General features: G+C 40.4%; 72 protein-coding genes and 5 tRNA genes. 44 read left to right on the top strand and 33 right to left on the bottom strand.

Annotated features, from left to right (window positions below; translation table 11 throughout):
• Positions 1-331 precede the first annotated feature (331 nt).
• Positions 332-1,219 carry a DUF4886 domain-containing protein gene (locus tag D7322_RS23000; RefSeq protein WP_245971428.1) on the top strand — a complete coding sequence of 296 codons (888 nt, stop codon included), beginning with the start codon at positions 332-334 and terminating at the stop codon, positions 1,217-1,219.
• 9 nt (positions 1,220-1,228) lie between these two features.
• On the top strand, positions 1,229-1,732 hold the full coding sequence (locus D7322_RS22995; protein WP_121126538.1) for a DinB family protein: 504 nt from the start codon (positions 1,229-1,231) through the stop codon (positions 1,730-1,732).
• Between the two features lie 88 nt (positions 1,733-1,820).
• On the opposite strand, the gene sucD is transcribed toward D7322_RS22995, so the two are convergent.
• On the bottom strand, positions 1,821-2,693 hold the full coding sequence (gene sucD, locus D7322_RS22990; RefSeq protein ID WP_077438675.1) for a succinate--CoA ligase subunit alpha: 873 nt from the start codon (positions 2,691-2,693) through the stop codon (positions 1,821-1,823).
• A 90-nt stretch (positions 2,694-2,783) separates the two neighbouring features.
• Positions 2,784-3,317, bottom strand: a complete 534-nt coding sequence (locus D7322_RS22985; protein ID WP_121126537.1) for an RNA methyltransferase — start codon at positions 3,315-3,317, stop codon at positions 2,784-2,786.
• 113 nt (positions 3,318-3,430) lie between these two features.
• Between D7322_RS22985 and rpsT the strand changes: the two genes are divergently transcribed.
• Positions 3,431-3,685, top strand: a complete 255-nt coding sequence (rpsT, locus tag D7322_RS22980; RefSeq protein WP_046671646.1) for a 30S ribosomal protein S20 — start codon at positions 3,431-3,433, stop codon at positions 3,683-3,685.
• Positions 3,686-3,823: 138 nt separating this feature from the next.
• On the opposite strand, the gene D7322_RS22975 is transcribed toward rpsT, so the two are convergent.
• Together D7322_RS22975 and D7322_RS22970 are read right to left on the bottom strand one after the other, a co-directional pair.
• On the bottom strand, positions 3,824-4,675 hold the full coding sequence (locus D7322_RS22975) for a 3-keto-disaccharide hydrolase (protein ID WP_121126536.1): 852 nt from the start codon (positions 4,673-4,675) through the stop codon (positions 3,824-3,826).
• 39 nt (positions 4,676-4,714) lie between these two features.
• Positions 4,715-5,548 carry a helix-turn-helix transcriptional regulator gene (locus D7322_RS22970; protein ID WP_121126535.1) on the bottom strand — a complete coding sequence of 278 codons (834 nt, stop codon included), beginning with the start codon at positions 5,546-5,548 and terminating at the stop codon, positions 4,715-4,717.
• 435 nt (positions 5,549-5,983) lie between these two features.
• On the opposite strand from D7322_RS22970, the gene D7322_RS22965 reads away from it, so the two are divergent.
• The gene (locus tag D7322_RS22965) at positions 5,984-7,477 is read left to right on the top strand and encodes an acetyl-CoA hydrolase/transferase family protein (RefSeq protein WP_121126534.1); all 1,494 of its coding nucleotides are present in this window, start codon (positions 5,984-5,986) and stop codon (positions 7,475-7,477) included.
• Positions 7,478-7,783: 306 nt separating this feature from the next.
• On the opposite strand, the gene D7322_RS22960 is transcribed toward D7322_RS22965, so the two are convergent.
• Entirely contained in the window at positions 7,784-8,503 is a 720-nt protein-coding gene (locus D7322_RS22960; RefSeq protein ID WP_121126533.1) for a DNA alkylation repair protein, read from the bottom strand.
• Positions 8,504-9,228: 725 nt separating this feature from the next.
• Here D7322_RS22960 and D7322_RS22950 point away from each other — a divergent pair.
• The 4 genes from D7322_RS22950 (at position 9,229) to D7322_RS22935 (ending at position 15,264) form a co-directional block, all read left to right on the top strand.
• Positions 9,229-11,622, top strand: coding sequence for a PDZ domain-containing protein (locus D7322_RS22950; RefSeq protein WP_147430520.1), 2,394 nt, complete (start codon positions 9,229-9,231; stop codon positions 11,620-11,622).
• Positions 11,623-11,835: 213 nt separating this feature from the next.
• The gene (locus tag D7322_RS22945) at positions 11,836-13,443 is read left to right on the top strand and encodes a TlpA family protein disulfide reductase (RefSeq protein ID WP_121126531.1); all 1,608 of its coding nucleotides are present in this window, start codon (positions 11,836-11,838) and stop codon (positions 13,441-13,443) included.
• A gap of 216 nt (positions 13,444-13,659) precedes the next feature.
• Positions 13,660-13,926: a PqqD family protein gene (locus D7322_RS22940; RefSeq protein WP_121126530.1), complete on the top strand. Its 267-nt coding sequence runs from the start codon at positions 13,660-13,662 to the stop codon at positions 13,924-13,926.
• 315 nt (positions 13,927-14,241) lie between these two features.
• Positions 14,242-15,264 carry a bestrophin family protein gene (locus D7322_RS22935; protein WP_121126544.1) on the top strand — a complete coding sequence of 341 codons (1,023 nt, stop codon included), beginning with the start codon at positions 14,242-14,244 and terminating at the stop codon, positions 15,262-15,264.
• A 24-nt stretch (positions 15,265-15,288) separates the two neighbouring features.
• Here D7322_RS22935 and D7322_RS22930 read toward each other — a convergent pair whose 3' ends face one another.
• A complete protein-coding gene (locus D7322_RS22930; protein ID WP_121126529.1) occupies positions 15,289-15,747 on the bottom strand; it encodes an Lrp/AsnC family transcriptional regulator in 459 nt (152 codons plus the stop codon).
• A 176-nt stretch (positions 15,748-15,923) separates the two neighbouring features.
• Between D7322_RS22930 and D7322_RS22925 the strand changes: the two genes are divergently transcribed.
• Positions 15,924-17,129: an aminotransferase class I/II-fold pyridoxal phosphate-dependent enzyme gene (locus tag D7322_RS22925; protein WP_121126528.1), complete on the top strand. Its 1,206-nt coding sequence runs from the start codon at positions 15,924-15,926 to the stop codon at positions 17,127-17,129.
• 246 nt (positions 17,130-17,375) lie between these two features.
• The gene (locus D7322_RS22920) at positions 17,376-17,813 is read left to right on the top strand and encodes a DoxX family membrane protein (RefSeq protein WP_121126527.1); all 438 of its coding nucleotides are present in this window, start codon (positions 17,376-17,378) and stop codon (positions 17,811-17,813) included.
• A gap of 17 nt (positions 17,814-17,830) precedes the next feature.
• Here the strand turns inward: D7322_RS22920 and D7322_RS22915 are convergent, their stop codons facing one another.
• The 4 genes from D7322_RS22915 to D7322_RS22900 all read right to left on the bottom strand — a co-directional run bounded on the left by D7322_RS22915 (position 17,831) and on the right by D7322_RS22900 (position 21,874).
• On the bottom strand, positions 17,831-19,123 hold the full coding sequence (locus D7322_RS22915) for a DUF3108 domain-containing protein (protein ID WP_121126526.1): 1,293 nt from the start codon (positions 19,121-19,123) through the stop codon (positions 17,831-17,833).
• Between the two features lie 310 nt (positions 19,124-19,433).
• Positions 19,434-20,939 (bottom strand): M56 family metallopeptidase, encoded by a 1,506-nt coding sequence (locus D7322_RS22910; protein ID WP_121126525.1) that lies wholly within the window; start codon positions 20,937-20,939, stop codon positions 19,434-19,436.
• The gene (locus D7322_RS22905; RefSeq protein WP_104385877.1) at positions 20,936-21,310 is read right to left on the bottom strand and encodes a BlaI/MecI/CopY family transcriptional regulator; all 375 of its coding nucleotides are present in this window, start codon (positions 21,308-21,310) and stop codon (positions 20,936-20,938) included. The genes D7322_RS22910 and D7322_RS22905 overlap by 4 nt, the downstream gene beginning before the upstream one ends.
• A 171-nt stretch (positions 21,311-21,481) precedes the next feature.
• Positions 21,482-21,874 (bottom strand): group III truncated hemoglobin, encoded by a 393-nt coding sequence (locus D7322_RS22900; protein ID WP_121126524.1) that lies wholly within the window; start codon positions 21,872-21,874, stop codon positions 21,482-21,484.
• A 185-nt stretch (positions 21,875-22,059) separates the two neighbouring features.
• On the opposite strand from D7322_RS22900, the gene D7322_RS22895 reads away from it, so the two are divergent.
• Entirely contained in the window at positions 22,060-22,626 is a 567-nt protein-coding gene (locus D7322_RS22895) for a hypothetical protein (protein ID WP_121126523.1), read from the top strand.
• A 156-nt stretch (positions 22,627-22,782) separates the two neighbouring features.
• On the opposite strand, the gene D7322_RS22890 is transcribed toward D7322_RS22895, so the two are convergent.
• Complete coding sequence (locus D7322_RS22890) at positions 22,783-23,319, bottom strand: ExbD/TolR family protein (RefSeq protein WP_121126522.1); 537 nt, start codon at positions 23,317-23,319, stop codon at positions 22,783-22,785.
• A gap of 219 nt (positions 23,320-23,538) precedes the next feature.
• On the opposite strand from D7322_RS22890, the gene D7322_RS22885 reads away from it, so the two are divergent.
• Positions 23,539-24,054 carry a methylated-DNA--[protein]-cysteine S-methyltransferase gene (locus D7322_RS22885; protein ID WP_121126521.1) on the top strand — a complete coding sequence of 172 codons (516 nt, stop codon included), beginning with the start codon at positions 23,539-23,541 and terminating at the stop codon, positions 24,052-24,054.
• A 132-nt stretch (positions 24,055-24,186) separates the two neighbouring features.
• On the opposite strand, the gene D7322_RS22880 is transcribed toward D7322_RS22885, so the two are convergent.
• From D7322_RS22880 to D7322_RS22870, 3 genes are all read right to left on the bottom strand, one after another.
• Positions 24,187-24,271: transfer RNA gene (locus D7322_RS22880), tRNA-Ser, on the bottom strand.
• 326 nt (positions 24,272-24,597) lie between these two features.
• Positions 24,598-24,682 (bottom strand) — tRNA-Ser (locus D7322_RS22875).
• Positions 24,683-24,775: 93 nt separating this feature from the next.
• Positions 24,776-25,660 carry a bestrophin family protein gene (locus D7322_RS22870; protein WP_121126520.1) on the bottom strand — a complete coding sequence of 295 codons (885 nt, stop codon included), beginning with the start codon at positions 25,658-25,660 and terminating at the stop codon, positions 24,776-24,778.
• Between the two features lie 67 nt (positions 25,661-25,727).
• Here D7322_RS22870 and D7322_RS22865 point away from each other — a divergent pair, with 67 nt between their 5' ends.
• The 3 genes from D7322_RS22865 to trxA (D7322_RS22855) are packed head-to-tail and all read left to right on the top strand — an operon-like array spanning position 25,728 to position 27,612.
• On the top strand, positions 25,728-26,576 hold the full coding sequence (locus D7322_RS22865) for a glycoside hydrolase family 25 protein (RefSeq protein WP_121126519.1): 849 nt from the start codon (positions 25,728-25,730) through the stop codon (positions 26,574-26,576).
• 8 nt (positions 26,577-26,584) lie between these two features.
• On the top strand, positions 26,585-27,313 hold the full coding sequence (locus D7322_RS22860; protein ID WP_121126518.1) for a rhodanese-like domain-containing protein: 729 nt from the start codon (positions 26,585-26,587) through the stop codon (positions 27,311-27,313).
• 2 nt (positions 27,314-27,315) lie between these two features.
• Positions 27,316-27,612, top strand: coding sequence for a thioredoxin (gene trxA, locus D7322_RS22855; protein ID WP_108636998.1), 297 nt, complete (start codon positions 27,316-27,318; stop codon positions 27,610-27,612).
• Between the two features lie 101 nt (positions 27,613-27,713).
• Here trxA (D7322_RS22855) and D7322_RS28585 read toward each other — a convergent pair whose 3' ends face one another.
• From D7322_RS28585 to mqnC, 3 genes are all read right to left on the bottom strand, one after another.
• Positions 27,714-27,869, bottom strand: coding sequence for a hypothetical protein (locus tag D7322_RS28585; RefSeq protein ID WP_172395758.1), 156 nt, complete (start codon positions 27,867-27,869; stop codon positions 27,714-27,716).
• 153 nt (positions 27,870-28,022) lie between these two features.
• Positions 28,023-28,583 (bottom strand): SMC-Scp complex subunit ScpB, encoded by a 561-nt coding sequence (gene scpB / locus D7322_RS22850; RefSeq protein WP_121126517.1) that lies wholly within the window; start codon positions 28,581-28,583, stop codon positions 28,023-28,025.
• A gap of 9 nt (positions 28,584-28,592) precedes the next feature.
• The gene (gene mqnC, locus D7322_RS22845) at positions 28,593-29,717 is read right to left on the bottom strand and encodes a cyclic dehypoxanthinyl futalosine synthase (protein WP_121126516.1); all 1,125 of its coding nucleotides are present in this window, start codon (positions 29,715-29,717) and stop codon (positions 28,593-28,595) included.
• Between the two features lie 419 nt (positions 29,718-30,136).
• On the opposite strand from mqnC, the gene D7322_RS22840 reads away from it, so the two are divergent.
• The 8 genes from D7322_RS22840 (at position 30,137) to D7322_RS22805 (ending at position 43,073) form a co-directional block, all read left to right on the top strand.
• Positions 30,137-33,406: a SusC/RagA family TonB-linked outer membrane protein gene (locus D7322_RS22840; RefSeq protein ID WP_245971426.1), complete on the top strand. Its 3,270-nt coding sequence runs from the start codon at positions 30,137-30,139 to the stop codon at positions 33,404-33,406.
• A 21-nt stretch (positions 33,407-33,427) separates the two neighbouring features.
• Positions 33,428-35,164, top strand: coding sequence for a RagB/SusD family nutrient uptake outer membrane protein (locus D7322_RS22835; protein WP_121126515.1), 1,737 nt, complete (start codon positions 33,428-33,430; stop codon positions 35,162-35,164).
• Positions 35,165-35,287: 123 nt separating this feature from the next.
• A complete protein-coding gene (locus D7322_RS22830; RefSeq protein WP_183078815.1) occupies positions 35,288-36,607 on the top strand; it encodes a D-alanyl-D-alanine carboxypeptidase in 1,320 nt (439 codons plus the stop codon).
• Between the two features lie 10 nt (positions 36,608-36,617).
• A complete protein-coding gene (locus D7322_RS22825) occupies positions 36,618-37,916 on the top strand; it encodes an MFS transporter (protein WP_121126513.1) in 1,299 nt (432 codons plus the stop codon).
• Positions 37,917-37,936: 20 nt separating this feature from the next.
• Entirely contained in the window at positions 37,937-38,665 is a 729-nt protein-coding gene (locus tag D7322_RS22820) for a (Fe-S)-binding protein (protein WP_121126512.1), read from the top strand.
• 24 nt (positions 38,666-38,689) lie between these two features.
• Positions 38,690-39,580, top strand: coding sequence for a TIM barrel protein (locus D7322_RS22815; protein WP_121126511.1), 891 nt, complete (start codon positions 38,690-38,692; stop codon positions 39,578-39,580).
• A gap of 245 nt (positions 39,581-39,825) precedes the next feature.
• Complete coding sequence (locus D7322_RS22810) at positions 39,826-41,400, top strand: peptide MFS transporter (protein WP_121126510.1); 1,575 nt, start codon at positions 39,826-39,828, stop codon at positions 41,398-41,400.
• 83 nt (positions 41,401-41,483) lie between these two features.
• Complete coding sequence (locus D7322_RS22805; protein WP_121126509.1) at positions 41,484-43,073, top strand: peptide MFS transporter; 1,590 nt, start codon at positions 41,484-41,486, stop codon at positions 43,071-43,073.
• 87 nt (positions 43,074-43,160) lie between these two features.
• Here the strand turns inward: D7322_RS22805 and D7322_RS22800 are convergent, their stop codons facing one another.
• On the bottom strand, positions 43,161-44,453 hold the full coding sequence (locus tag D7322_RS22800) for a hemolysin family protein (protein ID WP_121126508.1): 1,293 nt from the start codon (positions 44,451-44,453) through the stop codon (positions 43,161-43,163).
• Positions 44,454-44,602: 149 nt separating this feature from the next.
• Positions 44,603-45,949, bottom strand: coding sequence for a Gfo/Idh/MocA family protein (locus tag D7322_RS22795; RefSeq protein WP_121126507.1), 1,347 nt, complete (start codon positions 45,947-45,949; stop codon positions 44,603-44,605).
• Positions 45,950-46,180: 231 nt separating this feature from the next.
• Here D7322_RS22795 and D7322_RS22790 point away from each other — a divergent pair, with 231 nt between their 5' ends.
• Both D7322_RS22790 and D7322_RS22785 read left to right on the top strand, forming a co-directional pair.
• Entirely contained in the window at positions 46,181-47,287 is a 1,107-nt protein-coding gene (locus tag D7322_RS22790) for a phosphotransferase enzyme family protein (protein ID WP_121126506.1), read from the top strand.
• Between the two features lie 73 nt (positions 47,288-47,360).
• Positions 47,361-48,008, top strand: a complete 648-nt coding sequence (locus D7322_RS22785; RefSeq protein ID WP_121126505.1) for a carbohydrate-binding family 9-like protein — start codon at positions 47,361-47,363, stop codon at positions 48,006-48,008.
• A 25-nt stretch (positions 48,009-48,033) separates the two neighbouring features.
• Here D7322_RS22785 and D7322_RS22780 read toward each other — a convergent pair whose 3' ends face one another.
• Positions 48,034-48,372, bottom strand: a complete 339-nt coding sequence (locus tag D7322_RS22780; protein ID WP_077437479.1) for a DUF2853 family protein — start codon at positions 48,370-48,372, stop codon at positions 48,034-48,036.
• A 227-nt stretch (positions 48,373-48,599) separates the two neighbouring features.
• Between D7322_RS22780 and D7322_RS22775 the strand changes: the two genes are divergently transcribed.
• From D7322_RS22775 to D7322_RS22740, 8 genes are all read left to right on the top strand, one after another.
• Positions 48,600-48,848 carry a type B 50S ribosomal protein L31 gene (locus D7322_RS22775; RefSeq protein WP_077437478.1) on the top strand — a complete coding sequence of 83 codons (249 nt, stop codon included), beginning with the start codon at positions 48,600-48,602 and terminating at the stop codon, positions 48,846-48,848.
• Positions 48,849-48,926: 78 nt separating this feature from the next.
• Positions 48,927-50,093 (top strand): putative sugar nucleotidyl transferase, encoded by a 1,167-nt coding sequence (locus tag D7322_RS22770; RefSeq protein ID WP_183078814.1) that lies wholly within the window; start codon positions 48,927-48,929, stop codon positions 50,091-50,093.
• A gap of 12 nt (positions 50,094-50,105) precedes the next feature.
• Positions 50,106-50,873, top strand: a complete 768-nt coding sequence (gene tpiA, locus D7322_RS22765; RefSeq protein WP_121126503.1) for a triose-phosphate isomerase — start codon at positions 50,106-50,108, stop codon at positions 50,871-50,873.
• Between the two features lie 9 nt (positions 50,874-50,882).
• Positions 50,883-51,722 carry a 50S ribosomal protein L11 methyltransferase gene (gene prmA, locus D7322_RS22760; protein ID WP_121126502.1) on the top strand — a complete coding sequence of 280 codons (840 nt, stop codon included), beginning with the start codon at positions 50,883-50,885 and terminating at the stop codon, positions 51,720-51,722.
• A gap of 7 nt (positions 51,723-51,729) precedes the next feature.
• Positions 51,730-53,100 carry a Mur ligase domain-containing protein gene (locus tag D7322_RS22755; protein WP_121126501.1) on the top strand — a complete coding sequence of 457 codons (1,371 nt, stop codon included), beginning with the start codon at positions 51,730-51,732 and terminating at the stop codon, positions 53,098-53,100.
• A gap of 65 nt (positions 53,101-53,165) precedes the next feature.
• Positions 53,166-53,495, top strand: a complete 330-nt coding sequence (locus D7322_RS22750; protein WP_070566095.1) for a helix-turn-helix domain-containing protein — start codon at positions 53,166-53,168, stop codon at positions 53,493-53,495.
• Positions 53,496-53,630: 135 nt separating this feature from the next.
• Positions 53,631-55,406, top strand: a complete 1,776-nt coding sequence (locus D7322_RS22745) for a peptide MFS transporter (RefSeq protein WP_121126500.1) — start codon at positions 53,631-53,633, stop codon at positions 55,404-55,406.
• 55 nt (positions 55,407-55,461) lie between these two features.
• Entirely contained in the window at positions 55,462-56,991 is a 1,530-nt protein-coding gene (locus D7322_RS22740) for a peptide MFS transporter (RefSeq protein ID WP_121126499.1), read from the top strand.
• A 565-nt stretch (positions 56,992-57,556) separates the two neighbouring features.
• Here the strand turns inward: D7322_RS22740 and D7322_RS22735 are convergent.
• Positions 57,557-58,552: an acyl-ACP desaturase gene (locus D7322_RS22735; protein ID WP_121126498.1), complete on the bottom strand. Its 996-nt coding sequence runs from the start codon at positions 58,550-58,552 to the stop codon at positions 57,557-57,559.
• Between the two features lie 209 nt (positions 58,553-58,761).
• On the opposite strand from D7322_RS22735, the gene D7322_RS22730 reads away from it, so the two are divergent.
• Together D7322_RS22730 and D7322_RS22725 are read left to right on the top strand one after the other, a co-directional pair.
• Positions 58,762-59,997, top strand: a complete 1,236-nt coding sequence (locus D7322_RS22730; protein ID WP_183078813.1) for a SufS family cysteine desulfurase — start codon at positions 58,762-58,764, stop codon at positions 59,995-59,997.
• An 11-nt stretch (positions 59,998-60,008) separates the two neighbouring features.
• Positions 60,009-60,428 (top strand): SufE family protein, encoded by a 420-nt coding sequence (locus D7322_RS22725; RefSeq protein ID WP_121126541.1) that lies wholly within the window; start codon positions 60,009-60,011, stop codon positions 60,426-60,428.
• Here the strand turns inward: D7322_RS22725 and D7322_RS22720 are convergent.
• From D7322_RS22720 to D7322_RS22700, 5 genes are read right to left on the bottom strand one after another with little or no spacing between them, the layout of a single operon-like run.
• Positions 60,425-60,697: a VOC family protein gene (locus tag D7322_RS22720; RefSeq protein WP_121126497.1), complete on the bottom strand. Its 273-nt coding sequence runs from the start codon at positions 60,695-60,697 to the stop codon at positions 60,425-60,427. The two genes, D7322_RS22725 and D7322_RS22720, sit on opposite strands and share 4 nt — an antisense overlap.
• Before the next feature lie 27 nt (positions 60,698-60,724).
• Complete coding sequence (locus D7322_RS22715; protein WP_121126496.1) at positions 60,725-61,654, bottom strand: DUF1801 domain-containing protein; 930 nt, start codon at positions 61,652-61,654, stop codon at positions 60,725-60,727.
• Positions 61,655-61,658: 4 nt separating this feature from the next.
• On the bottom strand, positions 61,659-62,093 hold the full coding sequence (locus D7322_RS22710) for a DUF1801 domain-containing protein (RefSeq protein WP_121126495.1): 435 nt from the start codon (positions 62,091-62,093) through the stop codon (positions 61,659-61,661).
• 14 nt (positions 62,094-62,107) lie between these two features.
• Entirely contained in the window at positions 62,108-62,554 is a 447-nt protein-coding gene (locus D7322_RS22705; protein WP_121126494.1) for an SRPBCC domain-containing protein, read from the bottom strand.
• Positions 62,555-62,581: 27 nt separating this feature from the next.
• A complete protein-coding gene (locus D7322_RS22700) occupies positions 62,582-62,932 on the bottom strand; it encodes a hypothetical protein (protein ID WP_121126493.1) in 351 nt (116 codons plus the stop codon).
• 216 nt (positions 62,933-63,148) lie between these two features.
• On the opposite strand from D7322_RS22700, the gene D7322_RS22695 reads away from it, so the two are divergent.
• Positions 63,149-65,050, top strand: coding sequence for an alpha-L-fucosidase (locus D7322_RS22695; RefSeq protein WP_121126492.1), 1,902 nt, complete (start codon positions 63,149-63,151; stop codon positions 65,048-65,050).
• 82 nt (positions 65,051-65,132) lie between these two features.
• Here D7322_RS22695 and D7322_RS22690 read toward each other — a convergent pair.
• A tRNA-Lys gene (locus tag D7322_RS22690) sits at positions 65,133-65,205 on the bottom strand.
• A 277-nt stretch (positions 65,206-65,482) separates the two neighbouring features.
• The gene (locus tag D7322_RS22685) at positions 65,483-66,436 is read right to left on the bottom strand and encodes an acetyl-CoA carboxylase carboxyltransferase subunit alpha (protein WP_121126491.1); all 954 of its coding nucleotides are present in this window, start codon (positions 66,434-66,436) and stop codon (positions 65,483-65,485) included.
• Positions 66,437-66,596: 160 nt separating this feature from the next.
• Here D7322_RS22685 and D7322_RS22680 point away from each other — a divergent pair, with 160 nt between their 5' ends.
• The 3 genes from D7322_RS22680 to D7322_RS22670 all read left to right on the top strand — a co-directional run bounded on the left by D7322_RS22680 (position 66,597) and on the right by D7322_RS22670 (position 70,232).
• Entirely contained in the window at positions 66,597-68,786 is a 2,190-nt protein-coding gene (locus tag D7322_RS22680; protein ID WP_121126490.1) for a glucoamylase family protein, read from the top strand.
• 96 nt (positions 68,787-68,882) lie between these two features.
• Positions 68,883-69,404, top strand: coding sequence for an OmpA family protein (locus D7322_RS22675; RefSeq protein ID WP_121126540.1), 522 nt, complete (start codon positions 68,883-68,885; stop codon positions 69,402-69,404).
• A gap of 234 nt (positions 69,405-69,638) precedes the next feature.
• The gene (locus tag D7322_RS22670; RefSeq protein ID WP_121126489.1) at positions 69,639-70,232 is read left to right on the top strand and encodes a chromate transporter; all 594 of its coding nucleotides are present in this window, start codon (positions 69,639-69,641) and stop codon (positions 70,230-70,232) included.
• A gap of 34 nt (positions 70,233-70,266) precedes the next feature.
• Here the strand turns inward: D7322_RS22670 and D7322_RS22665 are convergent.
• From D7322_RS22665 to D7322_RS22655, 3 genes are all read right to left on the bottom strand, one after another.
• A tRNA-Leu gene (locus D7322_RS22665) sits at positions 70,267-70,351 on the bottom strand.
• Positions 70,352-70,356: 5 nt separating this feature from the next.
• Positions 70,357-70,429 (bottom strand) — tRNA-Gly (locus D7322_RS22660).
• A gap of 112 nt (positions 70,430-70,541) precedes the next feature.
• Positions 70,542-71,030 carry a regulatory protein RecX gene (locus D7322_RS22655; RefSeq protein WP_121126488.1) on the bottom strand — a complete coding sequence of 163 codons (489 nt, stop codon included), beginning with the start codon at positions 71,028-71,030 and terminating at the stop codon, positions 70,542-70,544.
• A gap of 75 nt (positions 71,031-71,105) precedes the next feature.
• Between D7322_RS22655 and D7322_RS22650 the strand changes: the two genes are divergently transcribed.
• Together D7322_RS22650 and D7322_RS22645 are read left to right on the top strand one after the other, a co-directional pair.
• Positions 71,106-73,547: a bifunctional UDP-N-acetylmuramoyl-tripeptide:D-alanyl-D-alanine ligase/alanine racemase gene (locus tag D7322_RS22650; protein ID WP_121126487.1), complete on the top strand. Its 2,442-nt coding sequence runs from the start codon at positions 71,106-71,108 to the stop codon at positions 73,545-73,547.
• A 47-nt stretch (positions 73,548-73,594) separates the two neighbouring features.
• Positions 73,595-74,197 (top strand): DUF502 domain-containing protein, encoded by a 603-nt coding sequence (locus D7322_RS22645; protein WP_121126486.1) that lies wholly within the window; start codon positions 73,595-73,597, stop codon positions 74,195-74,197.
• Positions 74,198-74,276: 79 nt separating this feature from the next.
• On the opposite strand, the gene D7322_RS22640 is transcribed toward D7322_RS22645, so the two are convergent.
• Positions 74,277-75,176, bottom strand: a complete 900-nt coding sequence (locus D7322_RS22640) for a pirin family protein (protein WP_121126485.1) — start codon at positions 75,174-75,176, stop codon at positions 74,277-74,279.
• A gap of 45 nt (positions 75,177-75,221) precedes the next feature.
• Here D7322_RS22640 and D7322_RS22635 point away from each other — a divergent pair, with 45 nt between their 5' ends.
• Positions 75,222-75,821 (top strand): hypothetical protein, encoded by a 600-nt coding sequence (locus D7322_RS22635; protein WP_121126484.1) that lies wholly within the window; start codon positions 75,222-75,224, stop codon positions 75,819-75,821.
• Here D7322_RS22635 and D7322_RS22630 read toward each other — a convergent pair.
• On the bottom strand, positions 75,818-76,600 hold the full coding sequence (locus tag D7322_RS22630; RefSeq protein WP_121126483.1) for a Cof-type HAD-IIB family hydrolase: 783 nt from the start codon (positions 76,598-76,600) through the stop codon (positions 75,818-75,820). The two genes, D7322_RS22635 and D7322_RS22630, sit on opposite strands and share 4 nt — an antisense overlap.
• 430 nt (positions 76,601-77,030) lie before the next feature.
• On the opposite strand from D7322_RS22630, the gene dnaE reads away from it, so the two are divergent.
• Complete coding sequence (gene dnaE / locus D7322_RS22625) at positions 77,031-81,449, top strand: DNA polymerase III subunit alpha (RefSeq protein ID WP_121126482.1); 4,419 nt, start codon at positions 77,031-77,033, stop codon at positions 81,447-81,449.
• A 125-nt stretch (positions 81,450-81,574) separates the two neighbouring features.
• A complete protein-coding gene (gene trxA, locus D7322_RS22620; protein ID WP_121126481.1) occupies positions 81,575-81,895 on the top strand; it encodes a thioredoxin in 321 nt (106 codons plus the stop codon).
• Positions 81,896-82,291: the final 396 nt, after the last annotated feature.

Below are 82,291 nucleotides of genomic sequence, written 5' to 3'. Positions count from 1 at the left end.
TGCTGGAAACAGTCAAGGGCTTCTTTCGTTTGGGTGCTCCCCAAGGACCTTTATTTATCCTCCGGTCCATTTCCTCCCTTTGCCGGTACTATGCCCCGCTCCATGTTCGCTATCAAGAAGCGGCGGGCCGAGCAAACTCCGGGAAAGGGGTACGCAACTAGGGACCCGCAAAGCAGTCCCGGCCACCTTATTGTATACTACTGTGGAGCAAAAGAGACTATGTATTGAATTATGTTTATAATCACCCGGCCGGAGAAAACTTGTCTTTCTTGCGTTATCATTGTATTTCTACGAGATATTCTCTAATTTAGTCATTACAGCAACGCAATTTATGATGAAAGCGAAACAGATATTCTTACTTAGTATTTTATTACTATTTTTCCTTAGTGGCAGGAGATTAAACGCACAAGAACAATCCTTGGATGATGGTGTTTTGCGTATATTGGCTATTGGAAACAGCTTTTCCGAGGACGCGATTGAGCAGAATCTTTATGAATTGGCAAAAGCGGGAAAGAAAAAAATCGTAATTGGTAACCTCTATATTGGCGGTGCGCCATTAAGCCTGCATGTAAACAATGCAAAAGAGGATAAGCCTGCTTATCGCTATAGGAAGATCAATCTGGAAGGCCATATGTCCGAGAAAACAAACGAACGGCTTTCGGAGGCTCTGGTTGACGAAGCCTGGGATTATATCAGTTTCCAGCAAGCAAGCCCTTTGTCGGGAGATTATGAATCCTATGCAAAGGACCTACCGCTCTTATATGATTACGTCACAAAACATGTCAAGTATCCCGAGACAAACTATATCTTGCATCAAACATGGGCTTATCAAAATGGTTCGCCCCATGAAGGTTTTGTCCGCTATAACCGTAATCAGAATACAATGTACACGGCCATCGTAAACACTTGTCAGGAAGTCTTTAATTGGGGTAATTTTGATCTATTGGTGCCTTCGGGAACAGCTATACAAAATGCACGGTCAAGCTATCTAGGCGATCAATTCACAAGGGACGGCTATCATCTTAACTTGGATTATGGACGTTTTGTCGCGGCTTGTACCTGGTACGAAGCACTGTTTAAAGAGAATGTTATAAATAATACGTTTTTGCCACTTAAAGTAACCTATATTGAAGGGCAGATAGCACGGGCGGCCGCACATCAAGCGGTGGAATCTCCTTATGGGGTTACTGTATTGAAGGATTTTCAATTAATGAAATAATATATTTATATGAGTATCAAAAAAAGCTATTTGGTCGAATTGGATCATGAAACAAAAAATACCAAACGTATTTTGGATCGGATACCAGACGAAAAATTGGATTGGCGTCCGCATGAAAAATCGTTGACTCTAGGAGAGCTTGCATCCCATGTTGTGGAGTTACATAGTTGGGTGTCTAAAGCGATACCAAAAGATACATTTGATTTTAAGGTAGATTATCATCCACTCAAAGTATCTTCAGTAGAAGAGCTTAAATTGATTCTTTCCGAGGGGTTGGAAAAGAACAAAGCTGCCATAGAAAACATAGCAGAAGAAGACTGGTTTAAGGATTGGGTGTTAAAATCTGGAGACTATGAAATAGCACGTTTACCACGCGCTGGCGCTATGCGTTTTATTGTTAACAACCATATCGTTCACCATCGCGGACAGTTGACTGTATATTTACGGTTACTCGGTATTCCAGTACCGGGTTTATATGGGCCTTCGGCGGATGAACCGATGCCCAGTATGTAGTATCATTTGGATATGGTATAGAAAAATAGATATAAAAATAAAGGGGATCAATTTGATCCCCTTTATTTTTATATGTGGAATTGTCTAATTATTTAGCCAATTCTTCAGCGATTGCTTTTCCAATTTCAGCTGGAGATTCAACTACACGGATACCACACTCACGCATAATTTTCATTTTTGCTGCAGCAGTATCATCAGCACCACCAACGATTGCACCGGCGTGGCCCATACGACGTCCCGGAGGCGCTGTTTGACCAGCGATAAATCCAACAACAGGTTTAGTACCGTGCTCTTTGATCCAACGCGCAGCTTCTGCTTCCATTCCACCACCGATCTCACCGATCATGATGATCGCTTCAGTTTCTGGGTCGTTCATTAATAATTCAACAGCTTCTTTAGTTGTTGTACCGATGATTGGGTCACCACCGATTCCGATAGCTGTCGTGATTCCTAATCCAGCTTTTACAGTTTGATCTACTGCTTCGTAAGTTAAAGTTCCTGATTTAGAAACTACACCTACGTTACCTTTTTTGAAGATAAATCCTGGCATAATACCGATTTTAGCTTCACCTGCAGTGATGATACCAGGGCAGTTTGGACCGATTAAACGAGATTTTTTGTCGCTCAGGTAAGATTTTACCTGGATCATGTCTTTCGTAGGGATACCCTCAGTGATACATACAATCACTTCGATACCCGCAGCGGCAGCTTCCATGATTGCATCCGCAGCAAATGCTGGAGGTACAAAGATAATAGAAACATTAGCTCCTGTAGCGTCTACTGCATCTTGAACAGTGTTGAATACAGGACGGTCTAAGTGTTGTTGACCACCTTTACCAGGAGTCACACCACCAACTACATTTGTTCCGTACTCAATCATTTGAGTCGCATGGTAAGTACCTTCGTTTCCAGTGAAACCTTGAACGATTACTTTTGAATCTTTATTAACTAATACACTCATTTCTTCTTTAAATTTTGCACACAAATCTACTATTTTGCTTTCTAAAATGGAAGCAATGTGGATAGGAATATGACCTTTATTGATAAATTTTTAGTTCAGATTGCGTTTTTGGATAAAATCCCAAAGGATAATGCCAATTGCGACAGATACGTTAAGTGAGTGCTTGGTGCCATATTGGGGGATTTCGATACAAGTATCGATTTTTTCCATGACTTCTTCATCGACACCATTGACCTCGTTTCCAAAAATTAAAGCATATTTTTTATCGGACTTTGGTTCAAATTGATGTAACATGACACTATCATCGGCCTGTTCAATGGCAATGATTGTATAACCTTCCATTTTTAGCTGGGCTACAACATCGATCGTTTCTTTGTGGTATTCCCAAGAGACAGATTGTGTTGCTCCCAAAGCCGTTTTTTCGATTTCCCGGTGTGGTGGCGTTCCGGTAATGCCACATAAGTATATTTTTTCAATAGCAAATCCGTCCGCTGTACGGAAGGCAGAGCCGACATTGTGCATGCTACGAACATTGTCCAAAACGATTGCGATAGGCGTTTTTTCTTGTTTTTTAAACGATTCAACATCTGTACGTTGAAGTTCATCCATCGATAATTTTTGCATGCCGCAAATATACTAAACCTAAAAAACAAAATAGATTTTGAATATTGAAAATAAGGTGTTATTTTTGCAGTCCGAATTACAAGAAAAAATTGAATAAAAATTAGCTAAAAAAAATGGCAAATCATAAATCAGCGATCAAAAGAATTAGAGCAAACGCTACTAAACGTTTAAGAAACCGTTACCAAGCAAAAACAACGCGTAACGCAATCAAAAAATTACGTCATACAACTTCTGCAGAAGAGGCAAAAACATTGTTACCACGCGTAATTTCTATGCTTGATCGTTTGGCAAAGAAAAATGTGATCCACAAGAAAAAAGCTTCTAACAACAAATCTAAGTTAACTAAATTCGTTAACGGTTTAGCGTAAGCTTCCTGTATAGATATTGAGGGGTACAGCTCGCTGTATCCCTTTTCTTTATGTTATATACTTTGGATTTCTCTTTCCAAGCGAATAGTAATAAAAAAAGCATCAGTACTGATGCTTTTTTTATGTTGTTACGATAAACTATTGCTTTAAATTGGGCAATAACTCCGCAATGACTTTTCTCAACTTATTGGGATCTTTCATATAGGGTTCCAAATCATATAGCTCTACCTTTTTGAAGTCGATGGGATGACTCTCACTCTGCAATGAAATGCTTCCTTTCTTTAATAGTTGTCCATCTTTTTTTACGGCAGGGTCAAAGTCAGTTACATTCCCACCCCCTATTTGAGGTTTGGTATATTGTAATACCACCTTGTCTTCAAGGATATGCTGTACAAGTGAATCACCCAATACCAGAAAATCTGCTGTTACCCATTGGTCTCCAGCATAGGTCTTTGATGTGGAGCTGATACAATGTGGGGTAAATAGTTTGTTATCGATGACAACATTTGTTCCCGGTGTACAGAGATTGCTCGTGGTACGTTCGTCCTTGCCATTTCCACCCAAGAGTTGTCCTTCGATGGATATGGGGAAATCTTGATCTACGCCCATCGTCTTGGGGTCTTGTCCATGTAGCATGGCACCGCTATTGCGCCAGGCCCAGCCTTCACCACCGGGAGCCTGCTCGCCTACAAAACGATAAGTGACACGTAATAAATAAGCAGAAAATTCTTTATCGTAGAATAGATGGCCATATTGAAAATTGAAATTATCGTAGCCATCATATCTGACTTTCAATAAACCATCTTCGACACGGAATGTGTTTTTATAGTTATCTCCAACCTTATGGTTTCGGATTTTTGGGGTCCAGTTTTTTAAATCTTTCCCATTGAACAATTGAATGGGCTTGGGTTTTTTGTCTTGAGAATTGCCAAATACGGAAGTGCTGAGTAATAGAATTCCAGCACTATAGATAATATGTTTGAATTTCATCCTAAATTAGGTTTATTGACCTAATTTAGGGAAACATTTTTAAATTAGCAATTCTTTTTGTTTGACATACTCGCTGGGGCGAATACCTACGACCTTATTGAACGTATTGCTGAATGTAGGTAAACTGTTATAACCGACTTTCAATGCGACCTCATTGACACTGAGTTTTTCATCCAGTAGCAATTTAAGGGCAGTTAGCATTCTGAGGATCGTATAATATTGAATAAAAGACATGTTTAATTCCTTCTGAAACAATCTGGCCAATGTACGTTCGCTGATATTAAATAAGCTCGCAAGTTTTTTAAAACTCACATTTTCTTCAATATTTTCTTCCAGATAAGTAACGATATCTTTTAATTTTTGGTGGCTTGGATAGGGCAATGCCAGCGGGAGTTCGTTCAAGGACAACTCAGGGAGGATAAGCTTAAATGCAGTCGCTAAGCTATATTTTGGTTCCTCGACGGGAAATATATTGCCATTCCAACGGTTGGTAAACATAATCAATTCAATCAGCAGATCGTTTACCGGATAGATCCCCATTTTACTGTAGAATGCAGTATCGCTGTTCGTCTTTGGAAAATATAGATTACGCATCACAACCTCCGGGGTACTCGGATGGATACTATGCTTTACACCCGCAGGAATCCACAGGTAGTGCCGAGCTGGCAAGAAATATGATTTTTCATCCGTTTTGATAAAAACGACACCACCCTCGGTGTATAAAAATTGATCCTTATCATGAGCGTGCTCAGTGATATGGTTCTCCGCTATGATGGCATGGTGACAATAAATGCTATCTTCAAATGAGTCGACCTCCGTCATGTAATAGCGGTTGACATATTTTGCATCGCTCGTTGTATCTTTTGTGTTCATTTTTTCCTATAAAACTACGCTGCAAAGGTAAGACTTTTTTACTAGACCTGACCTTGTTGCCCGTAAAGTGAGTGTATGCTTACAATAAAATTGCAAATAAAACACTGGAGAGTTAGTGTTTACTTACCGTGATTTAAATTTATTATTTTTAATTTGTTGAAAATCAGTTTTATATGAAGTTACTCTCTTTTTTTTATAAAATAATTGGAACTATATTTTTATTTATTTTATTGATATACAGTTGTTTAATTTTATTTCGTCTCCATTGAATAATTTTGTGTCGAATGGGAATAAATTCACTGTAGAAAAAAACACTAAAATTGTTTGTTTGAGAAATGTACACCGGGGTCTAATATCTTTTAAAATAGCGGATGTAAATAGGTTTCAATTTCTTAAGTTTACAAGAATAGCGTACATAAATAAAATTATAAGGATATGGCTTACGAAAGGATAAAAATTCAGAGCTTACACGATAAGGTTATTACAGCTGCCGAAGCTGCGAAATTATTTCAGGATGGTATGGTGGTTGGTTCAAGCGGTTTTACCAAAGCTGGCGATAGTAAAGCCGTATTACCGGCTTTGGCGGAAAGGGCTAAAGAGGATCCTTTGAAAATAACATTGATTACGGGTGCTTCCTTAGGACATGGTACAGACGGTAAATTGGCTGAGGCCGGAGCCCTGTCCAAACGGATGCCATTTCAGGTAGATCGTACCCTCCGCAATAAGATCAATGCCGGAGATGTACTTTTTATTGACCAGCATTTAAGCGAGACCGCTGAACTGTTGCACAATAAGAATCTTCCGCAAGTTGATATTGCCGTTTTGGAAGTCGCTGCGATCGAATCAGATGGCAGTATCGTTCCAACGACCTCCGTAGGTAATTCGGCAACCTTTGCTGCATTGGCTAAACAGGTTATACTGGAAGTAAATACGGCTATTCCGACTACTATTAAAGGAATACATGATATCTACCAGGCTGAAGACTATCCGCGTCGTAATGTTATCCCTATTGTAGCGCCTGAAAATAAAATCGGTCGAAAGACAATCCCATTGGATCCCGGCAAGATTGTGGGTATCGTTTTTACAAATGAACTAGATAGTCCGGCCGATATTGCCGAGCCAGATGACAAAACAACAGCAATAGCGAAGCATATATTGGCTTTTTTTGAAAATGAAGTTGAACTTGGGCATCTGTCTGAGAGTCTGATGCCGCTCCAGGCGGGAATTGGAAAAGTGGCGAATGCGGTACTAACAGGCTTTATCCATAGTAAATTTCATAATTTAACGATGTTTTCGGAGGTATTACAGGATAGTACATTTGACTTAATTGATGCGGGTAAACTGGATTTTGCGTCAGCCTCTTCCATTACCGTATCAGAAGAATGTTACTCCCGTGTATTCGATCATTTAGACAAATACCGGGACAAGATCGTGTTGCGTCCTCAAAATATATCGAATACACCGGGATTGATCAAACGGTTGGGTATCATTGCGATCAATACAGCGATAGAATTTGATATATATGGCAATGTAAACTCCACCCATACTTCAGGCACCAACATCATGAATGGTATAGGTGGTTCTGGAGATTTCGCCCGAAATGCTTACTTAAGTATCTTCGTCACACAGGCGGCTTCCAAGGGGAATGCGATTTCCCATATAGTCCCGATGGTATCCCATGTAGATCATACGGAACATGATGTTGATATCTTGGTGACAGATTATGGTTTGGCTGATCTGCGCGGATTGGCTCCTCGTGAGCGTGCGAAAGTTATTATTGAAAATTGCGTACATCCTGATTACAAATCACAACTGTTGGATTATTACAATCGTGCCTGCGAAAGGGGGGGGCATACGCCACATTTACTGGAGGAGGCTTTCAGTTGGCATATCAATTTGAGACAAACAGGAACCATGAAAAAAAACTAGCCAAATATATCGCTACTGGCTGAAAAAGAATAGGGCTAGCCGAATCTGCTCGGTAGCCCTATTCTTTTATAATTTCGTGCTTGTTTTTCCGCGTATCGTTTCAAATATTCTATTCTCTGGCGGCACCTTTGACTGTTGGACCGCTTTTGAGGATGCACATATTTCTCTCACTGTCTCATTTTACGACTATAATTACTAAACCAGCGGCTGTTTTTTCAGATTAGGATATTTTTCTCTGATCCAATTGCATCAGTCCTTTAAGAGGTTACATTCGTTTGCCTATTTACCAGCCTTTCTCAATGCTATCTATAATGACGTAGCGACCTTGTTCCGATTCAGACCGATGGTAATTTTTGTTCGAAACCATTGTCTGGTTTCTGAAGATTCAATCGTATCTATATGACGCGCGATGATGATAGGGTGGAATTTGGCGATGGTTTTAGCACCCCAACCGATTCCCTTTTTGATATGGAAATCCGTTGCACCGGATAGTGACAGCATCAGTTTGAACATGGTTTCAGCAAATTTTGTTGTCAGTCCTTTCTTTACGGCATAATGTGTGGCGACACCGACCGAGCGCACAACCCATTTATTCGGATCTTTAGTAAGCTGCTCGAGTAATGGGATTGTTTTTTCTGGAAAAGTAAGGAGAGCATGTCCAAGTACACGTTCACCTATAATGTCACATACATACCATTGGTCTCCTTTTATCATATACCAGCATGCTTTCTCGATCGACTGTTCCAGATGTATGGGGAGCTGTAGTTGTAAGATCATCCCCGCTATGACATAACTTCCCATTTCATCGGTAGCGATCAGTGCATCCGTAAAAACTGTCTGTTCATGTTCGGGTATCCACGTTACCATTTCCTTTGCAGCATATTCCAGAAGCGGAAAACTCACTTTCTTTTTTAGAAGTCCCACTTGTATAGCTATAAGAGAAGTGTCCGGCCCCCGCTGTTTCCAGCCCAGCTTAGCCTGCTCTAGGATTTCCCTGACATGGACTTTACTTGTGTTTTTTTCCATCGTAGTAACCTCTTTCTTTATTTTTGGTTCTTATAGAAGTTCCAAAAATTGTAATCTGTCATTGGTGCGTCTGTTATTCCGATATTTCGCCTATGTTGACGATCTGCCCGCGGTGATAAGTTCCGTGGATCATCAGATGCTGAATATATTCATACATTGAAAAAGTACATTGCAGCCAAGGCGATTCAACTTTTACATTTTTTTTAAATCTTCTTCCGAAAGACCTTTTACATAATCCTGAAGCTTTTGTGAACTCTCTTTAATGGCGCTGAAAATATCCGCTTTTTCACTAAAGTTTTTTCAAAATCAAAATCATTGTGTTCTGAAATATGGCTCCACCAATACTCCTGTGTCTGCCAGATATAGTCCAATGTTTTTAAGCTCATAATTTTGGGTTGATTGTTTTTACATCTTTAGGTAAATATAAATATCTTTCCATACAGATTAGACGATGATTGGTAAGCCTTTTAGTTGGGAATTGCATGAAGAGGGGACAGTAAAATAGAAGTAACACGCCGCGAATCGAATATTTGATAGTTAGATTATAGTGTAATAAGTGCTTAATAGATGTATATGAGAGGAAGTCGGCTTTTGGGGCAACAGCTAGAAAATAAACGGACAAAATAAACGGAATTTTAGGGTAGATTCTTGTATTAAAGATATCTTTAATACAAGGAAACTGAATCATAAATTGATCAGAAAAATAACCAACATGAAATACTAATATGATGAAAATACAATCGAGCCAAGCTGTGGGGCTATTTTTTATTGGAATGAGCTGCTTGGCGATCCCTGCTGCACAGGCACAGCAGTCCAGCACCGTCAGGCGTATATATATCAGTCCAAAAGGCAGCGACCAGAATGCGGGAACATCGGTAAAACCTTTTGCCACAGCTGATGCAGCCCTTCGTGCCGCAGAAAAATATAAAAAGGGAAAGGTCGGTTCCGGTATCGAAATTATTTTTAACGGCGGAACGTATTACCTCGACAAACCGATACAGCTCTTGGCAAATCACTCTGGTAATAAGAAACAGCCTTTAAGGATTAAAGCCGCCGATGGAAAGCAGGTCATCCTCAGTGGGGGCAAAACCCTTGATCTAAAATGGGAACAAGGCGATAAAGGGATCTGGAAAGCTAAAGTTCCTGCAGGATTGAGTTTCCAGTGTTTGTATGCCAATGATGCACACCTGATCCGTGCAAGGTATCCAAATTATGATGCCTCTATATTACCCTTTCAGGGGTATGCGGCAGATGCACTGAGCCCAGCACGTATCGCGACCTGGAAAAACCCGACCGGAGGTATTGTGCATGCGCTGCACGAAGGCCGTTGGGGTGGGTTCCACTACCGCATCACAGGAAAAGAGGGGGTGTCAAAAGTTACGCTTGAAGGCGGAGAGCAAAATAACCGCCCAAGCAAAATGCACGAGACCTATCGCTTTGTCGAGAATATTTTTGAAGAACTTGATACTGCCCAGGAATGGTATCTGGATGAGGCTAAAGCGACTCTATATTACATGCCAGCCAATGGTAAGGATCCTAATCAGCTTAAGTTTGTGGCTCCCCAACTTGAAAATTTAATCACTATTTCGGGTTCCGCTTCAGGTCCGGTACATGATATTGAAATCAGCGGCCTGCGTTTTACGCATACGGCACCTACCTTTATGAAAACTGCGGAACCACTGTTGCGCAGCGACTGGACTATCTATCGGCAGGGAGCGGTAAAGATTGAGGGTGCTGAAAATTGCACCCTTCGTGCCAATGATTTTGTCGAATTGGGCGGGAATGCTGTCTTTGTGAGCAATTACAATCGTGGCGTAAAGATCAGCAGCAACCGTATTGAACAGATCGGTGCCGGTGCCATCAACTTTGTAGGCGATCCCGAGGCTGTGCGCTCACCAGCGTTTCACTATGAGCAATTTGTTCCACTCGATCAGATGGACACTGTCAAAGGTCCCAAGTCTAAGAATTACCCTATGGATTGTGAGGCCAGTGACAATTTGATTCACAGCATTGGTCTGATCGAAAAGCAGGTCGCTGGTGTTCAGATCTCGATGGCTGAGTCTCTACTCATCTTGCACAACACGATTTACAATGTGCCCCGTGCGGGTATCAATGTCGGTGACGGTACCTGGGGCGGACATGAGATCGCCTACAACGACGTATTCAATACCGTGTTGGAAACCAGTGATCATGGCGCTTTTAATTCTTGGGGACGTGACCGTTTTTGGCATCCCGACCGTAAAGAAATGGATCAGATGACAGCAGCCCATCCCAACTTAATTTTACTGGATGCGGTCAGAACAACAAAAATTCACGACAACCGCTTTCGTTGCGACCATGGCTGGGATATTGACCTCGATGATGGATCTTCCAACTACGAAATCTACAATAACCTCTGTTTAGGCGGCGGATTAAAATTGCGGGAAGGCTTTTATCGCAAAGTATATAACAATGTTATGCTCAACAATGGTTTTCATCCACATGTGTGGTTTAAGGACAGCCATGATATCTTTCGGGATAATCTTTTGATGCATAGCCATCAGGATATTCAGGTTAAGTACTGGGGGGATGAGGTGGACCATAATATTTACACAAGAAAGGAAGACTTACTAAAAGATCAAACGAAGGGAGTGGAAAAATATGGACGTGTTGTTCCGCTGAATTTTGTCGATCCCGTCCAGGGCGATTTCCGGTTGAAGAACTGGAAAGATCAAGGTTTCAAAAATTTTGATATGCTGCATTTTGGTGTGACGAGCAAAAGACTGAAAAGCCTCGCTGCCAGCCCGGAGATACCGCGGCTGATCCAAAAAGACACAAAAGAGCAGGACTTGAAGTGGGCTTGGAAAGGCGGACAATTTAAGTCTGTCGAAACATTGGGCGAACAGTCAGCCGCTGGACTTCCATCGATTGCCGGTGTATTGATGCTCCAGCTGGAAGAAAAGAGCGCGCTTTATAAAAGCGGACTACGGGCCAATGATGTGATCTTGGACTATCAAGGCGAGAAAATAGATCAGTTAACGGACCTACAGCAAGCTATTAAAAAGCATATTCATGCCGATCAGCCAACAGTTGTTGTTTTTAGAAACCAGCAACAGGCGGAACTGATTTTGCAATTATAACATATGATATGCTGCAAGATCAATAGTTTAATAGAAATAGAAAGAGGCTTTAGACAGTCTCTTTTTCTGTTTAAGTCGGGTTCGGGCCGAGTAAACTTATTTTTGCCTAAAAATGTACGATCATTCTAAACTTAATATAGGGATTAGTTTTTTGAAATCTATTCTTTATTTGGTGTAAAATACTTAACTTAAAGGGATTAAAAGCTAAAAGTTATGAAATTGCCAATTATCGCCTTTTTTATTTTTTTGAATTTTTCGTTTGCCTCAGCTCAAACCGTATCAAAACAAACAGGCGCTGTTGATCCTAACAGTTGGATAAAACAGAAACTCGCCGCGGCGAAGGTCAAAACCGTGTTTAAAAACTATGATAAAAATTTTTTTGGACCAGATTCTGTCCGTATTATCGGTTTTATTGAAGGCTATAGCCCAAAGCTCGGTTTTAATAGCGGCATTATTTATTGTGGCAACCAACTGACCAGAGAGGACTATCCGGCCACAATCCGGATATATCCTGATGGCCGTTTTGAGGCCAGTTACCTGGCGGTCAATCCGGAAATGTCTTATCTATCCATCAATGAGCGTAATTACTATTATTATATCGAACCCGGCCATACCTTGGCTATGACATTGAAAGCTTCGCTGGACGGTCAATTGGAACTGTTGCAGTATGGTGGACCGCTTGCTCAGGAAAATCAACAGCTTGCGGATTTTAAATGGGAAAGCAACCGGAGGAAATTTTATGATCATGTTGAACAGCTGTTGAAGGAAAGACCGACACAGCAGACCAAAGAAGGAGTTATCGCTACATGGGATTCTGTCCGGCAGGATGTAAATGACCGTCTGAAGAGCGCTGCCTATACCCCTAAGGTAAAACATTTGATCCGAAGTGATGTGGATGTCAATTACGCCGCGCAACTGTTGGATCTCCAGATGTATCGCGAAGGGATTTCAAAAAATGACAGCCTAAATCCCTACCTTAAATCTCCCCTTCCGGAAGATTACTTTGATTTTATAAAACGCTTGGACCTGAATGATCCTGCCCTATTTGTCCCGCGGCAGTTCTCGACACTTATCAACCGCTTTGAGTACTCACCATTATTTCCTATTACCAGTCTTTATAGGTTAATGAACAGCCAGCGGAAATTAAACTTCTACCAGGTATTAGACTCCTTAAATCGAAAAGCGAACGGGCCGATAGCCGGTACGCTGGTTACTGAAGCAGCAATACTCCGAACATTGAAATTCAGGATTTCAAATGCAAAAGACACGGTACAGATGGCAGAGATTTCAAATGACCTGTTGCAGGTTCTGACCAATAAGGACTTGAAAAAAGAAGCCATGGCGTTGAACGAAAGAGTGAAAAAATCCATGGGAGGTTACATGTTGCCACAGACGACATCTGCCGCTGTATTTAAAAAACTGACCGATAAATATCGTGGTAAGGTCGTTCTTGTTGACTTTTGGTCAGAATCCTGCGGGCCCTGCCGTGCTGGGATTGAGGCCATGAAAGAAAAGCGCTTAAAACTAAAGGATAATCCCAACCTGGTATTTGTTTTTGTGACGGACAGCAGCGGTACCCCTGATATGAATTTCTACAACGATTATGTGGTCAAAAACCACATGTTCGAAAGCTATATCGTTTCGCCGGATGAGTATCTGGCGTTGCGGGAGTTATTTAAATTTAATGGCATACCGCGATATATTCTAATGGATCCCGACGGCAAGATCCGGAATGACAATTTCCCGATGCATAACTGGCGTTATGAACTGCCCAAAAACTATCCGCAACTATTTACTTTCGAGCAGTTGCAAGGAAGTTAAGGAGAGAAAAGTTTTTTTAAACTCCGTAGTTATTTTTCTTTATCTCTGTTGAGTTTTTTAGTTAATTTTTCGAGTGTCTTTTGTATTTTTGATAACAAGCCGCAGTAGAGAAGAGGCTGCCGTTCGGACCTATTGTATAATGTATATACTTTTTCGTAATAGGACAAACCAAATGAATTGTTTGAATGTCATAGAAATAAATAGAGGAATAGCCAGATGAAACTTAGAGGAGATTTACAATTACGCAAATTGGGCGATGACCATATCTTAGTCTATCCCGGGCAAGAGCAATTGGATGCATCCAAGGTTTATACTTTTAATGAGACTGCTGTGCAGATCTGGCTAGAACTGCAAGGAAAGGAATTTAATGTTGAAAGTGTCACTGCAGTTTTATTGGATAATTACCAGGTAGAAGAAAGTGTGGCTGAAAAAGATGCTGAAAAATTGGTGAAACAATTTGAAAAACAAGGTTTTTTGATCTAACTGATGAGCCGATAATTTTAAGAGGCATTCAATTTTAGATTACGCCAATATCACTTTTTCTAGTAGCACACCGGCGGCTTAATACTTCGGTCTATTCTTTTTTTTGAGATAGATACAATAGGCAGAAGATGATTTTTTACGCGTTTTGCCAGCAAAATAATGACTGCAATAAGGTTATGTAGGATAGATTGATTTTGAAATAAAATGACAGGTGATATTGGACTGTAGAAATTTAAATGGTACATTCAGCTGTGGATAAATTTGTTTCTCATACCAGATATTGCTGGAGCGGGAATGTTAAAAACGGATGCTTTTATGATTACAACAAAGTATTTTAATTACAAACAGATCTTCAATCTTGCTGGTGTCCATTTAATCTGGTTGACGGCATGGTGTTCTCTTGTTACCCTCGTCTATTATTTCTTTCAGTGGGAATGGATGATTATTCCTTGGGTTCCCTTGGCATTGATTGGTACAGCAGAAGCATTTTACGTGGGATTTAAAAATAACCAGGCTTATGATAGATTATGGGAGGCCCGAAAGATATGGGGCGGGATCGTCAACTCCAGCCGCTCATTTGTATCCATGCTTTATGCCTTTAATACCGGACAGGGCGATCAGCAATATCTGGAAGAAGTCAGGAAGAAATTAACCTACCGCCATATTGCCTGGTTATACCAATTTCGTGAGCAGCTGCTCGTTCCGACCGAGTGGGAACACATCAGTCTGAAGAGGCATATCGGTGCACTTAATGTCAAGCGACATCGGCTGATCAAAGCCGGTTTTCCGGATTATAGCCGGACGCCTATATTCTTGAATAAATATCTTTCGAGAGAAGAATATGCGCTACAGTCGGTCTATAAAAACTTTGCAACTTATCTGAATTCCCAACAGGCAAAAGATGTCAATGATTTAAAAAACGATGGGCTTATCTCGGATTTCAATCAGATGCAATTGCAGACCTGCCTCAATCAGTTTTATGATTTTCAGGGACAGGCAGAACGAATCAAAAAGTTCCCCTCGCCAAGGCAGTTTGCCAGCACGGCATTTGTTTTTAATGTTATTCTGATCATGTTACTGCCTTTGGGGCTGGTCAATGAATTTGCTAAACTGGGCCACTGGGGAATTTGGACTAGTATTCCTTTTTGTGTGGTCATTGGCTGGATCTATATTGTGATGGAACTGGTGGGTGACTATACTGAAAATCCTTTTGGGGGACTGATGTTTGATATTCCGATGTTGTCCATCTGCCGAACGATAGAAATCGATTTATTGCAGATGACAGGTGAGGAAAATCTGCCTGATCCGATTGCTTCGAAAAATGGTGTTCTGGTCTAATGAGCTATTCTTGTTTGGCAGGGGCTAAATAAGAACAGTTATGGTATTCTTTACCTCAGCGATCATAAAAGAACTGTGGGTGCTCGCAATGTGCTGTAGGGAGGTCAACTTGGACAACATAAAATGTCGATAATCTTCCATGTCCCGAACACAGATCTTTAAAATATAATCGTAATCGCCACTGACATGGAAGCATTCGGTGACTTCCTGTAAATCCATTACCTCCCTTTCAAACTGCTGTATATATTCTTTTTTATGCTGTGTGAGCTTGACATGACAGAGCACCATAAAATCTTTTGCGATCTTTTGTTTATCAAGTAGAGCGACATATTTAGAGATCACCCCGGTGTTTTCAAGTTTACGTACACGTTCATAAGCAGCCGTTACGGATAATCCGAGCTTATGAGCAAGCTCCTTGGTGGTCTGTTTGGCGTCTTCCTGCAGAAGTTTGAGTAATTTTTTATCAGTTTCGTCGAAGTGCATAGATTATTTTTTGGTTTAAAGTAGTTATATGTAGTTGTTGTGGATATATTTTCTAAAATTTACAGATATATCAGATTTATAATCTAATATACTGATAAAATGTTGTAATAAAATGTAAAATAACCCAATTTTATGTATAAAAAATTAGCAAAATTTAAAAATAAAATTATACACAGATGGAAGATTTTAATGCAGCAAATGAAATACAGGATTTGCAATATTTTGGAGAGTTCGGCGGTGTAAATCCTTCTATTTCGGATAGCTCGACCTATACCTTTCTATCCGCTAAAACTATGTTTGATACCTTTGAGGGCAATGCGGATGGCTGTTACCTATATTCGCGGCATTCATCTCCGATGAATCTATATCTTGCGCAGGCGCTGGCCAGGCTGGAAAATACGGCTGCCGCCAATGTAACGGCTTCGGGAATGGGAGCGATAACAACAGTTCTTTTGCAACTCTGTAAAAGTGGCGACCATATTATTTCCAGTCGAACGATCTACGGCGGTACCTACGCTTTCCTGAAAAATTTTTTACCGCCGTTCCATATTGAAACGAGTTTTGTTGATATCGGTAATTTTGAAGCGATCGAAGCCGCGATACGTCCGGGGACAAAAATAATTTATTGTGAAAGCGTCAGCAATCCCTTACTGGAGGTAGCTGATTTAAGAAGACTGTCTGCCATCTGCAAGAAATATAAGCTCACACTTGTGGTAGACAATACCTTTTCGCCGTTATCTATCTCACCGGGGCTGTTAGGTGCGGATATCGTGATCCATAGCCTGACAAAATTTATCAATGGTAGCAGCGATACTGTCGGTGGTGTTTATTGTGGTACAAAAGAGTTTATCAACGATACAAAAAATGTCAATTCCGGTGCCTGCATGCTGCTTGGTCCGACGATGGACAGTCTCCGCTCGGCCAGTATCCTGAAAAATCTCCGTACACTCCATATCCGCATAAAGCAACATAGTTATAATGCGCATTACCTGGCCGAACGCTTTGAAAAGGATGGGCTGAAAGTTTCCTATCCCGGATTGCCTTCACATAAGCATCATGAGCTGATGAAAAAGATAATGCATGCAGAGTATGGTTTCGGCGGGATATTGACTTTGGATGCCGGAACGACAGATCGTGCCAACGCGCTCATGGAGCTAATGCAAAAGGAGAACCTTGGCTATTTGGCCGTAAGTCTTGGCTTCTATAAAACGCTATTTTCCTGTTCGGGCAGTTCGACGTCATCTGAAATTCCCGAAGAGGAACGGGTGAGCATGGGAATCTCCGACGGACTGATCCGTTTTTCTATTGGCTTGGATCATGATATTGAACGTACTTATCAACTGATGAAAGCATGTATGGTTAAAACAGCTGTTCTGGCTTAAGGAAAAAAATATATATTCTCACTTTTTATTGGGACTATTCGACAATTCGATTGTCGTTTATTATGGTGTATCACAGTTTAATGGAGGTGTACACCATATAAATTCTTATTCATATTAATTGATGTTATAAGGCCGTTCAGTATTTAAAATGCTGGCGGCCTTATTGTTGTCTGTCACTTGATTTCTTAAACTGGTTTAAGTTAATCCGGATACTGTTGCCTTATATTTGATCTTAAAAATTTAGAAATGATATATAGTCAATTTTTTGTACGCGTAGCTGTGGCAACAGCCTTTTTATCTGCTGTGGCGGATCGTTTGGGTTTTTGGGGAGCCCCAGGTACGGCGAATGCTTCTTGGGGAAGTTGGGCCAATTTTGTCGCTTATTCCAATCAGCTCAATTTTTTTGTGCCGGCGTCAATAGGAAGTATGCTCGCTATCGGAGCGACCATACTCGAGGTCGTTTTGGCCCTGTTGTTATTGATCGGTTATCGGACACGTTTCGCAGCGCTGTCTTCAGGGATTCTATTAACCGTTTTCGCGTTGACGATGACACTGTCTTTTGGTATCAAAGTCACGTTTAACTATTCGGTTTGGGTAGCGGCAAGTGCCTGTTTTCTCTTAGGGAGCTATCGGGATTTTCCATTTAGCTTTGATCGATTGATGAAAAAAAATCAAAAGAAATAAATATGTCTTTATTTTTCCTACATTTCCTTTAAATTCACCTCTTTCTTTTCGCCGTCTTTATCAATGCTGATCCGTTTTTCGATAGTCGCTTTATCAGTATAAGATGACCTTCCGGTCCCATAATTTGTTGTAGAACCGGTATATCCCCAATAATTGTAATAATTGGTATAACCGGATACATACGAATAGTTGTACGAATTGGTAAAGTCAAAGCTGGTCATAATAATATAGTTGCCCGGCATTAGCTCTGCAAATTCAAAGTGTCCCTCATCATCATACACTTTGGTGCGCTTGATAGCGTGTCCAAAATCTAAATCCAGTGGAACCTCGGCAACTTTTTTCTGTTTACGGATTTTCTTATTGACCTCAAGCCATTCTTCGTAGTATGCTGAATTTGGAAAAAGCATAATCTCGGTTCCTTTTGGAGCATATTGTTTTTTCGCCGTATTGACAAGACCGCCTAATCTTTTACCTGAACTTGAGCGTGCATAAGCGGTCCCGATGATGACGCTATTGCCGTTGGAGATCTGTCGGATGGCCAGTTCCTTGTCGAACCGATTTTTGATCGGCTGATAGTCCAGTTCCTCATTGACCGTAATTTCCCACTTGCCGTTGCCCATGGACATCTCCCGCTGCCAAAGCCGCCGGTCTTTCTTGTCCACCACATAATTGTAGATAGCTCCTGTGTTTTCTTCCAATAAGGTGATCAGCCAGGTATCATGCTTCCCGGTTTTCGGTGAACCATAGCTATAACTTTTAACTTCCTTGATAGTATAGTATTCAACCTGTGTATTGGATTCGTCATTATAATAGAATTGCGGGATCCGAGCTTTATAGCCTACATCAAGCGGAAGTGTCCCAATCATTAAATCCGTCCAATTAAAATCAATAAATGGCTCGGTAGGACGAAAACTCAGTTTTTTATCTTTTTTAGTTTCTTTGGAATAATAATTACCGGTGATGGTTTCACCAAAGCTGAGATTTAATTTTGTTTTTTTGCCGTCACTGGTATAGCTGATGGATTTTAATGTTTGGGGATCCACAACACTTGTCCTGATATTGATCCAGGAACTGTCCTTGGGTGTGTAGGAGTTTTTTAAGGTCAATTGATTGCCTGTAGATGTGATATCATAGACCAATGATCCCTGCTTATCCCAGTTATTATCTTTGACATAATATACGGTATAAAGCGATTTCTCTGGCTTTATATATTTAGTATTGATATCAGGGCTTCCGGGGGCAACCATCTTTTGGCTTAATGCGCCAAAGGGGAGCAGGCCTGCCGCTAAAACAAGTGCATACGATTTCATATCTGTATTCCTATAGTTAATGAAACAAGCTGGTTTTTCTTGTTTATTTTATCAATCTAAGGTAGTAAAAAAGTTTTTTATTTTTTTGGACAACCGGCTTAGTTGAACGTCTTACTATTGATATGGAAATTTAATAATTTATTCTCAGTTTACGTATGCAATGAACTGTTGGAATATAATACAACATGTTTGATTTAGCGATTTTCAAATATACATGCTGGTTGATTGGAAAACCGGAGGAACGATCGTTCCTCCGGTTATTTTTTGTCTTTTGAAAAGAAAGTTTTATGCTGTCTGACCTAAGTTTTGATTACTTGGACAAAGGGGGATTTTTAGGTATTTCACCTCGATACTGGGTTCTGACCCCCTGAAGAACCGGCGCATTTTTTTTATCGGAATCCATGGCTATCTCTTTTGCAGGTTGACCTTTAAGTACAATCCTTGCAGCCTGTGTTCCGCTGTTTTCTCTGGCTTCTGAGACGTTGGTGCCAGCGGAACGCACGTTTACTTTTGTTATCGTATTTGGTTCTGCCGACCTTATTTCTGTTACCTTTGCTGATCCAGAGGGTGCAGTACCTGTTTTCACCGTTGCTGCGGTATTGGGATCATTCACTTGAACATTTGAATTCAATGATGTAGTGGCGCTCACATCCGCAGTTCCGCTTAGCTTGATCCGCTTAGGTTCCTGAAACTTTGAATTTCCGCTTTTACTGCTGCTTTCTACATATACTTCTTCTATTTTAGCTGGAGCATATGCTGATTCTTCTTTTTTGGAAGCAGCGTTTTTCTTTGGCTTCATTGGCGGTGCCATTTCTCTTTTAGGAGGTTTGGGCGGCATTTCTTCGGCTTTAGGGGCACCGGGGCGTTTAGCCGCCGGAGGTACTGCGGCTGGTTTGGCGGGCTCAGTCTTTTCTGTTTTGGCCGGAGTTGTTTTCTGTGCTTCGACATGTGTCGAGAACAGTAGACTAATTGCTGTTGTCAGCAATAGGGTAAGCGCAGGCATCAGCAGGAGCTTACCGCTGGGTGTTCTTTTCTGTAACATAATTAATCGTTTTTTTGTTGTTAAAAAATTAAAATTACTGGCCGGTAATGCGTTTATATCGGGTGAAGACATGCTCCACTGGATTATCAGATGTTGGTAATTCGTGCGTTCATAAACCTGAACAACAGCATCGTCTGCCAAGTACTCGTGGTTTTGTCGAATGGCTTTATCGATCAGGTAGACGAAGGGGTTGAACCATAATATCACGCGGATAAACTGCATGGCCATCACGTCGATGGAATGCCGTTGATTTACATGTGCCTGTTCATGTGCGATAATGGAAGAATCAATTTCTCCCCGTGTAAAGGCTTCACGGGGCACATATATACGTCCGAAGAATGAAAAAGGCGTTTTGAGGCCTTGAATAGTATAAACAGCGGGAATAGCCGTAACAGATCCGAGATCAATGTAAGAAGAGAACTTTCTATAATTCAAGACATGTTTGACCAGTAGTAGCGTCGTAACCAACAGATAGATCAGAACAATGGATGTATCCGTGTCCATTATAGGTTTCTGTCGATCTACTAGCGCCGGTTCGACGGCGGGCTCCGTAGTTTCAGGCAGCCTGGAAGCCAGATCGGCACCAAAATGAAAAAAATCAGGAATAAAAGACGGCAAGGCAGTTTGTATCAGCGGAGCAAAAAGGGCAATCGGTATAATGGCAAGCAGATAAAACCGATTAAACACCAGGAGCTTTTGTCCTTGCAAAAGAAAGATGTATACAAGATACAGTAAGCCTGAACAGGCGATCAACTTTCCCAAATAGATAATCATGTCGCTTTGTTTTTAATTTCCGAATCAATTATTTTTTTTAGCTCTTCCAGTTGCTCCCTGTTCAACTGCGATTGTTTGGTGAAAAAAGAAGCAAATTTTAAAGCCGAATTATCAAAATACGTTTCAACGATATCATTGACGTGCGCGAGATAATAACTGTCCTTGTCAAACAAAGGGTAGTACTCTCTTGAATTGCCGTATAGCACATAAGATATGGCGCCTTTTTCAGTCATTCGCTTTAATAATGTCGCAATTGTTGTCGGAGCAGGTTTGGGTTCAGGATAGGCTTCCATAAGATCCTTCATAAAGGCCTTTTTCATGTCCCAGATATACCCCATCAATTGTTCCTCGGTCGCTGATAATTTATTCATACTACAAATATAGAATATATTCTACATTATGTAGAATTAAAAAGTGTTAAAAATCTATTTTGCTATTTATTTTATTGATTTTGAATGTTTTATTCGTGCTTGTTAGTCGCGGATAACCTTTTTAGTGGCAAAAATTGGGCGGGAGAGAACCTCAATATCGCGAAGACTTTTTTATAATAAAGGTTTCTTTTTAGGATTGGTATTGAAATATTCTTTTTTAAACTGGAACATTTGCGCCATTTTTTGTGCACGCCACTTAGCTTCTTCGGCTTTTTCACCCTTGTACAGACGGTCCACAGTCGCTTCAAATAACAGAAGCCAGTGGTCGAAATGCTTTGCTTCGATCGGCAGGGGAATATGAGGCGGAAATGGGCTGCCGAAGTAGGTGTGTTCATCCAGAAGTATGGTCTGCCAAAAGCGATACATCTTTTCCAGATGTTGGGCCCATCTGTCCTGGATACGTTCCTGAAAAATTGGTCCAAGAAGACTGTCCTGACGGACAGTGCCATAAAACTGATCGACTAATATTTTAATGTCCGCAATGGTCTGAATATCCTGCTTCATGGGAATACGTGTAAAGTTTTGTGAAGCGGATACGAATTAACTATAGCTGCCCCACAGTATATAATAAAGTTAAATTTAAGTAGAATAATGGAGAAATGAATCAGGCTGATGTAAAGAAGCCTGTTAAAAATATTGGATTTTTCTTTTATTGTCAGTAATTTGAATGCACATTTAGGGAAAAACAGATGGGAAAATACACTTTTTTTGCCCTGCTGCTGCTGGGATGCTCCGTCGCGCAGGCACAGATTACCGATATTACGGTCAATAAAGAAAACTTTCAATCTTCGGGCTTTCCGTTTAAAGGCAAACGGGTGTTGCAAGTTGAGCGTATTCAGACCCCAAAGGAAGATAATTATATCATTTTTTCAAAAGAGGAACGTGGAGCAGATCCGGATAAACTGTATGCGCAGCAATTTCAACGAATCGATGGTATGTGGGTGCCGATAGTGGAAGAAACTATTCAGGAAGATGGTATCATTACTTCCGTCTGGGAATCCCGAAAAGCTTTTTTTGATGCAGACAAAGACGGAAAATTGGATGCGGTGTTTATTTATTCCAGACATCCGAAGGATAATGTCGAAAAGCAGTTGAGCTGTATTGCCCTGATTTTATACAAAGGACAATTTTATCGTATGCGAGCAGAGGCGGAGGACGGGTACGAAAAAACGACGTACTCGGATAATTATGCTTCTTTGCCCGCGGAAGTAAAAGAAAATGCGGAACGTTACTGGCAAAACCTGGACAAAAGATAATTTATTATTGTTGGAATAATATTGAACAGGGCTGCCCATTTTTTGGATAACCCTGTTTTATTTCATTGTCCATATGCCTGCAATTCTGCTTTAAAAGATAAAGATTGCTCGGACTGGTTATTGTTGCGGATATAAACTTTTGATCGCTGGGAGCCTTTATTGAATGGATGCCAATAATTGCTTTTCCTCTTCGTTTTGAGTTTTACCTATGACATAACGGGTAATGTTCTGATGTTTGAGCTCGTCAATCGTTCGAATGACATCTTTCGTCCGTGCTTCTTTGCTCGGTTTGATCAGGACAATCATATCTTTCGTATTGGGCATGGTACTGATCTTGCCTTTGAGCTGTGCGACCACCTGTGCCAATGTCTTTTCTATATCGGCCGGTTTTTCAGATGAAGCAATGGGTTTCTTAAAGTCACCATGATACCACATAAATTTTCCATCGCCAAGGATCAGGGTTGCTGTCCGGTTTTCATCAATAAAGACTGGGCTATCCACATCGTCTTTTGTTTTGTCTGGCATGGCAATATCCATCGCCGCAGGTTTGTTTAGGGTCGTGGTCAGCATGAAGAAGGTAATCAGAAGGAAGGCAAGATCTACCATTGCTGTCAGATCCACCTTTGGTGCCATTTTCCGGCTTCTAATTTTTTTCTTTCCGCTTTCCTGTGTTTTTTGGTTTAATTCTGCCATGATCTTTATTATTTAGGTAACAACTATTGTTCATTCTTATGGATATGATGTTCAACGTGCGTGAATTCCATATTTTTTATAATAAAATCTATTTTTTTCTTAGTACTTTTTAGAAGTAATTTAGGATTAAGGTAAGATAGGAATGGCATTATAAAAAGAGAAGCAATGTTTCCTTTTTCGGAAATGGAATAAAAAAGATTAGTAACTTGGTAAAAAAATATGGCACAGGATAATGGACTTGTCTATACGGATATTGCATCACCTTTAGGGAAAATAAGGCTTGTAGCTACCATTCGTGGTCTTACTGCCGTATTGTGGGAAGGAGAAGATTATACCCGTGCAAAGATATCAATACCTCATAGAGATGATGGTGCGCAAATATTATTGCTTGCAGCGCAACAACTTTTTGAGTATTTTGAACGCAAACGCACTATTTTTGATCTGCCGCTGGATATGCAGGGCACAGCTTTTCAGCTTAAAGTTTGGAAAGCTTTATTGGCTATTCCATACGGTCACACAACAACTTATGGAGATTTGGCGCGCCAGCTAGGTGATATAAAAGCTGTGCGGGCAGTCGGAGGTGCATTGAATAAAAATCCAATATCTATTATTGTACCTTGTCATCGGATCATTGGTGGATCTGGTAAACTTGTTGGTTTTGCTGGTGGTCTGAAAAACAAATCTATTCTTATTGATCTGGAGAGCAAAGATCGGACACCTACGCTTTTTGATTGAAAACAAATCGACCAGTCCTTATTTAATCACCCCTTAAAATTTTCATCGAAGAGAGCATTCAAATCCCGTTTCCGTTTGTTTCGAAGCCCGATAACATGCAAAAAGCCTTTCATTTCTGAAAGGCTTTTTCTGCGGAGAGTGAGGGATTCGAACCCCCGAACCTGTGACAGTTAACGGTTTTCAAGACCGCCGCATTCGACCACTCTGCCAACTCTCCGCGACAAAAGTAGAAATTCTGAACAGATTTACAAAACTTATTTTGCATTTTTCTCTGTTTAATGTGCTATATGAATGGCTTGTTCTAGGGATATGATTGTGTATCAGGTTTTTATTTCAATGTCTTATTTAGATCATTAAAACTTTGTCATACGAATCAGTCCTTTTCAGCCGGATATCAACGATAAAAAAAGGTAGTGAAAGAAATTCCAGTTGGGATTTATAGTTCTGATAAGGAATGCGGTTCATTTTTCGGCCTCCGGCCGGCCCTTTTTTCCGAAGCCGATAGCATGCAAAAAGCCTTTCATTTCTGAAAGGCTTTTTCTGCGGAGAGTGAGGGATTCGAACCCCCGAACCTGTGACAGTTAACGGTTTTCAAGACCGCCGCATTCGACCACTCTGCCAACTCTCCGCGACAAAAGTAGAAATTCTGTATAGATTTGCAAAACTTATTTTTGTAATGATGTCTTATGGTTTGAAAATGAGCTAGATTATTTTCAAAACTCTACGCTATAATAATCTCGTGGCAGTGTTTTTTTATATTAGCCGCGATTTTGTCAATCGGTAGGTCGTCCTGGTCTATACCAAAAGGCTCCTCGATGGACTCCCCGATTAATTCCAGTGATGCAAGTACATATAGGATGAACGGAACGGCAACAACGACAAAGTATCCGATCGAGAAAACATAGCCTACAGGCAGTGTCATCGTATAGAAGATAATGAACTTCTTGATAAAAGCACTGTACGCCAAGGGAATCGGTGTATTTTTAATCCGTTCACATGCGCCACAGACATTGGTCATTGACACGATTTCCTCGTTGAGTATAATCAATTGGTCTCCGCTGACTATACGTTCCTTATAGAGCTGGTTTATCTTCTGAAAAATCATATTGGAAACCTGATTTGGACCATGCTTTTTGCTATCCAATGATTTAAGCTCAGGATGTTCATTTTCATCCAGCATAAACTTGGTATAGTCAGACCGTAAAAAGTCATACAGGGTCTCCGCAAAAAGCGGGATACTTTTTCGGAAGAAGCTGCGATTGACCTTGTCTCCCTCATCAAGAATCGCATTAAGCTTATAGGCAAAAGCACGGCTGACATTGGTCAATGTACCCCATTGTTTGCGCGCCTCCCACCAACGGTCATAAGCCGAGTTGGTTCTAAAGACCAACAGTAAGGAGATAACGAAACCTAAAAGATTATGGACGATAGTGATATTTTTGACCCAGCTCCTTTCACTCAATTTGAGGTATTCCAATTCGAGGTAAGCAATACCCCAAGAATAGATAGCGATAAAAATAAGAAAGGGAAACAGCTTTTTGAAGGTGTCTGATTTATGCAATTTGAAAGTTGCTGACAGCCAGTCTTTAGGATTGTATACGATCATATACAAAAATATAAATTGTTGCGAAAATTTTGCGAGTTAATTGTGATTCCCGTAACTTCATCATCGTATGGGGCAACGGCAAACAAAACGAACAAAAACTGTCAGGAAGCAGCAGCAGTCTCGAGAGACCAGATGGATCTGGGTGATGGCAGGGATGCTTACGTTTCTCTTATGTCTTGTTGCATGGCACTATAAGGCTGGAATCATGTATTACTTCCGCGTGGCGACATCAAAAAATAAAGCGTTAACAAAGGATGCTAAATATGATATCCGTAATATCGAAATCATGAGTAAGCATGATGATAAGGTGTTTGGTATTGATGTTTCGACTTATCAGGAAGATATCGACTGGCAGAAAGTGAATACGATCAACGATCAATTTCCAATAGATTTCGTGTTTATCCGTGCGACAATGGGGGAGAAGGGGATAGACGATAAATTTAGCCGGAATTGGTCCAAAATACAAAATCGTGCCATCCTAAGGGGAGCATATCATTACTTTCGACCAAATGAAAATTCGGTTAAACAAGCCAAAAATTTCATCCGTAAGGTACAGCTTCATCCGGGGGATCTTCCGCCGGTACTGGATATCGAGGAACATCCGAAGCAACAGTCCATGGATAGCCTTAAAGTAGGATTGAAACGTTGGCTAGAAGAGGTGGAAATGCATTATAAAGTCAAGCCCATCCTGTATTCCGGAGATAAATTCTATAGTGATTTTTTAGAGAATGAATTTGCGAACTATACCCTATGGATCGCGAACTATAATTTCTGGATCGAAAACCCAAAAGAGCATTGGGCATTTTGGCAATTTTCGGAGAAAGGAACAGTAACCGGTATCCGTGGAAATGTCGATCTGAATATTTACAACGGAAAAATAACGGAATTGGAAAAATTGCTTATTCCCTTTAAATAGTAAATAAGATGAACAAAGTTTTTATAACCACGCTTATATGGGGTATCTTGACATGTCATAGTGTGCTGCCCGCCCAAACAAAATCACATCCAGGACAGGGAGTGCCGCAATATACGGTAACAGGATTGCCTGTACTTTCCCTGAAGCAATTTAAAAAATTACGTGCTCAGGGCGATGTATTTGTTTTGGACACACGATCTGCTGATGACTTCTTAAAAGGATTTATTCCGGGAGCGATCAATATTGGTTTTAAAGGTCCTTTTGATACCTTTTTGGCAGAAGTCATTCCGAATAGAAATCAAAAACTTTTGCTTGTGACAGAGCAGGGGAATCATACGGCAGTGGGGGAACGTTTGATACAATTGGGGTATACTGCGGCGATTGGTGTATTGGACGGAGGCATGGGGCGCTGGAAAGAGCGAGAATCAGTAGATTCGGTTGTTAACCTGACAGTACAGAAATTTGGAGAAAGATCAGATGCAGGTCATATTGTTGACGTACGGACGGAGAAAGAATTTGATAAAGGACATATTGACAATGCAATGAACATTCCGTTGTCGGATTTCGCTAATTTTGGTAACACGCTGGAAAAAGATGGTACACAGTTGTATGTGCATTGTCAATCGGGCTATCGCAGCGCGGTCGCCGTGTCTATCTTGCGTGCAAAGGGATTTAAAAATGTGTGCAATATTCAGGGTGGATATAAGGCATTGAAAGATGAAATAAAGGAGAATTAATAATGGCAACTTTTGACCAGATTATTCAATCAAATTCGCTGGTTTTAGTGGATTTTTTTGCGACGTGGTGCGGTCCATGCCAGACGATGGCACCGGTATTACAGGATGTGAAGGAATTTTATCAGGAAGATCTTTCCATCATAAAGATTGATGTGGATAAAAATCCGAAAATCGCTTCCATTTATAAAGTAAGTGGTGTGCCTACATTTATCTTATTTAAAAATGGTCAACAAGTGTGGCGCCAAAGCGGGATGATCCCAAAAATGGAATTGCATAAGTTGATAGACCAGGCGAAGTAGATCGGAAGGCTTAAAAAAATAAGGCGTTCAATCAAATTGAACGCCTTATTTTTTTAAATGATTCGCTGGTTTTAATAGGTAGTGTTATATCGCACTAAATATTAAAATTCATCATCATCATCGAAGTCATCCAATCCTTCAATTTCAGGGATTTCGAAATCATCGTTATCGAAATCATCGTCATCGTCATCAGGTCCATTGAAAGATGCGAATTTTACTTCTTCAAGATCTTCGGTAGCTAATATTGCCGTGTTCATAAAATAATACTTTATTGTTTCTTATTCAATGTTGTAAAATTAGAGAAGAAAACTATTTTTTAAAACTTTTTTTAAAAAAAATATTAGTCTTTATTTTTCTGTTAATCAGTATGTTGGATTGTTTTTTGAAAATAAAAATTTATTTTATTTTATTTACTCATTTGTTTCGCCAATTGCGTTGTCCTCTGTGACGATATCTTTTAGCTGTGGAAGATCGCGAACGCCATTGATTCCGAAATGATCCATAAACTGTTGGCTGGTCGCATACAACAATGGTTTACCAATTGTATCGGCTTTTCCGGCTATTTTGATCAGTTTCTTTTCTAAAAGTCTCTGGACAGAATAATCGCAGCTGACCCCTCTGATCTGTTCGATCTCAAGCTTTGTAATCGGCTGTCTGTAGGCGATGATGGCAAGTGTTTCGAGTGCCGACTGACTGAGCTTACGTTTGTTGTTGTGATTTTGTAATTGCTGTATTGCCTCATGATAAACTGCTTTGGTCAAAAACTGATAAGCATTATTGATATACCGTAATTCCAGAACATGCTCTTCATCCCGATATTTATCTTCGATCTTTTTAATCAATTCACGCAGTTCCTCTCTGGATACTTCAATAGCAAGCGCCTCCTGCAAGATGTGTTTGATATCCGCAAGATCTATTCCTTCTGCAGAAGCAAAAATAATTGCTTCAATATTTCTGATAACGTCTTTCAATGTCGGGTATTAATAGTTAATGACTTGCTCGACCATGTGAGCAGGCAGTTCTCTAAAATCATATTTTTGTGTTCTCAGCTGGGGGTCAAAGCCCGCTTCCAAAATCGCTTCCTGTATAGATTTAGAAGTGAATCGATGGGGAGCACCGGCTGCTGAAACAACATTTTCTTCAATCATGATGGATCCAAAATCGTTGGCTCCGGCATGTAGGCACAACTGCGCTGTACGTTTTCCAACTGTAAGCCAAGATGCTTGAATATTTTTAATATTGGGCAGCATAATTCTGCTCAAGGCAATCATACGGATATACTCTTCTCCCGTCACATCATTGGTAATGCCGCGCAGTCTTTTCAATAATGTACCGTCATCTTGGAAAGGCCATGGAATAAATGCAATAAAGCCGTAGGAATCCTGCGGTTTTTCATCCTGTACTTCTCTGATCCAGACCAAATGCTCGAATCGCTCTTCGATGGTTTCGATATGGCCAAACATCATTGTGGCAGAAGTAGGCAAATTGATTTTATGTGCGGCACGCATCACATCAAGCCATTCTTTGCCGCCACATTTTCCTTTGGATATCAAACGCCGGACCCGGTCATTTAGAATTTCTGCTCCGGCTCCGGGCAACGAATCTAACCCCGCCTCTTTCAGCTGCGTCAATACCTCGATATGACTCATATGTTCTAACTTGGAAATATGTGCGATTTCAGGGGGACCGAGTGAATGTAGTTTTAAGTTAGGGTAAAGCTCCTTTAATTGCCTATATAAATTTTTGTAAAATTCAATGCCCAAATCAGGGTGATGACCGCCCTGTAAAAGGAGTTGATCTCCGCCATACTTAAAGGTCTCTTCAATCTTCTGTTTGTAGCTCTCGATATCGGTGATGTAACTGTCTTCGTGGCCCGGACGACGAAAGAAATTGCAAAATTTGCAATTTGCAACACAGACGTTGGTCGTATTGACATTCCTGTCGATCTGCCAGGTTACCTTGCCGTGTGGTACTTGTATCTTACGCAATTCATTGGCTACGAAAGTCAAATCAGCTGTCGGTGCATTTTGATATAAAAAAACACCTTCTTCCTTGGAAAGGAACTCAAATCGGAGTGCCCGTTCTAATAAACTACTTACATTCATCAGAACAAATATAAGTACCTTTTAGCGTATTTAAATGTATTTGGCGAATATTTGACATTCAGGCTTGCTATAAGAATAAACCGGATCAAAGAAAATCCGTGAATTGTCTTTTGTAACAAAAGTATAGCGATAAGACTTAGTGTATTAATTACAATAACTTGATTTATAGTGGTTTGTAATTTAATTATGATTTTTCTTTTTTTTTATATTTATTATTCTTTACATTTATTTAACAGATTTTAACATTTCTACGAATAACCAAACTAAAGGAAAAAATGATAACCAAAGGGCTCGCTGCCTGAAACAATGCATATTGTTCCTGCTAGAGCAGAATGACCAATAACTGAACAACCAATATCAAATTAAAAACAAACAGAGAAATAAACATAAATTTTTTTAAACCACCTATTTATAAAATTATGATGAAAAAAACGGACCAAAAACGCTGTTTTGATCTCATATTGGGCCAAAAGTTCAATAAGAGTTTTCTGCTTATGAGTTCTCTTCTCATTGCAGGAGGAATGAACGCTCAAGTGTCAGCCAATGGGGTAGTTGCCCATGGCAGAATTGAAGTCGTTTCGTTAACGAAATCCAAAGGGTTACAAGAAATACCCATTAAAGGTGTGGTGAAGGATGCTACTACGGGGCAGACCATCACGGGTGTCTCCGTTAAGATCAAGGGAACCAACAAAGGTACCTCAACAGATGGGGACGGCGCATTTACGATCCAGGGGAAGGTAGGTGATGTATTGGTTGTGAGCTACATCGGTTACACAAGCTCCGAAGTTACGGTCACGGGAAAGGCTGATTTGACAATTTCCTTAAACTCTTCAGAAGATGCATTGGAAGAGGTTGTCGTGACAGGCTATTCAACGCAACGCAAGAAAGATCTGACGGGATCTGTTGCTGTAGTCAATACGGACCAATTGAAAACAACACCGGCAGCAAGTGCGGTGGAGTCCCTGCAAGGTCGCGCCACGGGTGTTCAAGTTGTCACAGATGGAGCTCCGGGCTCTACACCACAGATTAAAATCCGGGGCTATAGTACCATTAATAATAACGAACCACTATATGTGATTGATGGCGTGCCATTTGAAGGTAAATTGAGCTGGCTAAATCAGAATGACATTGAAACAATGCAGGTGCTGAAAGATGCATCGGCAGCTTCTATCTATGGTTCACGTGCCAACAATGGTGTCGTTATCATTACAACAAAATCTGGCAAATCTGGCAAACCACAGATTAATTTTGATGCGTATTACGGTGTTCAGGTGCCTAATAGTGGCCGTTTCCCCAAGATGCTGAGTCCGCAACAGATCTATGATTTGAATGGGAATAAAGATCCTCTTCCTGATTATCTCCTTTATGGTTCACTTTCTGGAAATAAAATTGATCCTAAGAGTGTTGATATGTCCAAATACAACTATGCGGACAACAAAGAAGAATTTTTTCAAATTACAAAGGCAAATCAAGCGGGAACGGATTGGTTCAAAGAATTGAGCCAGAATGCGCCGACACAATCTTATCAATTAAATACTGTTGGAGGTGGCGAAAATGCTTCTTATGCGGTTTCTGGAGGATATTTGGGCCAAAAAGGAACGGTGGTCCATACGGGATTTGAACGCTTTAATGTACGTTCGAATACGAATTTTTCCGCTTTTAATAAAAAACTGCGTTTTGGTGAAAATATGCAGTATAGCATGACCAAAGGGCATGGTATCGGTGTAAATACAAATACGGCCGGCGATTATATCGGTGAGGGCAGTGCGATCGGATTTGCATACCGTATCAAGAATATTATTCCTGTATACGATGAAGGCGGTAATTTCGCTGGTTCCAGAGGCGGCTGGGGAAATGGTGAGAATCCTGTGGCGATTGCTTATCGCGCGAAAGATAATGTGAACAAAAGCAATTTCTTCTTCGGGAATGCTTTTGGAGAGTATGACATATTAAAAGGATTAACATTTAGAACAAGCTTTGGTATCAAATATGAAAATTATTACAATTTAAGTTATACCTATCCAAATCTGGAGTTTACAGAGGGTAGCGCAAATAGTGCATCGTCAGAGACCTCAGGTTATAATACGGAATGGACTTGGACAAATACATTGAACTATAAGGCTAACTTTAATGATGCCCATAGCTTAAATGTGTTATTGGGAACAGAGGCGATCGATAATACCTATCGTCAGGTTCAAGGAAATGGAAATGGTTACTTCATTACCAATAGCACGGATTTCTTTTACGTGAGTCAGGCTTCCAAAAATTCGGCATCAAGTGAGGGTGCTTTGGGATCGTTGTTCTCCATTTTTGGAAAAGTAGATTATTCCTATAAAGATCGCTATATCTTAAGTGGAACAGTCAGAAGAGACGGATCGTCAAACTTTGGCTCCAAAAACAAATATGGTACTTTTCCTGGGGTGAGTGGGGCATGGCGGATATCCCAAGAGGAGTTTATGAAAAATGTAAGCTGGTTAAGTGACCTGAAATTGAGAGCAGGTTACGGTATTACGGGGAACCAACGTATCCCGTCTTATCAATATTTAAAGCGTTATGCGACTTCTATTAATTCGGCTTCTTATCCAATAAATAATGAATTAGTAAGCGGGTTATGGGTAAACAACTACCAAAATGAAAATGTAAAATGGGAACAGGTTGCTTCCTTAAACTTAGGAGTGGACTTCTCGATTTTGGGAGGTAAAATTGATGGTGCTTTTGACTGGTATAATAAGAAAACTTCAGACATGTTATTTGCATTGCCGCTGCCTGCTACTGCTGTGGGGCGTGCTGCGTCACCTTATGTGAATATTGGCGATATGCAAAACAAAGGGGTGGAGTTTTCGTTGAATTATCACCATAAACAAACTGATCCGAACAAATTCAACTTCGATATTGGAGCAAACATCTCAAGAAACAAAAATACAATTGTTGGTTTGGCACCGGGTATCAATGACGTGGTATACGGTGCTTTCCGAAGCATGGAAACCTCGATTTTGAGAACAGGGCAACCTTTTGGTGCATTTTATGGATTCAAAGTAGCAGGAATTTATCAAAACGAAGCTGAGCTGACACAATACCCTTCTTACGAAAAAGCCCGTGTGGGAGGTTTTAGATTTGAAGATGTGAATGGTGATGGGATCATTGATGCAAAAGATAATACCGTTATCGGAAGCCCACATCCGGATTTTACGTATTCACTTAATTTCAATGCCAATTACAAAAACTTCGATATCATGATGTATTTCTATGGCTCGAAGGGAAATGAGAACTATGAGGCAACACGTTACTTTACGGATTTTGGCGTGTTTGATGGTCAAAAGAGCGTACGCGTATTGGATGCATGGAGTCCAAGCAATACATCAAGTTTAATTCCATCGCAAACGAAAGAAGAGGTATCGGCCAATGAGTATGCATCTTCTAGCTATTTCGTACAGGATGCAAGCTTCTTTAAGATGAAAAACTTACAGATCGGTTATAATTTCTCTACAGATAAACTCTTTGGCGCAAATACAGGCGTGAAAAGATTAAGGGCTTATGTCGGAGTAACAAATCTATTCACCATTACAAAATACGAAGGTCTTGATCCGGAAGTATCGGCAACGCCATCGGATTATCCAGCATTGGGGGTTGATTTTGGGGTATATCCGCAATCTAGGCAGTATATGTTGGGTGTAAGTTTAGGTTTTTAACGAAATTATAAAGCAATTAAAATGAAAAAGAGAACTATTCTATTATACAGTCTGTTGGGACTGACAACTTTTGGCATGTTTGGATGCAGTAAAGGGTTTTTGGAAAAAAATCCCCAAGGGGAATTGATCGAAGAGCAAATAGAGGGAAAAAAAGGGGTAGAAGCCACTCTGATCGGCGCTTATGGAATTATGAACGGTAATATAAATGGGACCTGGGGGAACTATGGGTCGGCGCCAAGTCAATGGATTTTCGGAGAAATTACATCCGATAATGCGCACAAAGGATCGGTGATCACCGACCAGCCGAACATGAATATGATCGAATCTTTTACTACCATTTCCTCCAACGACAACCTGAGCACCATGTGGCAGGTGTATTATGAAGGGGTACTTCGTGCGAATACCACTCTTCGCTTGTTGAAGCAAGATCAAGATGGTGGCAAAACAGTTAAAGCCGAGCGTGCAAAAGAAATCGAAGGTGAAGCGAAATTGTTGCGTGCGCACTACTACTTTTTTCTGTGGCGTGTATTTAAAAATATTCCCTATATAGATGAAAATACAAGCATTGATGATGCAAAGGTTGTTAAAAATGACAAGGATGTACAACCGATGATTGAAAGCGATCTGAAAATTGCTATAGCAAATCTACCAGATAAGAAGATCAATGATGAAGGGGGACGCATGGATCAGCGTATTGCAAAAGCCTATTTGGGAAAATTATATCTCTATCAGAAAAAATATGCTGAAGCTTTGGTTTTATTTAAGGAGGTCATTGGCAGTCGGGACATCACAACAATGCCTTTTCAGGATAATTATGACGTGAATAAGGAAAATGGCCTTGAAGCGCTTTTGGTGGCCAAGCATGCCATCAATCCTGATGGTGGGGGTGACAATGCCAATGTGGGCGATATGTTGAGCGGTTTGAATGGAACGAATCCTGTCGGTTGTTGTGGTTTTTACCAACCGTCCATAGATCTTGTTAACGCTTATAAGGTAGGTGCAGATGGACTTCCAATGTTAGATGATTCATACCGTGATAACCCTTATACATCCGATATCCTGCTGACTGATACAGCAGCGATCAAAAAATACGAATTAAATCTGAATTTGCGATTTGATCCACGTCTTGATTATACGGTCGGCCGTCGGGGTGTCAACTTCCTGGATTATGGGGAGTTTCCCGGTGATGCTTGGTTGCGGCCTGAAGAAGGTCGTCGCCCGCATGGAGGTCCATTTACAGGTATAAAGACGATGATTCCAAAAAGTCAACATGCTGCCCATACTCAGGCCGGTGCAGCTTATGTAACCGATTTAGATGTGAATATCATGCGTTTGGCGGACGTCATTCTCATGGCTGCGGAATGCGAGATTGAACTGGGGAATCTCCCAAATGCTTTACAATATGTTAACTCTATTCGGTTGCGTGCCGCAAAACTGCCTGCAAAAAGAACTGGAAGCGGGGCCGTCGCAGCGCAGTATCTGGTTAAACCCTATCCAGCGTTTTCGAGTCCAGATCAGGCGCGCAAAGCTGTCCGATTTGAAAGAAGATTGGAACTTGCCATGGAAGGTCACCGTTTCTTTGACTTGGTGCGCTGGGGTATAGCAAAAGAGGTTATCGCAAATTATGCAAAGTTTGAAGGCGGTATTCTCCCCGTCTTTAAAAGCAAAGCATATGCGGATAAAAATGCTTATTTCCCAATTCCACAGGAGGAAATCAATAAAAGTAACGGTAGCCTCACACAGAACCCAGGCTACTAATAACTGATGTAATAAATGCAAAAGGAGGAAATTAATCCTCCTTTTGCTGTTTTAACTGATTTGTATCTGAATTTTGGCAATGGGAGAAATGGAGTTAGTGCTCTTTTTTGTATGTTTGAACCAATGAAAAATTCCCTGCGTACAATATTACTGCTTTGGCTTGCCCTATTTTCTACCCGTATTGTAAAGTCCCAGGATTTTGAAGACGTCTATCGGATGCTTCAGGAATCCAAAATATTGAATGACCATTTTTATGGATTTTCATTATATGATTTAACGGCAAATAAGTTTGTCATGGACGTCAATGGCAATAAACATTTTACACCGGCTTCGAATACTAAAATGTATACGACTTATGCCGCACTGGAGCTTCTGGGAGACTCCATACCCGGGTTGGAGTACGTCGAACGCGGCGATTCTTTACTGATCTGGGGAACAGGTGATCCGACTTTTTTGCACAATCGGCTGGATACGCGGGTGGTCTATAATTTTCTGAAAAGAACGAACAAAACGATCTATATGGTGCCCGGAACAATGAAGAATAAGTTCTACGCACATGGTTGGGCAATGGAGGATTTTGAGGCATATTATCAGCCTGAAATAAGTACCTTCCCGATCTATGGAAATGTGGTTACTTTTCGTCAAAAGGGATACAACCATTTAAACACTTCTCCGGGGTATTTTCAAAAGGATCTGGATTTTTTACCGCAACCTAAATTGGGTGACTTTGAACTTTCACGCTCGTTTCGGAGCAATACTTTCTGGATGTCAAAACGACCCGTACCAAATGATTATGTCAATGAGGTACCTTTTATCTATTCCGATAGTTTATTTGTGAAATTGTTGTCGGATACGCTGGGCAAGAAGGTAAATCTGTTGGCCTATAAAAAACCAAATGATACAAAAATATTGTATTCAGGAGAAACCAAAAATCTCCTACGTGAAATGATGTTGCCCAGTGATAATTTTATTGCTGAGCAATTTTTGATGATGTGTACCCGGAAACAATTTGGACAGTTCGATACTTATCTTGTGCGGGATTGGATGAAAAATAAGGTCTATAGCTTTTTTTCAGATGAAGTGGCAATTTTTGATGGGTCGGGGCTGTCTTCCTATAACAAGGTTACACCACAGAATAACGTTGACCTTCTGGTGCTTCTGAAAAATAAGATACCCGATGAAAAGGTGCTGTTTCGGCTGTTTCCTGCCGGCGGAGTAGATGGTACCTTGAAACGGACCTATAGTAAAGACCAAGGGGAGCCTTTTGTATTTGCAAAAACCGGAACAATTACCTCAGTGTATAATCAGAGCGGTTATCTGATCACACGATCCGGAAGACGGCTTGCTTTCTCTTTTATGAATAATAATTATATTGATGATCGCGCAGCTGTAATTCGTAAAGAAATGGCTAAAATAATTACTTATATTCGTCAAACTTATTAAGCCAATTTAAATGGAAGCAATTGCAAAAAACAATAAAAAACTCATTCGTTCCTGGGCGATGTTTGATTGGGCCAATTCTGCTTATAACCTCGTAATTACCTCAACCATCTTTCCTGTATATTATACAGCAATAACAACGACAAAAGAGCATGGTGATGTCGTTAAATTTTTTGGTATTGAGATTGTCAATACAGCGCTTTCCAATTTTTCACTGGCTGCAGCTTACTTGCTGATGTCATTTTCTTTGCCTTTTATATCATCCTACGCTGATGCGAAGGGTTTAAAGAAACAGATCATGAAACTCTTTACCTATGTTGGTGCGATCGCATGTATGTGCCTGTTTTTCTTTAAACTGGAAACCTTGGAGATCGGTATTGTATGTTTTGCTTTGGCTGCAATGGGCTATATTGGTGGTGTTTTGTTCAATAATTCATACCTGCCCCTGTTAGCGACGGTAGATCAGCAGGACCGTGTGAGCGCACAGGGCTTTGCTTTTGGCTATATCGGTTGTGTAACTTTACAGATTCTTTGTTTTATCGTGGTTCTGAAGCCGGAATGGTTTGGAATTACAGATCCATCGTTGCCGGCCCGAATATCTTTTCTGATGGTAGGGCTGTGGTGGCTGGGATTCTCCATGATCCCATTTAAATATTTACCTAAAATTGAACCCACGGGCAATAATTTAGGGAAAAGCTTTATACAGAATGTACGGGACGAATTTAACCACGTGATCCATGAAATCAAAGGCATCCCTGAGATTAAACAGTTTTTGCCCGCTTTTTTCTTTTATGCGATCGGGGTACAGACACTGATGATTGTCGCCTCATCATTTGGTGAAAAAATTCTTCATCTTGGTGCCGAGCGGCTCATTGCAACCATTCTTTTAATCCTGCTTGTCGCAATTTTAGGAGCTTTTTTGATGTCTTATTTATCGAAGCTTTTTGGAAATATTAAGGTGTTGATCGTCGTTGTGATGATTTGGATCTCAATTTGTATTGCTGCATTTTATCTGTCCACTCCGATGCAATTTTATATTATTGCTGCATTGGTCGGTCTGGTCATGGGGGGAATACAGTCCTTATCGAGATCGACATACTCTAAACTGATCCCAACAGATATTAAGGACACGACGGCCTTTTTCTCTTTTTATGATGTTACAGAAAAAGTGGCAATCGTCATCGGTCTGTTCTCCTTTGGCCTGATTGAACAGATCACGCACAATATTCGTTATTCTGCACTGGTACTTTCTTTATTTTTTGTAATTGGATTGTTACTTTTGGTGCGGATATTAATATCCAATAAATCTTAATTTTATTGATTGAATTAAATATGAAGGTAGAACTTTTTGTTCCTTGTTTTATAGATCAGCTTTATCCGGAGACTGCTTTTAATACGATTCGTTTATTGGAAAAAGTAGGTTGTGAAGTGCTTTATAACCCCGGTCAGACCTGTTGTGGACAGCCTGCTTATAATGCTGGTTTTTGGGACGATGCAAAGCAGGTAGGAAGGAAGTTTCTAGAAGATTTTTCGGGCGATCATGTCATTATTTCTCCTTCGGCTTCCTGTACCGGTATGGTCAGAAATAGTTATAGCGACCTGTTCGCGAATTCGGCCGATTCTCACCAATGTCATAAAATACAACAACAGGTCATGGAGATTTCCGATTTTTTGGTCAATGTACTGAAAAAGGATTATTTCGGAGCTGAGTTGGAGGGTGTTGGGGTATATCATGACTCTTGCTCGGCCCTGCGTGAATGCAAGATCAAGGATGAACCCCGGAAGTTGCTGAGTAAGGTGCTGGGATTGGAAATGCTGGAGGTAAAGGATAGTGAAACCTGTTGTGGTTTTGGTGGAAGTTTTGCTGTTAAGTTTGAAGGGATATCGGCCGCCATGGCAGAACAAAAAGTCAGAAATGCCATGGCATTGAATGCTGACTATATTATTTCGACGGATTCGTCCTGCTTGTTGCAGCTGCAAGCTTATATTGATAAACATAAATTACCTATCCAGACCATGCACCTTGTGGATGTACTGACCACTGGCTGGGGGAATATATAAATAACACACTTTAAATCTAAACACATGAATTCTAGAAGAGATTTTCTTAAAAACCTTGCATTAGCCTCTGCCGGTATAGCATTGGCGCCATCGCTGGAGAGTTTTGCCGCAGCAAAGAAAGATTGGTTTGACATTTCCTTAGCAGAATGGTCATTGCATAAAACATTGTTTAAAGGTGATTTGAACAATTTGGACTTTCCGGTCGTAGCGGCAAAAAAATATGGTATCTATGGTGTAGAGTATGTCAATCAGTTCTTTAAAGACAAGGCTAATGACAACAATTATCTGACTGAACTCAACATGCGCGCAAAAGATAATGGTGTAAGAAACGTCTTGATTATGATTGATGGTGAGGGAAATCTAGGTGATGAAGATGAAACGAAAAGAAAGCAGGCGGTACAAAATCACTATAAATGGATTTCTGCAGCGAACTTTTTGGGTTGTCATGCCATCCGTGTAAATGCTGCCGGCAAGGGAACTCCCGATGAGGTCAGCAAGCGTGTGGTGGAGAGCCTGACAACCTTATCTGATATCGGAAAAAAAGCAGGTATTAGTATTATCGTGGAAAATCACGGCGGTATTTCTTCACATGGTGACTGGTTGGCCAAAACTTTAAAAGCTGTAGGAAGCAAATATTGCGGAAGCTTACCTGATTTGGGTAATTTCTATGAATATGACCGTTACCAGGGTGTGACTGACTTGATGCCTTATGCGCATGGGGTCAGTGCCAAAACACATGATTTTGATGCTAATGGTAATGAAACCCAAATCGACTATGAACGCATGCTAAAGATCGTGAAAAAGGCAAAATTCAAAGGATATGTGGGCATTGAATATGAAGGAAGTAAATTAAGTGAAGAAGAAGGAATCTTCGCAACTAAAAAATTATTGGAACGATTGCGTCCATTGATCTAATATAAAAACACAAAGTTCTTTTCATGCGATTGAAAAGAACTTTGCTTTTAAAAAAGTCTTTCCTTTGAACGGATGGACCCTTTTAAATTAAATCTAGATTTTTGTCCATATTTAACTTGTAAACTGATTCGGTTGTCGGATGTGTTGTAACAGCCTTGATAACTTAACATAGCGTAATTTGGCTGGCTAAAAATGGATAAGCTGAAATCGCACTACCTGATATTGAAAAATAACGATTAGAAAACATGAATTTTGAAAAAGATGCTGTTCTGGAATCTCATTTAAATAAAGTGGGCGCTGAACAAGTGTTGGTGAAAGGACATCCAGCAGGATTATTTGTCTTGTTTTTTACGGAGATGTGGGAACGTTTTAGTTACTATGGCATGCGAGCGCTATTGGTAAACTTTTTGGTTTCCACCATTGCTCAACATGGCTGGGGCTGGACAAATTCGGAAGCAATGAAACTGTATGGTCTATATACAGGGATGGTGTTTTTAACACCGTTGTTTGGTGGAATTATTGCGGATCGGCTGACTGGCTATAAAAAGTCCATTATGGTAGGCGCGATCATCATGACCCTCGGCCATATTTCGATGGCCATGGAGGGATTCAACAAAAATTTCTTTCTCGCAGGATTGGTACTTATCGTTCTGGGAAATGGTCTGTTCAAACCCAATATTTCTTCGATGGTGGGTAAACTTTATCCCGATAGAGGCGGGAAAAAAGATGCCGGATATACGATCTTCTACATGGGGATCAATGGTGGTGCTTTTCTGGGAATGATGCTGTGCGGTTATATTGGGGAGAAGATAGGCTGGCATTATGGTTTTGGACTTGCCGGGATATTTATGTTTCTGGGGATGTTGCAGTTTTATTTTGCACAACGCATTTTTGGAAAAATAGGCGATACACCAGAAAAAGAAAACACTGTTTCGGAGGAGCTGAATTCCGATGATGAACATCCAAAACATATTGTACGTGACCGCCTGTTAGTCATTGCGATTTTCATGTTTTCAAGTATTGTATTCCATTTGGCTTTTGAACAGGCAGGTGGCTCAATGACCATATTCGCTAAAAATTACACCCAGCGGGTATTGAGCGGAGAGGCTGCTACTATTTTTAAATGGGCGGATTTTGCATTAACGATTGTGCCCATTATCGTGATTACTGTTGTATTGCTTGTCTTGGCGAAAAAGATAATTCGTAAATATCCCTTAATTATACTCTTCTCCAGCATTTCATTTGTGATTATTTGGTCTTTGTGCCTATGGAAGGTTTATCGCGAATACCATGGTATGAATTCAGAAGTGACAGTTTCCTGGTTTCCCATGCTCAATTCTTTCTTTATTATTACACTGGCCACTTCTTTTAGCAAGATCTGGGAGCGCGTCTGGAACCCATCGGGACCGATTAAGTTCGCCATGGGCTTGACCTTGGTGGGAGTTGGATTTGCTGCCCTTTCCATAGGAAGCGCCGAGATTCCAACGGGAGCGAAGACGGCTTCGGTCAGTATGATCTGGTTGGTATCGGCCTATTTTTTTCATACCGTTGGTGAGCTGTGCATTGGCCCGGTGGGCTTGTCTTATGTAAGTAAATTGTCGCCAAAGAAATTCTTAGGGCTGCTATTTGGCTTCTGGTTTTGTGCCAATGCCATCGCTAATTTTATCGGTGGATTTATTGGTTCTTACATTGATAAGATAACCGAGTCCCATTCCATGTCATTTTTCTTTGCAGTGTTTACCCTGATACCCATGATAGCAGCTGTATTTCTGCTGCTTGGTAATAAAAAAATAAAAAAGATGATGCATGGAATTGACTAATTCATAGAAAAATAGTGTATCTTCATGCGATTTTTATCAAATTAAAAACAAAACCTGAGTTATAAAACAATTATTGAAATTATATGAATCAAGAAAAAGATCAAGTTCTTGTAGCACATCTGGCCAAGCAGGGGATAGATGACAAGATGGTAAATGGGCATCCTGCAGGATTATTTGTGCTGTTCTTTACGGAAATGTGGGAGCGTTTTAGTTATTATGGAATGCGGGCGCTGTTGACTTTATTTTTAATCAGTACGATCGCTGATGGGGGATGGGAATGGAGCAATGAACGCGCAATGAAGTTATATGGTTTATATACAGGGTTTGTTTATTTGACCCCGCTGATTGGTGGTATGATTGCGGATAAATTGACCGGTTTTAAAAAGGCTATCTTGATCGGTGCGTTGATTATGACGCTGGGTCACCTATCCATGGCATTTGAGGCTGTCAATTCAGGCTTCTTTTTCTTAGGTCTACTCTTGATGATCTTGGGAAATGGGATGTTTAAACCAAATATCTCCTCAATGGTTGGAAACCTATACCCAGATAAAAGTGCGAAGAAAGATGCAGGTTATACGATTTTCTATATGGGTATCAATGCTGGTTCATTTTTAGGAATGCTTTTGTGTGGCTATATCGGTGAGAAGATAGGTTGGCACTATGGATTTGGTTTAGCAGGGGTTTTTATGTTCTTTGGAATGTTACAATTCTATTTTGGACAGAAAATATTCGGAATTATTGGCGATACTCCCAAAGCTCTACAGGCTCATCATGACGAGAAAGTCAAAAATAAAGAAGAGGTTGATGAGGTTATTCCCGGTAATGTCGTTAGAGACCGCCTTATTGTCGTTACAATATTCATGCTTGCCAGTGTGGTATTCTTTTTATCTTTTGAGCAAGCCGGAGGTTCCATGTCTATTTTTGCCAAAGATTATACACAGCGTATACTTTCAGGCGACTCAGCAGTAGCCTTTAAATGGATTGATACTATCCTAACGATTGTTCCGATTGTTATTGTAACTATTGTATTGACTGCTCTTGCCAGAAAGATCTATAAACAATATCCATTGACGATTTTGTTTACAGCGATTTCCTTTGGTATTATCTGGTGCCTGGGCTTATGGAAAGTATTTCGTGAGATTGGTATAACCGGTTCCGAGGTTGGCGCTTCCTGGTTCCAGATATTGAATGCATTTTTTATTATTTCGTTGGCCTCATCCTTCAGTAAATTCTGGGAAAAAATCTGGAACCCTTCTGGACCGGTCAAATTTGCTTTGGGCCTGATCTTGGTCGGTATTGGCTTCGCTGCGCTGGCTTATGGCGCAAGTGATATCCCACAGGGAGCGAAAACTGCCTCAGTTAGCATGATCTGGCTTGTTATCGCCTATTTTTTCCATTCAGCTGGAGAACTTTGTCTATCTCCGGTAGGACTCTCCTATGTCAGTAAACTCTCTCCAAAGAAGTTTTTAGGTTTACTTTTTGGCTGCTGGTTTTGTGCCTCAGCTATCGCTAATTTCATTGGTGGATTTTTAGGATCCTATATCGATAAAATTACAGCGGAACATTCGATGTCTTATTTCTTTATGATTTTTGCCATTGTTCCAGGGGTGACCGCGCTATTACTGATTGTTTTCAATCCTATTCTGAAAAAGATGATGCATGGCATTAACTAAGATGGCTGTCATAATATTATAATAACAACAGAGGGCCGATCATTTATGATCGGCCCTCTGTTGTTACTGAAAGGGATAATCCTCTTTTTATTCCTCGATTTTTAACAATAATTTATCTATACGGTTGCCATCCATATCCAATACTTCAAATATCATATTTTTGAAACGTACGCGTTCGCCTTCTTCTGGGACGTGGTCCAGTAGCAGGAAAACCAATCCGCCGACTGTAGTGACGTTATTGATGTCATCTTCATCTTCTTCGGAAAGTCCTATTTCAAATTCATCCAGGAGGTCCTCAATCTGATACTGCCCGTCCACGACATAATCCCCGTTGTCCAGTTGACGGATGGTCGGGCGTACACTGATATCGCTTTCGGTGATGTTACCAACGAGATCGCCTACGATATCGCGTAGTGTTATGATACCCTGTAGCGAGCCGTATTCGTCGATTACAACAGCCTGATGTACCCGAGATGTCCGTAAGGTATTCATGATGCTGTAGGAAGAGCTGAATTCATTGACAAATTTGATCGGAAGCAGGAGCTCCCGGAGATTAAAAGGCTTATTCTGAAAACATTGCCTAAGCAGGGATTTGACATGGACTACCCCTTTGATATTGTCAAGCCCACCTTCGCAGACGGGATAGATAGAATGGTCATTATCAAGGATAATCTGTCTATTTTCCTCGAAGCTGTCCTCCAGATCCAAAAATACAATGTGTTTACGGTGAGTCATCAGGTTGATGGCCTTTTTGTCGCCTAAACTTAGGAGACGATCTACAATATCATGCTCAATACCTTCAATTACGCCACTATCGACCCCCTCATCCACCAATGCTTTGATCTCCTCTTCGGTGACACTGTTTCCCGTACTCTTGATATTGAGGATCTTGACAATAAATTCAGTAGAGGCACTTAATAGCCAGACAAAAGGCTTTACGATCTTGCTGAGCAAATTCATGGGGTAGGCAATGAGCATGGCATATTTTTCAGGAATAGCCATCCCGATACGCTTTGGCACCAGTTCACCAAGAACTAATGAAAAATAGGTAATGATCAGCACCACCAGAATAACTGCCAGCTGCTGACTGTAGGGGGCGAGTATGCTCGATTTATTAAAAACTTCGATCAGGTACGCAGAGATGCTGCCTCCAGAAAAGAAACCTGTTAAGATACCGATCAAGGTGATCCCAATCTGCACTGTTGAAAGGAAACTATTGGGAGACTCCTTGAGATGCAATGCAATTTTGGCGGCAGGATTATCCTTGTCGCTCTCGGCCTGTAAACGCGCTTTTCTGCTGGATACGATTGAAATCTCAGAGGCAGACAGGATTCCATTTAAGATGATTAATACTAAGATTATAATTGCTTCAGTGAGCATAATGTTATCGAAAAATTGTTTGTGAAGGCTAATTTAAGAAAAAGGAAGGCTAAATGGTAGAACTATCGGGATTATATTAAAGGGTACAACGAAAGAAGCTGTATCTTTTCGAGATACAGCTTCTTTCGTTTATATTATTTTTTGGGGTCTTACATACCGCTATCATCAAGCATAAAGGTATTTTTCTTTGTTCTCCATTTTCCTTTTGTAAAATCTGGGAACGCTAAGGTTTTATTACCTTTTTCGATGGACTCCGTAGAGAGTGGGAATACTGCGCTCATGGTCACCGAATCATAAACGTCGATCGGCGTTTGGACTTTTTGTTTTACAGCTTGGATAAACGCGTTGAACACAAACCAGTCCATCCCCCCATGGCCTGAACCAGTCGCTAATTCTTCATATTTTTTCCAGATCGGGTGGTCATATTTTTTAACCCATTCGTCTGCTGAATCCCAGGTATGCGGTTTGGATTTCCCTTCAATGTGAATGCCTTTAGCGACGTCCATCCAGATGCCTTCAGTACCCTGCACACGGAAGCCGATAGAATAAGGTCTTGGTAAGTGCGTATCGTGTGTCAATAACATCGTTTCCCCATTTGCACATTGCAACATGGTTTGTGTAATATCGCCGTTTTTATAGTTTAATTTACTATTTGGATGTCCCGGTGATACTTTATTGACATATGCTGCCAAGCCACGCGCTTTGCTTGAGTAAGATGTAATGTGAGTAAATCTATTGCCTTTGTTGATGTCAACAAATTGCATGATCGGGCCTAAACCGTGTGTCGGGTATAGGTCACCATCTTGGTCAATGTTGAATTGCGTACGCCATTGCGCTTCCGAAATTGCTTTCGTTCCGTATTCAACACCGTGTCCGTAATAATTTTTTCCGTCATTGAAAAGAACTTCACGTAAATCATGTTGATACCCCCCTTCAAGGTGTAACAATTCACCGAATAAGCCCTGTCTGTGCATATTTAAAACTGCAAGTACATCGCGACGGAAAGCAACATTTTCCAATGTCATGTAAGGCTTGCCAGTTTCTTCAGATGCTTTTACGACATCCCAGTGGTCTTGAACGGTTAGGCCCGCGATAACCTCACAGCCTACATATAAACCAGCTTTCATGGCATCAATAGCCTGGTCTTTGTGAAACTGCCAAGGTGTTGCGATGATTATGGCATCTAATTTTTCACTGCTCAGCATTTTTTTATAAGCATCTACTCCTCCTGTATACTCTTTTGGAAGTTTGGTGCCTTTGGCATTGAACTGTTTGCGGCATTGTGCAAGAGATTCTTCTTGTGTGTCGCATACAGCAACAATTTCTAAATCGTCTCTGTTTAAGGCAATCTGAACATGGTTACGGCCGCGTAGGCCAACTCCGATAAAGCCGATTTTTATTTTCCCATTTGTTTGGGCGAATAAGTCTGTGCTTGAAAGAACGCCTATTCCAGCGGTAGTGATGGCAGTTGATTTAATGAAATTTCTTCTATCCATTGTTTTGAGATATGAGGAGTTTGTATATTAGTTATTTCTTCTTGATAAGAACCATCTATGAGACTGGCTCTTATCAACAAATATATTATTTCATTTGCTATAAATGAAAGTGCAAACGATTGTTTAAATTTATTAAATTTCATGCAATCGTTTGATTGAAATAAAAATTCTCATTTATTAATTCAATTTGTGATATTGCAAGCACATTGATGATTTAAAAAACATAGTTTAATGTCTGATTTTAACCAATTAGTAGTAGAGAACGCAGCAAAACAATTCACATTAGAAGGAGATATCATTTCAGTGCAGCCTTTTGGTTCTGGTCATATCAATGATACTTACCGCGTAATTACTTCCATAAATAGTGGAATATCGCATTTATTGCAACGCATTAACCATCACGTTTTCCCAAATGTGGACGGTTTAATGCATAATATAGAAATTGTAACAAAACATCTTAGTAAGAAAGTAAAAGTTGCTGAAGGAAAACGGGTCAGTGATCATGTCCTGACGATCATTCCTACACTGGAGGGTAAGTTATATACAAAGGACAGTCAGGGGAATTACTGGCGTATGTTTATCCTGATTGAGGGTACTAAGAGTTATGATATCGTGGAGACTGAGGTGCAGGCGGCCGAAGGTGGACGTGCCTTTGGACTGTTTCAGAAGCAGCTTTCTGACCTCGATGCTTCCCGGATTGTTGAAGTACTTCCTAATTTTCATAATATCGAATTTCGGCTTGATAATCTTCGGAAAGCTATCGCACTGGACGTTTGCCAACGTGTGGAACAGATAAAGGATAAACTGGATTTTATCTTTAGCCGTGAAGACCGTATGAAGACAATCCTGGATTTGGGAAATAAAGGTGCATTGCCCTTGCGTATTACACATAACGATACAAAATTTAATAATGTATTACTTGATGTCCATGATAAAATGCAATGTGTGATCGATCTGGATACAGTAATGCCTGGATATGTTGCCTATGATTTTGGGGATGCTATCCGTACCATTATTAACCCTGTTGCCGAAGATGAGAAAGATGTGTCGAAGATCGTACTGAACCTTTCGTTGTATAAAGCCTATGCAGAGGGCTATTTGGAAGAGGCAAACGAATTTTTGACGACACTGGAAAAAGAAACCTTGGTCGACGGTGCTTTTTTATTGCCTTATATGCAAGGGGTACGTTTCCTGACTGATTACATCGAAGGTGACCATTATTATAAGACCAAATATGACGATCATAATTTGGTGCGCACAAATACACAGTTGAAATTGGTGGAGGAGATGGAAAAGAATGAGGTATTTATGAGAAAGGTAATTTTTGATTGTATTTAGTGATTTTATACCTTTAATATGTTGAGAAGCTTCCATCGGATGATGAAGCTTCTTTTTCTTAACTTTATTGCATATGAAGAAACTAACCATGCTGCCCATCGCATCAAATTTGACAGGCAGTCTCAATTTTAATCAGCTTTCGGACCTTGTCGGCGATTTCGAATGGCATACGTTAGACCATTGTAATTGGAGTGAGCTGTATCCTTATAGACCACAGGTACAGTTTAAGATCGGTTATACAAAAAATGAACTGTTATTGCAGTTTGATGTCGCAGAGGAGCAATTGCGTGGGAATTACTCGGATGTCAATCAAAATGTTTGGGAGGATAGTTGTGTGGAATTTTTTATTTCGTTTGACGATCGTAAACATTATTATAACATCGAATTTAATTTAATAGGAACTGGTTTGATCGGTTATGGATCACCTGATAAATCAACGAGAAACAGACTCAGTACAGCTGAAATAGAGACGGTACAGGCATTTTCCATGATTGAGCGCCATAGCGGCACTGACAAGCGGTGGAGCATGATCCAGGTTATTCCGCTAGCTGTGTTTAAATTTGATGATACAAGTGAGCTGAAGGGGAAAAAAATACACGGAAACTTCTACAAATGTGGGGATAACCTGAAAAATCCGCATTTTTTGTCATGGAATAAAATAGATAATCCAACTCCTAATTTCCATTTGCCTCAATTCTTTGGAGAATTGGTCTTTGGATAGAAGTTGGATTACAAATTGTTGATGCTTATTGGTAAACGGATTCTTTTTTGAATTTTTTTGCCAATAAAGCATACACCAAAACACGGTATTTATTTTTATTGGATTTACCAATAGTGGTAATGACTTCTTCTAATGCTTTGTCTAAATCAGGGCCATCTTTAAGACCTAATTTTTTGATCAGGAAATTTTGCTTGACACGTTTAAGCTCCTCGGGATCTGATGCTGCAATAGTTTCTGAATCTGCATTGTAAATGGAAGGTCCCATCCCTTTGGTCACTTTGGCGATAAATGCATCATCCAGTGAAAGACCTAGTTTTTTTGATTCTGCAGTATATGCAGCAATTTTTTCATCTAATTTGCTCATAATTATGTAAATGATTTAATTGTAGTAAGTTAAGTTAGGAGAAAAAAGTTGGAAAACAAAATAATTCTTGAGGGATAAATAAAGATTGTTACATTTGTAATCGTTTAAGTGCCGGTAACTGAAAGTGTGGAAAAATTCAGTGAATTATTCTTTGCAATTGTTGCAAATTACATTTTTATAAATTATCTTTGCACCTCAATAATTGAATATACGTAATCATAATAATAATGAAAAAAGATTTGCATCCTTCAAATTACAGATTAGTTGTATTTAAAGATATGTCAAACGACTATGCTTTTATTACTAAATCTTGTGTTGACACGAAAGAGACTATTCAGTGGGAAGATGGTAATGAGTATCCAGTTGTAAAATTAGAGATTTCTCATACATCACACCCTTTCTATACAGGTAAAATGAAATTGGTTGATACTGCTGGACGTATTGACAAATTCCGTAGCCGTTACAACAAAAAATAATTGTAGCAGATCTGTATATTACAATATTAAGAACTCGATAAATGTTATTTGTCGGGTTTTTTTTGTTATTTTTATTTTGTGAAAATCTTTTTTGTAGATTGTTTTGATGCTGTCCGACCGTTGGATAAGCTTACTTTCCCGTTGACTTCTTTTAATAAAAAGAGCTTATATCCTTTTACTTTTATTAAATCCTGTCTTGACTTACGTGTCGGTATTCTGACGCTAAGGGAGAAATGGCATAGGTTGACCTCAGTATTCGATTTGGAACTTGCTGAAGGCGAAGTGCTGGAGGACGGAGCCGTTTGGGTGACCAAACATGTTGTTCCTTCTGAGACGTTTTTACGGGCTGTGTTGGCCATGGAGGAAGGAGATGTCTTGCGGTGCGGCGGAATGATTATTGCCTTGCGGTATAACAGAAGCTGTGCGCTTAAGTTGAAAGATATAACCGAAGGAATTGCGCTGTTGAAAGGGGTGGAGGATTTATTTTTATTGACAGGCGCTGAAATTGAGCATGATTTCAAGCTTTTGGCAGCTAAGACATCTATTAACAATGTTTCCCCGACAAATCAGCTGATAGGGACGGCGTTTTATATTGCGGAACAGGTCACGATGGAATGCGCGACGCTCAATTCGACTTCCGGACCTATTTACATTGATGAAGGCGTCACCATCATGGAGGGAGCACATTTACGCGGGCCTTTATACTTAGGAAAAGGGGCCGTCGTAAAAATGGGGGCAACCATCTATGGAAATGTATCAGTTGGCAGGAAGAGTGTCGTTGGCGGCGAGGTGGGCAATGCGGTTATCGGTGATTTTTCGGCAAAAGGTCATCACGGCTATCTGGGCTGCTCAGTTATTGGCGATTGGTGTAACCTCGGTGCAGGAACATCCAATTCGAACCTTAAAAATAATCTGAAAACAGTCTCAATTTATGATTATAAGCTGGAAGGGTTTAGAGATACCGGTTTATTAAAGTGCGGCGTTTTCATGGGAGATTATACGCGAACGGGTATTAATTCTTCTTTAAACACCGGAACGGTAATTGGAATTGCAAGTATGCTGGCAGATACAAGTTTTTATGCTAAATTTGTACCGTCGTTTGCCTGGGTGTTTAATGGGGATACGCAACACTATAACTTTGATAAGTTTATGGAGTATCTGGAAACGCTATATATGTCAAAAAATGAAGAACTGCCCGAACGGCACAAGAGGGAATTGAATCAACTTAACAAAAAATATAATTAAATCGTAAAAATCATGCGCAAGAAAATCGTAGCTGGTAACTGGAAAATGAATTTAGACTATCAATCGGGACTAAGTTTATTCTCTGAAATTATCAATATGGCCAAAGATGAGGTAATCGGAAATCAAGAATTGGTTGTTTGTAGCCCTTTTATCCATTTGTCAAGTCTTGGACAACTATCCAAGAATGTGACAAATGTAAATATTGGTGCACAAAATATTCATCAGGCAGAATCTGGAGCATACACAGGTGAGATTTCAGCAGTTCAGGTAAAATCGGTCGGTGCTTCACATGTTATTTTGGGACACTCTGAAAGACGTGCTTATTTTGGTGAAACAGATGCTTTGTTGGCTGCAAAGGTAGATATTGCTTTGAAACATGGCTTGACACCGATATTTTGTATTGGAGAAACGAAAGAAGAACGCGAGTCCGGTGATTTCTTTGAAATAATTAAAACACAATTGACTGATGGATTGTTCCATCTATCCAATGAAGCTTTTGCAGCTGTGGTATTGGCCTATGAGCCAGTTTGGGCAATTGGTACAGGACTTACTGCAAGTCCGGAACAAGCACAGGAGGTACATCAGTTTATTCGTCAGGTTGTGGCCGAGAAATATGGGCAGGAAATAGCCGATAATACAAGTATCCTTTACGGTGGATCCTGTAATCCGGGCAATGCAAAGGATTTGTTTGCGCAAGCGGATATCGACGGTGGTTTGATCGGAGGAGCTTCTTTGAAATCGAGAGATTTTATTGATATTGCCAAGGTGTTTAACGGCTAATTTTTAGAAATGAAATACACAGAGGTTATCTTTCAAATGCTATCAGGGGAGGAGTGGCAAAAGGATCTATTGGTATCTGATTTGGCAGACATTGGTTTTGATACTTTTGAAGATACCGAATCCGGATTTGCAGCCTATATACCGGCTGCAAACCTTGATTTGCAAGCATTAGAAACGTTAATGCTAAATCTTAATGCTGGACTTGAAGTGGACTATAAGGTTCAGGAAATAGAAAACCAGAACTGGAATAAACTTTGGGAAAGTAACTTTAATCCCATAGAAGTCGGTGGACAGTGTTATGTACGGGCTACATTTCATGAGTCAAAACCTGATTTCCCTTATGAAATCATCATAGATCCTAAAATGTCTTTTGGGACAGGGCACCATCAGACTACATCAATGATGCTTCAATATATCCTGGAAAATGATTTTGAAGGCAAGCACGTATTGGATATGGGCTGTGGTACAGGTATCCTGGCGATTCTGGCGTCAAAAAAAGGTGCTAAGGCCGTATTGGCAGTGGACTATGACGAAATCTGCATAGAAAGTGTCGCTGAAAATAACGGGCTTAATCAAGTTGGCAACATAGAGGCTATATGTGGTTCCTTTGAGGTGTTAAAAGATCGTCTTTTCGATACGATATTAGCAAATATTAATCGAAATATCCTGCTGGAGCAGTTGCCGCAGTATGCATTAAGTATCAATAAAAATGGAGAGTTGTACTTAAGTGGATTTTATGAACAGGAAGATTTGGCGATGTTGCTTGATGCCGCTGAGTCTTTGGGGTTTGAATTTATCTCCAAAAAAGTTTTAAATAATTGGTGTGCAGCCAAGTTTGTGAAACGGTAATAGAGCGATGCGTATTCATTTTATAGCGATAGGTGGTAGTGTGATGCATAACCTTGCCATTTCATTGGCAAAACAAGGGCATCAGATTACTGGATCTGATGATCAGATTGTGGAACCTTCCCGTTCCCATCTTATCGAAGCTGGATTATTGCCAGATCAATTGGGATGGTTTTCCGACAAGGTGACAGATGATATTGATGCTGTTATTTTGGGAGCACATGCGGAAGCAAATAATCCCGAATTAAAAAAAGCACAGGAACTAGGTTTAAAGATCTATTCTTTTCCTGAGTTTATACAAGAACTCTCGCAGGATAAGATCCGTGTAGTTATCGCAGGTAGCTATGGGAAGACAACGATCACGAGCATGGTCATGCATGTGATGCGATTCTTAGGTAAAGATTTTGACTATTTAGTAGGGGCTCAGTTGAGAGGCTTTGATAAATTAGTAGATATTACAAAAAATAATAAGATTATTATTATCGAGGGAGATGAATATGTTTCGTCCAAAATTGATCCTAAGTCCAAATTTTTGTATTATAAGCCCAATATTGCCTTAATTTCGGGTATTGTATGGAATGAATTTAATTCCAAAATATCCAAAGAGGAATATATTAAACAGTTTGAAGATTTTATTGACTCCATACCCCCTAAAGGTACGCTGATCTATAATAAAGAAGATGCTGTCCTTCAGGGTGTTTTACAGGACACCAAAGACTGTAAGATCAATAGACATGGTTATAAAATACCTGATTATACCATTAACAAGGGGGTTACTTATCTGAATACAGCAGATGGAGATGTCCCTTTACAAATATTCGGAAAGCATAATCTGTCTAACATTGCCGGCGCCTATACAGTATGTGAATGGCTTGGTATTAAGAAGAAAGAGTTCTTTGACGCGATTAAGAGTTTCAATACCTCCATCCGTTATCTGGAATTTGTAGCCAGTTCTGAGGGATCTGTGGTTTACCAGGATTATGCTTGTAATGCAGATAAGGTTAAATCAAGTATTCACGCCGTAAAAGAACAATTTCCTAATCAGAAATTGGTCACAATTATCGAATTAAACTCGTATGATAGTTTGGATTCAAGCTTTTTGTTACAATATGCTGACTCCATGCGTGAGTCGGATCTCTCTGTTGTCTACGTGAATATCAACTCCTGTAAGGAAATGAACAAAAATATTGAAAGTGTTCCTGAGAATATCAAGAAGAGTTTTAATAATACTGATTTAGAGGTTGTTGTGAGTTTAGATGGCTTGTATTCTTTTTTAGATGGAGTAAAATCCAGAGGTTATAATTTACTACTTATGAGTTTAAATAATTATAACGGGGTTAATCTGTCCGTTCTTGCCGATCGTTTTTTTAGGGATTTTTAAAGAAAAAATTATAATTTAATGTAAATTAATTTTTATTTGCTATTTTTGTTTAAAATATCTACCAGATGAATGCATTAGGAAAAAAAATTAGATTACTTAGACACCAAAAAGGGTGGAGTCAAGAGGATGTTGCAAAGCGATTGGATATCTCAATCCCGGCATTTTCAAAAATTGAAACAGGAATTACAGATGTGAATCTGTCTCGCCTGAATCAGATCTCAAAATTATTCAATTTGACAGTTGTCCAACTATTATCCACTTCTGATTCAGAAGAGGATAAAGAGTATGTTAATGAGGTCAATGCGTTAACGCAAAAGTTGCAACAACGCGATGGCGAAGTTATCGAACTTCAAAAAAAGGTCATTGATCTTTACGAACAATTGCACAAAAGATAGGGCATATTAAAAATGTTACTGAAAAGGTAATCCAAAAGGGTTACCTTTTTTTGTTTATGCAACTTTATTTTGGTCAAAAGTGATTTTGTTTTTGTTTCTTTGTAAGTATTTTATAAAAATAAAGGTTGATTACTTATGGGGAGACAAAACGGGGAAATCACTACAAGCCCGTCGAATGATTTTTTTAAATCAAATGTACTAGGGCAGCGCTCAGGGCTGTTTGTACTTTTCTTTACAGAAATGTGGGAACGATTCTCGTTCTATGGAATGCGGGTCCTATTGATGCAATTTTTAACTGCTGCGGTTATCCAAGGGAGTCCATTCTCTGGCTGGGCATGGACTGCTCAACAGGCAGGCGCATTGTATGGGACTTATGCCATGATGCTTTATTTGACACCGATCCTCGGAGGAATCATTGCTGATAAATATATCGGATCCCGGAAGGCCGTTATTATAGGTTCGGCGATCATGACTTTAGGGCATGCCGCAATGGCTTTTGATACCGCCATTATGTTTTTCTTGGGGTTGATCTGTCTTGTTATCGGAACGGGCTTTTTCAAGCCGAATATGCCTTCAATCCTTGGTGAGATGTATAAAGACCTTCCTGAAAAGAAGGATGGCGCATATACCATATTCTATATGGGGGTTAATGCTGGCGCTTTCTTTGGGATGATGCTCTGCGGTTATATCGCTGAAACGTATGGATGGCATTGGGGTTTTGGATTAGCCGGTATTTTTATGCTCTTAGGTACACTTCAGTTTGTTTTCGCAAAACCGCTCATGGGCAACCTCGGTATTTTGGACAAGTCTGCGACCGGTGAAAAGAAAGAAGCCAAGGTTAGCGATACGGATACCAAAAATCCGTTTACATTAAGAGATTATGTGCTGATCGCTATCGTATCCATTATAGGTTTTTTATATGCTTTTAATGACCCCTTGTCAAAAAATGACATTATTGATGTTTTCGAGAGGCTGGATACTTCCTTTTTGAGAGGCCAATATATCATGGTCATTATTGCATTGATCTTGTTTATTTATTTGATCGTTTCCCGGATTTTGCGTTATGACAAGACTGTTCGGGACAGGATGTTTGCGGTGGTGCTTTTGGCATTTTTTCTTATTTTCTTTTTCATGAGCTTTGAACAGGGCGCAACTTCACTGGTTATTGTCGCAAGAGATAATATCGACAGAGCGCTTACAGGCACTGCATTGATGACATTTAATGTGGTCAATGGTTTATTAACCATTGTACCGCTGTCAATTATCAGTTGGGTCTTAATTAAATTGGCCAAGGTTACCTGGAACAAGATCGCAATATCCAATATCGTTTTATTTGTCTGTTTTGGACTGATCTGGGGTGCAGCAATCTGGATGCTTTATCAGGAGTTTAACAAAGAGGCTTCAGAAATCAAAGTCTCTTGGTTCTCAATTCTTAACTCCTTTTTTATTATTGCATTAGCGTCCACAGTTTCCAAGATCTGGGAATCGAAATATAATCCTTCGGCAGCATTTAAATATGGATTTGGTCTGATTCTGGTTGCCATCGGATTCCTGATTATCGGATTGGGATCATGGGGGATAGCTCCTGGAGTAAAAATCTCCATGGTATTTCTTGTCCTGACTTACCTATTCCATACTTTGGGTGAATTGTTTATTTCACCAGTGGGTTTGTCTTATGTTTCTAAATTGGTTCCAGCACGGATGTTGGCTTTTATGTTCGGTATCTGGTATCTAGCGATCGCTATTGCACAAAAGGTTGCAGCGGTATTGGGCGGACAGGTGGAAACAATTCAACAGGAATATTCGTTGAGTCACTTTTTCTTTTTATTTACAGCGATTCCAGCTTTGGCCGGATTGCTTGTCATGCTGTTCAATCCTTTGATCAAAAGATTGATGCACGGAATTAAATAATAACTATATAAGCTTCTTTTGCGAAAGAAGCTTTTTTGATTAATATAAATACAGTATGGAGGCGAGTAAACACGAGTCATTAGAGGAGATTCAAAATTTTAAGGGCAAGTACCCACGGCAAATCTGGAGCCTATTTTTCTCAGAAATGTGGGAGCGGTTTTGTTTTTATGGCATGCGGGGCATGTTGGTGTTTTTTATGATCACACAACTGAATTTTGCAGAGAAAGAGGCTAATTTACAGTATGGAGCTACTCAGGCATTTGTCTATGCTTTTACATTTATTGGTGGTCTTTTCGCTGACAAGATTTTGGGTTTTAGAAAATCATTGTTCTGGGGCGGTATACTAATGATTGTAGGGAGTCTTTTCCTGGCGGCAGATCCACATCAATATTTCTTTTTTGGTCTCTCATTTATTATTATTGGTACCGGATTTTTTAAACCGAATATCTCTACGATGGTGGGAGAACTCTATCGTGATGGAGATAGCCGTCGTGATGGTGGTTTCTCGCTGTTTTATGCCGGGATCAACCTAGGTGCATTTTTAGGAGGCTATGTTTGTGTCGCTATCGGTAAAGGGTATATGTTGAGTTCGGTTATCTCCGAACCTCACCGTTGGAATGTTGCCTTTGGTTTAGCTGCAATCGGGATGCTGGCAAGTTTGATTAATTTTCACTTTACCAAAAGACACCTTGGACCCATCGGGCTTCAACCCGGGCACCCAGATGCTATCGTAAAGACGAAAGCCTTGCCAAAATGGGTTGAATATGCGGTATATGCGCTGACGTTGATCTTTATACCTGTAATTCAGATCATGGTGTCGAAAACCCAATATACGGACTATTTTATGTATACTATTGGCCCATTAACACTTTTATACCTGTTTTATGAAATGTCACAAGTGACCAAGGAGGAACGTAAGAAATTAATTGCTGCACTGGTATTTATTTTGTTTTCCATTATCTTTTGGGGGATATATGAACAGAGTGGTGGTTCATTGAGCATCTTTGCTGCCAAGCACCTGAATGACTCTTTATTCGGGGCCGTGACACTTGATCCAAACGGTGTCAATAATTCTGGGGGTGCATTATTTATTATCGCCTTAGCACCATTATTTGGACTATTCTGGATCTGGTTGGGAAAACGTAAACTTGAACCGAATACCATTATCAAGTTTGGATTGGGCTTTGTTTTCCTAGGGCTAGGATACTATGTGCTTTTTGCTACACGTCTTTTTGCCCATGATGGGATGACCTCATTGGATATCTTTACACTTGCCCTATTAGTGATTACCGTCGGGGAGCTCTGTCTTTCGCCAATTGGACTGTCCATTATGACGAAACTGTCTCCGGCAAGGTTACAGGGTATTATGATGGGAATGTGGTTTTTGGCGAGTGCTTATGGGCAATATGTGGCGGGCTTGATCGGTGCGGGTATGGCTGATGCAAAAGAAGGAAGTTCGCTGACGGATAACTTAGTGACGTACACCGAAAGTTATAAGCAATTGGGCTTGTATTCGTTAATCGCAGGTGTGGTGCTCATCGCATTGTCGCCTGTTGTGCGGAAGCTCATGGGAAATGTGAAATAATTTCTGACTATTTAAAGTCCGCCATTCCTACGATAGTGATTCGTGTCTGTTTCGTATCTGCTTCGGGATATAGTCGTATCAGCTTCGGGGTGTTACAGTAATGAGAGCGTGGTGAGTCCGTGGTGAGTCCGTGGTGAGTCCGAGTATAACACGGATTCACCACGCGAGTAAAGCATTGACAGGTCTCTCTTACCTGCTCTCAGGGGCGGAGGAGGGCCAAATATGTCCCGAAGTATAGTCGAAAGATAGTCGAATCATGGGGGATACTCGGACTCTGTTCAGGGGAATTAATGTATGTGTGTGTTTATCGGCTTATTTGTAACATATTTACATGTAATAAATTTTATTATTTATATTTTGTTGTATAATGGCGTAGGTGTTATGTGTAAATAAAAATTTCAAAGCACTGCGGACATTTGGAGAAGTCTAGTAATTCTTGTGCTAAGATTTCCCATTTTCCTAACGTATATATAAGGCCCGAGGTATAAGAATAAGACTGCCGCAGAAATTAAGGAGGCAAGGAGTAAACAAAAAAGCCTGATTAGAAATAACCAGGCTTTTTTGTTTATCCATATATCCATTTGAATTTATATTCTTTTTCGGGAACCTTCATGCGATCTGCTAATCTTGCAAGACGATCCGGTAATTTGAGGAGATAGTCTCTTGCTTTTTCTCCCTGATCATTCAGTCCTGAAACTTGATCAATCTTCCACTCATTATTAAGTTCTTTCAAGATATCAACATAATCTAAAGCGGTATATACGCCTAATCGCTGTGCAGCATCTGAAAAATGGGCAAAGGCGTCACCCTGAGGTTCGCCTGCTTCTCTTAAAAACTGTGCCGGCATAACGATTTTCTTACGCATCATATCTTCAAAAGCTATCATCACTTCGCTAGGGTCTACAGTCAGGGCTTTTGATATGAAAGACATATAGGCCTTGGCGTGACGTGCTTCATCCGATGCAATGACACCACACATCTTCGCTAGAAGCTTATCGCCACTTTTTTTGGAAAGTCCCGATACCCGACGGTGGGATACGTTGGTGGCAAGTTCCTGGAATGAGGTATAGATAAAGTTACGGTAAGGATCAGCACCAGTCCCAATATCAAAACCATCTTGTATCAGATATTGTGTGGACATCTCAAACTGACGCATATCTATTCTTCCGGATAAGTAAAGATATTTATTCAATAGATCCCCGTGGCGGTTTTCTTCGGCAGTCCAGGCACGAACCCATTTCATCCATCCACCTTGTTCATTTTTATCGACATCCTCGACCATAGTCAACCACGATTCGTAGGTCGGAAGCGCTTCTTCGGTAATTGTATCGCCAATTAATACCGCGACCAAGTCATACGAAAGTTCTTTGGCACTTTCCTGTAAATCTCTTATTTCCTCAAAAAACGTATCCCTTGAAGCGTCTGGAAGGAAATCAGCGGGTTGCCACATTTCTTCTACAGGCTTCAGGTATTCGCTCATTTCATTTAACATGAAAGGCTCCAAGTAGGCCATCACTTCTTTACGTGAGCCTTCTGGTAAATTTAGAGGTAATTCTTGCATATCATTACAAAGGTAAATAAATAGCGTCAATAAATTATAAAAGCATGAGAGAATTGTTTAAAATGGTAAAAGGGGATAAAAGGAGCTTCTTTAACCGGATTGAGCCACGTTATATTGCGGGGGACAGCCGGCTTGGGCAATTGATAATGACATAAAAAACAGATTGCTCAGCCCGTATTCGATAAAATACTATTAACTTTGTATAAATTATGGAGACGACTTTGGAAACATATAACATAGATAAAATACGGGCAGATTTTCCTATTCTAAAAAGAGAGGTGAATGGCAAACCCCTGGTTTATCTGGATAATGGTGCGACGACACAAAAGCCCAAGGCGGTAATAGATGCCATTGCACATTATTATACGGATATGAACAGTAATGTACACCGAGGTGTTCACTACCTGAGCCAGATATCAACGGATGCTTTTGAGGTTACCCGTAAAAAGCTTCAATCTTTTATCAATGCCCCCGAAGATAAACAAGTGATCATTACCAAGGGTACGACTGACAGCATCAATCTGGTAGCAACTTGTTATGGAAGGGCATTTATACATGCAGGAGATGAGATCATCATTTCTGCGATGGAACACCATTCCAATATTGTTCCCTGGCAGATGCTCTGCGATGAGAAAGGATGTAAAATCCGTGTTATCCCTATGAATGACAAGGGGGAGCTTGATATGGAAGCTTACCAAAATTTATTCAATGAAAGGACCAAGCTGGTTGCAGTAACCTACGTTTCCAATGCATTGGGAACGATCAACCCGGTGAAGGAGATGATCTCGATCGCACATGGCAAGGGAGTGGTTGTCCTGGTTGACGCGGCACAAGCTGTTCAGCATATTCAGGTGGATGTGCAGGATCTTGATGTTGATTTTTTGGCGTTTTCTGGACATAAAATGTACGGGCCGACAGGTGTCGGTGTGTTGTATGGTAAGGAAGAGTTATTGAATGCGATGCCTCCTTATCAGGGTGGCGGTGATATGATCAAAGAGGTGACTTTTGAAAAGACAACTTATAATGAATTGCCTTTTAAATTTGAAGCTGGAACACCGAATATCGAAGCTGGAATCTGTTTAAACGAAGCTATTGACTATATCAATTCAATCGGCTTAAAGAATATCGAAGCTTATGAGCACGAGCTGTTGGACTATACCTTGGAAAAATTGTCCCAGATTCCTGGAATGAAATTTATCGGCACCGCAGACCAAAAATGCTCCGTCATTTCATTCATTATCGAAGGTACGCACCCCTATGATGTAGGTGTAATTTTGGATAAATTGGGAATAGCGGTGCGAACCGGTCACCACTGTGCACAGCCTGTAATGGACCGTTTTGGTATTTCGGGCACAATTCGGGCTTCATTGGCACTTTACAATACAAAAGAAGAAATAGATATCTTGGTGGCAGGCATTCAGCGTGCTGTCAATATGTTGGTGTAATAAAAATGGTTATGACAATTAATGAAATACAAAATGAATTAATTGAGGATTTTGCTTTCTTTACCGATTGGATGGAAAAATATGAGTACATCATTCAGCTTGGGAAAGAGGTTCCTTTAATTGATGAGCAATATAAGACAGAAGAATATATTATTAAAGGCTGCCAGTCCAAGGTATGGCTGTATCCTGAGGTCAAAGACGGAAAAGTGTATTTCACGGCTGATAGTGATGCAATTATCACCAAAGGTCTGGTTAGTCTGATGGTCAAAGTACTGTCTGGATATACGGCAAAAGAAATTGTTGATGCAGACCTGTATTTCGTTGATGAAATAGGGTTAAAAGAGCATTTGTCGCCGACCCGTGCTAACGGTTTATTGTCGATGATCAAACAAATGAAATTATATGCACTGGCATTGCAGGTCAATGCTTAGCTGATACAGAAAAGGGGATGATCGTTATCCCCTTTTTTTATACACATTATAAGCATAAGCGCTTGGCCATTGGCTGATAAGTTTATCCTGTTAAATCTTTTATAATGATTTTTTTTCATCTTCATCAGCGCTTCTCCGGCTCCGGAAGTCTCGACAACGATCGGGGAGTTGCCGGTTACACGGCTGTTTGAAACGGTCTGACAGTATAGATCAAAAGCCTCTTTCGCATTTTGATCAAACCAGATCGACGGTATAATAGAATTTCCCATATGCGTATATTTTTTGGTTGAAATTCATTATTTATATTTATCATTTAATCCTTTATTGGCAATAATCATCGGCCTGATTTTTTCCAGGCGGGATAATTTAGTTTTTTCCTGTTTAGCCTCGCTAATATATTGGATATATTCTTTTTGTTTTCCGGGAGTTAAGGCATTGAAATGCTCATGAAATACCTTATCTGAACGAAGCGCTTCCTGTAACAGACCGGATGGAGGGATAACTTCTTTTTTTACCGGTTTAATTTCTTTTCCTTCGTCAACAGTTTGAATAGATTCTTGGATGTACGCTTCAATTTTGGCACTATCCATCTCATTCACATCCTTAAAACGCCATTGGCGGAGTGCTTTGGTTTTTCCTTCTGAAGCACTGATCAGAACATTTTCCTTATCTTCTAAAAATACGCCGTTATAGAACCAGAGGGAGAAAAAGTTTTTGAAACCGCCCCATCCGATAACATTCTTTCCTTTGTGTGTATAAACGTAACTTCCCCATTTGAATTCTTTTTTCAGTGTGGTTTTTAACATGATCTGTTGCATCATTTCTTCTGCTTGCAGCCAATTCCCACGGTTTTTATGCCAGTTGGGACCTTGCTTATCTCTGAGTTTTTCGATATTGAAGGCAACAATTTCCAGAATGATTTTTTCGGGTATGGGTTGGTCTATGGGAATCTGAATGGCGCCTTTTGTTGTTTTGAAAGCTTTGAGCCGGGGAGCGAAATGTTCAATGGCGTCCGGCCCCGGGTATATTCCGAGATGCTGCTTATTCATGGCAAAATGAATCAGATTGCCATTCAATCGAAAGGTAGGCATCTGGTAGGAAATGGTTTCTGTGGCCGCGGTGGGGACCATCCCGGCAATAAGTTTGTAGATCTGGATGAGATATGCTTTCTTATCCCCCTCAAATTGGTTTATATACGCGTCGATTGTTGAAATGCTGCTTGTCATACTATTATTCCTGATCCTTGATCCTTGTGTATTTTGTTGATAAAAATTGGATAGTCTCCTGCATTAATGTGGTCAGATGATCCGTATTGATATCAGTTAGTTTTTTAATATAAATACAGGCTTTTCCTTGTTTGAATTTACCCAATTTTTCCACCAGTAGTCTATGTTCGTCAAGTCCGGTATACACATAAAGCGAGATCGCCGCTTTTCGCGGGCTGAAGCCTATCAAAGGCACATAACCTTCGTGTCCGCTCGCGTATATATAATGATACTGTCCAAAGCCAATGATGGATCCGCCAAACATCTTTGGGGCTTCATTTGAGACGGAATGCATCAGATGGATAAGCCGGATACTGTCTTCTCTTTTTTGCACATCCGATATTTCTTGAATAAAGTCATTTACATTCTTTTCTGTATAGGAAGTTTTGTTTACCGCCATCGCCCTAATTGTTGTTAAAACATAAAATCAAATGCACCTTTTCGAAGATTGATATTATATTCGAGATAAGCCTTCATGCAAGCCAGAAAGTTTGCCCATCCTTCCGTTTGTCGCATCATGATCAAAATGCCATCTTGATCGTTGTTCATTTCATGTTCCGTAATTTTGACGACGGTAGCGTCTTCCCCAAAGGCAGACAGGTTGATTTCAACCAGCTGGTTGGCGATCCCACCGCTCCAGTCAAACGAAATATAGCTGTCCGGGTGAATTGTTTTTCCGGTTACTGGAAAACTGTCGGGGAATTCGGGGAAAGTCCATTCTACGGTTTTCCCGGTCTCTAATCGTCCAGTTGAGGACTTAATAAAATAATGATTCATTTTATTCGGATCAACGATGGCTTCAAAAACTTCATGGACGGGTTTTTGAATCTGAATGCTTGCTTTTGCAGTTAGCTTTTCCATGATTTTAAAATAAATTTTAAACAAATATTATATAAATACCGATAGCTTGTATCTCCTTGGAATAAAAATAGGCCAAAGAGACAACATTTTAGAAACAGTAAATGTCAAGATGCAATTTTTGAGCGTACCTATTGAGCCCATGCTGAAATTCCATGGAAGCATGTTTACCATCTCGAAAATGGTTTGTTGGCCGATTGCCCACAACAGCAAAGGGTCTGACGGTTTGGGGCCCAGAGGATCCGGAATGATGTATTGCAAATGAAAGGGTACTTGTCCGTGTAAAATATACTGACCGTCTTTGGTGACTTTGATAAAGATTTCACTGGTGTTGCCTTTCGACCCGGTTTGAACATGCCAATAATCTGAAGAATTGCTCATGCGTCCTTAAGTTTATAATATAAGATAAACAGTGCAGGGCTGGATAGGTTTTATCTTTTTTGACTTATGTGCTTATTACCCTAAAATGAACAAAGATTACACCTTATTCATTTCGTTTTAAGTTATTTTTGGCAATAGTATACATGATTACAGTTGAACCATACGCCTCTCTGTGCTTGCGTTCGGCTTAAAGAGACAATTATAATATCGAAACTTATGATCAATACTAGGTATTGCCTTGTTTTAGTGCTTTCAGCAGCTGTGATGGTGGGCGTTGGGCAGGTTAAAAATGCCAATAGGGGAAATGAAGCAGCAGCGATGTTTAATGATCCTACTGCAAGGGACAGTCTTGCGATATCAGCTGCGGAGACAGGCTGGTGGAAGCAATCTGTAACAGGACAAAGACGGCGTGTTCAAAAATGGAAAAAGGCCACCTTTGGCATGTTTGTTCACTGGGGTGTTTATTCGCAATATGGTAATGTCTGGAAGGGGAAAAAAGGAGGAGGGTATGCCGAACATCTTATGCGTGTCATGCAAATCCCTCGTCAGGAATACCTGGATTCTGCCGCCAGATTTAATCCCGAAAAATTTAACGCTGAAGAATGGGTAATCTTGGCGAAAAATGCCGGTATGAAGTATTTTATGATCACCGCGAAACATCATGATGGCTTTGCCATGTATCCATCACAATATGCTAGTGTTTATTCGATAAAGAGTACTGCATTAAAAAAGGATCCATTGATGCAACTGGCACAAGCTTGCCATAAACATGGTTTGTTATTCGGATTTTATTATTCTCATGCATTCGACTGGGAGCATCCCGATGCACCGGGAAATGACTGGGATTATGATAACCCGGGTGGGGACAAATTGCTGGGAGGAGCAAATTGGTTTGACAGTCATCCGGAATGGTTGCCTAAAGCAAAACGCTACGTCGATGAAAAGGCGATTCCGCAAATAAAAGAGCTGATCCATAGATATCATCCCGATTTGCTCTGGTTCGATACACCGCATAAGCTGCCGTTATCCGAGAATTTAAGAATTCTGCAAGCAATCCGGGATACTGACCCCGCTATCGTTGTTAACGGACGATTAGCGCGCACAGGTGACCGGAATTACGGTGATTATTTGAATACTGCTGATCGACCGGAAGAGTTTTATCCCGTCCCTGCAGGAGCTTATTGGGAGGCTATTCCCACGACGAATGATTCATACGGCTATTCCTCGACGGATAAAAATCACAAACCAGCGGCACATTTTATCCAATTGTTGGCCAAAGCCACTGCTATGGGTGGAAATATCCTAATGAATATTGGCCCGAAAGGCGATGGTAGCATTGATGCAGCTGATGTGACTATTTTGGAAGGAATAGCCACATGGATGGCAAAGAATAAGGAAAGTGTCGTCGATGTGACGCCTTCGCCCTTATCGCGTCAACAATGGGGAGTGATCACAAAAAGAAACAGCACTTTGTATTTGCATGTCTTTAAAAAGCCGAAAGGAGAGAGATTAACTGTAGGTGGACTTACGATGGCGGTTAAATCCATTTCTCTACTGTCTTCAAAGAGAAGGATCAAAGGTCATACTTCAGATACTGCCGGACTCCATATTCCATTGGATCAAATAGGAGATGATTGGGCAGACGAAGTTATTGCTGTTCAGTTAAAGCGGGATAGCGTTGCGCCTGAATCTAATGGTCTGATATACGTTGATGTGCAAATTGCGGAAAATCGTTTATTGTCATTTTATGCAAAACAATATGGAGAACCGATGAAATTCGGGGATGGAAAAAGAGACCGTTACTATGTATCCGGATGGAAAAATAGCAATCAGTATCTCGGATGGGATATTAATGTGTTGAAATCTGCGCGGTTTAAAGTCGCGGTACGCTATGTCAAGGATGTGGAAAATACAGGCGGGGATATGGTTTTAAAAATAGCCGGAAAAGAAATCAACTTCACCATTGATCCGGCATCGCCTAAAAGCAGCTATGGAAACTCCCTTATGCTCGGACAAATAGATATTCCGGCCGGAAAGCAGTCAATGGAACTCCATGTAAAAAATATTGTTGGGATGGAGGCCGTTAAGTTTTTGGAGGTGGTTCTGACACATGATTAAAAATGGAACTCGGCCGGCCCCATGTTCGAATCCTAATTCCCTTAAACAAGAAAAGCTAATCTCGTGATTAGCTTTTCTTTTGTGATCCCGCTGGGATTCGAACCCAGGACCCATACATTAAAAGTGTATTGCTCTACCAGCTGAGCTACGGAATCCTTTCTGTTTTTGAAAGTGATGCAAAGGTATAAAAAGATGTGATTGTGTCCAAATGTTTTTGTTCTTTTTGTTTAAATATTTTGTAACAGTTTATAAATTACGCTTTTATTTTTTTAGAAGAACGGCTTCTTGTTTTGAAATGGCAGGAATCTGATTGTGAATCGAGCGATTTTGTTTAGGCTTTTCGCTTTTATAGAAGAAACGGGGTGTTTTAAAATAAAAAAAGTCGGCAACAGCTGCCGACTTTTTTTATTGTGAGAAATAGAGCAAGTCACATTATTCCGTGACAACGCCCATATTACTGAATTTGTCAATACGTTCTTTGATCAATGTATCGCTGTCTTTTGCTGTCAATTCAGCTAGATCTTTCAATAATTGTTCTTTCAGATGAGCTGCTGCCTGTGCTGGATCTTGATGAGCACCGCCCAATGGCTCAGGAATGATTCCATCTATTAATCCGTTGCCCAACATATCAGTGGAAGTTAGTTTTAATGCTTCCGCTGCTTTTTCCTTGTGATCCCAGCTTCTCCATAAAATCGAAGAGCAAGATTCTGGCGAAATAACGGAATACCAAGTATGTTCCATCATATATACACGGTTGCCTACTCCGATACCTAAGGCCCCGCCCGAAGCACCTTCACCTATGACTACACAGATGATAGGAACTTTAAGTACAGCCATTTCCATTAGGTTGCGTGCAATAGCTTCACCTTGTCCGCGCTCCTCAGCTTCTAAACCCGGGTAAGCACCCATGGTGTCGATTAATGTAATGACTGGCTTATTGAATTTTTCAGCCATTTTCATCAGGCGCAATGCTTTACGGTAACCTTCCGGATTGGCCATGCCAAAATTATGGTATTGACGCTCTTTGGTGTTTTTACCTTTTTGATGACCAATGATCATAACGGGATTGCCATCGATGGAGGCCATGCCGCCTACAATCGCCTTGTCGTCTTTTACCGTACGATCACCATGCAATTCGATAAACTCATCGCAGATTGCTTCGATATAATCATAGGTCTGTGGACGATCCGGATGACGTGACATTTGAACATTCTGCCATCCTGTTAAATTGCTGTATATTTCTTTTTCCGTAGAAGCAAGTTTTTCCTCAAGTTCACGAACGGTTGCGCTCATATCAACTTGAGTTTTTTCGGCAACTTGTGTTACCTTTTCAATCTGCAATTGCAAATCTGCAATTGGCTTTTCAAAATCAAAAGTGGTTTTCATATATCTATTTTATGAAAATATTCAGGGGGCTAATTTAGCGCATTTTTTCCGAAATTAAAATTTGAGCATACAATATCATTGGAAATCCTTTGTTACATTTGCGTTATAATCATTGTGGTGGCTTAGTTTTTGATTGTAAGCCTGTGAAAAATGTTGACTTATGCTGAAAAAATACTTTTACTTTCTTTTTCTATTGATTTCGCCCATACTTGCCAGATCAGAAAGCTATCCGGAGGTACTGTTTGATAATAGTATAATTAATGGAAGTTATGCGAAAAGCATGGCACATTATACAGGCGAGTCCTGGATACAAAATGTGAATCACAGCCTTCCGGTTTCAGATAGCTTGTTTTTTACTCCGGGGAATTCACTTTCCCTACGTTACGTCTCTTCTCCAAATGGAAAATGGGAGACCAGTATATTAAATGATAAGCAGAAATTTCAGTATATGATTGCCAAGGATGATCATTTAACATTTAAATTATTCATCCAAAGTAATACTGAAAAGGGGCAGTTGCCTAAAGTTGCCCTACAACAAAATGATGTGCGCTCCAATGCATTGGATATTAGTTATTACATTGATGACTTTGCGTATGATACCTGGCTCAATGTTTCTATTCCTGTGTCAAAATTTGAAGGAATTGTCACGGGAAAGGCGGTGTCTTCGTTGCTACTTGAACAAAATGGTACCGGTACCATTACGCATCAGCTTTTTATAGATCAAATCGAGTTCCTCCCGAAAAACTACCCAAAGGTTAAGCTATCATCGGCTGCTATCTTGTCTAAAATAGGTGCGGTGGACAAACAGGTTGAACTTGTATGGCAATTGCCATTAACTCCGAGTATTCGCTACGTGAAAATTTATAGATCCGAAGATAAGCTGAATTATCAGCCAATCGCAGTCTTACCGATTTATGTGCAGAAATGTCTCGACAGGGTGAACGAGTATAATAAAAGCTATTATTATAAAATAGCCTGGGTGGATTACAATTACGTAGAATCTCCATTTTCAGATGTAAAGGAAATACAGACCAAAAAGGGAACCGATGCGGAAATGTTAAGTTTTATTCGCAATGCCCACGTGAATTATTTTATTGATAATTATGATGTGAACAGTGGGATGTACCTTCCTGACCGTGGAAATCGTCAGGCTATAGTTTCAACCAATGAAACTGGCTATGCTATCCTGGGTTTACTTGTTGCTGCTGAAAACCAACTGATATCGAGACAGGCTTTGTTGGCACGGATGACACGGATGGTGAAATTTTTGAGCGCGGCGCAAAATCATCAGGGCGTGTTTACTGCCTTCTATGATGGGAGATTGGGGGTGCCTTACTATCGTGATTCTGTACCGACCTATGATGTAAGAGGTACTTCACATCTGATGGAGTCATTATTGATCGCCCGCGAATACTTCAGTAAAGATGATCCGCAGGAGCAATCCCTACGGAAATCAATTACGGCATTATGGGAACGAATTAATTGGAGGTATTTTACTGATCCAAATAACTCGGATGTTCTTTGGAACAAGTGGTCTCCTATAGATACTACGGCGAGATCCCGTCAATTGGGCGGGTTTAACGAGAGTCTTAGTACTTATGTGCTTGCCATGTCGTCTCCAACACATCCTTTGGCTGCTTCAGCTTACACAAATGGATTTGCAACTAAACATGCAGACGGAATAGATTTTAGTGATGAATTGAGCGCTTTGGTACCGGAGATAAGGACAAAGTTGATTGATTCTCTTGCGCAAACCATAAGTAGCAATCCCCTGATCGGTAACATAGGGAATGTACCCGTTTCCATTTATTCGGACGATAAGGTGATTTTTGCTAAAAGTATTGCTGGAGGTAATCTGACGGAATCGTTGATGTCTGTTTATCGGCCATTTTTGATCATGAATCCGAATGGGAAGGTGGATAATTTTGTGGACTATAAAAAGTACCTCTCAGACTATATACTTGCCTATAAACGGAGAGACAATGAATTGAATATCGGGACGAGATTTACGGATATCTGGGGTGTTGAACAAGTGGATAATGCTTACCAGGACCAGGGATATTTTGTAAATCCGGCTATTTCAATAGCCTCCTATCCCTTTGAAAAGGAAATCGGTCTGAAAGCTTTGCGTAAATTTTATGAGGAGTATGCAGATGTTCTGTTTACACAATATGGATTCAGAGCTTGGATCGATCTCAAAAATAATGATGTTTCTGAAAGTTACCGGGCGAGAAATCAGGCCACGATAGCTGTAATGATTGAAAATGCCAATTCAGGCCTGATCTGGAAGCTGTATGAGCAAATTCCTGAAATTAAAAAGACATTGGATATGGTATATTTGAAGAAATAGATTTGTTACGATCCGATGAACGGAAAGGAGCTCCTTTTCTGGTCTTTTTTCCTTATATTTACCCTGTTTAAATCGACAATAAATACGTTAAAAACGATGCTTAGAAAAATTAATTTGGGACTATTGGCCGTATGTGCAGGTTTATCATTATTTTCTTGTAAACAACAGGCTATTGTAGTAAATCCTGGAGCTGTTGTCACAAAAGATGGAACTGATGATGGTTTGAAAAATGTGAAAAAGGACTTTAATGATGCGAAAAGGACTGACGAAGGAATTAAATTCAGTATTTCGTCGGATCTATTGTTCCCAACAAATTCTTCCTATTTATCTGAAAAAGCAAAGGCTGAAGTAAGTAAGCTGGCCTTAATCCTGAAAGAGAACGACAATAAAATTAAAGTTGACGGCTATACAGATGCTACCGGCACTGTCGAGTATAACCAATGGCTTTCTGATAAACGTGCTGCTTCCGTAAAAAAGTTCCTTGTAGATTCGGGTGTACAAGAGTCTCGTATTACAGCAAAAGGTTTTGGCCAGTCAAATCCTGTTGGTGATAACAAGTCACCAGAGGGACGTCAAAAAAATCGAAGAGTGGAAGTAACTATCTTGGATAAAAAATAAATTATCAGGATCTTTTTCCTGAATGAAAAGCGAGATATTTTATAAATATATCGCTTTTTTTATGCCTTAAATGGAAGATGATCGGCTTCTTTAACGGATTTAATTGGGTAGCTCATACCCTTACATGTCAATTCCCTGGAGACGGTGCCGTTAATTTCCGTACGTAAGATTTGCGTTCAGTTTTTTGTGTTTTTTTTGTTGTGGTTGGGGCCATTTATTGCGCTATATCTGTTTATGCCCGACACCGCATTTTGGAAAGATCTCTCTTTCTTGTTTACAAAATCGGCGTACTTTACAATCGGGGGGGCTTATACCGTTATTCCCTATGTTGCAAATTTGGTGACGGAAAAATTTCTCTGGCTGACAAAGACACAAATGATAGACGGTTTCGCATTGGCCGAAACAACGCCGGGGCCATTGGTTATCGTGTTGGCTTATGTAGGATTTATGGCCGGATTTAATCATTTTGACCACTCTTATGCAATGGCTGCGGTAGGTCTGGCGGCTACAGCTTACTTTACTTTTTTGCCCAATTTTGCATTGATCTTTATCGGTGCGCCGCTTATCGAACGCTCTCAAAAAAATAAAGCCATCCAGTATGTACTCTCCTTGGTCACCGCTTCTGTAGTAGGTGTGATTGTTAATTTAGCTTTTTATCTAGGGCAGGGAATTTTGTTTCCAACAACGTCCGGTTCGGTAAATTTAGACTGGAAGGCGTTACTTTGGGTAGCTATTTCAATTTTTCTCTTATTTAGATATCGGATAGGAATGCTGCAGCTTATACTTTTGAGCCTCGTTTACGGATTTTTACTGTACCTGTTGCCATAAACAAGAAAAGCCCATCGACTGATGGGCTTTCTTGTACCTAGGGCGGGAATCGAACCCGCACTCCCTTAACGGGAACAGGATTTTAAGTCCTGCGTGTCTACCAGTTCCACCACCTAGGCAGGTGAGCGAAAAACGAGATTCGAACTCGCGACCCCAACCTTGGCAAGGTTGTGCTCTACCAACTGAGCTATTTTCGCATGGAATTTTTATTTCAACTTTAAAAAGAACCTCGTGTTCCTTTTTGGTGATGCAAATATAGAGCGAAAAATTAATATTGCAAAATATTTATTTACTTTATTTTGTTGTTTTTTATAACTCCTTTGAATTCAGTATAGAAAAAATTAGATCGCTTTCAAATCCTCTGGAGAGGGCAAATTGATAGACTTTGTTCTTGACGATGAACGAATCTTTGTCTTTGATCTCCCGAATTTTCTTGTCAATAATATTTTCCAAGATGTTCTCATATTCATCGGGGTCGATCTGTTTGAAAGCAATTTTTATCAGCTGTTCTGAAACACGCTTTCCTTTTAACGCTTGTTTGATTTTAATTTTCCCCCAGCCTTTCATGCGTAGTTTACCGTTGCAATAGGCGATGGCAAAGCGTTCTTCGTTCAGAAAGTTTTCTGCAATTAAATTCGCTATACTATTTTCAACGTCTGCCTCGTGTAACCCCCAGCTATAGAGTTTGTCCCTTACTTCCTGCTGGGATCTTTCCTGATAAGCACAATAGCTTTCAGCTTTTAACTTAGCCTGACCGGGGGTCAGTATCTTTTTGTTTTTTCTATCTTCGTCAAACATATTGTCAAAATTTCAAAAATAATATGAAATAACTAAAAAAATGTTCAGTTTTGATCCAATCAAAATACCAGGAGAATGTACAAAATATCGGAAATCGTCCAGATTTTACATCCTAATCGCACGTTTATCACGGATCCCAATTCTTTAGTCCAACATTTATTTTATGATAGCCGCAAGATTGTTCAGGCAGATAACGGTGTGTTTTTCGCGCTGCAGAAGAGTAGGGATGGCCATCATTATATCAAAGAGGCCTATGATAAGGGGGTAAGAAACTTTGTCCTGCAAATTGATGAAGAACAGGAACAGTTATTTCCGGATGCAAATTTGATATGGGTCAACGACAGCCTCGAATCCTTGCAGGTATTGGCGGCTTATCATCGGCAGAAGTTTAGCTTTCCTGTCATTGGGATCACTGGCAGCAATGGGAAGACAATAGTCAAGGAATGGTTATATCAACTGATGTCCCCGGAATATAAGATCTACCGAAGTCCCAAAAGCTATAACTCTCAATTGGGGGTAGCGCTTTCTTTATGGGGCTTATCTGATCAGTATAATCTTGCCATTATCGAAGCAGGCATTTCGGAAAAAGGCGAAATGGTTAAGCTTGAAAATATGATAAAACCAACGATCGGTCTGCTAACAAATGTGGGCGTGGCTCATAAAGCTGGTTTTGAATCAAAGAAGGAAAAGATCTATGAAAAGATAAATCTGTTCAAGGACGTCGAGACGATGATCTTTCCCAGCCGTTATGTAGAGGATATTCAACTGCCTTATCGTCCTCGAAAATTTTCATGGGGATACGATGAAGGGCTCTCATTGGAGGTTTATTCGCTCAAACAGGTGGACGATAAATTTACAGTGGCCACACTTTTCTATGGTGGACGGACATTTGCCGTTGAGGTACCTTTTGTTGATAAAGGGAATGTAGAAAATGCCATCAACTGTGTTGCAGTAATGTTGCGTTTTGGCTATGAAAAAGAGGTTATCGCATCGAGAATTAAAGAGCTGCAGCCTGTCGCCATGCGGCTTGAACTGAAGAAGGGTAAAAAAAACAGCTCTATTATTGATGATTCCTATAGTAACGATTTGGATGCTCTCCAAATTGCACTTGAATTTTTAAATCAACAGGGACAGCATCCGCGCAAAATCCTCATTCTTTCGGATTTGCCCGGGGTTAGTTTAACGGATGAGAAAAGTTTGTCAAAACTGAAACGGTTACTTTCGGAGTACCATTTGGATCAGTTGATCTTGATCGGTGAGATCTTAACCCAAGTCGCTGATCAATTTGCTGTTCCATCGGTTTCTTATACCAGTACCACAGCATTTTTGGACGATATAAGGTCACTTCAATTTGAGGATTCTACCGTTTTATTAAAGGGGGGACGGGAATTTCATTTTGAACGGATCAGCCGCTTATTGGTGGCAAAATCCCATGATACAGTGCTTGAGATCAACCTCAATGCGATGGAGAATAATCTGAATGTCTATCGTCAGCTGTTGCCAAAACATGTGAAACTGATGTCGATGGTCAAGGCTTTTTCCTATGGGAGCGGAAGTTTTGAGATTGCGAACCTGTTACAGTTCAATAGGGTGGATTACCTTACAGTGGCTTTTGCAGATGAAGGTGTCGATCTAAGGGGGGCTGGAATCACACTGCCTATTGTTGTGATGAGCCCTGATGAAAATACCTTTGAATCTATCGTCCAGTATAATCTTGAACCTGAAATTTACAGCTTTAGAGTACTTTCTTCATTTTTGAATTACCTGAAGGGAAGAGGGATTTCATCCTTTCCGGTGCATATCAAAGTGGATACGGGAATGCATCGCCTCGGTTTTATGCCGGATGAGGTGGATAAACTGATTACTGAATTAAACACCGACGCCATACTGCAGGTAAGGTCGGTCTTTTCCCATTTGGCTTCTGCCGGAAATAAAGAAGACAACGCTTTTACCCAACAGCAGATTGATCTTCTCGATCAGTTTACAAGGCGCCTTGAAGAGGGGCTGGGATATTCTTTTCTGCGCCACATTGCCGCTACTTCGGGTATCGAACTATGGCCGCAGGCCTATTTTGATCTGGTTCGGCTCGGGATCGGACTGTATGGGATTGACGTCGAACGGCATGATCTCCCCCTTCGGGAGGTCAGTAGTCTGAAGACCAATGTAACTCAAATAAAGCACTTGGCGGCGGGAGAGACCGTTGGTTATAATCGGCATGGGGTATTGCATCGGGATAGCAAAACGGCAACGATAAAAATTGGATATGCGGATGGATATGACAGGCGTTTTGGGAACGGTGTAGGCAAGATGATGGTTAATGGCCAGCTTGTACCAACAATAGGAGATATCTGCATGGATATGTGTATGCTTGACGTGACAGATATCGAAGTGGCAGAGGAAGATGAAGTGATTGTTTATCCGGATATTAAACTCGCGGCAAAAGCTATCGGTACTATCCCTTACGAACTCCTGACGAGCATTTCGCAGCGGGTAAAAAGAGTATATTTTTATGAATAATAAAGGATATTCTGCATTTTTGTATAAATATATTTGATTTCTAACTCATGCTCGGTAAATTATTCAGGGGATTTATTAATTATTTAATTCGCGGTATTCTCGTTGTTGTGCCATTGGCGGGTGCTGTTTTTCTGATCTTATGGGTTTTTGCATCGATTGATTCAGCGCTGAACCTGACAGAACATTTTCTACAGGACGAAAAGGGACATCCCTTATATATTCCCGGAATCGGAATCTTAACTGTGATCCTTATCCTTGTTCTGGCTGGCGTGATATTTACGAATTTTGTGACGGACCCGATCAAAGTCTGGATCAACCATCAGATCAAGAGAATACCGCTCTTAAATACCTTGTACACGTCAATTAAGGATTTTACCGAAGCCTTTGTTGGGGATGCCAAGAAATTCAATGAACCTGTGCTGGTCACCGTCAATGAGTTTGGGCTCAAGAAGATCGGTTTTCTGACACAGCATGATTTAAAAAGTTTAGGTCTTGACGATGAGGTTATGGTTTATTTTCCATATTCTTATTCTTTTGCCGGGCAGGTAGTTATTATTAGTGCGGATAAGGTTAAAAAATTAAACATGTCGCCTACCGATGCAATGAAACTTGTTGTCTCCGGGGGAGTCAGTGGTATTGAGCATTCGTAGGCTAATACAACGCATAAAAAGGGCTGGAAATTTAAATTTCCAGCCCTTTTTATGCGTTGTAAACTGTTGCATTGATTTATTAGGACTTCCTTTGGCCTAAAGTTGGATTCACAGGTGGAATGGGAATATAACCATCATCCCCCGGAACTTTTGGAAATTCGTGTTGTTCCCATTTAGCCCTAGCGGTTTTTAAGGTTTCGATGTCAGAAGCGACAAAATTCCAGTCGATGTAGCGTTGTTCAGGGAAGGGTTCACCGCCAAAGATATATACGGAGGTGCCTGCTTTCATTTCGAACTCACATAACTTGGCATCCTTTGCGACCAAAATTTGCTTTGGACCAAATTCCTGGCCTTCAGCCTGTACTGAGCCCTGAAGAATATACAAACCGCTTTCACCATAGAGATGTTCGCCCAGTTTAATGCGGGAATCCTTTTCTGCTTTAATTTCAATAAGATATAAAGGGCTGTAAACCGGTACTTCCGAACGGTGGCTGTTGATCTCGCCAGCAATCAGACGATAACTTACACCATCTTCGGTCCAATGCGGAAGCTGTGGTTCTTCAATATGAACGAAGTTGGGCTCCATCTGTTCAAGATCCTTTGGCAAAGCGACCCAGATCTGTAAACCATGGAGGTCATGTTGTGTAGACCGTAGGTAATCCGGCGTGCGCTCGGAATGAGTTACTCCTTTTCCGGCTGTCATCCAGTTTACTGCTCCGGGTTTTATTTCAACGGCATTGCCTAAACTATCGCGGTGCATGATACTTCCCTCAAAGAGATAAGTTAACGTGGATAATCCGATATGAGGGTGTGGAGCAATATCCATGAAGTGAGGCTCGGAGATGGTGTCAGGCCCCATATGGTCAATAAATATAAACGGACCGACCATACGTTTTTGTCTGAAAGGAAGTAGTCTTCCTACCAAGAAATTGCCTATATCTGCGGCTCTTTCTTCAATCACTATTGCAATATTTGACATAATGTTTCCTTATTTTTGTGTGTTTATTCTAAAGCAATTTAAGAAATGTCAGGTATAATTGATCGTATTCTAGGTAAAAAGTCTGTAAGAATTGAGGTGGCAATGGCGCTATCCAATAGATTGTCATTTGAGAACAGTCAATGCGACCGTTTTCTGCTGACGAAGGTGTTGACGGAGGGTACGGTATCAGAAACAGAATATATGCTGTTTCAAAAAAAGCTTTTGCTTTTGGAATTGGATAAACAGCAGGCTATCGAAGCTGAGCTGGATCTGCTGTCGCAATATATCGCAATGGTCAAGATGTTGATGCCTGCTGGTTTTTTACTCAAATGGGAAAATCGTTTTCAGCCGGAAAAAGAGCTGCTGCTGCCTCCGCTGATCTTATTTCCCATGGTGCAACATGCCGTAACAAACGGATATAATGGTATGTCTTCCCATCCCATCCGGGTTCGTCTATCAGGGTCTTCAAAAGTGCTGCTATTTGAGGTCAGCCATCGTGCAAACCATTATCTGGAGGGCCAATTTAAGCACACCTTGATTGAAGATTTTCGAAATAGGCTAGAGTTTCTTTTTCCAGAACGACATAGTTTGCTCTTGAATAGCAACAGCAATACCTGTCGCGCTACACTCACAATTCATTTCTAGATAACCCCAAAATGCTTTAAGGCATTCCAGATGCCGTTGCTGTCCACATCGTCGGTAATATAGTCCGCGATTTCCTTTACTTCGGGATTCGCATTTCCCATAGCTATACCAAGCTGTGTGTGCGCAAGCATGGTAATGTCATTTCCTCCATCACCAAAAGACATGGTTTCGGAAAGCTCAATACCGAAATGTTTTAGAAAAACATCTATACCTACTTTTTTACTTTGCCCCATCGGGTTAACATCTGCAAAAATGGGCGTCCACCGGGAAGCAACAGAGTTGGGCATAACATTTTCCATAAACTCAGCCTCTTGTTCCGGGTTGATAAATACATTGACCTGCATGACGGATTCCAGATCAAAGTTGTCTTCATAGTTGCGTATCGGCGGGGTTTTTACGTTAACTTGCTGATACATCCTAAGCACTTCGGGCGTAACCTGATTTAAGGAGATCTCTTTGTCTGACATAAATGAAAACGTGAGTTCGGGATGATGCTTCGCGTAATCAAGTAATGAAAGGATGTCTTCTTGAATAATATTATTTTTATAAATAACCTGTTCATCTTTGGTGACACAGTATCCGCCATTGAACGTGATAAAACCGTCGAAGTCAAGGTAACGGATATGTCCTAATTGATTAAAGGACCGGCCGGTAGAAACGAAAACTTTTATATTTTTTTCTTTTAATAATTGAAATGCCTGCTGTGTGGAGTCGGGGACTTGATGTGTTTTGAAACTTAACAGTGTCCCGTCTATATCAAAAAAAATCGCTTTAATCATAGAAATTCGAGTCGAATTCAAATATAGTAAATAACCGGGATAGTGTAGTAGATACAATATTAATAGCTGTTATGTTTGTGTGGGATTCAATGCATTTTTACCTCTTGAGCTTTCGTTGAAATACTTTGCTTTCTTCCTAAACCTATGAAGATGCTAAAAGTGGTCATTCCGAATGGCTGTCAAATGGTCTGCCCAAGTAGCAATGGGAGCCACCGATAAGAGCTGTGGATCATTTATGTAAATTAATTTTTTGGAACGGCGAATTTGGCGATGCCGGACAGCTGCCATAGTTGATAAAAGCCAGATTTTATGCTGTTATTTTTCGCAAAAATCTGACAGAATGTTCCCTAAGAATTTTGTAAATTTCAAGTTCAAATAAATGTAAATTTAATTACATTTAACGTATTGTATTAAAGAGGTTTAGAAATTTATGTATATTATTTTCGATACAGAGACAACGGGTTTGCCGAAGCGTTGGGACGCGCCAATTACGGACACAGATAATTGGCCGCGTTGTATCCAGCTGGCATGGCAGATTCACGATGAGATGGGAAATTTGGTCGAACATCAGGACTTTTTGATTAAACCCGATGGATTTGATATACCCTACGACTCTGAAAAAATACACGGTATATCTACCGCATTGGCTGAAGAACAGGGGGTGCCACTACAGGTTGCTCTTGAAAAATTCAATACAGCGTTAAATAAAGCGAAATTTGTTGTGGGGCAGAACATCGGTTTTGACCTCAATATCATGGGCTGTGAGTTCTATCGTTATGGTATGGATTCCAAAATGGCGGACATGCCTGTTTTGGATACCTGTACCGAGGTGACTGCTGATCTGTTGAAAATTCCGGGTGGGCGTGGTGGTCGGTATAAACTGCCTAATCTGACCGAATTACACTCCTATTTGTTTGGGGTTCCGTTTGCTGAGGCCCACAATGCAACGGCCGACGTTGAGGCGACAACACGTTGTTTTCTGGAACTGGTCAGAAGGGAGGTCTTTACGGCCGAGGAACTTCAGGTGGATACGGGGTATTTTGTGGATTTCAAAACGAGTAACCCCGGTCCTGTTCCTACTGCTGGACTTAAACATATCAATCTTAAAGCGGCCTCTGATGAGATCAGAAAACGCGCTACGCCAGACGAAGTTAGTGTTGTCGTAGATGAAGATACCCTATCCGCCCTTAAGGAAGCTAAATTTGCTCACTTACATAACCATTCACAGTTTTCTATTCTACAGTCGACCATGTCGTATGATAAGTTGGTCTCGGCTGCGGTCAAAGACAATATGCCTGCGGTTGCTCTTACCGATCATGGAAATATGATGGGGGCTTTTGAATTTGTTTCTAGGGTTATCAGTCATAATAAAGAGGTGGAGGCACAAAATGCCGAAGCGGTCGAAAATGGGCATGAGCCTACCGGTCAGATTCTAAAACCTATTGTAGGTTGCGAATTCTTTGTTTGTGAAGACCATACAGATAAAACCAGAAAGGATAACGGTTACCAGATTGTGCTGTTGGCAAAGAATAAGCGTGGTTATCATAACTTAGCCAAGTTGGCTTCTTTTGCCTATACAGCAGGATTCTATTATGTCCCCCGCATAGACAAAAATCTTATTCTACAATATAAAGAAGATGTGATCGTACTCTCGGGAAACCTGCAGGGAGAGGTGCCCAGCAAGGTGCTAAATATTGGTGAAAATCAGGCGGAGGAAGCTTTGCAATGGTGGAAAGAACATTTTGGAGATGATTTCTATCTCGAGCTCATGCGGCATGGACAAGAAGATGAGGATAGGGTCAACCAAACTTTATTGAGGTTTGCCCGTAAATATGGGATTAAAGTTGTAGCAACCAATAATACCTATTACGAAAAGAAAGGGGATGCACACGCCCATGATATCCTGTTATGCGTGAAGGATGGCGAGAAACTTTCCACACCCAAAGGGAGGGGACGGGGCTTCCGGTTCGGTTTGCCCAATCAGGAGTATTATTTTAAATCTTCTGAAGAAATGAAAAGCCTGTTTAAAGATTTACCTGAGGCAATTCTCAATATACAGGAGATCGTGGATAAGGTAGAGGTCTTTAAATTGAACAGGGATGTGCTCTTGCCCAAATTTGATATACCCGAGGAATTCCAGGTTGCAGAAGATAATGAGGACGGGGGAAAAAGAGGGGAAAATAAATATCTCGCCCACTTATGTTATGTAGGTGCCGAGAAACGCTATGAGGAAATAACGGATGATATTCGAGAACGTCTGGATTTTGAATTGGCGACAATCGAAAAAACGGGATATCCAGGATACTTTTTGATTGTACAGGACTTTATTGCTGCAGCACGTGATATGGGTGTTTCTGTTGGGCCTGGTCGGGGATCTGCGGCGGGATCTGCCGTTGCGTACTGTCTGGGGATTACAAATATTGACCCCATAAAATACGATTTGCTATTTGAGCGTTTTTTAAATCCCGACCGTGTATCCATGCCTGATATTGATATTGACTTTGATGATGAGGGGCGTGGACGGGTGATGCAGTATGTGATCAATAAATATGGTGCAAGTCAGGTGGCCCAGATCATTACTTACGGTACGATGGCCGCGAAGTCTTCGATTAAAGATACCGCACGTGTGCTCGACCTGCCTTTGGGCGATGCGAATGAAATAGCCAAACTGATTCCCAATCTGAAGCTTTCCAAAATCTTTACGCTGGATGAGGCAGGTCTAAAGGAGAAATTGCGAACAGAGGAGATCGAGGCAGTCAACCGGTTAAAGTCAATCGCAGAGGGTGCCGGACTTGAAGCTGAAACGATCCGTCAGGCACGTGTATTGGAAGGCTCGGTCCGAAATACAGGTATTCATGCCTGTGGTGTGATCATTACACCGGATGATATTACGAATTTCGTTCCTGTTTCTTTGGCCAAGGATTCCGACTTGTATGTGACACAGTTTGATAACCACGTCGTTGAAAGTGCCGGACTATTGAAAATGGACTTTTTGGGGTTGAAGACCCTGACGCTTATCAAGGATACTGTTGAGAACGTTAAATTAAGTCATGGTATCGTCTTGGATCCGGATAAATTTCCGATAGATGATGTGTTGACTTACGAGCTTTTCCAGCGTGGAGAAACAATCGGTGTATTCCAATATGAATCGCCGGGAATGCAAAAATATATGCGCGATCTGAAACCAACGGTATTTGCCGATTTGATTGCGATGAATGCTTTATATCGTCCGGGGCCAATTGAGTATATCCCGAGTTTTATCAAGCGTAAGCATGGGATAGATCCTATTGTATATGATTTGGATGCCTGTGAGGAATATTTAAAAGAAACCTACGGAATTACGGTATATCAGGAACAGGTAATGCTTTTATCCCAGAAGCTTGCGGGTTTTTCTAAAGGCGATGCCGATGTTTTGCGTAAAGCGATGGGTAAGAAGCAAAAGGCTGTACTTGATAAAATGAAACCGAAGTTTGTTTCACAGGCTGAAGAGAAAGGACACAACGCGAAAGTGCTGGAGAAAATCTGGACTGACTGGGAAGCTTTTGCCAGTTATGCCTTCAATAAATCCCACTCCACCTGTTATGCATGGGTAGCTTATCAGACCGCTTATTTAAAGGCGCATTTTCCGGCGGAATATATGGCAGCGGTACTTTCCAATAATATGAATGATATCAAGCAGGTGACATTCTTTATGGAGGAATGTAAGCGTATGGGCTTGGAGGTATTGGGACCTGATGTAAATGAATCATACTATAAGTTTACGGTCAACGAACGTGGAGCGATTCGCTTTGGTATCGGTGCTGTCAAGGGAGTCGGTGCCGGTGCGGTAGATGCTATTGTGCAAACGAGACAGTCTGGATTGTATAAATCTGTTTTTGATATGGCTAAGCGCATAGATCTACGTGCGGTCAATAAAAAAGCTTTTGAGAGTTTGGCGTATGCCGGTGGTTTTGATAGTTTCGAAAGTACACATCGTGCGCAGTATTTTCATGCCGAGGATAATTCAACGGGAATGGAAAAGGCGATTCGGTTTGGACAACGTTATAAAGAAAATGAAAACTCGGCACAGGCAAGTTTGTTTGGTGCGGGTGAGGCTGCGGAACTGCCGGAGCCTGTGCTGGCGCCTTGCCCACAATGGGGATTGATCGAAAAGCTTAAATACGAAAAAGATGTCATTGGTATTTACCTGACTAGTCACCCCCTGGATACCTATCGGTTTGAGATTGAACATTTCTGCCATAATCCGGTGTCTGACCTGTCGTTGATCAATAAAGCTAAAGCAGCTGAGGTGGATGAGGAAACTCTGCTGGAGTTTAACCGTATTAAAAATAAAGAATTGGTTATCGGTGGAATTATAGCCTCGGCAAGCCACCGGTTGACCAAAAATGGTAAGCCCTTTGCTTCATTTATAATCGAAGATTATAGTGACTCTTATGATATGGCGGTGTTTGGCGAGGAGTATGTGAAATTAAAAGGATATTTACAGGAAGGTTATTTTGTTCAATTGCGTGGATTGGTGCAGGAGCGTTTTAGGCAGGTCGGAAATTGGGGCTTTGAGCTGAGAAGTGTGCAGTTGCTTTCAGAGCTTCGTGAAAAAATGGCAAAGAGTTTTACAATTAATATTCCTTTACCAAAACTGAATGAAGAATTCTTGGATGGAATTAAAGATATCTTAGCACAGAATGAGATTGAAGGTGTTGTGCCAAATTGTCAATTAAAATTTAAAATCTGGGATCCCCAAGATGAAATCTCTGTCGAAATGCCAGCTAAAAGTCTAAAAATAAATCTTACGAATGAGTTTTTGGACTGTATAGACAAGTTTGAAGGTATTAATTACCGATTGAATTAGTTTGGATTAGATTTTGTGTAATTAAGATTACAATTACATTGACAGTTGTTTACTATCTTTGTTTATTGATTTTAGCAATTAAGTAGTATCATAAATATAACTTCGGTTTATAAAATTAAAAGATTATGGCATTAGAAATTACAGATAGCAACTTCGAAGAAGTTGTTTTGAAAGCGGAAAAACCCGTATTAATTGATTTTTGGGCAGAATGGTGTGGTCCATGTCGTATGGTAGGTCCTGTTGTCGAAGAACTGGCTAAAGATTATGAAGGTAAGGCTGTGATAGGAAAAGTAAACGTGGATGAAAATCCAGAAATTTCAGTTCGTTACGGTATTCGTAATATCCCTGCTTTATTGTTCTTCAAAAATGGAGAAATCGTAGATAAACAAATTGGAGCGGTTCCAAAATCAGTTTTAAATGAAAAATTAGAAAAGCAATTAGTGTAATAATTTGTTTTTTAACACAAAGAGACCTGAAATAATCTGATTTCAGGTTTTTTTTTGTTTTTATATTTTTTTTATGTGTTTTTATTTTGATTTTCTTGTTGTTTTTGTTTGTTTTTTATATTTATATTGATTTTTATAGTGATTTCTAGTGGTTTTAAGTTGTTTTTATGGTTTTTGATCTATTTTATCAAAATAAAATAGATTTTATTTTGATAAATGGATAATTTTTACTTCTTTTGAATATGAAAACGATGTAAAAACGGATATTTAATTGAATTATTTGTTTTATTATATGTTTTTTATTGATGTTTTGATATAAATAAAGATTTTCCCTTTCAAATACCCTAGATTATGCCTCGCGTTGTTCTCAGCAGCGCGAGTTTTTTTTGTTTTAAG

The sequence above is a fragment of the Sphingobacterium puteale genome (assembly GCF_003627955.1).
GTDB classification, from domain to species: Bacteria; Bacteroidota; Bacteroidia; order Sphingobacteriales; family Sphingobacteriaceae; genus Sphingobacterium; species Sphingobacterium puteale.
The sequence above is the reverse complement of the archived record's forward strand: the minus strand, read 5'-3'. Positions and strand labels throughout refer to the sequence as shown.

Excerpts from the sequence above, each read along its gene's own strand:
- D7322_RS23000 (WP_245971428.1), top strand. The coding sequence starts at position 332 with ATGATGAAAGCGAAACAGATATTCTTACTTAGTATTTTATTACTATTT.
- D7322_RS22995 (WP_121126538.1), top strand. The coding sequence starts at position 1,229 with ATGAGTATCAAAAAAAGCTATTTGGTCGAATTGGATCATGAAACAAAA.
- sucD (WP_077438675.1), bottom strand. The coding sequence starts at position 2,693 with ATGAGTGTATTAGTTAATAAAGATTCAAAAGTAATCGTTCAAGGTTTC.
- D7322_RS22985 (WP_121126537.1), bottom strand. The coding sequence starts at position 3,317 with ATGCAAAAATTATCGATGGATGAACTTCAACGTACAGATGTTGAATCG.
- rpsT (WP_046671646.1), top strand. The coding sequence starts at position 3,431 with ATGGCAAATCATAAATCAGCGATCAAAAGAATTAGAGCAAACGCTACT.
- D7322_RS22975 (WP_121126536.1), bottom strand. The coding sequence starts at position 4,675 with ATGAAATTCAAACATATTATCTATAGTGCTGGAATTCTATTACTCAGC.
- D7322_RS22970 (WP_121126535.1), bottom strand. The coding sequence starts at position 5,548 with ATGAACACAAAAGATACAACGAGCGATGCAAAATATGTCAACCGCTAT.
- D7322_RS22965 (WP_121126534.1), top strand. The coding sequence starts at position 5,984 with ATGGCTTACGAAAGGATAAAAATTCAGAGCTTACACGATAAGGTTATT.
- D7322_RS22960 (WP_121126533.1), bottom strand. The coding sequence starts at position 8,503 with ATGGAAAAAAACACAAGTAAAGTCCATGTCAGGGAAATCCTAGAGCAG.
- D7322_RS22950 (WP_147430520.1), top strand. The coding sequence starts at position 9,229 with ATGATGAAAATACAATCGAGCCAAGCTGTGGGGCTATTTTTTATTGGA.
- D7322_RS22945 (WP_121126531.1), top strand. The coding sequence starts at position 11,836 with ATGAAATTGCCAATTATCGCCTTTTTTATTTTTTTGAATTTTTCGTTT.
- D7322_RS22940 (WP_121126530.1), top strand. The coding sequence starts at position 13,660 with ATGAAACTTAGAGGAGATTTACAATTACGCAAATTGGGCGATGACCAT.
- D7322_RS22935 (WP_121126544.1), top strand. The coding sequence starts at position 14,242 with ATGATTACAACAAAGTATTTTAATTACAAACAGATCTTCAATCTTGCT.
- D7322_RS22930 (WP_121126529.1), bottom strand. The coding sequence starts at position 15,747 with ATGCACTTCGACGAAACTGATAAAAAATTACTCAAACTTCTGCAGGAA.
- D7322_RS22925 (WP_121126528.1), top strand. The coding sequence starts at position 15,924 with ATGGAAGATTTTAATGCAGCAAATGAAATACAGGATTTGCAATATTTT.
- D7322_RS22920 (WP_121126527.1), top strand. The coding sequence starts at position 17,376 with ATGATATATAGTCAATTTTTTGTACGCGTAGCTGTGGCAACAGCCTTT.
- D7322_RS22915 (WP_121126526.1), bottom strand. The coding sequence starts at position 19,123 with ATGAAATCGTATGCACTTGTTTTAGCGGCAGGCCTGCTCCCCTTTGGC.
- D7322_RS22910 (WP_121126525.1), bottom strand. The coding sequence starts at position 20,939 with ATGATTATCTATTTGGGAAAGTTGATCGCCTGTTCAGGCTTACTGTAT.
- D7322_RS22905 (WP_104385877.1), bottom strand. The coding sequence starts at position 21,310 with ATGAATAAATTATCAGCGACCGAGGAACAATTGATGGGGTATATCTGG.
- D7322_RS22900 (WP_121126524.1), bottom strand. The coding sequence starts at position 21,874 with ATGAAGCAGGATATTCAGACCATTGCGGACATTAAAATATTAGTCGAT.
- D7322_RS22895 (WP_121126523.1), top strand. The coding sequence starts at position 22,060 with ATGGGAAAATACACTTTTTTTGCCCTGCTGCTGCTGGGATGCTCCGTC.
- D7322_RS22890 (WP_121126522.1), bottom strand. The coding sequence starts at position 23,319 with ATGGCAGAATTAAACCAAAAAACACAGGAAAGCGGAAAGAAAAAAATT.
- D7322_RS22885 (WP_121126521.1), top strand. The coding sequence starts at position 23,539 with ATGGCACAGGATAATGGACTTGTCTATACGGATATTGCATCACCTTTA.
- D7322_RS22870 (WP_121126520.1), bottom strand. The coding sequence starts at position 25,660 with ATGATCGTATACAATCCTAAAGACTGGCTGTCAGCAACTTTCAAATTG.
- D7322_RS22865 (WP_121126519.1), top strand. The coding sequence starts at position 25,728 with ATGGGGCAACGGCAAACAAAACGAACAAAAACTGTCAGGAAGCAGCAG.
- D7322_RS22860 (WP_121126518.1), top strand. The coding sequence starts at position 26,585 with ATGAACAAAGTTTTTATAACCACGCTTATATGGGGTATCTTGACATGT.
- trxA (WP_108636998.1), top strand. The coding sequence starts at position 27,316 with ATGGCAACTTTTGACCAGATTATTCAATCAAATTCGCTGGTTTTAGTG.
- D7322_RS28585 (WP_172395758.1), bottom strand. The coding sequence starts at position 27,869 with ATGAACACGGCAATATTAGCTACCGAAGATCTTGAAGAAGTAAAATTC.
- mqnC (WP_121126516.1), bottom strand. The coding sequence starts at position 29,717 with ATGAATGTAAGTAGTTTATTAGAACGGGCACTCCGATTTGAGTTCCTT.
- D7322_RS22840 (WP_245971426.1), top strand. The coding sequence starts at position 30,137 with ATGATGAAAAAAACGGACCAAAAACGCTGTTTTGATCTCATATTGGGC.
- D7322_RS22835 (WP_121126515.1), top strand. The coding sequence starts at position 33,428 with ATGAAAAAGAGAACTATTCTATTATACAGTCTGTTGGGACTGACAACT.
- D7322_RS22830 (WP_183078815.1), top strand. The coding sequence starts at position 35,288 with ATGAAAAATTCCCTGCGTACAATATTACTGCTTTGGCTTGCCCTATTT.
- D7322_RS22825 (WP_121126513.1), top strand. The coding sequence starts at position 36,618 with ATGGAAGCAATTGCAAAAAACAATAAAAAACTCATTCGTTCCTGGGCG.
- D7322_RS22820 (WP_121126512.1), top strand. The coding sequence starts at position 37,937 with ATGAAGGTAGAACTTTTTGTTCCTTGTTTTATAGATCAGCTTTATCCG.
- D7322_RS22815 (WP_121126511.1), top strand. The coding sequence starts at position 38,690 with ATGAATTCTAGAAGAGATTTTCTTAAAAACCTTGCATTAGCCTCTGCC.
- D7322_RS22810 (WP_121126510.1), top strand. The coding sequence starts at position 39,826 with ATGAATTTTGAAAAAGATGCTGTTCTGGAATCTCATTTAAATAAAGTG.
- D7322_RS22805 (WP_121126509.1), top strand. The coding sequence starts at position 41,484 with ATGAATCAAGAAAAAGATCAAGTTCTTGTAGCACATCTGGCCAAGCAG.
- D7322_RS22800 (WP_121126508.1), bottom strand. The coding sequence starts at position 44,453 with ATGCTCACTGAAGCAATTATAATCTTAGTATTAATCATCTTAAATGGA.
- D7322_RS22795 (WP_121126507.1), bottom strand. The coding sequence starts at position 45,949 with ATGGATAGAAGAAATTTCATTAAATCAACTGCCATCACTACCGCTGGA.
- D7322_RS22790 (WP_121126506.1), top strand. The coding sequence starts at position 46,181 with ATGTCTGATTTTAACCAATTAGTAGTAGAGAACGCAGCAAAACAATTC.
- D7322_RS22785 (WP_121126505.1), top strand. The coding sequence starts at position 47,361 with ATGAAGAAACTAACCATGCTGCCCATCGCATCAAATTTGACAGGCAGT.
- D7322_RS22780 (WP_077437479.1), bottom strand. The coding sequence starts at position 48,372 with ATGAGCAAATTAGATGAAAAAATTGCTGCATATACTGCAGAATCAAAA.
- D7322_RS22775 (WP_077437478.1), top strand. The coding sequence starts at position 48,600 with ATGAAAAAAGATTTGCATCCTTCAAATTACAGATTAGTTGTATTTAAA.
- tpiA (WP_121126503.1), top strand. The coding sequence starts at position 50,106 with ATGCGCAAGAAAATCGTAGCTGGTAACTGGAAAATGAATTTAGACTAT.
- prmA (WP_121126502.1), top strand. The coding sequence starts at position 50,883 with ATGAAATACACAGAGGTTATCTTTCAAATGCTATCAGGGGAGGAGTGG.
- D7322_RS22755 (WP_121126501.1), top strand. The coding sequence starts at position 51,730 with ATGCGTATTCATTTTATAGCGATAGGTGGTAGTGTGATGCATAACCTT.
- D7322_RS22750 (WP_070566095.1), top strand. The coding sequence starts at position 53,166 with ATGAATGCATTAGGAAAAAAAATTAGATTACTTAGACACCAAAAAGGG.
- D7322_RS22745 (WP_121126500.1), top strand. The coding sequence starts at position 53,631 with ATGGGGAGACAAAACGGGGAAATCACTACAAGCCCGTCGAATGATTTT.
- D7322_RS22740 (WP_121126499.1), top strand. The coding sequence starts at position 55,462 with ATGGAGGCGAGTAAACACGAGTCATTAGAGGAGATTCAAAATTTTAAG.
- D7322_RS22735 (WP_121126498.1), bottom strand. The coding sequence starts at position 58,552 with ATGCAAGAATTACCTCTAAATTTACCAGAAGGCTCACGTAAAGAAGTG.
- D7322_RS22730 (WP_183078813.1), top strand. The coding sequence starts at position 58,762 with ATGGAGACGACTTTGGAAACATATAACATAGATAAAATACGGGCAGAT.
- D7322_RS22725 (WP_121126541.1), top strand. The coding sequence starts at position 60,009 with ATGACAATTAATGAAATACAAAATGAATTAATTGAGGATTTTGCTTTC.
- D7322_RS22720 (WP_121126497.1), bottom strand. The coding sequence starts at position 60,697 with ATGGGAAATTCTATTATACCGTCGATCTGGTTTGATCAAAATGCGAAA.
- D7322_RS22715 (WP_121126496.1), bottom strand. The coding sequence starts at position 61,654 with ATGACAAGCAGCATTTCAACAATCGACGCGTATATAAACCAATTTGAG.
- D7322_RS22710 (WP_121126495.1), bottom strand. The coding sequence starts at position 62,093 with ATGGCGGTAAACAAAACTTCCTATACAGAAAAGAATGTAAATGACTTT.
- D7322_RS22705 (WP_121126494.1), bottom strand. The coding sequence starts at position 62,554 with ATGGAAAAGCTAACTGCAAAAGCAAGCATTCAGATTCAAAAACCCGTC.
- D7322_RS22700 (WP_121126493.1), bottom strand. The coding sequence starts at position 62,932 with ATGAGCAATTCTTCAGATTATTGGCATGTTCAAACCGGGTCGAAAGGC.
- D7322_RS22695 (WP_121126492.1), top strand. The coding sequence starts at position 63,149 with ATGATCAATACTAGGTATTGCCTTGTTTTAGTGCTTTCAGCAGCTGTG.
- D7322_RS22685 (WP_121126491.1), bottom strand. The coding sequence starts at position 66,436 with ATGAAAACCACTTTTGATTTTGAAAAGCCAATTGCAGATTTGCAATTG.
- D7322_RS22680 (WP_121126490.1), top strand. The coding sequence starts at position 66,597 with ATGCTGAAAAAATACTTTTACTTTCTTTTTCTATTGATTTCGCCCATA.
- D7322_RS22675 (WP_121126540.1), top strand. The coding sequence starts at position 68,883 with ATGCTTAGAAAAATTAATTTGGGACTATTGGCCGTATGTGCAGGTTTA.
- D7322_RS22670 (WP_121126489.1), top strand. The coding sequence starts at position 69,639 with ATGCCCGACACCGCATTTTGGAAAGATCTCTCTTTCTTGTTTACAAAA.
- D7322_RS22655 (WP_121126488.1), bottom strand. The coding sequence starts at position 71,030 with ATGTTTGACGAAGATAGAAAAAACAAAAAGATACTGACCCCCGGTCAG.
- D7322_RS22650 (WP_121126487.1), top strand. The coding sequence starts at position 71,106 with ATGTACAAAATATCGGAAATCGTCCAGATTTTACATCCTAATCGCACG.
- D7322_RS22645 (WP_121126486.1), top strand. The coding sequence starts at position 73,595 with ATGCTCGGTAAATTATTCAGGGGATTTATTAATTATTTAATTCGCGGT.
- D7322_RS22640 (WP_121126485.1), bottom strand. The coding sequence starts at position 75,176 with ATGTCAAATATTGCAATAGTGATTGAAGAAAGAGCCGCAGATATAGGC.
- D7322_RS22635 (WP_121126484.1), top strand. The coding sequence starts at position 75,222 with ATGTCAGGTATAATTGATCGTATTCTAGGTAAAAAGTCTGTAAGAATT.
- D7322_RS22630 (WP_121126483.1), bottom strand. The coding sequence starts at position 76,600 with ATGATTAAAGCGATTTTTTTTGATATAGACGGGACACTGTTAAGTTTC.
- dnaE (WP_121126482.1), top strand. The coding sequence starts at position 77,031 with ATGTATATTATTTTCGATACAGAGACAACGGGTTTGCCGAAGCGTTGG.
- trxA (WP_121126481.1), top strand. The coding sequence starts at position 81,575 with ATGGCATTAGAAATTACAGATAGCAACTTCGAAGAAGTTGTTTTGAAA.